Below are 115,343 nucleotides of genomic sequence, written 5' to 3' on the forward strand. Positions count from 1 at the left end.
GACGGACCGTCGTGGGACGACCTGCGCATCCTCCTCACCGTTCACCGTGAGAAGAGCTTCCTCGCTGCGGGCAAGGCGCTCGGGGTGGCCACGTCGACCGTCGCCCGGCGCGTCGAGGCGCTCGAGCGAGCCCTGGGTCGGCCGCTCGTGCATCGCGGCAACACGGGTGTACAGGTCGACGCCGAGGCGCTCGGGCTGGTGGGGCTGGGAGAGGACCTCGAGCTGGGCCTCGAGGCGCTGCGGCGCGACGCCCGTGACGCGACGGTGGCGGGCATCGTGCGGGTGTCGGTGAGCGAGGGCTTCGTGCGGCCGACGACGCGAACCCTGGCCCGCCTCCGCGTGAAGCACCCGGCCCTGCTGCTCGAGGTGGCGTCGGAGTCGCGCCTGGCCGACCTCGCGCGCCGAGAGGCCGACGTGGGCATTCGCATCGCCCGCACCGGGTCGGCCACGCTGGTCGAGAGGCCGATGGGGCGCGGCCACCTCGCCCTGTTCGCGTCGCGCAGCTACGTCGAACGGCGCCTGCCTGGGGCCCGGCTCGGCCGCGACGCGGCGGGCCGCCACGACTGGGTGGGCTTCGACCGCGGGTCGGAGCGCTGGCCGACGGAGCAGTGGTTGCGGGCGTACGGCGCGACTCGCTTCGTCTTTCGCTCGAGCTCGTTCGCGGCCATCGAGGAGGCGGTGCTCTCTGGCCTCGGCATCGGGCTGCTCGGAGAGGCTCACGGGCTGGCGCTCGACGGGCTGGTGCGCCTCGATACCGACGAGCGGCCTCCCTCGGTCGAGGTCTTCCTGGTCTTTCACCGCGACGCCAAGAACACGCCGCGGGTGCGCGTGGTGGTGCGCGAGCTCGAGGCCGAGCTTCGCCGTCACCTCGGCTGAGGCGTCACGGCCGGATCGCCTCGAGCGGCGCCGCGAGCGCCGGGGCCGCCGCGCGCATCATGTCGATCAACATGCGCGGCTCGGCCGTGCCGAGCGCGCCGAGATCGCGCTGGATCTTGGTCCGGCTCAGCGCCCACAGCAGCGCCGTGAGGACGAAGCGCGGCAGCCGGGCCAGGGCGCCGATGACCGGCGGGCGAACGCGGTTCCCCACCTCGCGCACGATGTCCAGGCCAGCCTCGAAGGCCACGGCATGCGCCGCCGCCTCGCGCCACGAGACACCGCCGCCGCGCGCGAACACGATCGTCCCGATGGCCATCAGCGGCACCACCATGGCGGCGTGCGTGCGCAGAAAGCTCTGCATGTCGGGCTCGACGACGGTGGGTATGCCTGCCTCGCTGAACACCTCGGCCCACGCCGCGTCAGAGCTCGTGGTGCCGCGGCGGATCTGCGGGTGCACCCGACCATCGATGAGCAGCGCGAACACCCCGCCGGGGAAGCCGAAGGCGAAGCGCTCGGCGCCCACGGCCTCCCGCAGCGGGGCGATCGACTCGAAGGTGTTGAACATGAACATCACCTTGCGGGCCGCGCTGGCGCGGAGCGCGGGCATCACCGCGGCGACCTGCGGCGCGAGCACCGTCACCAGCACGAGGTCCCACTCCGTCGACGCGTCGAGGGCGCCTCGCACCTTCACCTCGGCGCGCTCGCCCGAGCCGAGCACGATGGCCCCCTCGCGCTGCAGCCACGCGAGGCGCTGGCCGCGCGCGACGACGGTGACGTCGTGGCCCGTCCGGGCGAGCGCAACCGCGAAGGTGCTCCCGATGGCGCCGGGACCGATGATGGCGATTCGCATGCGCCGACACTGAGGCCCGGCGAGCTGCCACGCAACGCGCACCGGCGCCAATTCGATTTGCAAAAACGAGAAACGCGGGCCGCGGCTCGACCTGTTCACTTTTCATGGCTGAAAACCAGCTTATCAGGAGCGCGCATTGACGATCACCGGCGCCAACACGATGGTGGCGACATGAAGTTCAGACGACGTGACGGGCAACTCGCTCAACACGCTCGCGCCGACGCCGCTCGCGCGCGGGTACGCCGTGTTCGCGAGCGATGGTGGACACCAATCGACGGCCGCCTCGCCGGGTGCGGACGCCTCTGCGCTCGCGAACGAGGAGGCCTATAGCAACTGGCTCTCCGACGCCCCCAGGAAGGCGCGCGACGTGGCGGGCCAGATCATCCGGGCGTATTACGGGGTCGACGCGGCGCGCTTCTACGCGGTGGGGAGCTCGACGGGCGGGCGCGAAGCGCTGTTCGCGACGGCGCGCTCCCCGGCCGACTGGGATGGCGCGCTCGTGTTGTACCCGGCGCGCGACGTGGTGAGCTTGACGCTCGGCCTCACCGCGACGCTGCAGGCGCTGTCGGCTCCAGGGGCGTTCCCGAGCGCGGCGAAGCGCAGCCTCGTATGGGACGCGGTGCTGGCCGAATGCGATGCTCTCGACGGTCTGGCCGACGGCGTGGTCGGCGACGTGGCGAGCTGCAACGGGCGATTCGACGTGACGGCGCTACGTTGTATGGGGGGTGAGGACACCGGCGACGCGTGCCTGTCTGACGCGCAGATCCACGCCTTGGAGGCCATCAACGCGCCCGTTCGGCTGGCGTCGCCGCTCGCCGACGGTGACACCGAGCTTGCTGGCTTCAACGTGTACTCGGCTGCGCAGGGCGTCGGGACCGATTCGCCGCTGGAGCCTCACGTGCAGTCCGTCGACCTTGGCTCGCGCGCGCCGACCTTTCCTGTCGACCCGCTCACCAGCTCGTTCGCGGCGGCCCTCGCCGACGGCTTCATGCGCCACGTCGTCGTCAGGGATCCGTCATTCGACTATCGGACGTTCGACGTGCGGACGTTCGGCCCCCACGCCACGCGCGTAGAGGAGCTGTCTGCGCTCGACGGGGGCGACGCCGACATGGGCGGCTTCGCCGCGCGGGGCGGAAAGCTCCTGTTGCTCCATGGCACGGGCGACATGCTGACGAGCCCGCGGACGACGGAGCGCTACGTGGACGGGTTGCAGGCGTCGCTCGGCGCGACGGCCGCCGGCGCGATGCTGCGCTACTACGAGGTGCCTGGGTTCCAGCACTCCGTGAGCACCGTCTTCCAGGTGTCCTGGGATGGCCTCAGCGCGCTCGAGAGGTGGGTCGAGGGCGGCGAGGACCCTGGTGACGCCGAGGTCGTCACGGACCTGGCGGGCGTGCCGGGGCGCACGCGACCGCTCTGCAGGTACCCAACCTTCGCGAGGTATCGCGGGACGGGAGATCCGGACGACGCCGCGTCGTTCGAGTGCGCGGCGCCCTGACACCGCCGCGGGCGTCGCCAGCGTGACCACGGCGGCCCACTCCTGGTCGGTCATGCGCTCGAAGCCCCCGGCGATCTCCTCGACGTAGGACGATGCGAGCCCCACGAACGCGCGCGGCCCGCGGCCGCACGGATCGGCCGTCACGACCATGAGCCGCGGCAGGCCGGTGCCCAAGTGACGCTGAATCAGCAACTTATCCATGCATCGACGAGATACTTCTCCTGTACGCTCGCGATGCGCCGGGCGCGCGCCCGCCGTTTCCTGGAACAAGGAGGTCGCTTGGATGAGGTTCAGGGTTCAGCTTCGGATCGTGCTCATCGCTTCTCTCTCGCTCGTGCTCTCGCTCGCCGGTATCCGCCCGAGCGCCGCTCAATCGAATTTGCCCTACTGGACCGAGATTCCGCAGGGCGGCGCCATCCCCGACGCCATCTGGGACGGCGCGAGCGCCTATCACCAGGGCATCTTCTACATCTTCGGCGGGTTGAACGGGACCTACCCGGATGACGAGCCCGTGGCCGATTTCAGCGCCTTCGACGTCGACACGCTGACCTGGTACGACCTCGGCCAGTACCCGGGCGGGCCGTCCGCCAGGGCCGAGTCGATGATGTGGTGCGTCGCCGAGGAGGACGCGCTGATCGTCTCCGGCGGGAGAGGTCCTTTCCGGCGCGGGCTCGACCTCACGCACCAGGACACGTTCCGGTTCGATCCGGTGCACGGGTGGACGCAGATCGCGCAGAGCGCGGCCGAGATCGGGCGCGCCAACCGCTCCACGGAGGCGGTCGCCGTGCGAAAGAAGGGGAAACACAAGACCGTCGCGTACGCCTTCTCGGGCTCGTCGTCGACGCTGCCAGCCTTCATCAACCGTCCTGACGGCCTCCAGCACAACCTGGTCCGCTACAAGAACGGCTGGAAGCAGGTCGCGACCGGCTCACCCGCCCCGCGCGCTCGAGCCCACCATCCGCTCGTCTACTCCCAGGGCTGGAACGCCCTGCTCGTCTACGGGGGATACACGAACGACGCCGTGAACGGGACCGGCCTGTTCACGCCGGAGAACTACCTCGGCGACCTCTGGTGGTTCGACGTCGACACGGAGACCTGGGATCAGCTCGTCTTCGACGAGGCCGCCGGACCGGGCCACCGCGACAACGCGAAGCTGATCGCCGATGAGCACAACGACCGCATCTGGCTGTTCGGGGGCAGCCAGTTCGACGGGACCACCCTGTCCGATGTCTGGTACTTCGATCTCCACACCGGGACCTGGACCCGCGTGGACACCGCGATGACGGGGCCGGCGCCGGCGCCGAGGTTCGGCCAGTTCTACTTCACTCGGAGGACCGCCACGGCCTACGAGCTCTACATCTTCGGGGGAGCGACCGCGGAGTTCGCGCCAGTGCTGCTCAACGACATGTGGCGATTGACGATCCCCCTCGCCTGCGGCGGCTGAGTCTCCCCCAAAGCTTCGAATACGCCTGTCTCAGGCGAATTCTCCGACCTCGCCCTGGTCACGATTTCCTGAGCTCCACAGGCCGGGCTGCCGGGCTGACACATCTTCCCTGACGTAGAGGGCCCGCGCCCCGGTAGCCATGCGAGTGAACACAACCATGCGGCCAAGCAGGCGCGCGACGCCGAGCACGCTCCGCAGCCTGGTGACGTGAACGGGGAGTCGCCACGTCAGCAGGCTCGTGCCTTGGCGCAGCTCTCGTGTTACGACGTTGGTGTCCATGGTGGGGGATGCTGGAACGCCGGGCGTCACGGTCGCAAAAGAACGGTTCCGCAAGTGGAACGACTTCGTCCGCGAGCTGGATCTCGCCGACCCGCTGCGCCGTCTCGTACTCGACTCATGGGAGCGCAGCTGGGCGGCGGCGGTCGACCCCGTTCGTCCGCCCTTCCGGAGGATCAACGACGAGGAGCTCGCGAGGAGGCTGGAACGGAGCGCGGACCTGGTCCGGGCCGCCATCCCTCACCTGCACTGGGCCGCCGCGCTCCTGCGGGCGTCGGAGCCGGCCGTCTACGTCGTCGATGGGGACGGCATCGTCCTTTACTCGGTCGGCACGTCTCCTTCGATGATGCAGACATTCGGCCTCCTGCCCGGATTCGACTGGTCGGAGCGGGCGATGGGGACCAACGGCGCCGGCACCGCCATTGCCGCCAATCGCCCGGTCGCGATCGTCGGGCCCGAGCACTTCGCGAGCGCATTCGACGACTGCACGTGCACCGGCGCGCCGATCCACGCGCCCGACGGTACGATCATCGGCGCGATCGACGTCAGCACGTCCGTCGCGACCGGCAGCCCCGAGCGGCTCGCGCTGGTGGCGCACATCGCCTACACCATCGAGCGCGAGCTGCAGGCGTCGTGGGAAAGCCGCCGCCGCGAGGCCGAGGAGGCGGGCCGGATCCAGGCAGAGGAGGCGCGCGAGCAGCTCGCCCACCTGCAGGCCGTCACGGCCGCGCTCGCCCGCACGAGCACCGCCGGAGAGTCCGCCTGCGTCGCCATCCGCGCGATCGGCGCGATCCTGCGGGCCCAGGGCGCGCGGGCCTACCTGCGAACGGACGACCCACGAGGCCTGCGCCTCGTGGCCTCGACCGGCGACAACGGGACGTCGCCCTTTTCGGCGATCCCGTCCGATCCGGAGCAGCCGATCGCCCTGGCCCTGTGCCGCGGCGAGCTGGTCATCCTGCCGGACCCCGACGAGGCCGAGGGGGCCGCCGCGCGCTTCGCCCCGAGCCCCACCCTGTCCGCGATGGCCTCGCCACGCCTCGTGGCGCTGCCGCTCCGGATCCACGGTCGGGATCTCGGCGGCCTGGTATTCGTCATCGAGGGGCCGTGCCGCATCGATCCGGCGATGCGCCAGCTGGTCGCCACGATGGCGGATCAGTGCGCTCAGGCGGTCGAGCGCAATTGCCTCTTCGAGTCGGAGATGCGCGCCCGCGCCGAGGCACAGGATGCGGTCCGGCAGCGCGAGCAGATGCTCGGCATCGTGGCCCACGATCTCCGCAACCCCCTCAGCACGATCATGCTCCGGGCGGCCCTGCTGAAGCGGGAGCTCGGGTCCCGCGTCGACGAGGAGAAGTGGCGGGACGGCATACGGATGATCGAGCGCGCAGCGCGCCACAGCAACCGCCTCATCGCCGACCTGCTCGACGTCGCGAGCATCGACGCTCGCCGATTGTCGATCCTGCCCGCCCCCCATGAGGTCTCCGACCTCGTGGCGGATGCGACGGAAGCGGTGCGCTCCGGCGCGACCGGCCGCTCGTTGTCAATGCACGTGGAGGTTCCGACGGATCTGCCGCGGGTGCTCGCCGATCGCGACCGGGTCGTCCAGGTCCTCTCCAACCTGCTCGGGAATGCCCACAAGTTCACGCCCGACGGCGGGACGATCGGCGTGCGTGCCGAGGCGCTCGACGGCGAGGTGGGGATCCACGTCCGGGACTCCGGTGTCGGAATCGAGGCCGAACACCTCCCACGCATCTTCGACCCGTACTGGACGCGCCCGAACAACAGGCAGCGCGGCACGGGCCTCGGTCTGGCGATCGCGCGGGGGATCGTCCAGGCGCACGGCGGGCGAATCTGGGTGGAGAGCCGGGTCGGCGACGGGAGCACCTTCTCGTTTACCTTGCCGCTCGCCGATCGCTGAAGTGCGCTGGAGGAAAATTACCAACATGCCGGAATGGCCTCGAGCGGGCTATCCTTCGCAGGCTGTTGACCGTGACGCCATTTGGTTAAAGTAAGCGCTTCAACGCCGAGTCATGCGCAGCCGACGAATTTCAAATGTGATTGGGTTCGACGATGCGCCGTTCGAGCGGGGGATGGGTGGGAAGGTAGCGCTCGTGGGGACGGTTTGTTCGGGGACGCGGCTCGACATCGTGGTGCGTGGGCACGTCGAGCAAGATGGCAGCGACGCCACCGGGGTGATGGCGGAGCTCGTGAAAGAGAACGAGCTGGTCCACGTGCGCGGCGTGCTGATGCAGGGCATCACGGTGGCGGGGTTCAACGTCGTCGACATCAACGTCTTGGCGGAGGAGCTCGGGGTGCCGGTGATGGTCGTGATGCGCAAGCGGCCAAAGATGCAGAAGTTCCTCGAAGCGCTCGAACAGGTGAAGAGCGCGCCCGAGAAGCGGAGCGTGCTCGAGCGAGCCGGGCCGATCGAGCCTTGCGCTGGCCTGTGGGTGCACCGCGCCGGCCTGTCGCTCGAGGAGGGGCGCGAGCTCATCGCACGGACCACGTTGCACGGCGCCATCCCCGAGCCGCTGCGCCTCGCGCACATCATCGCGGGAGGGACGACGCGCGGAGTGAGCCGTGGTCGAGCTTGAACACCCGCTCGGTCGGAAGGCCTACTTCAAGATTCCGCACCTGCCCGGCTCTCGCACTGGCTCGTCCGACCGGACCGCTCCGCGCGAGCTTGCCGAGCGCTGTCTTGTCGCGCCGCGCCCCGGAGAAGAGGTGCTCGTGCAAGAGAAGCTCGACGGCTCCTGCGTCGCGGTGGCGCGCCTCGGCGACGCCGTGCTGGCGCTGGGCCGTGAAGGCACGCTCGCCGCGCGCTCGGAGAACCCCGGGCGCCAGATGTTCGCGGCCTGGGTCGAGCAGCGCGCGACCTCGTTTCGCGAGCTGCTCCACCCCGGCGGGTGGCTCGTCGGCGAATGGCTCGCGCTTGCGCATTCGACCCGTTACGAGCTCCGCCACGAGCCGTTCGTGGTCTTCGACGCCTTTCATGAGGGCCGACAATGGACGTTCGACGAGCTCGACGCTCGTTTGCAATTGCAAGGCGCATTCCCTCGTCCGGCGCTCCTGCATCGAGGTGGCGCGCTCGGCATCTCGGCCATGCTCGAACGGCTGGGCAGAGGCGGCCACGGCGCCATCGAGCCGCCGGAAGGCGCTGTTTGGCGGGTCGAGCGCGCCGGGCGCGTGGTCGGCATGGCGAAATACGTGCGCAGCGACAAAGTCGACGGTGCGCTCCTCCCCGAGAATTCAGGGCATGAAGCGGTCTGGAACTGGAGGCCATGAAGACGGTCACCTTCGTCACCGGGAATGGCTGGCGGCACGACGAGGCCAGGCGCCTGCTGTCGGGGCTGCACGTCGAACGCCGCCTGCGACGAGGCCGCGTTCGCCAGGACCTGCGACGCGCTCGGCGTAAGGGCGCTGCTTATCTCGCTGCCGCGCGGCCGGACGCCCCGCCAGCCGATGACGGGAGCACACCACCGCGGCTCGCTGCAGGAGGTCCTGCTGGTCGTACATCAGCTGGCCCGCGACCTCGCGCAAGCTGGCTTCGAGGTCATCCGCACCAAGGTGGAGGCCGTCGGCCCGCACCGCGATCTGCCGCTCACGGACGATGTGGCCGCGCGGGCGCCGCGCACCAACTATTTCGAGCACCACGCCAAGGTCGTTCTGCCCTCGCCTGACAGCGAGGCCGAGGTGTCGCGCGCGTTCGCCGAGCTGGGGGCCTACCTGTCGCGCGGCGCGCCGCGCGCGGACGGCGTCGAGCTCCGCTTCGTCACGCTGCGCTCGTGGGGCCTGGGGCAGGCTTCGGCCGACGCGCGCTTCGATCAGGTGCTGGCGCTCGCAGCGCGGCTCGGTCTGCCTCTGCGCAATCGTGCGCGTGAGTACACCGTCTATGATTCGGCGCTCGACGTGGACACGGGGTGGATGGCGTGAGCCTGATCCGTTCGTGGCTCGAGCTCATGCCGCGCACCGGATTCGGCGCCGACGCCGTGCTGCGAGGCAGCCAGCTCACGGCGAGCTGGGTCCCCGGGCGTGTCGCGGCGGATCTCGACTTCGTTCTCATGGGCGACTGGAGCCTCGATCGCGCCACGCGCGTCGTGAACCAGCTCCTGGGCTCGAGCGCGCTGCCGGCGGAAGGCGTCGTCGCTGACCTCGGCGTCAAAGCGTGGGGCATCTGGCTCGAAACGCCCTGGCCTGGCCTGCGGCTGGAGCTTTCACGCGGCGAACGAAGGCTACAGGTCGACTTCGGTTGGGGCGAGGTGCTCGGCGTCGCTCCTCGCCCTTTCGAGCTGGAAGGTTTCACGCTGCCGGCCGTCGCGCCCGAGGTGATGTTCGCCTGGAAGGTTCACTCGCTGGTGGAGCTCGGTCCGCGTGGTCGCTGGCACCCGAAGACGCTCATCGATCTGGTGCTCCTGGCCCGGCACTGCACGCTCGATCCCGCGGCCACCAAGCGTTGCGTCGAGAGCGCCTTCGCCAGCCGCGAGATGAGCCTCAGCGCGCTCGACGCCTTCTTCACGGCCGAGGACTGGGGGTCCGGCCGCAGCAGCCGTCACAAGTGGAAGAAGTACGTGGCGACGGCGCCGTGGGTCACCTTCTCGCGCACCGACGCCATCCGCGAAGCGCGCGAGGTGGTGCGGTCGTTCCTGCACCCCGTCAGCTGACGGAGCCGCGCCGAACACGGGCGCCCGGGTCCGGGGACGTCGTCACGCCATCACCTGCACGAGCCGGTCTCGATGCCAGGAGCGTCTTGTAATCGAACGGGTGCTTGCCGCACTCGTACACGGCGTGCTGCGCGAACTCGCCGACCATCAAAGGCAGGTTCAACGCCACGGACTCCTGCAGCTCTTTCGTGATCGTGGCCCCGCTGCCGTCCGTCCACCACATGTGGACGCTGAGCAGGATGTTCGGGTCGTGCTTGACGAGCGCGGGGCCGACGGCCTGGAGCTGGTCGATGTTCTGCCCCCACTTGGAGGCGTCGATCACGAGCGGGACCGTGATGCCGGCGCCGCGCATCCGGGTGATGGCCTGCTTGTAGCCCGCCTCCCACGCCGCGTTGTCGACCTGGTCCCCGACCTCGTTGCCGATGTTGACGAGCAAACTCTGCTCGTGCTTCTTGATCACGGCGACGACATCCGCTCTCGTCCAGTAGTCGACGAGGCTCGGCAGGAGATCCCATTTCCCCGTGGCGTCGTGGAGCTCGACGATTCGAAGCTCGCGGAGACGGCCAGATGTGTGAGCCGGCCTCCGCTTGAATTGACCGGTAAAGTTTCCACCGCATCGTCGAGCGCGGCTTGGGAGATCTCATGGCGCGATGCGCTGTCACGAGACCACGCGCCGCGGGCGCTGCGCGCGCTCAGGCGGCGCGCGGGCGCACGCCGTAGCCGGCCCCGCGCACGGCCTCGACGAGTGCGGGAACGGGCGCGCTCGCCGGCTCGTGCTGCACCACGACGGTGCCCTCGCGCAGGCGCACGTCGACCCTGGCCACGCCGCCGAGCTCGCGAAGCGCGCTGTCGATGTGGCGGACGCAGGACGGGCAGCTCATCCCGTCCACCTGGAGCATGGTCTCTTTCATCGCGTCTTCCTTTCGGCGACCCGCGGGCCGCCCACCTTCGGAGACGCAGCCATCGGGGTTCATTACACCCGAGCAGCGGCGGGTCTGCTATGTCCAGGACCTGGAAGGGTTGGCCACCCGGGCAGGAACAGGAGAACAGGCGTCGCCGCCGCGCCAGAGCGGCCAGCCGCCACGGCAGCTGCTCGAGAGGCGCTCGACATCCCGGCCGAACCCGTTCACAATGAGCTCGGATTTGAAATTGATTTTCAAAATCTGGCAGGACCCATGGTTTCCAGCGTTCCTCCCCAACTTGACGTGACCTTCCCCGACGTGGACTCGGCCGGCAGCGTGGCCGGCGCGCATGCCCCGGCGCACGCCGGCGCCGCAGCTCCTGCGGGTCCGCTCTCGGAGGTGCGCGCCGGTGAGCGTGTGATCGTGGTCGAGATCGACCTCGACGCCGAGCTCGCCGGGTGGCTCGAGGCGATGGGGCTCGGCCCCGGCCAGACGCTCACGTCGATCCGGCGCGCGGCGTTCGGCGGGCCGCTCCACGTGCGCACCGGGTCGGGCGGGGAGCTCGCGATCAACGCGACGCTCGCGCGCTCGATCCTGGTGGCGCCCCTGCCCTCGCAGAGGCGGGTCGGATGACCGCCTGCCATGCAGGTACGGAGCGCCTCCCGGCGTCGGCAGAGCGGCCGCTCATCGCGCTGCTCGGGCGGCCGAACTCGGGCAAATCGTCGCTGTTCAACCGGCTGACCGGCGGCAGCGCGCACGTCGGCAACTTCCCGGGCATCACCGTCGACATCCTCACGGCCGACGTCCGCATCGCGGGCGGGGCCGTCGCGACGATCGCGGATCTCCCCGGGCTCTACTCGATCGAGGCCGTCGTCGATCCGGCGACGGACGAGGGCGTCGCGCGCCGCTTCCTCGACCGCACCGGCGAGGGCGAGCGGCCGCGCCTCGTCGTCCAGGTGGTGGACGCCACGCAGCTCGGGCTCGGCCTGCGGCTCACGCGTGAGCTCGTGCGGCGCGGGCTCGCCCCGCTCGTCGTCGCCACGCAGCGCGACGTGCTCGAGGGCGAGGGGCGCGGGCTCGACCTCAGCGCCCTCGAGCGCGCCATCGGCCTCCCCGTGCTGCTCGTGAGCGCGAGGGACCCGGCCGCCCGGGGCGTGGTGCTCGACGCGGCGGCCGCGCGGCTCGACGCGATCGCGTCGGGCGCCGTGGAGCCCCCCGGCGCCGCGGCGTGGGATCCGGATGAGGTGGCGCGCGCCGTGTACGTCGAGCCGCCGCGCCGCGACGCCGCCGCGGAGCGACGGAGGACGTTCACCGCGCGCGCCGACGCCGTGCTGCTCCACCCGGCGGCCGGCCCGGTGCTGTTCCTCGGGCTCATGGCGCTCCTCTTCGCCGCCGTGTTCCTCGTGGCCACCCCGGTCACCGAGGTGCTCGACGCGGCGATCGGTGAGCTCGGCAGCGTCGTGTCCCGCGCCCTCGGCGGGGGGCTCGCCGCCTCGTTCGTCGTCGACGGCCTGCTCGGCGGGGCGGGGACGGTGCTCGCCTTCATGCCGCAGATCGTGATCCTCACGATCGCCATGGAGCTGCTCGAGGCGAGCGGGTACCTCGCGCGCGGCGCCTTCCTCGTCGACCGCCTGCTCCAGCTGATGGGGCTCAGCGGCCGGGCGTTCCTGCCGCTGCTGATGGGGCACGCGTGCGCGGTGCCCGCCGTGCACGCCACGCGCATCCTGCGCGACCCGCGCGAGCGGCTCACGGCGATCCTCGTCCTGCCGCTCATGGCCTGCTCTGCGCGGATCCCGACCTACGCGCTCCTCCTGACGACCTTCTTCGCGGCCCACGGCGCCTGGGTGCAGGCGCTGCTCTTCGTCGCGCTCTACGTCTCCGGCATCTTCTCCGGGCTCGTCGCCTCGCTCGTGCTGCGGCGCACGGCGACCCGCGGGCGCTCGCTCCCGATGGTGCTCGAGATGCCGGCGTACCGCAGCCCCGAGCCGCGGCTCGTGGTCCGCAAGGCGGGCCAGGCGGCGTGGCGGTTCACGCGCGACGTGGGGACCGTCATCCTCGCCGTCTCGGCCGTGCTGTGGGTGCTCTTGAAGGTCCCCATGCCGGGCGCCGCGCCCCACGAGCCTCCGGCGGCCGCGGCCGAGAGCGCGGCGACGTCGCTCGAGTCGAGCATCGCCGGCAGCGTGGGGCGCGCGCTCGAGCCGGTGACCGCGCCGCTCGGGTTCGACTGGCGCATCAACGTCGGTCTCATCGGTTCGTTCGGCGCGCGCGAGGTCATGGTCGGGACGATGGGGGTCATCTTCGGCGTCGAGGACGCCGACGACGAGCCCGCGCCGCTCGCCGAGCAGATCCGCGAGGCGAGGCGCCCGGACGGGTCGCTCGCGTACTCGTCGCGCACCGGGCTCGCGCTGCTCGCGTTCTTCGTCCTGGCCTGCCAGTGCATGAGCACCGTGGCGGCGATCCGGCGCGAGACGAAGTCGTGGCGCTGGCCCGCGTTCGTCCTCGCCTACACCTACGCGGCGGCGTACGTCGCGGCGCTCGTCGTCTACCAGGGGAGCGGGCTGCTCGGGATGCCGTGAGGCGGCGCCGCTCAGGGAGGGCGCGCGCCGGCGCTCCTCTCCCTGGCGAGCAGGAACAGATCGGCATCCGAGGAAGCCATGCCGAGGGACCGGATCGCGTCGACCCTTCAGGCGGCGCGACTCCCGTGCAACAATCGGTCGATTCAGGTGGGGGCCACGTTATCGGCAGAAGAGATCGAGGCGTCGATCGGCCGCGACGAGGAGGTCGCCTGCACGGCCTCTCTCGGCCCATGCGCTCGCCGCGAGGTTTACCCGGCGCCGGGCGAGCTCATGGCGCGCGCGGCGCCCCGCATCGCGCGCGTGGCCGATCTCGACGAGCTCGCCGGGCTCCTGCTCGACCAGGCGATGGAGCTCGGCGCTCGCGCTGCCTACCTGCTCCTGACCTCCGAGGACACAGGCGAGCTCGGGCTGCATTCCCACCGCCACGTGCCCGCCGACATCCGTCTCTGCCTCGCGCGGGTGGCGCGGGGCGCGCCGCTGCTCGATGAATGGGCGGCGAGCTCGGGTCGCGTTCAGGTGATGAGCGACGCGCGCTCGCTCGATGCGGGTCCGTCCATGACGCGAGCGCTCTGCGCGCGGACCGACGCACAGAGCGCGGTCTCGATGCCCCTCCGCGTCCGCGATCGCTGCCTCGGCGTCCTCTCGTTCTGCCTGCCCCGCCCTTGCCCCTACGCCGATGTCGATCTCGGCGCGCTCGCCGCGCTCTTCGCGATCGGCCTGGACAGCGCCCTCGCGCGCGAGGGGAGCGTACGGACCTCGGACCGCATGGCCCAGGAGCTCCGACGCACGAGTCACCTGGAGAGGGCGCTCCGGGAGAGAGAGCAGCGCTTTCGGGCGATCTTCGACGGGGCCCTCCAGTTCATCGGCCTGCTCTCGCCGGAGGGCATCGTCCTGGAGAACAACCGCACCGCTCTCGAGTTCTGCAGGGCCACGGAGGCAGAGACGATCGGCCGTCCGTTCTGGGAGCTGTCGGGGTGGAGCCCCGAGCACAGGGAGCACGTCCGCGCCGCCGTCGCCGAGGCCGCGGCGGGCCGGCTCGTGCGAGACGAGATCTACGTGAACGGAGCGACCGGGCGGCGCTTCATCGATTTCTCCATCAAGCCCATCACCGACGACCGTGGCAGGGTCGTGATGCTCATCCCCGAGGGGCGCGACATCACCGAGCGCCGGCAGATGGAGCAGTCGCTCCGCGAGAGCGAGGAGGACTTCCGGCTCACCTTCGAGAACGCGCCCATCGGCATGGCCATCGTCGGGCTCGGCGGGGGGTTCATCCGCGTCAACCGCGCCTACTGCGAGATCGTGGGCTACTCGGCGGAAGAGCTCTCGAAGCTCCGCTTCCAGGACATCACCCACGCCGACGACGTGGACGCCGACGTCGGCCTGGTCGAGCAGCTCAGGCGCGGCGAGATCCCGCGCTATCAGCTCGCCAAACGTTATATCCACAGGGATGGGAGGGTCATCCCCGTCATCCTGCACGTATCCGTCGTGCACGGGGCGGACGGCGAGCCCATTCACTACATCGCCCAGGTGGAGGACGTGACGGCGCGCAAGCAGGCCGAGGAGGAGCGCGAACGCCTGCTCGCGCAGCTGGACGCCGAGCGGAGGACGCTGCAAACGGTCTTCGACAGCGCGCCCATCCCGCTCCTGCTCATCGATCGAAGCGGCCCAGAGCGCCTGATCGCCAACCCGCACGGGCAAGATCTCACGGGGGGCGCCGAGGCGCGGAGTCAGTGCGTCGGTCGCGTGCGGCGCCCGGACGGCGCCGCCTTGACGCTGGAGGAGCTGCCGTCGAGCCGGGCGATGCGCGGCGAGACGCTCACCGGGGAGGAGCTCATCGTCGCCACGGCGGACGGCTCGTGCCGGACATTCCTCGTCGCCGCCGCGCCGCTCCGCGACGGCGCGGGGAAGATCACCGGGGCCATCGTCGCCGCCGAGGACATCAGCCCGTTGAAGGAGCTCGCGCGGATGCGCGAGGAGTGGACAAGCATCATCGCCCATGACCTGCGTCAACCGATCACCACGATCGTCCTCAAGGCCGCCGTGCTCTCGAAGCAATCGCAGTCCAGCGACAAGGCGCAGCACATCCTGGCCAGCGCGAGGCAGCTCAACCGGATGATCGACGATCTGCTCGACGTCTCCCGCCTCGAGTCGCGCCGGCTGGATCTCCGGCGCGTCGAGGTCGATCTCCCGGCGCTCATCCGGGCGACGGTGGAGCGGACGGCGGACGCGACGAGGGGACATCGGGTCGACGTCGAGGTGCCGGACGGGGTCCCGCCGCTCCTGGCCGATCCCGGGCGCCTGGAGCAGGTGCTCACCAACCTGCTCTCCAACGCGGCCAAGTACGGCGCGCCCGAGACGCCGATCAGGATCGCCGTGGAACGGCGGAGCGGCGAGGTGCTCGTGGTGGTCGAGAACGAGGGGAAGGGCATCGCGCCGGACGAGCTTCCGAGGCTCTTCACCCGCTATTACCGGACGCGCGACGCGAAGGCCGGAGGCGCCGCCGGGCTGGGCCTCGGGCTCTACATCGTGCGAGGGCTCGTCGAGGCCCACGGGGGGCGGATCTGGGCGGAGAGCGCACCCGGGAAGACGACCTTCCAGTTCACGCTGCCGCTGCCGTAGCGACGAGGCGCGGACCTGACGCGCCGCCGTGCCGCTCGAGACAGCCGTCAGGAGGGATCGCGACGGCCTGGTGCCCCTCCTTGACAAATGCCACCGAGTAGCATATTCAGATCATGGAACACGACAAGGTCGCGCTCATCACGGGCGCAAACCACGGTATCGGGCTCGAGCTCACGCGTCGTCTGCTGTCGGAGGGCTTTCAGGTCATCGCGCTGAACCGCTCGGGGTTCCCCGAGGACGATCCGCTGATCCAGGAGAGCGTCGAGCGCCGGAGGCTCCGTGTCCACAAGGCGGATCTGTCCGATTTCGAGGGCCTCAGGCGGGCGCTCGACGCGATCAAGGCGAGCGAAGAGAAGATCGACGTGCTGTTCAACAACGCTGGCGGCAGCGCCCCGGAGCTGACCTTCTCCAGGCAAGGCCGCGAGCTGCACTTCGAGCTCCAGACGGTGGTGCCGTACGTCATCGCGATGGAGCTCAGAGGGCTGCTGCGGAAGGGGGACTTGAAGACGGTCGTGAACACGTCCTCCAATGCGTTCGAGATGACGAGGCGCTTCGACCCGGAAGCCCTGGAGCGCCCGGCATCGTTCAAGCAGCTCTTCGGCCCTTACGCGACCTCCAAGCTCGCGCTCTCCCTCTGGACGCGTGAGGTGGCGCCGCTGCTCGCGGGGGACGGGATCAAGATCCGGAGCGTGGATCCTGGGCCCAACAACACGCTGAGGAAGGGAAAGCGGTCGGGGCTGCCGTTCTACGTGGAGCCGCTGATGAGGTTCCTGTTCCCGCCCCCGAGCCAGGGGGCTTCTCGGCTCTACGAGGCGGCGTTCGGCGCGAACCGGGACCTCTCAGGCGTCCATCTGAAGAAGGACCGCGCGAGGGATCTTCCGTTCCGGGAGCATGGCCCGAGGGTGCTGGAGAAGGTGCGATCCATCCACGAGCGGGAGTTCGCCGCCCGCTGACGCGCTCGAGACAGCCGCGCCTCGCTGATACACATCTCCTCTCGCCGCGCGGGCGCACATCACATCTCCTCGAGCTCCTTGCCCTTCGTCTCGGGGATGAACGCGACGACGAACACGAGCGAGGCCGCCGCGGCGGCGGTGTAGAGCCCGTAGGCGATGCCCAGGCCGGCCGCCTTGAGCGGCGGGAAGGTCGCGCTCACGAGGAAGTTCGCCACCCATTGCGCGGCGGCCGCGATCGAGAGGGCGAGGGCGCGGATGCGGTTCTCGAACATCTCGCCGAGCAGGACCCAGGTCACCGGGCCCCAGGACGCCCCGAAGCAGAAGACATACAGGTTGGCGGCGAGCAGCGCGGCGGGGCCGGCGGCGCCCGTCAGGACGGGGTTGCCCGCGACGTCCTCGCCCGCGGCGCCGAACACGGCCGCCATGGCGCCGAGCGTCAGCGTCATGCCGATGGATCCCGCGATGAGCAGCGGCCTGCGCCCGACGCGGTCGACGGTCGCGATGGCGACGAGGGTGGTCACGATGTTCGTGACGCCGGTGATGACCGTGATGGCGAGCGAGCTTCGCTCGGAGAACCCGACCGCCTGCCAGAGGACGCTCGAGTAATAGAAGATGACGTTGATGCCCACGAGCTGCTGGAACGCCGAGAGGCCGATGCCGATCCAGACGATGCGGAGCAGCCCGGCGCGCCCGCGCAGATCCGCGAGCCTGGGCCGGCGCTCGGACGAGATCGTCCTCTGGATCTCGACGAGCTTCGTCCGGGCGGACGCGCCGAGCAGGCCACGGAGCACGACGAGCGCCTCGTCCACACGCCCCCTCGCCACGAGGTGGCGCGGGGACTCGGGGATCAGCAGCGCGCCGAGCCCGTAGAGGAGCGCCGGTGGGATGGCGCTCCAGAACATCCATCGCCAGGCGTGCGCCCCGAGCCAGAACGGGCTCGTCGCCGAGCCCGCGGACGTCGCGATGGCGTAATCGCCGAGCAGGGCCACGAAGATGCCGAGCACGATCGCAAGCTGCTGGAGCGATCCGAGGCGGCCGCGCAGGTGGGCCGGCGCGATCTCCGCGATGTAGGCGGGAGCGACGACGCTGGCCGCGCCGATGGCGATGCCGCCGAGCACCCTCCACGCGCTGAAGTCCCAGGGCGAGATCGCCGCCCCCGAGCCCGCCGCGCTGACGACGAACAGCAGGGAGGTCGCGATCATCGTCCGCGTCCGGCCGTAACGGTCGGCCAGCCTGCCCGCGAGCACCGCGCCGGCAGCCGCGCCGAGCAGCGCCGAGGACACGGACAGGCCCACGGTCCCCGGGTGCGCTGTGAATACCCTCTCCAGCGCGCCGACGGCGCCGTTGATCACGGCGGTGTCGAACCCGAACAGGAAGCCTCCCAGCGCGGCGACGGACGCGATCAGGGCGATCCGTACCGTCGAGAGGGGCTCCCCGCCGCGTTCATCCCCCTGCTGCGCTGCGGGCTCTGCCATGCCCCCGGTGAACCACGAACCGTGCCGCCGGCCGCCCCGGCGCGTGCGCGTCGTCGACGAGCACGGGCATGACCAGCTACGGCGCCGCCGCCGGCGCCGCCACGATCGCTTCGAGGCGGCCGAGCACCACCTCGAGCCGCTCGATCGTCGCCCTCAGATCCGCCCGGTAGGCTCGATCGTCGGTGTGGACCAGCTCGTCTCGCATCCCCACGAGCCGGGTCGAGAGGGCCGTCCTTGTGTCATCCGCTTCGCGCTCGCTGAGCTCGAGATGCAGCATGCTCATATCTCCTCCTGACGCTGGGCATGTACCTCGGACGAGCGTTCGCTCACGGGCGCTCCCGCGCGGCTGTTCGGGCCGCCGGCCGGCGCCTCTCGCCTGCTCGCTCGCCTGGCGTTCGCCGCTGCTCCTTTCGACAGTGCATGAGGTCTGCGCTGCCCGAGGACCGCGAGGGAGCATGGTGACGCGACGCCTCGCTGTCATCGGCCGCGGCGATCGGGCAGCGCTCCGGCCCGTTCGACACGCGGCGAGAGACCGATGAGCCCGTGGACCCGGATGGCCTCGACGACCTCCGGCGGGGCGCAGAACGTGCAAGCCGGAGGCGCGTAGGCGCGGCGAGGCCACGCCACACGACGGGGGAATCATGCAGATGCCAGGACCCGAGGAACGTGAACGGTTTACACAGCACGAGAGCCCGATCGCGCCGATATCGGGCGCGCGACGCAGGCCGGAGGAGGAGCGGGAGGCGCCGCGGATCGTGCTCGGCGGCTCGCTCGCCGAGGTGGTGTGCGGCGCGGGGACGATCGTCCTCGCCATCCTCGGGCTGACGGGGTTCATGCCGGGAGAGCTCACCTCGATCGCCACCATCGTCTTCGGCGCCGGGCTGATCGCGCATGGGGGCGCGATCGCCTCGCGCTTCGGCGCCTTGGCGCGCACCACGGCGCCCGTCGAGTGGGACACGCGCGCCGAGCTCGGCGGCGGCATGGGCGCGGAGCTCGTCTGCGGCGCGGCGGGCATCGTGCTCGGCATCCTCGCGCTCCTCGGGCTCGCCCCCGGGGCGCTGACGTCGGTCGCGGTGATCGTCTTTGGCGGCGCGCTGCTGCTCAGCGGCGGTACGACCGCGGACCTCGGCGCGCTCGACGTGCGCGGCGCGCACCAGCACCTCGCCCACGTCGCTCGTCAGGCGGCGATGGCCGCCGCCGGCTTGCAGTCGCTCGTCGGCGCCGGAACGGTCGTGCTCGGCATCCTCGCGCTGGTCGGCATCCATCCCCTGGTGCTCACGCTCGTCTCCCTGCTCGCGCTGGGGTTGGCGATCGTCACGAGCGGATCGGCCGTCTCGGGCCGCGCGGCGGCGGCGCTTCGGCGCTGAGCCCGGGCCTCGCAGAGGAGGCCGCGAGCGGCCTCTCCCTCTCCACGCGCGTGTCATGGCCCCGCGCGCTTCTGGCTCGACCTGGCCTCGACATCGATGTGCTTCACATCGGGTCGCTGGCTGTGGCCGGAGGCGCGCGCAGGGTTGCTGTAGAAGGCTGTCGAGGCAGGGGGCTCGGGGCTGCTGGCTACCCGACCGATGTCGGCCCGATGACGGCGGCAGACGATGGGGATCGGGGGCTGCTCTGCTTCTCGACAGTGATGAGCAGCTCGAACTCGGCGTGCGGCACGGTCATCCCGGTCAGCTTGCCTCTCCGGTTGTCAGCGTTGTAGTCGAGCACTCCGACCCGTCGCCACGGGGACTCGGAGCTCGGGCGCTGCCAGACGACGAAGTGCGTGCTGCCGGCCTCGATCCGCTCGGGCGGCGAGAGGTGAACGACGTTCACCTGCAGCCGTGTGGTCGCGGCGTCAGAGTCGATGTCGGCGGTGATGTGCGCATCGGCGCCGGGCGCGAGCCGCGTGCCCTGAATGGTCTGCTCGCTCGGGCCCCCACAGCCCGCGAGCGCCATGCTCGCGAGGAGACCGAGCGTGAGCCCTATCCGGCCGCCGATTCGTCGTCCCATGTCAACGTGCTTCATATCGCCACCTCGATCGCCTCTCTGCTTCACGGCGGATTCACCGCGGACCCGCTGTCCCCGCCGGGCGTCGCGTCCGGGCTGGCCGGTGCCACAGCCCCTCGGCCGCATCGTGGCAATTTGAGCAAGCGTCGTGCCGAGGTGGGATGTGCACCGGCGGATGGCGGACAGACGAGCGCATCCACGACAGCGCCACCGCGCTGTTCCAGGACGATGTCCGTCGGCCTGGACGCGTGGCCCGAGGGCGCCGGAGGTCGCTCGGCGCCCGCACAGCTGATATAGCTCCGCCCAGGACATCGCAATGAGTGCCACCACGACTGCTCAGCCTCCCATCGTCTTCATCACCGGTGCCTCCTCCGGCTTCGGCGCCGCCATCGCCCGACGCTTCGCCGGCCTGGGCGCGCGCCTGGTCCTCGCCGCCCGCCGCTACGAGCGCCTGGAGGCGCTCGCGGCGGAGCTCTCGGACAGCCGCGTCGCCGGCCCGGCTGGCGCGCGCGCGCCGGCGGTCCACCTGATCCGGCTGGACGTCCGCGACCGCGGCGCTGTCGACAAGGCCATCGCCGAGCTCCCGCCCGAGTTCTCCGAGGTGACGGTGCTTGTCAACAACGCAGGCGGCGCGCTCGGGCTGTCGCCGGCGCACCAGGCGAATCTGGACGACTGGGAGGAGATGATCGACACCAACGTCAAAGGCTTGCTTTACTGCACCCGGGCGCTGCTGCCCGGCATGGTGGCGCGCGACCGCGGGCACATCATCAACATCGGCTCGGTCGCCGCGGAGACGCCGTACCCCGGGAGCAACGTCTACGGCGCGTGCAAGGCGTTCGTCGCGCAGTTCTCGCTGAACCTGCGCTCCGACATCCTCGGCAGTCGGGTGCGCGTCACGGACATCGAGCCGGGCATGGCGGAGACGGAGTTCTCGGTGGTGCGCTTCAAGGGAGACCAGGAGAAGGCCGCCGCCGTGTACCGCGGCGTGAAGCCGCTCTCGGCCGAGGACATCGCCGAATCCGTCGTGTGGTGCGCCATGCTCCCGGAGCACGTCAACGTGAACCGGCTGGAGCTGATGCCCGTGATGCAGGCGTTCGCCGGCTTCGCCGTCAAGAGGAGCTGAGGCGCGCGGCGCGCAGGTTCACGCCGGCTCGATATCCCGGCATGCGCCTGGCGAGGCTCGCCACTGTCGCCACCCGATATAGCCACTCGCCATGCCCCTGTTTGCGAACTGAGCGGGGCTGACCCTGTGCAAGCGCAGGGCAGCCCCGCGGCCAGGGCGGCCCGGCTGCTGAGACAAGCCGGCCTGGCTGCTGGGACAATGGTCATCGTGAGGCGCCTCGTATCTCACGCTACATCCGTCAACTCAACGGGGCAGTACAATCGTTCACGAGAGGCACTGTTTCCAGTGCCGAGAAGCATCTTTGCGAGCATGAGAAGCGGCCCCAAGCGGGCGGGAAGGGGCGCACCGTCGAGGACATGCCGGAGGTGACGAACCTCTCCCGGCGCCTCCGCGAGCACATCGAGCGTGCTGGCGTTACGCGGCCCGACCTGTTCGCGAGCGACAGGACGCGGAAGCCGATCACGTTCTACGACCTGCGCCCGACGGGATCACCTGGATGGCCGTGCGCGGGGACGACCTGATCGAGCTCAAGAGCCGGGCGGCCACACGTCGTTCACGACGACGGAGGGCTACACCCGCGGGGGCGAGCAGGTACGCGACGGCTTCGGCGAGGCGTCTTTTAGATCACCGACCGAGCTGGTCCGTCCGCTTGGACGATTCGTCCACGACTCGTCCAGCGGAGCAGCTCGGTCTCGATGAGGATCGCGAAATCCTCAATGTTTCATTGGTGGGCCATGAAGGACTTGAACCTTCAGCCAATGGATTGAGAGTCCGGGTCGGCGCCAGCACGCAAACCAGCGTAATTGCTTCATTTTTGCTAGCTCCGCAGGTGGTCAACCCGGGACACCGTGGGACACCCGTGGACACGGGAGACGCGGCCGCCGCCCTGGTGTCGGCGAGATGACGCAGTGCGCCGTCGACTTTGTCAAGAGCCAAGGGCTGCCGCCGTACAAGGAGCCGAACTTCGTCGCCCGCAAGGGGAAGGAGTTGTAGATGATCGTGGCAACCCGAGGGAATTCGGTGAAGTTCACCGGTGAAATCCGCACCCGATGCCGGTGAAGAGCACGCTGGGTGCCGGTGAAGTTCACCGGTGAAGAGGCTGCTCAGTGCTTCTTGCTGCGCCGCTGCTTGGTGCGGGTGGCGCTCAGCTCCTTGGCTTCCTTGAGCCGGTAGCTCTCGGCCTCGATCTCGATCACCTCGGCGCGGTGGACGAGCCGGTCGACGAGCGTGACGACGCACGCGGCGTGCGGGAAGACCTGGCCCCAGTCGGCGAATGCCTTGTTCGTGCTGAGCAGCAGCGGCTTCTGCGCGTCGTAGCGACGGGTGACGACCTCGAAAAGCAGGTCGGCGTAGCGGCTGTCGTAGGAGAGGTAGCCGACTTCGTCGATGCAGAGAAGCGCGGGGAGCGTGTAGCGGCGAGCCTTCGCGCAAGCGCGGCCGAGGACTCTTGAGGCGGTCTTTGGTCTCGGTGGGCGTCAGGTCGGTCATGGCGTCGGGTCCTTCTTCAGCGCGTCGTAGGTGGCGAGGGAATGCGGCGTGACGACGAGGGCGGCGTGCTGGCCGAGCGGACGTGGGTCGCGATGATCTCATTGCCGTCGGCGATGCGCACCTGGTCGAGGTCGGCGAGGAGCACGAGCGTGCGGCGCGTCCGGTCGTGGGGGACCGAGTAGTCGTTGAGGTCGAAGCGCGCGTAGGGGGTCTTTCCGACCTCGACCTCGACGCGCTCGTGGGCCGGAAACGGCGTGTCGGGGTGTCGCAGCAGCACGCTGCGCTCGTCGTAGGTGCGCCCGGCGTAGCCGAACACGATCGACCGTGGGCATCGGGGTCACGTGAGAAGACCGGACCGAGAGCGGTGGAAACCCGTGGTTCGGCGTCGTCATCGGAGCCGTAGAGGTAGGCGCTACGTGCCCCGCGACCCCGACCCCCAGCGGCCTGGAAGCAACAGATCGGGTCCCAGGCGTCTCGCCGCCGGCTTGCCCGAGCTGGCGCGCACGTCCTCGAGGCGCGCAGGCGAAGCGCACGCCGTCGATCGCCGGATCGGGACCGGATCGCCGTCAGTTCTTGCTGGCGAGCACCACCTCGCGGCGCACCGTGGACGCGCGTGGGTCGGCGGAAGCGACCGCGAGCGTCTCCTCCAAGGTCCGCAGCCCGGCATGCGGAGCCCCGACGAGACAGGCGAGCGTCCCGGTGTGGCGGTTCTCCGCCATGGCCTGGTGCGCGTCGGGGATGCCCTCGTAGGGATAGAGATCCGTGAGCACCGGACGGATCCTTCCGCGCCGAATCAGGCCGTTCGCCCGCTCGCATTCTCCGGCGTGCGCGAAGTGCGAGCCGACGATCATCTTCTGCCGCATCCAGAGGTGCCGCACGTCGAAGCTCAGCTGATAGCCGGTCGTCGCACCGCAGATGACGATCCGACCCATCCGACCCGCGAGAAACACACTCGTCGGGAAGGTCTCCTGGCCGACGTGCTCGAACACGACGTCGGGAGACTTCTTCTCGCCGATGACCTCCCAGATCGCGCGGCCGAACCGCTTCGTCTGCTCCAATCGCGTCGCCGTCTCCTCCCGCGTCTCGTTCGGGCGGAAGGCGAGCCCAGAAAACTCCGAGCGGTCGATGTAGCCGATCGCGCCGAGATCCATGGCCAGCTCGCCTTTGCGCTTGCTCGACACGACCGCGATGGGGTTCGCTCCGAGCAGCTTCGTGATCTGCACCGCGAAGCAGCCGAGCCCCCCCGACGCCCCCCAGATGAGAACGTTCTCGCCTGGCTGGACCTTCGCTCGATTGGCCAGCATCCGGTACGCCGTGAAGCAAACGAGCCCGTAGCTCGCCGCGGCCTCCCAGGTGAGCTCCTTCGGCTTCGGCAAGACCTGCTGGCTCTGCGCGAGGGTGAATTGCGCGAAGCTCCCGTACGGCGTCTCGAAGCCCCAGATCTTCTGATCCTCACACATCATGGGATCGGAGCCGTTGCACACCCCGCATTCACCGCACGTCATGTTGCAATGAAGGACGACCTCGTCGCCCACCTTGCACTTCGTGACGCCGGGGCCCGTCTTCCAGACCACACCCGAAGCGTCGCTCCCGGCGATGTGAAACGGGTGTTTGTGAATGCCCAGGACGCTGACCGGCTTCCCCGAGGCCGCCCAGATCCCGTTGTAATTGATGCCGGCGGCCATCACGTTGACGAGCACTTCGCCCGGCCCCGGCGTCGGAACCTCGACGAGCTCTTTTCGAAAGGCGTGCGCCGGCGCTCCATGCCTCTCGCTCCGGATGACCCACGCATGCATCCTCTCCGGAACGACGCCGAGAGCCGGGAGCTTTCCGATGGGGACCTGATCCACTGCTTGATTCATTCGCCGACCTCCTGCGTAACGGAGCCCTCGACACGACGCCTCGGACCTGGACACGCGACTCGCAGCGAAGAACGATCGGTCGACCTCGCAAAGCGGTGCCCTCGGCTGCTCTCCGGACGGGAACGAGCCGAGCCTCGATAGGCGTCGGCCGAAGGCGGTCGATCCAAGGCAGTGACGCTACCGCGCGCGCGCTTCGATGACGTCGCCGATGGGTGACGAGAAGACGCGCTCGATCCCAAAACCCTCGGCTCGGAGCAGGTGCTCGTAGTCCTCGCGGCTGCGCTCCCGACCGCCTAGAGCGACCAACATATGCAGATCCATGATCGGGCTGAGACCGTCCGTCTGGAATCTCTCGGTGATGCTCTCGATGACGAGGAGCCGCGCTCCGACCGCCATCGCGCGCCGACAGGACGCCAGGATCTTTCGACAATGCGCGTCGTCCCAGTCGTGCAGTATGTGCTTCATCAAGTAGGCGTCGCACCCCCCCGGCACCGAGTCGAAGAAGCTGCCGGCGATGGTCTCGACCCGGTCGAGGACGCCGCGGCCTGCGAGGAAATCGCGCGCAGAGGCGATCACGCCTGGACCATCATAGAGCACGCCGTGGAGATCTGGATGACGCACCAGGATCTCGGAGAGCAGCGTGCCACGGCCGCCTCCCACGTCGCAAATGCGCCGGATCTCGCCGAATGGGTATACCACCGCCAGCATGGGCCCGGCTGCAGTCGTAAGCTCCACCATCGCGTTGGCGAACGTCTCCCGCTCGGTCGGGTGGCGATCGAGCCACTCCCACATCGTGACGCCGTGGGCGTGATCGAACGAGATGTCGCCAGTGACGAGCGTCCGCTCGAAGTCGCGCCACGCCGCGACGTTCGCCCCCGACGCGAAGTACTTGAACCACGCGCTCCTGCCTGCAGTGTTGTTGGTGCAGAGCACGCGCGAGAGGCGGTTGTTGCGAAACGTCCCGTCGGCGCGCAGCTCGAACACGCCCGTCGTCGCGAGGGCTCGCAGCGTTCGATGCATGACGTCCGGGTGGGTCTTGGTCTTCGCCGCGATCTCGGCCGCCGTCAAAGGCCCCTGCTCGAGCAGATCCGCCACGCCGTAGCGCGCGATCGCGCCGAGCATCTGCGTGGACACGAGCCCGAAGGACCGCTCGAACATCGATGCCTCGGGTGGGACGACCAGGTCCGCCAGCCGGTGGAGGCTTCGGTTGAGCCGTATCACCGTCCGAATCACGCCCCCGAGCAGCGCGCCCGCAGCAGGCCTCCAAGACGACGGCCTGGCGTCCGTGGCCCCGGACCGGTGGGCAGGAGGGCGAGCCTGGTCTGACTCGACCCGCGCAGAATCCAATCTGGGAGCTTCCATGCTGTTCCTGGCCTTTCGAGGAGCAGAACGCGACCCGCTCACGCCGAGGCGCGCAGGGCCTCGATCGTCATGAGCAACGGGCGCTTCGGCTCGAGTTCGAAGCCGAAGTGGAAGTCGACGTCCCGTGGGGCTCCGGGGGCGAGCCGCAGCGCGTAGCGCTGTGCGATCGACGTGGTGATCATCTGGCCGAGCAGCGGCGCCAGGTGAAAGCCCAGACATTTTCGCGGCCCCCCTGCGAACGGATAGTAGGCAAACTTGTGGATGCCTTTCTGGGCTTCGTCGTCGAATCGCTCGGGGAGGAACGTCTCCGGCTTCGTCCAGAAGGCTGGATGACGATGAGTGAACCACGCGGGGGTAACGAGCATGGTCCGGGCGGGGAATGTTATCTCACCAAGCTGGAACGGGGCTTCGCTGAACCGCGCCATCACCCATCCCGGCGGGTACAGCCGAGTGGCTTCCCGGAACACCATCGAGGAGAGCTTGAGCGATGGAAGGTCGTCCATCGTCGGTGGCCTCCCGTGGAGGATGGACGCGGCCTCTTCGGCCACTCTCCGCTGGTACTCCGGGTGCGTCGTCAGCGCGTACCACACCCAGGTGAGGGCCGACCCGAGCACGAACGCGCCCAGATAGATCGAAACCATCTCGTCGCGGACTTCCACGTCGGTGAACGGCTGCCCCTCGGCGTCCCGAGCCCGTATGAGGGTCGTGAGGACGTCCTCCGGAGGCGAGGTGTCTCGACGCCGCGCCCGGATGAGCTGATCCATGAGGGCCTGCACGCGACGGGCGCTCCGGCGAAACCGCTGGTTGCGTGGCGTCGGGAGCAACAGCGGCAAGTTGTCGCTGACGGCGCGCATCACCAAGGTCGTGTCCTCGCAGACGTCTTCGCGGTCGCCGAGCTCGTGCGAAAACAGGCCGCCCATCGACACATCGACGACCAGCCGTCGCATTTCGCGGCAGATGTCCACGGGCTGGCCCGTGCCGGCGATCCGAGACCATCGCGCGAAGAGCCGCTCGACGGCGCCCGCGACCGCCTCGGAGCAATGAGCGATGCACCGGCGGTTCACCGATGGTTGGACCATCCTCCGACTCCGCCGCCAGCCGTCGCCCCCACGGTGGATGAAGCCTCCTTGCCCCATGATGAACTCAATCCTGTCCATCGGCTTCGGGAAGATCTTGGTGCTGGCAGCCGGCTCCGTGTTGAAGATCGCCTCCACATGGTCCGGATGGCGCAAGAAGAATACGTGCTTGTCGCGGACGATGCGCAACGGCAAGGAGACGATGTCGTGCGACTGGAACTCCTCGCCCAGCCTCTTCAGGAACCGACCCGGGCTCAGAAACTCCTTGAATCCGACCTTCAGCGTTCCGACCGTTTGCAGAGGATGTTCTGAAGAGCGGATCACCTGAGATGTTGTCATTGTCTGCTCCACAGAATGCGATGCCCAACAACTATGGGCGAGCTAGCACCGGGTATGGGGCGACGCCTCTCGACCGTGGACTGGCGAGCGCGCAACTTCATTTATCCCGCGGGTTATTCGCACGTTGGTCGTACGTTGATCGCAAGTTGATCGCAAGTTCCGTGCCGTCGCTCGCGACGTCCAGGTCCTGGCGGCTCGTCCGTGCCGCGACCGTGGATCATGTCGGCTCGAGATAGTCGCCGATCGCTCCCGCGCGTTCGAGCCTGCCCTGGCGCGCGCGTCGCCTTGCCGGCTCGGCCATCGCGAAGCGCTCGGAGACCGCGATTGCGCAGCTGGAGGCGGGAGCTCGCGCAGCGCGCTCATCCGCCTCGCGGAGCTAGCGTTCGCACAAGTCGCGCGCACAGACTGTAAGCACAGTCGCCGCCGCCGCGCGGCGGATGCGGCGGGCCGGGCCGCCGCCTCACCGGCATCAAGGCGCTCCATCCTGCGGCGCGAACGCGGGCCGCGCGAAGCCGCGCCGCGACGACGACGCCGCACGCGCCTCGGATTCGGCGAGCGTCCGCGGAGCTCTCCGCGGCCGGCACGCATTTTGGAGATCGCCGGGACGGTGACCATCGACCGCTGGCCGCATCGCCCGGAGACCGCGCAGCGCCCTGGAGCGCTCGCCGGAGCGGATCGCGGTCCGTGCGTCCCAAGTCGCGCGACACCGGCCTCCGGCGCGAGGAGCCACGCGGAGCCGTCTCTTCACTCCCTGGATCTCATTTATGACTGGAACGGTATCGGCCGCGCGAAGGCGTCGATCCCCGCGAACGTCACGGTCTTCGACGAGACCCTCAGAGACGGGCTCCAGAGCCCCTCGGTCAAGCAGCCCGACATAGAAGCGAAGGTCAACCTCCTTCATCTGATGTCCAGGATCGGCGTTCACGTCGCCGATATCGGCCTGCCCGGCAGCTCGAAGCGGGCCTTCGACGACGTCCTCCGGATGTGCATCGAGATCCGAGACAACAAGCTCCCCCTCGGCGTGGCGTGCGCCGGCAGAACGGTGATCTCGGACATCGAGCCCATGGTCGAGATCTCCCAGCGCGTAGGCATTCCCGTGGAGGTCTATACGTTCGTCGGCTCGAGCCCGATTCGCCAGCTCGCCGAGGAGTGGGACCTCGATCTCATCCTCGAACGATCCGCGGCTGCGATCGACCTCGCCGTCGCGGCGGGGCTCTCCGTCGCCTTCGTCACGGAGGACACGACGCGATCTCGGCCGCAGGTGCTCAGCGCGCTCTTCAAGATGGCGATCGACCACGGCGCGCGCCGAATTTGCTTGTGCGATACCGTCGGCCACGCGACGCCCGAGGGCGTCCGCGAGCTCGTCACGTTCGCGAGGCGAATCGCCGGCGCGGAGATCGGCCTCGACTGGCACGGGCACAACGACCGAGGGCTCGCCCTCGAGAACGCGCTATGTGCGCTCCAGTTCGGGGTGGACCGCGTGCATGGGACGGCCCTCGGGATCGGCGAGCGCGTCGGCAACACCCCGATGGATCTCATCCTCTTGAACATGAAGCTCTTCGGTCTCCTGGAGGGCCGCGACCTCACGGGCATCATCGAATACTGCGAGGCGGCCGCGTCCGCCGTGGGGTGGGACATCGCGATCAACTATCCCGTGGTGGGGCGCGACGCGTTTCGAACCGCAACAGGCGTCCATGCTGCAGCGATCGCGAAGGCGAGCGCGGAGGGCGACGCGTGGCTCGCCGATCGGATCTACTCCGCCGTGCCGGCGGGGATGTTCGGCAGGAGGCAGGAGATCCTGGTCGGTCCCATGTCGGGCGCGTCCAATGTGATCTCTTGGCTTCGGGAGCGGAACATCGAGAGCTCGAAGGCGCTGGTGGACAGCATCCTCGCGAAGGCGAAGGCGACGGCGCACGTCCTTTCGGACGAGGAGCTCCTCATGGTGGTCCTGCGCCATCACGCTACGCAGGGCCCTGCTTCACCGGATCCGTGACCGCATGCGCCGATCTTTGCAACGGGGCGGCGTCCGCGAGGGTACACGCGCAGGGAAGCAACATCGTCGCGGGCGGAGACTCGACCGTCGCGCGATCTCGCCACCTGTAAACCCAGGTTGTGCGCACAATCCGTGCGGGCGGGCGCGCCTCGGCGCGCGGTCGGCCGCCGCGCCATCGTCGGCGGGTGCGGCACGCCGTTTGCTTGGACTTTGCTTGGACACCGAGCGGGGCGAGTGATCCGCGGGCCCGACCGAGCGCGGACGCTCCGCGCAGGGGCCCTCGAGGCAACGGCATCCGGAAAACGTCTTATGCAACTTCGTCTCTGTTTCATCGTGTGCGGCCTGATCGGCGCTGCCTTGCTCGTCGCGTGCGGCGGCTCCGACTCGAGCGACAGCTCGAGCAGCAGCGCGGGGGGGTCGGGCGGCGCCTCGTCCGGCTCAGCGACGTCGTCGAGCGCCGCCGAGAGCTCCGGGTCGGGCGGGACCACCATCACCTGCCAAGGGTGCTTCAGCGACAGCACGTGCGCGCAAGCCATCGGGCCCTGCATCGCGAGCGACCCGACGTGCTCGCCGTGGGGGAAATGCGCGGTTGCATGCACCCTGGACGCCTATTTCGGGAAGTGTCTTGACAAATGCGACGCGCTCTACCCGGAGGCAGCCGGAACTTACGAGCCTATCTACGCGTGCATCTGCGACACGGAATGCGAGGCGGAGTGCGCGTCTTTGCCGCAGTGCCTCGGGGAGGGCGGGGCGGGAGGCGGCGCGAGCTCCAGCGCGGCGACTTCGGGCAGCGGCGGCGGCGGCGGGTAGCTGCGACGCGAGCTCCGAGCACCAAGCGAAGAGACTCTCGCGCCGGCCCCCTTCGATGAGAATCACAACCAATTCGAACGCCGAGGTACTCACATGACGTCGCATACCAGCGTATGGCTGCCAAGCTATCAGCGAGCGGCAGCGCCCCGAGCTCGCCTGTTCTGCTTTCCGTACGCCGGCGGCGCCGCACGCATCTACTCCCGCTGGAGCAGCGGCCTCCCGTCCGACATCGAGGTGTATGGCGTCGAGCTCCCGGGCCACGGGACGAGGTGGCACCCCCGCGTGCTCGTCACCCAGGTCGAGCCGCTCGTGGAGGCGCTGGCGCCGGAGCTCACGCCGCTCCTCGACGTACCCTATTTCCTCTTCGGGCACAGCATGGGCGCCCTCCTCGCCTTTCTGTGCGCGCGCGAGCTTCGCCGGCGAGGATCGCCGCTTCCGGCGCGCCTCTTCGTTTCGGGACGCATCGCGCCCCATATCCGATACCGCGACTCGTCCGTGTCGGCGATGACCGACGCGGATCTCGCCCACATGCTTCGCGTGCGCGGCGGGACCGCGCCCCAGATCCTCGCGGAGCCGGAGCTCATGGCCGCCCTCATCCCCAACATCCGAGCGGATTTCTCGCTCCTCGAGTCGTACATACACGCCGACGAGGCGCCGCTCGAGTGTGCCATCACGGCGTTCGCTGGCACGCACGACGACCAGGCGACCGAGGCCGACCTCGGCGAGTGGCGCGCTCATACGGCCGGGTCCTTCGGGGTGGAGCTGGTCGAAGGGGGACACTTCTTCGTGGACAACGAGCGAGAGAAGGTCGTCAACCGAGTTCGCCAGATGATCGAATGCTCGCTGCAGCCGGTGAATCGCACGGCGATGCCCGCTCACGGCGTGCATTGAGCGATCCGCCGTGGCCGCATGCGGTCATCCGCGAACGCGACCGGCGCGCGCTCTCGAGGGGGATGCCGTCGAAGCGCGCGCGCTCGACCTGATAGGCATCGTGGAGCTTCAGCGCGTTCGTGCTCCTTCCGCCCTCCAAGGTGAAGACCCACGGCTCCTCTCGCGTGCCCCAGCGTAACCTGCCCCCGCGATCGAGCGTGAACCCAGCGCGATCGACCTCGTCCTCGACGCCGAGGCGGCCGGAGATCCCGTGGCCTGTGCCGGGGAACCGCCGCTCCCCAAGGCTGTACCTGGGGAGCTCCTCGCGCTCGAGCGACAGAGCGCGACGGCCAGCCTTTGCCAGGACGCCGCTCCCAGCGCCCGACAGGGGCAGACGCTCCCCCGCCTTGAGCAGTCCGCCAGACCGCACCTGCGGACTGTGCGTACAGTTCGTGCGGCGCCCTGCTTCGTCGCACCAACCGATTGTACGCACAGTCCGTGCGGCGCTTTTTGTGCAGTCCGTCGGGCGCCCTGCTTCGCGCCTCGCGACGGAGCGTCGAGCCCCGGGCCGAGCGCTCCGCAGGCCGCCTTTCCTGCGACGGGAGGCGTCATCCGGGAGCGGGCCGCGCGCCGTGGCACGCATCTTGGAACTCGGGCTGCGGCTCTCGCACGACGCCCGCGTCGCAGGTCGTGGCATCTTTCCAACAGGGCTGGAGCTTCACGGACTGCCTCAAGGGGGCAGCAAGAGCCGAAGACCGGCACGCCGAGTGGGAGATCGCCGCACCGATGCGAACGGGTACGCCCGACACGCGTCTCCACGCAAGAGGATCATGAAACCAGGAGGCAGCGACGTGAGTAGTGATGAGCAACGCGGTTTTTGCGGAGCGCGTATCGCCGCGCGCTCCGTCGCAGGAGTCGCCGCGATGGCCATGGCGATCGGGGCTGCGTTCGGCTGTTCGAGCTCCCCGGCGGACGGCGGCGACGACGCGACCGCGCTCTCCGAGAAGTCGCAGCGCGGCTTCGATATCTCGCCGGTCAAGCTGTCGACCGACGGATTGAGCCGCGACGAGATCGAGATGGTAGGGTACGGCAGCTATCTCGTGAACGCGGTGGCCTATTGCAATCTCTGCCACGTGAAATACACCGTCGGCGCGAAGTGGGACGCGGCATACTTCGCCGACCCGGCGAACTACCTGGCAGGGAATGGACCCTTCTTCTTCCCCGCAGCGCAGCAGGAGCTCTTCGGGACCTACGTGCTTTCGAGGAACCTGACCCCCGATCCCAAGACCGGAATGTCGCTCACCGAAGCCGATTTCATCGAGTCGATGCGCACCGGCAAGGACCATTCGACCGACGGGATCCTGCTCAACATGCCGTGGCGATTCTATCGCTGGATGACCGTCAATGACCTGAAGGCAATCTATGCCTTCCTCAAGGCGTTGCCGCCGATCTCGAGCGAGCCCCCGAAGGGCTTCGAGCAGGACGTCAAGAACTCGATCCCCCCGATCCCGTACCCGACCTCGTTCGAGGCCGGTGACGTGACGCGCCCCCTCCCGGCCGACGACACCGCCGATCCCGACGGCACGCTGCACGGCGAGGCGATCCAGCCGCTCGCTGCCCCCACCGGCTTGTCGGCGGACGAGCAGCGCGCCTTCAATCGCGGGAGCTACCTCGTGAACGTCGGTATCTGCAACGCTTGCCACGGGAACCCGACGTCGCCTCCGGACGGCGTTATCGAGGGGAAGATCGACACCGCCAATTACCTGACGGGCGGCCGGGTCTTCAACATCGCCGACCTGAGCCCCGCCTACGGGTTCTCGCGCGCAATGAGCTCGAACCTGATCGGTCAAGACAACGGCTACAAGGGTTCTCTCGAGAGCTTCGTGGGCGTCATGGTCCAGGGCAAGCACATCGATGATCCCGGACAGCCGACCGTATCGTATCCGATGCCCTGGCGGCTCTACAAGAACATGACGCAGGACGATCTCGAGGCGATCTACACGTACATCACCAAGGTGCCTCGCAAGACGGGGGCAGCCGACAAGAAGACGCAGGCCGCCGCCGTCTACTGCGCGTCGGACGCGGATTGCGGTTCATCGACCTGCAACGTCGATTCGCTCGAATGCGTCGGCAGCGCCTGCGCGGCCGACTCCGACTGCCCCGCCTGCCAGACCTGCACGGAGGGCGCGTGCGCGGCTCCTGATCCGGAGTCGACCTGCACAGCTCAAGGCATCTAAGAGCGCGCCGCGACCGGCGTGGTACCTCGCCAGGCTCGGCGAGGTACCACCGGCCTCCGCGCCTCGCCTGACGCGAATCGCCGGCCGCTCCTCTTCGATGGGCGCTGGGACGGGGAGCTCGCGGGCAGGCGCCTGCGCACAGGACAGGGCCCATCTTCTCTTCGGACCAGCATCGCGTTTCCAACGGATTTATCCATGCAAGACATCGCGGCAGGGGGCTCGAGCGGAGAGGACGTCCAGACGTGGCTCGTCGAGAGGCTCGCCGCGCACCTCGGGGTGGATGCCCGGTCGATCGACGTCCGCGAGCGGCTCACCCGCTATGGGCTGGACTCGCAAGGGGCCGTGAGCCTCCTCTCCGAGCTCTCCCGGGCGCTCGGCCGCAAGCTCTCCCCGACGCTCGCGTGGGAGTATCCCACGATCGAAGCGCTCGCGCGATATCTGGTGAGCGGCGCGCGCGAGCGCGGCCCCGCGGATCGCGAGCCGGAGAGCGAGCCGATCGCCGTCGTCGGCATGGCGTGCCGATTCCCAAAGGCGCCTGATCCCGAGGCATTCTGGCGCCTGCTCACGAGCGGGATCGACGCCATCACCGAGCCGCCCCAGGGGCGGTGGAGCGGCCCGGCGTCGTCGGACGCCGGCGCGAGCGACGGCTCCGTGCGCGGCTTTCGAGGCGGGTTCCTCGACTCGGTCGACGAGTTCGATCCGCAGTTCTTCGGGATCTCCCCGAGGGAGGCCAGCCGCATGGATCCCCAGCAGCGACTCGTCCTGGAGCTCTCCTGGGAGGCGCTCGAGGACGCCGGGCTCGTCGCCGCGGATCTCTCGGGGACCCGAGCGGGCGTCTTCTGCGGCGCGATCTGGATCGAGTACACGACGCTCATTCATCGGGGCGGGCCCGAGGCCATCACGCAACATACGACGACGGGACATCACGGCAGCATCATCGCGAATCGCGTCTCGTACACGCTCGGCTTCAATGGCCCCAGCATGACGATCGACTCGGCCTGCTCGTCCGCGCTCGTCGCCGTTCATCTGGCTTGCGAGAGCCTGCGCCGTGGAGAATCGACGGTCGCCCTCGCGGGCGGGGTCAACTTGAACCTGCTCCCGGAGAGCACGCTCGAGGTCGCGCGCTTCGGCGGGCTCTCCCCCGACGGCCGGTGCTTCACGTTCGACGCTAGGGCCAACGGCTACGTGCGCGGCGAGGGGGGCGGGATGGTGGTCCTCAAGCGCCTTTCTCGCGCTGTGGCAGACGGGGACTCCATCTACTGCGTGATCCGCGGCAGCGCGGTCAACAACGACGGCGCGAGCAACGGCCTCACGGCTCCGAACCCGCGTGCGCAGGAGGAGCTCCTCACGGTCGCGTATGAACGCGCCGGCATCGACCCGGCGACCGTGCATTACGTGGAGGCCCACGGGACGGGCACGCCGCTCGGGGATCCCATCGAGGCGAAGGCGCTCGGCGCGATCCTCGGCGTGGGCAGGCCGCTCGATCGGCCGCTGCTCGTGGGATCGGCGAAGACCAACGTCGGACACCTGGAGGGCGCCGCGGGCATCGTCGGGCTCATCAAGGTCGCGATGGCGATCCAAAAGGGCAAGCTCCCGCCCAGCCTCAACTACGAGACGCCGAATCCGCACATCCCTTTCTCCGATCTTCGGCTGCAAGTTCAGCGCGACCTCACCCCGTGGCCCGAGGCGGCGCACCCGAGGACGGCAGGTGTGAGCTCTTTCGGGCTCGGGGGAACGAACTCCCACGTCGTTCTCCAAGAGTGGCAGGACGCGCGCACCGAGGTGCTGCCCATCTCCGGCGAGACGCGCGAAGGGCTGCGGGCCGCGGTTCGGCGCGTCCTCTCGGAGTCGACCGCGATGGAGCGTGGGGCGGCTCTCTCGACCTTCTGCGCTGCGGCGGCGCATTCGGCGCATGCCCCTCATCGACTCGCCGTGACCGCACGGACGCATGACGAGGTCGAGAAGAAGCTCCGCGCGTTCCTCGATGGCGAGCCGAGGGCGGGCCTCTCGGCCGCCGAGGCGGCGCCGCCCCCCAAGGTGGCGTTCGTCTTCTCGGGGCAAGGCGCGCAATGGTTCGGGATGGGTCGATCGCTCCTGCGGAACGAGCCGGTCTTTCGCGCGAAGCTCGCGCAATGCAGCCGCCTCGTCGAGGCGAACCTCGGCTGGTCTCTCCTCGACGAGCTCACGTGCGAGAGGCCGAGGTCTCGGCTGGGCGAGATCGACCGGAGCCTCCCCGCGATCATCTCGATCGAGATCGCCATCAGCGCGCTCTGGCGATCGTGGGGCATCGAGCCCGCCGCCGTCGTCGGCCACAGCACGGGCGAGATCGCGGCGGCCCACGTCGCAGGCGTCCTCACGCTCGAAGACGCGATCCGGACGATCTGCGCATACGGTCGCGTGATCCGGCGCCAGCGAGGCAAGGGCGCGATGGGGCTCGTCGGCCTCACCTGGGAGCAGACGGCCGCGGCGCTCGCGAGCCGAGGAGGATCCGTCTTCCGCGCCATCGAGCACAGCGTCGACTCGACGGTCGTCTCCGCCGAGCCGGCTGCGCTGGACTCTCTCTTCGAGGCGCTCGAGAGGGAGGGCGTCTTCTGCCGGCGCGTGGAGATCGACGTCGCGCCGCATTCACCGCTCGTGGACTCGCTGCGCGACGAGCTCTTCGCCGCGCTCTCCGGCGTGAGCCCGCGCGCGGGGCGGATCCCCGTCTACTCCGAGGTCACCGGCGCGCGCCTGGGCGGCGAGCGATTCGACGCCCAGCATTGGGTGGACAACTTCGGGAACCAGGCGCTGTTTTCCACGGCCATCAACGGCCTGATTGGCGGGGGCATCGGCGTCTTCCTCGAGGTGAGCCCGCACCCTTTGGTCAAGCACGCGATCGAGTCCAACCTGCGTCGCGCGGGCGCGTCCGCCGTCGTCGTCGCCTCCCTGCGGAGGGAGGAGGAAGAGCGCGCCGTCCTGCTCGATACGCTGGGCGCCCTTCACGCGCGTGGCTTCGAGGTGCGGTGGGAGGCGATCTATCGAAAGCGAGGAGACCACGCGCGCCCGCTACCCATTGTCCTATCCGCAAAGACCGATGAGGCGCTTCAGGCGCAGGCCGCGCGGCTGCGAGCACACCTGCTCGAGCACCCGGATCTCGCCCTGGTCGACGTCGCGTACTCCCTCGCCAACGCGCGATCGAAATTCGACCGCCGCGCCACGCTCGTCGCTCACGACCGCGCAGGCTTGCTCGAGAGCCTCGCTGAAGTCGGACGAGCGGGCGGCGCGCGCGGCGCCGGAACCCGGGCTCCGGGCGGCAAGCTCGCGATCCTGTTCACCGGACAAGGGAGCCAGAGGCCCGGCATGGGTCTCGCCCTCTACCGCGAATTCCCAGCGTTCCGCGAGGCCCTCGACGAGATATGCGATTGTCTCGATCGCGAGCTCGAGCGACCTCTGCGCGACATCTTGTTCGCGCCCGCCGGGAGCGACGACGCGGCGCTGCTCGATCAAACAGCGTTCGCCCAGACGGCCCTGTTCGCGCTCGAGGTCGCCCTGGCTCGCCTCGTCCAGACATGGGGGATCGAGCCCAGCTTCCTGGCCGGCCATTCGATCGGCGAGGTCGTCGCCGCTCACGTCGCCGGGGTCCTCGCGCTCGCCGACGCCTGCACGTTCGTCGGCGCCCGCGCGAGGCTCATGCAGGCGATCCCGCGGGGCGGCTCCATGGCCACGCTCGAGGCCTCGGAGGAGGAGGTCCGCGCCGAGCTCGAGGGCGGAGGCGCGCGCGTCGAGATCGCCGCGCAGAACGGCCCGGCGTCGATCGTGGTGGCGGGGGACGCCGACGCCGTGCTCGAGCTCGCCGCGCGGTTCGAGACGCGCGGTCGCAGGTCATCGCGCCTTCGTACGAGCCACGCCTTCCATTCCCACCACATGGACGGCGCGCTCGAGGCGCTCGGTCGCGTCGCTCGAGGTCTCACGTTCCACCCCCCGCGCATCCCGATCGTGTCGAACGTCACGGGAGACGTCGCGACGGCGGGCGAGCTCGGCTCCCCGGACTACTGGGTCGCCCACGTGCGACGCACCGTCCGGTGGCTCGACGGTATCCGCACCATCGAGGCCAAGGGGGTCTCGACCTTTCTGGAGCTCGGGCCGCACGGAGTCCTCTCCGCGCTCGGCCCCGACGCGTTGTCCGCGCGCTCGGAGGCGCGCGCGGCGTTCGTCCCTGCCCTGCGCAAGGACCGCCCCGAAGTCGCCTCGCTGACCGCCGCCGTCGGCGAGCTCCACGCGCGCGGCCTCGACGTGGATTGGGAAGCTTTCTTCGCCCCTCTTCGCCCGAGCCGTGTCGACCTGCCCACCTACGCTTTCCAGCGCGAGCGGTTCTGGCTCGACGCGCCCTCGCACGCCGTCTCGGCCACGGGCTCGCGCGCTGGGCGGTTCCCGCTGTCCGGAAGCCGCCTCGACCTCCCGGACGGTTCGACCATCCACACGCTCGAAATCGGGCCGGGCGCCCAGCCCTATCTCGCCGACCACTCCGTCTATGGCTGCGTCGTCGTTCCAGGCGCCTTTTATGTCGCGGTTCTTCTCGCCGTGGCGGAGTCGCATTGGCCCAATCAACCGATCGAGCTCCGCGACGTTCAATTCGTGCAAGCCCTCGCGTTCGAGGGACCTGGCGATCGCGTCACCGCGCACGCTCACCTCACCCCGACCGACGCGAAGGGCTCGACCTTCGCCGTGCAGATCGCGACGCGGGTCGACGCCGAGTGGACCACGCACGCCACCGCGCTGATCGCCCCCGCTCGGCAGGAGAATGTCTCTCCGCGCGCTCTTCTGCCGAGCGACGCGGGAGCGCGCGGGCACGACTCTGCTCCGGATCTGAGGCGATCCCTCGAGGCTCAACGCGTGACATGGGGGCCGCGATGGTCCTGGATCCGTCACCTCGACCACCGGCCGGAGCGGTCCGAGCTCGCCCAGCTCGAGGCGCCCGAGGGCGTGGCGAGCGTCGATGCGCCCATTCCGGCGGGCCTCATCGACAACGCGTTCGGTCTCAGCGTCACCGCCCATCACCTGCACGCGGAAGAGCCCGATTCGCCGACCTTCTTGCCGTTCGCCGTGGAGCGCATCGTGTGGGATGGGCGCGAAGCTGCGCCGAGCTGGGCCGAGTACCTCGCGCGAGGCGACGAGCGGCGCGGAGGCGAGCGCACCACCCGCGGCGATATCACGCTGTGGGACGCCACCGGCGCCCCGGTCGCGTTCATCGAGGGTTTTGCGACGTGCCGAGCGCCCGTCGAGCGGCTCTTGCCGAGCCGAGGCGCGAGAAAGCTGTACAGCGTGAGCTGGGTGGAGCACGCTTCGACGGGGCGCGCGGGCGGCACGTGGGCGCTCCTCGGCGCGGACCCTTCCGGCGTGGCCGCAGCGCTGAGAGCGCCCCGCCTTGAGCGTTACGCCACGCTCGGCGCGTTGCAGGAGGCGGTAGCGCGAGGCGCGGCCGTGCCCGACGTCCTCCTCGTCGCTCACGCTCCCGATCTCCCGATCGGCTCGAGCGAGGAGCTCGCCGCAGAGGCCCACCGCGCCACGTCCGAGGCGCTCGCGCTGATCAAAGCGTGGCTCGCTGATCCGCATTTCTCGGACAGCCGGCTCGTCGTGGTGACGGAGGGCGCCGTCGCCGCGCGTCCGGACGAAGACGTTCCGGGCCTCGTTCATGCGCCGATCTGGGGCCTCGTTCGCTCCGCGCAAACGGAGCACCCGGAGCGACGCCTCCTCCTGGTCGACCTCGATCGCAGCGATGCCTCGCGACGCGCGCTCCCCGGCGCCCTCGATGTCGCAGAGCCCCAGCTGGCGCTCCGTGAGGGTCGCCGGCTGGTCCCGCGATTGAAGCGGTTGTCGCCGGACGCCGGCAGGACGCCGCGTAGCCCGAATGGGCACGGGACGGTGCTCGTCACCGGGGGGACCGGCGCCCTGGGCGCGCTCGTGGCTCGGCACCTCGTTCGAGCGCATGGCGTCGAGCATCTGCTCCTCGTCTCCCGTCGGGGACCCTCTGCGCCCGGCGCCGAAGCGCTGCGACAGGAGCTCGAGGCGATGGGCGCGGCCGTCGACGTCGCGGCCGTCGACATCGCGGATCGCGACGCCCTTCGCGCGCTCCTCGCCTCCATCCCCGGCGAGCGCCCTCTGACCGCCGTGGTCCACGCCGCGGGAGCGGTCGACGACACGGTGCTCGAGGCGCTCACGCCCGCGCAGCTCCGGTCCGTCTTCGGCGCCAAGGTCGACGCGGCCGCCCACCTCGACGAGCTCACGCGGGGCTCCGATCTCGCCGCCTTCGTTCTGTTCTCCTCGATCTCGGGTCTGCTCGGCGGCGCGGGACAAGCCAACTACGCTGCGGCGAACACGTTCCTGGACGCCCTCGCGTCTCGCCGGAGGGCGCAGGGGCTCCCGGCCGTCTCCCTCGGGTGGGGGCAATGGGCGGAGAAGTCGGCCATGACCGCCAACCTGAGCGAAGCCGACCTCCTTCGCATCAGGAGAGGAGGAATCCGCGCGCTCTCTTCCGTCGAAGGGCTCGCGCTCTTCGACGCCGCCCTCGAACACCCTCAGGCGCTCCTCGCCGCCGTCGATCTCGACATCGAGGCCCTCCGCCGTCGAGAGGACAGAATCTCGCCTCTTCTGCGTATGCTCGTCGGACCCGCGCCGAGCCGGGCGGCCCACGCGAGCGCGGGCTCGACGGTCTCGCTCAAGCAGCGGCTCGAGCCGCTGTCGCCCGAGGCGCGCCACGAGCTGCTGCGCGACCTCGTCCGCGCGGAGATCGCGGCGGTGCTGGCCCTCGGCCCGAACGCGATCGACGTTCATCGCCCGTTGCGCGAGCTCGGCCTCGACTCCCTCACCGCCGTCGAGCTGCGCGATCGACTCGCCGCCACCACCGGCCTGCGCCTCCCCGCGACGGTCCTCTTCGATTACCCGACGTGCGACGCCATGGCGGGGCGCGTCCTGACCGGCCTCTTCGAGGACGACGGCGGCCTGTCGGAGCTCGATCGGCTCGAGCTCGCCCTGTCGAAGCGCCGCGTGAGCGACGCGCAACGCGAGGTCCTGAAGAAGCGGCTGCGATCGATCCTCTCGAAATGGACGGACGGCGAGGAGCACGCCGCTGCCTTGGTCCAGGGAGACCTCCGTGGCGCCACGAATCTCGAATTGTTCGAGCTCATCGACAAGCAACTTGAGGCCGAGGCACGCCGATGACGGAAGAGCAGAAGCTGCGCGCATACCTCGAGCGGGTCGTCTCGGCGCTGAACCAGACCCGCGAGAAGCTCCGCGGACTCGAGGAAAAGCAGCGCGAGCCGATCGCGATCGTCTCGATGAGCTGCCGCTTCCCGGGCGGCGTGGAGACGCCCGAAGACCTCTGGCAGGTCGTGGCGGGCGGTCGCGACGCCGTTTCGTCGTTCCCCGAAAACCGCGGCTGGGACGTCGATGCTCTCTACGACGCCGACCCCGAAGCCAAGGGCAAGAGCTACGTACGGCACGGAGGGTTCCTCCACGACGCCGACCAGTTCGATGCGTCCTTCTTCGGCATCAGCCCGCGCGAGGCGCTCGCCATCGATCCGCAGCAGCGGCTGCTCCTCGAGGCCGTGTGGGAGACGATCGAGCGAGCCGGTATCGACCCCACGTCGCTCCGCGGGAGCCAGACAGGCGTGTTCGCCGGCGTCATGTACAGCGACTACGGCGCACGCCTGCTTCACGTCCCCGACGATCTCGAGGGCTATCTCGGCATGGGGAGCTCGCCCAGCGTCGCCTCGGGTCGAATCGCCTACACGCTCGGCTTCCACGGCCCGACGGTCACGGTCGACACCGCGTGCAGCTCCTCGCTCGTCGCGATCCACCTCGCGGTCCAGGCGCTCCGTCAGGGCGAGTGCGCGCTCGCGCTCGCCGGCGGTGTGACCGTCATGGCGACACCGTCGAGCTTCGTGGAGTTCAGCCGCCAGCGCGGGCTCGCGCGCGACGGGCGCTGCAAGCCATTCTCCGCCGCCGCCGACGGGACCGGCTGGGCCGAGGGCGTCGGCCTGTTGCTCCTGGAGCGCCTCTCGGACGCCAAGCGAAACGGGCACCCCATCCTCGCCGTCCTCCGTGGCTCCGCGGTCAACCAGGACGGGAAGAGCCAGGGGCTCACGGCGCCAAACGGTCTGGCCCAAGAGCGCGTGATCCGTCAGGCCCTCGAGAGCGCCCAGCTCTCCGCGCGAGACGTCGACGCCGTCGAGGCGCACGGCACCGGAACGCCGCTCGGCGACCCCATCGAAGCCCAGGCGCTGATCGCGACCTACGGGCAGGCCCGCCCGAGCGAGCGGCCGCTCTGGCTCGGTAGCCTCAAGTCGAACGTCTCTCACACGCAAGCGGCTGCGGGCGTCGGCGGCGTCATCAAGATGGTGCTCGCGCTCGAGCACGGCGTCTTGCCAAAGACATTGCACGTGAGCGCCCCCTCGCCTCACGTCGATTGGTCTTCGGGCACGGTCCGCTTGCTCACGGAAGCGGTCCCGTGGCCGAAGGGCGCCGAGCCGCGTCGCGCGGCGGTCTCCTCGTTCGGGGTGTCAGGGACCAACGCCCACGTCGTGCTCGAGGAAGCGCCGAGCGCTTCGCCGCCGGGCGCCGTCGAACGGTCGGAGGCGGCGCCGCCGACGTCGTTGCCCATGCTCCTCTCCGGCAAGAGCGAGGGCGCGCTCCGCGCGCAGGCCGCGCGCCTCCTGACGCACGTGACGGCGCGGCCCGATCTCGATCTCGTCGACGTCGCGTTCTCGCTCGCGACGACGCGCGCGCACTTCGACCGCCGCGCGGTCATCGTCGCTCGCGATCGCCAGGGCTTCTTGAGCTCGCTCGCGGCCCTCGCGAAGGGTGGTTCTACCAGCTCGACGGCGAAGGGTCAGAGCACCTTCGGCGGCAAGGTCGCGTTCGTCTTCCCTGGGCAAGGCTCGCAGTGGGCCGGGATGGGGCTCGCCCTGCTCGATACGTCGCCTGTCTTCCGGAGCCACTTCGACGCGTGCGCGCGCGCCCTCTCGCCCCACGTCGACTGGTCCCCCCTCGCCGTCCTCCGCGGCGAAGCGGCCGCGCCCGCCCTGGACCGCGTCGACGTCGTTCAGCCGCTCCTGTTCGCCGTGATGGTCTCGCTCGCGCATCTGTGGCGCTCCATGGGCGCGCGCCCCGACGCGGTCGTGGGTCACAGCCAGGGTGAGATCGCGGCGGCCTACGCGGCCGGCGCGCTGTCGCTGGAAGACGCGGCCAAGGTCGTCGCCCTGCGGAGCCGGGCCCTGACGAAGATCGCCGGTCGCGGAGGCATGGCCGCCGTGGAGCTCGGAGCCGCCCAGCTCGAGCCACACCTCGCCCGCTTCGACGGCGCGATCTCCCTCGCCGCGATCAACAGCTCGCGGTCCACGCTGGTCGCGGGCGAGCCGGACGCGCTGTCCGCCCTGCTCGCCGAGCTCTCTCGGCTGCAGATCTTCGCGAAGCGGGTGCGCGTCGACTACGCCTCGCACTCGGCGCACGTCGACGCCATTCGCGACGACCTCTCCCGGCAGCTGGCCGGCATCACGCCGCGTGCTTGCGCGCTGCCGCTCTACTCGACCGTGATGGGAGGCGTGCTGAGCGGCGCCGAGCTCGACGCCGCATACTGGGTCCGGAACCTGCGAGAGACGGTCCGCTTCGAGGACGCGACGAAGCGCCTCCTCGCCGACGGCCATCGCTTCTTCCTCGAGGTGAGCCCCCATCCGGTCCTCGCCTTGGCGTTGGAGGAGTCGATCGAGAGCGCCGGAGTCTCGGCCGCCGTCGGGGGCTCGCTCCGCCGCGACGAGGGCGACCTCGAGCGCTTGCATCGTTCCTTGGGCCAACTTCACGCGAGCGGGATGCGCGTCGATTGGGCGGCGTTCTTCGGCCCCTACCACCCGCGCCGCGTCGACCTGCCGACCTACGCTTTCCAGCGCGAGCGGTTCTGGCTTGAAGCCCGCGCGCTCCAAGGAGCCGACATCGCGCCTGCCGCCCCTCGGGACGCGCGCTTCTGGGACGCGGTCGCGCGAGCCGACGTGAGCGCGCTCGCCGAGGCGCTTCACCTCGACGACGAAGGGGATCGATCGGCGCTCGCTCGGCTCCTTCCCGGCCTGTCGACGTGGCGCCGAGGCTGCGACGAGCAAGCGACGACGGACGCCTGGCGCTACCGGATCGTCTGGAAGCCCCTCCCGAACCTGGCCGCAGGGGACGTGTCCGGCACCTGGCTGCTCCTGGTCCCGGCGTCCCATCGCGGGGACGAGCTCGCGACGAAGCTCCACCGCGCGCTCGAGGAGCGCGGCGCCCGGGTCCTCGCCGTGGAGCTCGCGGACGGAGAGCTGGACCGCGCGAGCTTGGCTGCGCGCGTTCGCGACGCGAGCCCCGAGGGGACACCGCTGCGCGGCGTGCTCTCGCTGCTCGCGCTCGACGAATGCCCGCTCCCGGATCACCCCGCGGTGCCGAGCGGGGTCGCCGGCACGGTCGCGCTCGTGCAGGCGCTCGTCGACACGCGGACAGAGACCGCGCTCTGGCTGCTCACGCGCGGCGCGGTGTCCGTCGGTCGCTCCGACGCGCTCGCGCAAGCGCTGCAGAGCCTCACGTGGGGCCTCGGTCGCGCGGTCGGGCTCGAGCACCCGGAGCTGTGGGGAGGTCTCGTGGACGTCGGCGGCCCGCTCGGCGGCAGGGCGCTCGACCACCTCGTCGCCGCGCTCGGCGACCGCACGGGCGAGGACCAGATCGCGCTCCGCTCGACAGGGCTCTTCGCCCGGCGGCTGGTGCGCGCGCCGCTCGGCGAGGACGCGCCCTCCGGCGCGTGGAGGCCGACGGGAACGATCCTCGTCACGGGCGGCACGGGCGCGCTCGGGATGCAGCTCGCGCGCTGGCTCGCGGCGCGCGGCGCCGAGCACCTCGTGCTCGCGAGCCGGCGCGGCCTCGATAGCCCCGGCGCCCCAGAGCTCGACGCCGAGCTCCGCGCGCTCGGAGCGCGCGTGACCTTCGCGGCGTGCGACGTCGCCGATCGCGAGGCGCTCGCGGCGCTCATCGACGAGCTCGACCAAGGCGGGTCCAGGCTCCGCGCCGTCTTCCACGCGGCGGGCACGACGATGCGCGCGGAGGTCCTCCGCGAGACCACCCCGTCGGAGCTCGCGGCGATCGCCGAGGGGAAGGTCGCCGGGGCACGGAACCTCGACGAGCTGCTCGCCGACAGGCCGCTCGACGCGTTCGTCCTGTTTTCGTCCGTCGTCGGCATCTGGGGGAACAAGCACCAGGCCGTCTACGGCGCCGGCAACGCCTTCCTCGACGCCTTGGCCGAGCACCGCCGCGCCCGAGGTCGCCGGGCCACGTCGATCGCCTGGGGGATCTGGGACGCCGACCACGGCGAGGCGCCGGCTGGCGCGGAGGAGGCGTTTCGCGATCACTTCCGCCGCCGCGGGCTCGTCACGATGGCCCCCGCGCTCGCCTTCACAGCGCTCGCGCGGACGCTCGACCTCGACGAGGCCGCCATCACGATCGCCGACGTCGACTGGGCTCGCTTCACTCCCGCGTTCAGCGCCGCGCGTTCACGCCCGCTCCTCCGCGACCTGCCGGACGCCGAGCGGGTCCTGGCGACCCTCGCCGGAGCGCCGGCCAGCGAAGGCTCGCCCGCCCTCATCGCAGAGCTAGGCGTGCTCGCGGAAGGGGAGCGGCTTCGACGCGTCGAAGGGCTCGTGCGGAGCGAGACGGCCGCGATCCTCGGCCACGCCGACGCTTCCGTCGTCGAGCCCACCCGAGGCTTCTTCGATATGGGGCTCGATTCGCTGATGGCCGTCGAGCTCAGGCGCCGCCTCCAGAAGGCCACGGGCGTGAGCCTCCCCGCCACGCTCGCCTTCGATCACCCTTCGCCGAAGCACGTCGCGATCCTCTTGCTCGCTTCGCTCGGCATCGTCACCGCGTCCGCGGGGGCGAGCGGAGGCACGGCGTGTTCGTCGCGCCTTCGAGGCGACGAGCCGCTCGCGATCGTCGGCGTGGCGCTCCGTTTCCCGGGTGTCGCGACCGACGTCGACAGCTTCTGGCGAGCGCTCGAGCGCGGCCTCGACGCGGTCGGTCCGATCCCGGAGAGCCGCTTCAGCGCGAGCGCGTTCTACGACCCCGATCCCGAGGTCAAGGACAAGAGCTACGTCCGCGAAGCCGCCCTGCTGGATCAGGTGGATCACTTCGACGCGGCCTTCTTCGGCATCAACCCGCGCGAGGCGAGGCAGATCGATCCCCAGCACCGCTTGCTGCTCGAGTCCGCCTGGCAGAGCCTCGAGGACGCCGGCGTCGTGCCGGAATCGCTCAGGGAGTCGAAGACGGGCGTCTTCGTCGGCATCGGTCCGAGCGACTACGCGCACCTCCAGGCGCGCGCGGAGGCCGATCCGTACTCCGCGATGGGAACGCCCGCCTTCGCGGCAGGGAGGCTCGCCTACGCGCTCGGGCTGCAGGGGCCCACGCTCTCGATCGACACCGGCTGCTCCTCCTCCTTGGTCGCGCTTCACCTCGCCTGCCAGTCGCTCCGAAGCGGCGAGTGCGACTTCGCGCTCGCCGGCGGCGTCCAGGTGCTCGCCGCGCCGGAGTCGTTCGTGGTGCTCTCGCGCACGCGAGCCCTCGCCCCCGATGGCCGGTCGAAGACGTTCTCGGCCCACGCCGACGGCTTCGGTCGCGGGGAAGGCGTCGTGGTCGTCGCCCTCGAGCGCCTGAGCGATGCGCGCGCGCGCGGGCACAGGGTGCTCGCCATCGTGCGGGGCAGCGCGGTGAACCACGGCGGCGCTTCGACCGGGATCTCGGCGCCGAACGGGACCTCTCAGCAGAAAGTGCTGCGCGCCGCGCTCGAAGACGCGGAGCTCACGCCCGCCGACGTCGACGTCGTCGAATGCCATGGCACCGGCACCGCCCTCGGCGACCCCATCGAGGTCCAGGCGCTCGCCGCCGTCTACGGCGAAGGCCGCCCCGCCGACCGGCCGCTCCTCGTCGGCGCGCTCAAGACCAACATCGGCCACCTCGAGTCCGCCTCCGGGCTCGCCGGCCTCGCCAAGGTCGTCGCCTCGCTCCGGCACGAGGCCCTGCCCGCAACCCTGCACACCCACCCGCGCAATCCTCACATCGCCTGGCAAGAGCTGCCCCTCGACGTCGTCGACTCGCTCCGCCCATGGCCCCGCCGCCTCGACGGCAGCCCGCGCCGCGCCGCCGTCTCCGCCTTCGGCCTCTCCGGCACCAACGCCCACGTCATCGTCGAAGAAGCCCCGAGCGACGCGCCCGCTGAGCGACCTCCGCACCCGTCCCTGCCTGTCCCCGTGCTGCTGTCCGCCAGGTCAGAGCCCGCCCTGCGCGCGCAAGCCGACCGGCTCCGCTCTCACCTCCTCGCTCATCCAGACCTCCACCTCGGCGACGTCGCCGCCTCCCTCGCCACCGCGCGCTCCCACTTCGAGCACCGCGCCGCCGTCGTCGCCGACGGCGCCCACGGCCTCCTCGACGCCCTCGACGCCCTCGCGCACGGCCGCTCTCCCGCCCATGCCGTGACCGCACACAGCTCGGGCAATCCACGCCTCGCCCTGCTCTTCACAGGACAAGGCAGCCAGCGGCCCGCCATGGGGCGCTCCCTTTACGACGCCTACCCCGCCTTCCGCGACGCCCTCGACGCCGTCTGCGCCCTCCTCGACCGCGAGCTGGAGCGCCCCCTCGCCCACGTGCTCTTCGCCGCCGAAGGCTCCGAGCAAGCCGCCCTCCTCGACCAGACCTCGTTCACCCAACCCGCCCTCTTCGCCCTCGAGGTCGCCCTCTTCCGCCTCGTCGAGACCTGGGGCGTGAAGCCCGACCTCCTGCTCGGCCACTCCATCGGCGAGCTCGTCGCCGCCCACGTCGCCGGCGTCCTGTCCCTCGAAGACGCCTGCACCCTCGTCGCCGCCCGCTCTCGCCTCATGCAGGCCCTCCCCCTCGGCGGCGCCATGGTCACCGTCGAGGCCGCGGAGCCCGAGGTCCTCGCCGCACTCCACCGTACCGCCGGCGTCGAGATCGCCGCCCTCAACGGCCCCACCTCCACCGTCCTCTCGGGCGAGCTCGACGCCGTCCTCTCCGCCGCCGCGCTCTTCCAGTCCCTCGGTCGCAAGACCTCACGGCTCCGCGTCAGCCACGCTTTTCACTCCGCCCACATGCACGCGATGCTCGAGCCCTTCGGCCGCATCGCCGAGCGCCTCACCTTCCATCCCCCGCGCATCCCCATCGTCTCCAACCTCACCGGCAAGCTCGCCTCCGCCGAACAGCTCTGCTCGCCCGACTACTGGGTGCGACACGTCCGACACGCCGTCCGCTTCCTCGACGGCATCCGAACCCTCGAGGACCAAGGCGTCTCCACCTTCCTCGAGCTCGGCCCCCACGGCGTCCTCTCCGCCCTCGGACAGGAGTCGCTCTCGGCCGAAGCACAAGCCCAGGCCCCGTTCATCCCGGCGATGCGCAAGGACAGGCCCGAGGTGCCCACCCTCCTCACCGCCCTCGGCTCCCTCCACGCACGCGGTCACCTCGTCGACTGGACGGCCTTCTTCGCCCCCTACCTTCCGCGGCGGGTCGACCTGCCCACGTACGCGTTCCAGCGCGAGCGCTTCTGGATCGATCCGCCCGCGCCCGCGGACGTCGGCAAGGCCGCGGTTGCCTCCGAAGATACGGACTTCTGGCGGGCCGTCGAGAGCGCGGATATCGCGTCGCTCGGCGACGCCCTGCGCGTGAAGGACGAGGTGGGCCGCGCCGCGCTCACCACGCTCCTGCCGAGCCTGTCCACGTGGCGCCGACGACGCCGAGCGCAGACCACGATCGACGCGTGGCGCTACCGCGTCGTGTGGAAGCCCCTCGCGGGTTCTCCGCGACACGACCTCGGCGGCGCCTGGCTTCTCCTCATCGGGGATACCGAGGCCGAGAAGGAGCTCGCACGCACGCTCGCCGGCGCGCTCGCCCATCGAGGCGCGACCGTCGCGCAGATCCAGGTCGACGCGGCGCATCGCGGAGCGCTCGCGCCGCGCCTCCGCGCGGCGAGCGCGGAGAGCGGATCCTTCCGCGGCGTGCTCTCTCTGCTCGCGCTCGACGAGGCGCCCTTCCGCACGCACCCCATCCTGCCCGCCGGGCTCGCGCGGACGCTCGGGCTCGTGCAGGCGCTCGACGACGCAGGCATCGAGGCGCCTCTGTGGATCCTCACCCGGGGCGCCGTCCGCGCGTGCGACGGCGACGAGGGGCCGCGACCTCGTCAAGCGATGGCGTGGGGCCTCGGCCGCGTGCTCGGCCTCGAGCAGCCGAAGCGCCTGGGAGGCCTCGTCGACGTGGCCCCCGAGCTCGACGCGCGGGCGATCGACCTCCTGATGGGCGCCCTCGCCGGCCGCGACGACGAGGACCAGCTCGCCATACGCCCCTCCGGAGCGTTCGCGCGCAGGCTCATCCGCGCGCCGCTCGGGGGGCGCCCCGCCCGGCGGGCCTTCGCACCGCGCGGGACCATCCTCATCACGGGGGGCACCGGCGCGCTCGGAGGCCACGTGGCCCGCTGGCTCGCCAGACGGGGCGCCGAGCACCTCGTCCTCATGAGCCGGCGCGGACAGGAGGCTCCGGGCGCGGACGCCCTCCGCGCCGAGCTCACCGCGCTCGGCGCGCGCGTGACCCTCGCGGCCTGCGACGCCGCCGACAAGGGAGCGCTCGCCGCGCTCCTCGAGCGGCTCGACGCGCAGGGCTGCCCGGTTCGCTCGGTCGTCCACGCGGGCGGCATCGTGCGGCACGCGCCGCTCGCCACGACGACGGTGGAGGACGTCGCCGAGGTGATCCACGGCAAGGTCGCGGGAGCGCAGCACCTGCACGAGCTGCTCGAAGGCCATCCGCTCGACGCGTTCGTGCTGTTCTCGTCGGGCGCCAGCACGTGGGGCGGCGGGGAACAAGGCGCCTACGCGGCCGCGAACGCCTTCCTGGACGCGCTCGCGGAGCAACGCCGCGCCCTCGGGCTCGCCGCGACCTCGGTGGCGTGGGGAGCCTGGGGCGGCGGAGGGATGCTCGCGAGCGACGCCGGCGCGGAGGGCGCGCTCCGGCGCCGCGGCCTCTGCGCCATGGACCCGGCGCTCGCGATCGAGGCGCTCGCGCGAGCGCTCGACCACGACGAGGTGAACGTCACGGTCGCCGACATCGACTGGCCGCGCTTCGCGGCGTCGTTCTCGGCCGCGCGCCCGCGCCCGCTCCTCCGCGATCTGGACGAGGCGCGGAGCGCCCTCGAGGTCGCCGCCGAGCCGTCCGACGCCGCGCCCTCGCCGCTCCAGCAGCGCCTCCTCGCCCTCCCGGCGGAGGACGCGGAGCGCGCGCTGCTCGGCGTGGTCCGCGCGGAGACCGCGACCGTGCTCGGCCTGGCTCGCGCGACGGCGCTCCCGGCGGATCGCCCGCTCCAGGAGCTCGGGCTCGACTCGCTCATCGCGGTGGAGCTCGGGAGCCGGCTCGCGGCCGCGACGGGGCTGCGGCTCGAGTCCACGCTCGTCTTCGATTACCCGACCATCGGCGCGCTGGCGAAGCGGCTCGTCGCGAAGCTCTCCCCCCAGGGCGCCGGGGCGAGACCCTCGATCGGCGCGGAGATCGACCGGCTGGAGCGCGCGCTCGCCGCCATCGCGGGCGATGAGGGCGCGCGCGAACAGGCGACGGCGCGCCTCCGGGCGCTCGTGGCGACCTGGAGCGCGCCCGGCGCGACGCCGGCGCCCGGGGCCGGCGCCGCCGCCGGGCGCGCCTTCGAGTCGGCGACCGACGAGGAGCTCTTCGCGTCCTTCGACCGGCAATTTGCAGGAGCAGGCCAATGAACACCGAGGAGAAGCTGCGCGCCTATCTCAAGAAGGCGATGGGCGAGCTCGAGCAAGCGCACCAGCGCTTGCGCGCGGCCGAGAGCCAGCAGGGCGCCCCGATCGCGATCGTCGCCATGGGCTGCCGCTTCCCGGGCGGCGTCCGCTCGCCGGAGGACTTCTGGCGCCTGCTCGACGAGGGCCGCGACGCGATCTCGGAGCTCCCCGCGAACCGCGGCTGGAAGATCGACGAGCTGCACGCCGGCGACCAGGACGGCGGCAGACGCCTGGCGCGGGCGGGCGGGTTCGTCGCGGACGCGGACGAGTTCGACCCGGCCTTCTTCGGGATCAGCCCCCGCGAGACCATCGCCATCGATCCGCAGCAGCGCCTGCTGCTCGAGACCGCGTGGGAGGCCCTCGAGCGCGCGGCGATCGACCCCGCCACGCTCCACGGCAGCCGGAGCGGCGTGTTCATCGGCATCACCCACAACGAATACGGCGGCGAGCAGCTCACCGCGCCCGGGGGCGCGGAGGACCTGAAGGGCTACGTGATCAGCGGGCGCGCGGCGAGCATCGCCTCGGGTCGCGTCGCGTACACGCTCGGCCTCGAGGGGCCGGCGATCAGCGTGGACACGGCGTGCAGCTCGTCGCTCGTCGCCATCCACCTCGCCTGCCAGTCGCTGCGGGACGGCGAGTGCGATCTCGCGCTCGCCGGCGGCGCGACGGTCATCGCCACGCCAAGCATCTTCGCCGAGTTCGGGACGCAGCACGCCGGCTCGCCCGACGGGCGGTGCAAGTCCTTCTCCGCCGAGGCCGACGGCGCGGGCTGGGCCGAAGGCGCCGGCGTGCTCGTCCTCATGCGCCTCTCGGACGCGCAGCGGGACGGCCGCCCCATCCTCGCCGTCCTCCGCGGCTCGGCCGTCAACCAGGACGGGAGGAGCCAGGGCCTCACCGCCCCGAGCGGTCCCGCCCAGGAGCGCGTGATCCGTCAGGCGCTCGCGAGCGCGCGCCTCTCGCCAGGGGACGTCGACGCCGTGGAGGCGCACGGCACCGGCACGAAGCTGGGCGACCCCATCGAGGCGCACGCGCTCCTCGCGGCCTACGGCGAGGCGCGCTCGAAGGAGAGCCCGCTCTGGCTCGGCAGCCTCAAGTCCAACCTCGGCCACATGCAGGCGGCCGCGGGCGTCGGCGGCGTCATGAAGATCGTCCTCGCGCTGCAGCACCGCGTCTGGCCGAGGACGCTGCACGCCGAGCGTCCGTCTCCGCGCATCGACTGGTCGCCCGGCACCGTCCGCCTCCTGAACGAGCCCGTCGCGTTCGAGGACGGCGACCGCCCCCGGCGCGCGGGCGTCTCCTCGTTCGGCCTGTCCGGCACGAACGCTCACGTGATCCTGGAGCAAGCGCCCAGGGCGACCGCCGAGCCCACCGAGCCGGCGCCGCGGCCCGCCGTCCTGCCGTTCCTCCTGTCGGCGAAGAGCGACACGGCCCTCCGCGCGAACGCCGGTCGCCTGCGCGCCTACCTCGAAGCGCGCCCCGATCTCGATCTCGCGGACGTCGCCTTCTCGCTCGCGACGACGCGCTCGCACTTCCCGCGCCGCGCGGCGGTGGTCACGGGGGATCGCCAGGCGCTCCTCGACGCCCTCGCGGCGCTCCGCGACGGGGGCGCGACGCCGTGCACGACGCTCGGCCACGCGGAAGCCCGCGGCAAGGTGGTGTTCGTCTTCCCCGGCCAGGGGTCGCAGTGGGCGGGGATGGCGCTCTCGCTGCTCGACGGCGCGCCCGCCTTCCGGGCGCAATTCGAGGCCTGCGCGCGCGCCCTCTCGACGCATTTCGACTGGTCGCTCGTCGCCGCGCTGCGCGGGGACGAGGGCGCGCCCTCCCTCGAGGACATCGACGTCGTTCAGCCGCTGCTCTTCACCGTGATGGTGTCGCTCGCTGCGCTGTGGCGCTCGATGGGCGTGGAGCCCGAGGCCATCGCCGGCTTCAGCCAGGGTGAGATCGCCGCGGCCTACGTCTCCGGCGCGCTCTCGCTCGACGACGCGGCGAGCATCGTCGCGCGGCGCAGCCGGATGCTCGCGCGGATCTCCGGGCAAGGCGCGACGCTCTCCATCGAGCTCCCCGCCGCCGAGGTCAAGGAGCGCATCGCTCGGTTCGGCGACGCCCTCTCGATCGCCGCGATCAACAGCGCGCGATCCACCCTCGTGTCCGGCGAGCCCGCCGCCATCGAGTCGCTCCTCGCCGAGCTCGGCGCGGCGAACGTCTTCGCGCGCAGGGTGCGGACCAGCGCGGTCGCCGCCCACAACGCGCAGATGGAGGCGTTCCGCGGCGAGGTGCTGCGCGCCTTCGCGCACCTGGCCCCGCGCGCGGCCTCGATCCCGCTCTACTCCACGGTGACCGGCGCGAAGCTCGCCGGCGCCGAGCTCGACGCCGCGTACTGGTTCCGGAACCTCCGCGACACGGTCCTCTTCGAGGAGGCCACGCGCGCGCTCCTCGCCGACGGCCACGGCTTCTTCGTCGAGGTGAGCCCGCACCCGGTCCTCGCCCTCGCCGTGCAGGACACCATCGAGGGCTCGGGCGCCGCGGCGAGCGTCGTCGGCTCCCTGCGCCGCGACCAGGGCGACCTCGCGCGCTTCCTGTCCTCGCTCGCCGAGCTCCACGCGCGCGGCGGCCGCGTCGATTGGAAGGTCTTTTTCAAAAGCCTCGCGCCGCGCCGCGTCGAGCTCCCGACCTACGCGTTCGACCGCGACCGGTTCTGGCTCGATCCGCCCGCGCCCGGCGGCGAGAAGGCCGCGCCGTCCGCGCCGGAGGACACCGAGTTCTGGCGCGCGGTGGAGAAGGGCGACGTCGAGTCGCTCGCTCGGGAGCTGGGCCTCGGCGAGGCCGAGAACCGGCTCTCGCTGGCGAGCCTCCTCCCCACGCTGACCACGTTTCATCGCGGCAGAAAGACGAAGAGCGCGCTCGACGCCTTGCGGTACCGCGTCGCGTGGAAGGCCCTCGCGAGCGCGGGCAAGGGCGACGTCGCCGGCGACTGGCTCCTCGTCGCGCCGAGCCGCGGCGAGGAGGACCTCGCCGCCCTGCTCACGGGCGCGCTCACGGAGCGAGGGGCCCGCGTGACGGCGCTGTCCGTCGCCGAGGGGGACGCCGACCGCGCCGCCCTCGCCGCGCGTGTCCGCGAGGCGGTCGCGGACGGCGCGGCCCTGCGGGGCGTCCTCTCCCTCGTCCCCCTCGACGAGACGCCGCTCCGCGCGCACCCCGCGCTCTCCACTGGGCTCGCGCTCACCCTCGCCCTCGTGCAGGCGCTCGGCGACGCGGGCGTCGGGGCGCCGCTCTGGCTGCTCACGCGCGGCGCCGTGTCGGTCGGGCGCGCCGAGGCGATCGCGCGCCCCGTGCAGGCGATGGCCTGGGGGCTCGGCCGCGTCGTCGGGCGCGAGCACCCGGAGCGCTGGGGAGGGCTCGTCGACCTGCCGGGCGCGCTCGACGCGAGGGCGGTGGACCGGCTCGTCGGCGCGATCGGCCGGCGCGACGGGGAGGACGAGCTCGCGCTGCGCGCCACGGGTCTGCTCGCGCGGCGGCTCGTCCGGGCGCCGCTCGGCGACGCCGGGGCGGCCCGCGCCTGGAAGCCCCGGGGCACCGTCCTCGTGACCGGGGGCACGGGCCCGAGCGGCGCGCACGTGACGCGCTGGCTCGCCGAGCGAGGGGCGACCCACCTCGTGCTCGCGGGCCGCGGCGGCCCCGAGGACGCCGCGGGCGGGCTGCGCGAGGCGCTCGAGGCGCTCGGCGCGCGGGTCACGCTCGCCGCCTGCGACGTGTCCGATGGGGCCGCCCTCGCGGCGCTCCTCGAGCGGCTCGAGGCCGACGGCTCCCCCGTGGAGGCCGTCGTACACGCGGCCGACGCCGCCCCCGAGGCGCCGCTCGCCGCGACCACGATCGCCGCGCTCGCGGCCGTCGTCGGCGAGAAGGCGGCCTCGGCGCGACACCTCCACGATCTCTTGAGCGAGCGGCCGCTCGACGCGTTCGTGATGTTCTCTTCGGGCTCGGGCGTCTGGGGCGCGCGCCAGCAGGGCCCGGACGCGGCCGCCAGCGCCTTCCTCGACGCGCTGGCGGAGCAGCGCCGGGCGCTCGACCTGACGGCGACCTGCATCGCGTGGGGCGCGTGGGGCGAGCCCGCGGACGCCGACGCGCCGAGCCACCGCCTGCGGCGCCACGGGCTCTCGCTGATGGCGCCCTCGCTCGCCCTCGCGGCCCTCGCGCAGGCGCTGGATCACGGCGAGACGCACCTCGCGGTCGCCGACATCGACTGGGCTCGCTTCACGCCCTCCTTTGCATCGGCGCGCCCCTCGCCGCTCCTCCTCGATCTGCCGGAGGCGCGCCGCGCGCTGGAGGGCATAGCGGACGGCGCCTCGTCGCGCGCTCCGGAGGCGGAGCTCCTCTCCGCGCTCGGCCAGCTCCCGGAGCAGGAGCGCTCCGCGCGCATCGCCTCGCTCGTGCTCGCTGAGACGGCCTCCGTCCTCGGGCACCCCGACCCGCTCCGCATCGAGCCGCAGAAGGGCTTCTTCGAGCTCGGCCTCGACTCGCTCATGGCCGTCGAGCTGCGGCGCCGCATCGAGCGCGCGACGGGCATCAAGCTGCCCGCCACGCTCGCGTTCGACCACCCCTCGCCGCAAGCGCTCGCGCGGTTCTTGCGCGAGCGCCTGGCCCCCGCCCTCGGCACGCCCGCCGCGCTCGCCGGCGATCGACGTGAGGCGCGTGAGGCGCGTGAGGCGCGCGAGGCGCCCCGCCTGGCGAGCGACCACGGCGACGAGCCGATCGCGATCGTGGGCCTCGCGCTCCGCTTGCCGGGCGGCGCGACCGACCTCGAGAGCTTCTGGGAGCTGCTCGCCGAAGGGCGCGACGCCGTGGCGCCCATCCCCGAGAGCCGCTGGGACGCGGGCGCGCTCTACGACGCGGACCCCGAGGCCAAGGGCAAGTGCTACGTGCGAGACGCCGCCCTGCTCGACGGCGTCGACCTCTTCGACGCGGGCTTCTTCGGCGTGAACCCGCGCGAGGCGCGGCGCATCGACCCGCAGCACCGGCTCCTCCTCGAGACCGCGTGGCAGGTCCTCGAGCAGGCCGGCATCGTCCCCGCCTCGCTCAAGGACTCGCGGACGGGCGTCTTCGTCGGGGCGGGCACCAACGACTACGCGTACATGCAGCAGGGCGCGGAGGCCGACGCGTACTCCACGATGGGCGCCGCGCCGTTCGCCGCCGGGCGGCTCGCCTTCGCGCTCGGCCTGCAGGGGCCGGCGCTGACCGTCGACACCGCGTGCTCGTCCTCCCTCGTCGCGCTCCACCTCGCGTGCCAGTCCTTGCGCAGCGGCGAGTGCGACCTCGCGCTCGCGGCGGGCGCGACGGTGATCACGTCGCCCGAGCTCTTCGTCGTGTTCTCGCGCACCCGCGCGCTCTCCCCCGACGGCCGCTGCAAGACCTTCTCGGCGAGCGCCGACGGCTTCGGGTGCAGCGAGGGCGTCGTCGTCCTCGCCCTCGAGCGCCTCGGCGACGCAGAGGCGCGCGGGCGCGACATCCTCGCGGTCGTCCGGGGGACGGCGGTCAACCACGACGGGGCCTCGAGCGGGATCACCGTTCCGAACGGCAGCTCGCAGCAGAAGGTCCTCCGCGCGGCGCTCGAGGACGCGCGCCTCTCGCCCGCGGACATCGACGTCGTGGAGTGCCACGGGACGGGGACGTCGCTCGGCGATCCGATCGAGGTCCAGGCGCTCGGCGCCGTCTACGGCGAGGGGCGCGACGCCGCGCGCCCGCTGCTCCTCGGCGCGGTGAAGACCAACATCGGGCACAGCGAGTACGCCGCCGGCCTCGCCGGCCTCGCCAAGGTCGTCGCGTCGCTGCGCCACGACGCCCTCCCGGCGACGCTCCACGCGAGCCCGCGCAACCCCCACATCGACTGGGACGGGCTCCCGGTCCACGTCGTCGAGGCCCTGCGCCCCTGGCCGCGGCGCGACGCGGGCCCGCGCCGCGCGGGCGTCTCGGCGTTCGGCCTCTCGGGCACCAACGCGCACGCGATCGTCGAGGAGTGGCAGCGGCCGGAGGCCACGCCGGCGGAGCCGTCGCGCGAGGCGCCCGCGGCGCTCCCCGTGCTCCTCTCCGCGAAGACCGAAGGCGCCCTCCGCGAACAAGCGCAGCGCCTCCGCGCACACCTCGACGCGCACCCGGACCTCGACCTCCTCGACGTCGCGGCGTCGCTCGCCACCGCGCGCACGCACTTCGATCAGCGCGCGGCCGTGATCGCCGCCGATCGGCAGGCGCTCCTCGACGCGCTCGCCGCGCTGGGCGAGGGGCGCGCGGCCCCGAACGTCGCGCTCGGCCGGAGGGAGGTCGGGGGCAGGGTCGCCTTCGTGTTCCCCGGACAGGGCTCGCAGTGGGCGGGCATGGCGCGCTCGCTCCTCGAGACGTCCACGGTCTTCCGCGAGCGCCTCGAGGCCTGCGAGCACGCGCTGGTCCCCCACGTCGACTGGTCGCTCCTCGCCGTGCTGCGCGGCGACGCGGGGGCGCCGTCCCTGGATCGCGTCGACGTCGTGCAGCCGGTCCTCTTCGCGGTCATGGTCGCGCTGGCGGCGCTCTGGCGGTCCGTGGGCGTCGAGCCCGACGCCGTGGTCGGCCACAGCCAGGGGGAGATCGCCGCGGCCTGCGTGGCCGGCGCCCTGTCCCTCGAGGACGCCGCCAAGATCGTCGCGCTGCGGAGCCGGGCGCTGACCAGGCTCTCCGGGCGGGGCGGCATGGCGGCCGTCGAGCTCGAGGCGAGCGCGCTCGAGGCGCGGCTCGCGCGCTTCGGCGGGCGCCTCTCCATCGCGGCCGTCAACGGCGCCCGCGCCGCGCTCGTCTCGGGCGAGCCCGAGGCGCTCGACGCGCTCCTCGACGAGCTCGCGGCGGCGCAGGTCTTCGCGAGGAAGGTGCGCGTCGACTACGCCTCGCACTCGGCGCAGATCGACGCGGTCCGCCAGGAGCTCATGACCGAGCTCGCCGGCGTCCAGCCGCGGCCCGCCGCGATCCCGCTCTACTCGACCGTCACCGGGGAGAAGCTCGACGGGACGGAGCTCGACGCCGGCTATTGGTACCGGAACCTCCGCCAGACCGTCCGCTTCGCCGACGCCATGGCGCGCCTGCTCTCCGCCGGGCACCGCTTCTTCGTCGAGGTGAGCCCGCACCCCGTGCTGACGCTGGCGCTCGACGAGAACATCGAGCGCTCGGGGCTCTGCGCCGTCGTCGTGAGCTCCCTCCGGCGCGAGGAGGGCGAGCTCTCGCGGCTGCTCCTCTCGCTCGGCGAGCTCCACGCGCGGGGCTACGCGATCGATTGGTCGAGCTTCTTCGCCCCCTTCGGCCCGCGTCGGATCGCCTTGCCGACGTACGCGTTCCAGCGCGAGCGCTTCTGGCTCGAGGCCTCCAAGAAGGCGAGCGCCGACGTCGCGTCCGCCGGGCTCGTCTCCGCCGATCACCCGTTGCTCGGCGCCTGGGTCGCGCTCGCGGAGACCGGCGGGTTCATCTTCACGGGGCGGCTCTCGGTGGCCGAGCAACCCTGGCTCGCGGGGCACGCGGTGCTGGGGACCGTCATCCTGCCGGGCGCCGCGTTCGTGGAGCTCGCGCTCGCGGCGGCTCACTCCGTCGGCATGGGCCGGATCGAAGAGCTCACGCTCGAAGCGCCGCTCGCGCTCCCTGCGACAGGGGCGGTGCTGCTCCAGCTCGCCGTCGGCGCTCCGGACGAGGGTGGCCATCGGCCGCTCGCGCTTCACGCGCGCTCCGAAGACGCGCCGGACGAGGCGACCTGGACCCGGCACGCGAGCGGATCCCTGGCCCCCACGAGCGGAGCTCTCGCCTTCGATCTGCGCGCCTGGCCGCCTCGCGGGGCGGCGCCTCTGGTCACCGACGGCCTGTACGAGCGCCTCGCCGACCTGGGGTACAGCTACGGCCCGGACTTTCGAGGGCTGCGCGCGGCCTGGAGAGACGGCGACGCGCTCTTCGCCGAGGTCGAGCTCCCGGAGGCGACCGCGAAGGACGCCGGTCGCTTCGCGCTTCACCCCGCGCTGCTCGACGCGGCCTTGCACGCGCTCCTGGCCGATGGATCCCCCCACGGAGGCGAGGTCGGCCTGCCGTTCTCGTGGACCGGCGTCTCGCTCCGCGCCGTGGGTGCCTCGACGCTCCGCGTGCGCCTCACGCGCCGCGAGCGCGACGCGAGCCTCTCGCTCGCGATCGCCGACGCGACGGGCGAGCCGGTCGCCTCGATCGACGACCTCGTGACGCGCGCGGTCTCGCCCGCCGAGCTCCGCGGCGGCCCCGCGGCGCGCGATGACGCCCCGCTGCTCGTCGAGTGGACCGAGGTCGAGCTCCCCCCCTCGACGTCGCCGGCGCACGGCGCCTGGGCGCTCGTCGGCGCGCACGATCTCGCGCTGGCGCACGCGTTGCAATCCTCCCCGCTCACCGTCGCGAGCCCCTCGGACCTCGCCGCGCTCAGGGCGTCGCTCGATGAGGGCGCGGCGCCGCCCGACGTGCTCGTCTTCGGGTGCTCCGCGAGCGCGCCCCGCGAGAGCGCGGCGGAGCTCGCCGCCGCCGTCCACGACGCGACCGGGAACGCGCTCACCCTGCTGCAAGAGTGGCTCGAGGACGAGCGCCTCTCTGCTTGCAAGACGGTGGTGCTCACCCGCGGCGCGGTCGCGGCGAGCGCCGAGGAAGGCGCTCCGGGCCTCGCGGACGCGACGATCGCGGGGCTCGTCCGCTCGGCGCAGGCCGAGAGCCCGGATCGAACCTTGTTGCTCGTCGACCTCGACGACACCGACGCGTCTCGCCGCGCGCTGCCCGCCGCGGTCGCGGCCGTGCTCGAGGCGTCCGAAGCGCAGATCGCGCTGCGCGCCGGGCGCGTCCTCGTCCCGAGGATCGCGCGGCCGCGCGCCGGCGCCGCGCTGGTCGTCCCGGAGGCTCCGGCGTGGCATCTGGCGATCGGCGCGAAGGGCACGCTCGAGAGCCTCGCGCTGGTGGAATACCCCGAGGCGGCGGCGCCGCTCGCCCACGGCCAGCTCCGGATCTCCGTTCGCGCGGCTGGGCTCAATTTCCGGGACGTGCTCGAGGCCCTCGGCATGTACCCCGGCGAAGCGAAGCCGCTCGGCGGCGAGGGGGCCGGCGTCGTCAGCGAGGTCGGCCCTGGCGTCACCGACCTCGAGCCGGGCGACCGGGTGATGGGGCTCTTCCTCGCGGCGTTCGCGCCGATGGTCGTCGTGGACCGCCGCCTCGTGACGAGGATGCCCGAGGGATGGTCCTTCCTCGAAGCGGCGGCCACGCCGATCGCGTTCCTCACCGCCTATCACGGCCTCGTGCGCCTCGCTCGCCTCGAGCGCGGCGAGCGCGTGCTCATCCACGCGGCGGCGGGCGGGGTCGGCATGGCGGCGGTGCAGATCGCTCGCCACCTCGGCGCCGAGGTCTTCGCGACCGCGAGCCCGGGCAAGTGGGACGCGCTGCGCGCGCGGGGCCTCGACGACGCGCACCTCCAGTCCTCGCGCGCGCTCGATTTCGAGCCCCGCTTCCTCGCCTCGACGCAGGGAGGCGGCGTGGACGTCGTCCTCAACTCGCTCGCGCGGGAGTTCGTGGACGCGTCCCTCCGCCTCATGCCCCGAGGCGGGCGGTTCGTCGATATGGGCAAGACCGATCTGCGCGACGCGAGCGCCGTCGCGGCGGCCCACCCCGGCATCAGGTACCGAGCCTTCGACCTCATCGACGAGGGCCCCGATCGCATCCAGGAGATGCTCGGCGAGCTCCTCGCCCTGTTCGAGAGGGGCGCGCTTCGTCCCCTGCCCGTCACGCCGTACGACATCCGGCGGGCCCCCACGGCCTTCCGCGGCTTCGCGCAAGCCCGCCATGTCGGCAAGGTCGCCTTCACCGTCCCTCGTCGGCTGTCACCCGAGGGCACCGTCCTCATCACGGGCGGGACCGGCACGCTCGGCGGCCTCGTCGCCCGCCACCTCGCGGAGCGCCACGGGATCAAGCACCTGCTCCTCACGTCGAGGCGCGGCGCCGACGCGCCCGGGGCCGACCTCCTGAAGCGCGACCTCGAAGCGCTCGGCGCGCGCGTCACGCTCGCCGCGTGCGACGCCGCCGATCGGCGAGCGCTCGAGGCGCTCCTCGCATCCGTGCCCGGAGAGCGCCCGCTCACGGCGGTCATCCACGCCGCCGGCGCGCTCGACGACGGCATGCTCTCCTCCTTGACCCCGGCGCGGCTCGGGCCGGTGTTGCGCGCCAAGGTCGACGCCGCCCTCCACCTCCATGAGCTCACGCGGAAGCTCGATCTCTCCGCGTTCGTGCTGTTCTCCTCGCTCGCCGGCATCTTCGGCGGCCCGGGTCAGGGCAGCTACAGCGCCGCGAACGCCTTCCTGGATGCGCTCGCGCAAGCGCGGAAGGCGGAGGGGCTCGCGGCCCATTCGCTCGACTGGGGTCACTGGGCGGAGGCGAGCGGCCTCACCGCGCAGATGGGCGAGGCCGACCTGCGCCGGCTCGCGCGCGGCGGCTTGCGCGCGTTCTCTTCCGAGCAGGGCCTCGCCCTCCTCGACGCCGCCCTCGCTCGACCGGAGCCCGCGCTCGTGCTCGCGCACTTCGACGTCGCGAAGATCCAGGCGAACGCGCAGGCGGCAGCGCCGCTGCTCCGCGGCCTCCTCCGAGCGAAGGGCGCGCGTCGGGTCGCCGCGAACGCGCGGAGCGCCTCCACGCTGAAGGAGCGCCTCCTCTCGATGCCCGAGGCCGATCGAGGCCAGGCGCTGCTCGATCTCGTCCGCTCCGAGGTCGCCACGGTCCTCGGGCTCGCTTCCGCGAGCAGCCTCGACGTGCGCCGCCCGCTCCAAGAGCTCGGCCTCGACTCGCTCATCGCCGTCGAGCTCCGCAACCGCCTCGCCGCCGCGTCGGGCCTGCGCTTGCCGGCGACGCTGCTCTTCGATCACCCGACGGTGAACGCGGTCGCGGAGCTCCTCCTCGGCAAGCTGATCGGGGCCAGCCGTCCGCGCGCCGAGCGCGCGCCGGACGACGAGCACGTCCGTCGCGCGCTCGCGTCGCTCTCCGTCGCGCGCCTGAGGGAGGCTGGCCTGCTCGAGCCGCTGCTGCGCCTCGCGGAGCGAGAGAGCGCGGCGACCGGCTCGACCGAGCCGAAGAAGCCCGCGAGCAAGATCGCCACGATGGATGTCGCCGACCTGGTCCGACTCGCGCTGAGCAACGCAAAGGATCCGCGATCTTCCGAGGGGAGCGAGGGCGTTCATGAGTAATCCGCAAGAGCAAATCGTCGAGGCGCTCCGCGCAGCGCTGATGGATGTCGAGCGGCTCCGCGAAGAGAACCGGGAGCTCGCCCAGGCGACGCGCGAGCCCATCGCCATCGTCGCGGCGAGCTGCCGCTTCCCGGGGGGGATCGCCACGCCCGAGGATCTCTGGGCCGCGTTGCGCAGCGGAAAGGACGCGATCTCGCCGTTCCCTCGCAATCGCGGGTGGAAGCTGGACGAGCTCGAGGACTGCTCCGTGCGCGAGGGGGGCTTCGTCCACGACGTCGACCAGTTCGACGCCGACTTCTTCGGCATCAGCCCCCGCGAGACGCTCGCGCTCGATCCGCAGCAGCGCCTCTTGCTCGAGACCGGATGGGAGGCGATCGAGCGGGCGGGTATCGACCCGAGCTCCCTCCAGGGATCGCCGACGGGCGTATTCGTCGGGATCTTCGTCAGCGAATACTGCTCGCCGCTCCGGCATTCTCCGCCCGGCCTCGAGGACATGAAGGGCTACGTCGCCACCGGCCACGCGGCGAGCGTGTCCTCGGGCCGCGTCGCTTACACGCTCGGGCTCGAGGGGCCCGCGATCAGCGTCGACACCGCGTGCAGCTCCTCGCTCGTCGCGATTCACCTCGCCTGCCAGTCGCTGCGGCAAGGCGAGTGCACCCTCGCGCTCGCCGGCGGGGTGACCGTCATCTCGAGCCCGGAGATCTTCGTCGAGTTCGGTTCACAGCACGCGGGGGCCCCGGATGGTCGATGCAAATCCTTCTCGGCCGACGCCAACGGCGCGGGGTGGGCCGAAGGCGCGGGCATGCTCCTGCTCGAGCGGCTCTCCGACGCGGAGCGAAACGGCCACCCGATCCTCGCCGTCATCCGGGGCTCGGCGATCAACCAGGACGGGAGGAGCCAGGGGCTCACCGCTCCCAGCGGGCCGGCGCAGGAGCGCGCCATTGGTCAGGCGCTCGCCAGCGCGGGCCTGTCGCCGCACGACATCGACGCGGTCGAGGCGCACGGAACCGGGACCACGCTGGGCGATCCGATCGAGGCGCAGGCGCTCATCTCCGCGTACGGCGAGGCGCGCTCGAAGGAGCGGCCTCTCTGGCTCGGCAGCCTGAAGTCGAACCTCGGGCACACGCAGGCCGCCGCGGGCGTCGGCGGCCTCTTGAAGATGGTGCTCGCCCTCCAGCACGAGACGCTGCCGAGGACCCTTCACGCCCAGGATCCGTCGCCCCACGTCGATTGGTCCGACGGCGCCGTTCGCCTGTTGAACGAGCCCGTCGCCTGGAAGCGCGGCGAGCGCCCTCGGCGCGCGGGCGTCTCCTCGTTCGGCCTCTCGGGCACGAACGCGCACGTCATCGTGGAGGAGGCGCCCTGCGCCGGGGGTCGAGCGAGCGCTCCGCGGGCGAGGCCGCAGGCGCTCCCGCTCCTCCTCGCCGCGAAGAGCGAGCCCGCGCTCCGCGCGCAGGCGGAGCGGCTGCGCGATCACCTCGCCGCGCACCCGGAGCTCGATCTCGTCGACGTCGCCAATTCGCTCGCGACGACGCGCGCCCAGTTCGAGCATCGCGCCGCCGTCGTCGGGCCGGATCGGCGAGCGATCCTCGACGCGCTCGAGGCGCTCTCTCGAGATCGGCCCGCGCCGAACGCCGTGCTCGGGAAGGCCGACGTCGCCGGCAAGATCGTCTTCGCGTTCCCTGGGCAGGGCTCGCAATGGCCCGGGATGGCGCTCTCGCTCCTCGAGAGCTCCGAGGCGTTCCGCGAGCGCTTCGAGGCGTGCGCCCGGGCGCTCGCCCCGCACATCGCGTGGTCGCCCATCGCCGTCCTCCGCCGCGAGGACGGCGCTCCGCCGCTCGATCGCGTCGACGTCGTTCAACCCTTGCTCTTCGCGGTCATGGTGTCTCTGGCGGCGCTCTGGCGCGCGATGGGCGTCGAGCCGGACGCCGTCGTCGGTCACAGCCAGGGAGAGATCGCGGCGGCATGCGTGGCGGGAGCGCTGTCGCTGGAGGACGCCGCCAGGGTCGCCGCGCTCCGGAGCCGCGCGCTGACGAAGATCGCCGGACGCGGCGGGATGGCCGCGGTGGAGCTCGGGGAGACCGCGATCCGATCGCGGCTCGAGCGCTTCGGCGATCGGCTCTCGATCGCCGCCGTCAACAGCCACCACGCGACGCTCGTCGCGGGCGAGCCCGAGGCGCTCGACGCGCTCCTCGTCGAGCTCGGCGCGGCGCAGATCTTCGCGAAGCGCGTGCGCGTCGACTACGCGTCGCATTCCGCGCAGATCGAGGCGATCCGCGACGAGCTCGCGGACCAGCTGCGCGGCATCACCCCACGGGCGTCGGCCATTCCGCTCTATTCGACGGTGATCGGCCAGCGGCTCGATGGCGCCGCCCTGGGCGCCGCCTACTGGTATCGGAACCTGCGGCAGACCGTGCGCTTCGCCGACGCGACGGCGAGCCTGCTCTCCGACGGGCATCGCTTCTTCGTCGAGGTCAGCCCGCACCCCGTCCTCGCGATGGCCCTCGCCGAGAACCTCGAGCGCGGCGGTGTCCCCGCCGCCTTCGTCGGCTCGATCCGCCGGGACGAAGGCGACCTCGCGCGCTTGCTCCTGTCCCTCGGCGAGCTCCACACCCGCGGCCTGCGCGTCCGCTGGAAGGAGATCCTGGCGCCTTTCTCGCCGCGTCGCGTGGATCTGCCGACGTATGCCTTTCAGCGCGAGCGATTCTGGCTCGAGGTCCCCGAGGCCCCGAGCGAAGCCGCGGCGCCGCTCACGCAGGAAGAGAGCGCGTTCTGGCGGGCCGTCGAGGCCGGTGACGTCGACTCGCTCCGAAGGGCGCTGAAGATCGAGGGCGAGCCGTCGCTCGCCGCCCTCGCGACGCTGCTCCCCGCGCTGAGCGACTGGCAGACGAGCCGACAGGCGCAGCGCGCGATGGACGCATGGCGTTACCGGATCGTGTGGAGACCTCGCGAGAGCGCGTCGCCCGCGGACGTGACGGGGACGTGGCTGCTCGTCGTCCCGGAGGGCCTCTCCGAGGACGAGCTCGCGAAGCACCTGCCCGCCGCGCTCGAGCGACGAGGCGCCGAGGTCGTCGTTCTTGGGCTCACCCACGAGGACGCGCTCCGCTCCCGGCTCGCCGAGCGCGTGCGCCGTACGCTCGCCGGCAAGGCCCCCCTCCGCGGCGTTCTCTCCCTGCTCGCGCTCGAGGAGGCGCCGCTCCCCGCTTCCCCCGAGGTGCCCGCGGGCCTCGCGCTGACGCTCGCGCTCGTTCAGGCGCTCGGCGACGCCGGGGTCCTCGGCCGCGTGTGGCTCGTCACGCGCGGCGCCGTCGCGGCCGGAGACACCGATCGCGTGACCCGCCCGCTGCAAGCGATGGTGTGGGGCCTCGGTCGCACCGTCGGGCTCGAGCAGCCCGAGCGCTGGGGAGGCCTCGTCGACGTGGGTGAAGGGCTCGGCAGCGAGGGCGTGGAGCGGCTCGTCGACGCGCTCGACGGCCGCGACGACGAGGATCAGCTCGCGCTCCGCGCGTCGGGTGTGTCCGTCCGCCGGCTCGTCCGAGCGCCGCTCGGCGAGGAAGAGAGGAGCGGCAGCTGGACGCCGCGCGGCACGGTCCTCGTCACGGGCGGCACCGGCGCGCTCGGCGCCCGCGCGGCGCGCTGGCTCGCGGGACGAGGCGCCGAGCATGTGGTGCTGATGAGCCGGCGAGGCGGAGGCGCGCCCGGCGCCGACGCGCTCCGCGCAGAGCTCGCGTCGCTCGGGGCTCGCGCCACGTTCGCCGCGTGCGACGCCGCGGATCGAGGCGCGGTCGAGTCGCTCCTCCGAGCGCTGGACTCCGCCGGGTCTCCCGTCCGCGCGGTCGTGCACGCGGGCGGCGTCGCGCCTCAGTCGCCGGTGACCGCGACGACGCTGGACGAGCTCGCCGAATCCGTGTCCGGCAAGGCTCGCGGCGCCCAGAACCTCCACGAGCTGCTCGCGGACCGGCCCCTCGACGCGTTCGTGCTGTTCTCGTCGGGCGCGAGCGCCTGGGGCGGCAGCCAGCAGGGCGCCTACGCGGCGGCGAACGCGTTCCTGGACGCCCTCGCCGAGCATCGCCGGGGCCTCGGCCTGACCGGCACCTCGATCGCGTGGGGAGCCTGGGGCGGGGGGGGCATGGTCACGAACGACGAGGCCTCCGAGCTCCGGCTCCGGCGCCGCGGCGTCACGGCGATGGCCCCGGCGCTCGCGATCGGCGTGCTCGCGCAGGCGATCGACCACGACGAGACCCACCTGGTCGTCGCCGACATCGACTGGGATCGGTTCGCGCCCTCGTTCGCGGCCGCCCGCTCGCGCCCGCTGCTCCATGGCGTGCGCGAGGCGCGGGCCGCCCTCGAGGCGACCATCGACGCGCAGCCCGCCGGGGCGCGCGAGAGCGATCTCCTCGCGAAGCTCCGCGCGCTCCCGGAGGGCGAGCGGCTACGCCACCTGGTCTCGCTGGTGCTCGCCGAGACGGCGCGCGTGCTCGGCTACGCCGACGCCGCGCGGATCGATCCGCGCCGGGGCTTCTTCGATCTCGGCCTCGACTCGCTCATGACCGTGGAGCTCCGCCGGGGGCTCCAGCAGAAGACCGGCATCAAGCTGCCGGCGACGGTCGCGTTCGACCATCCGAACGCGACCGCGCTCGCGAACGTGCTCCTCGAGAAGATCGCCCCGCGCGGCGCGGAGCCGCGCGCCCCGCTCGCGATGGATCTCGACCAGATCGAGCGCGCGCTTGCGGCGATGTACGCCGAAGGATCCCAGCGCGACAGCCTGGAGCAGCGGCTCCAAGCGTTGCTCTCGAGGTGGACGGCCGAGAAGAAGGGCTCCGATCTGGCGTCGATCGCCGATCAGCTCGGGGCGGCGGACGCCGACGAACTCATTCAATTGCTCGACCGGAAGCTCGGAGGACGCCCGGATGTCCAACGTTTCTAAGGATACGCTCACCGACTACCTGCGGCGCCTCACCCTCGAGCTCCACAAGACGGAGGCGCGCCTCCGCGAGGCCGAGGCGAAGAGCCACGAGCCGATCGCGATCGTCGGGATGGCGCTCCGGATGCCCTGCGAGGTCGTCGACCTCGACGGGTTCTGGCGCTTCCTCGAGCAAGGCCGCGACGCGGTCGCGCCCATTCCAGCGAGCCGCTGGGACGCCGACGCGATCTACGACCCCGACCCCGACACGAAGGGCAAGAGCTACGTCCGAAGCGCGGCCTTGCTCGACGGGGTGGATCTCTTCGACGCGCCCTTCTTCGGGATCAGCCCGCGCGAAGCCAGGCGCGTCGACCCGCAGCACCGCCTCTTGCTCGAGACGGCGTGGGGCGCGCTCGAGGACGCGGGCATCCTCCCCGGCTCCCTCAAGGACTCGACGACCGGGGTGTTCATCGGCGCCGGACCGAGCGACTACGCGTTCCTGCGCGGCTCGGTCGAAGAGGTCGAGGCGTACGACTTCATGGGGACCTTGTCCTCGTTCGCGGCGGGGCGCCTCGCCTTCTCCCTGGGCCTCCAGGGGCCGGCGATCGCCGTCGACACGGCGTGCTCGTCGGCGCTCGTCGCGCTCCACCTGGCCTGCAAGGCCCTGCGCAACGGCGAGTGCGACCTCGCCCTCGCCGGCGGCGGCTCCGTCATGGCGGTGCCGGAGACGTTCATCGTCCTCTCGCGAACGCGAGCCCTGGCGCCTGACGGCCGCTCGAAGACGTTCTCGGCGAACGCCGACGGCTACGGCCGAGGCGAAGGGGTCGTCGTCCTCGCCCTGGAGCGCCTCGCCGACGCCCGCGCGCGCGGGCGCAGGATCCTCGCCGTCGTTCGTGGGAGCGCCATCAACCACGACGGCGCGTCGAGCGGGATCACGGTCCCCAACGGCGTCGCGCAGCAGAAGGTCATCCGCGCCGCGCTGAAGGACGCCGGCGTCGGTCCCACGGACGTCGACGTCGTCGAGTGCCACGGCACCGGGACGGCGCTGGGGGATCCCATCGAGGTCCACGCGCTGGCGGCCGTCTACGGAGAAGGACGCGCCCCGAGCGATCCGGTCCTCGTCGGGGCGGTCAAGACCAACATCGGTCACCTCGAGTGCGCCTCCGGCCTCGCGGGCATCGCCAAGATGGTCGCTTCGCTGCAGCACGGGGCGATCCCCGCGACGCTCCACACGAGCCCGCCGAACCCGCACATCGACTGGGACGGGCTCGCCGTGCGCGTCGTCGATTCGAATCGACCCTGGGCGCGGCGCTCCGACGGCGGCCCTCGACGCGCCGGTGTCTCGGCCATCGGCCTCTCCGGCACCAACGCGCACGTCATCCTCGAGGAGGCGCCGTCGGTCGAGCCGGACGCGACGCCCGCCGCCGCGCCCCTCCCTCCGCCGCCTGCGCTGCCGATCCTCCTCTCGGCGAAGACCGAGGGCGCTCTCCGCGCACAAGCCGCGCACCTCGCCGCGCACCTCGCCGCCCATCCGGAGCTCCGGCTCGTCGACGTGGCGTATTCGCTGGCCACGACGCGCTCCCATTTCGACCACCGGGCTGGGATCGCGGCGCGCGATCGGCAGGATCTGCTCGGCGCGCTGGAGGCGCTCTCCCACGGGCGCACGGCGCCGAACGTGGCCGTCGGCCACGGCGGCGTCGAAGGGAAGCTCGCGTTCGTGTTTCCGGGGCAAGGCTCTCAATGGGTCGGGATGGCGCTCCCGCTCCTGGAGACGTCCTCCGTGTTCCGCGAGCGCTACGAGGCGTGCGAGCGGGCGCTCGCCCCGCACATCGATTGGTCCGTGACGGCGGCCCTCCGCGGAGGCGAGGGCGCGCCTTCGCTCGACCGCGTCGACGTGGTCCAGCCGCTCCTGTTCGCCGTGATGGTCTCGCTCGCGAGCCTGTGGCGCTCGGCGGGGATCGAGCCGGACGCGGTCGTCGGCCATAGCCAAGGAGAGATCGCGGCCGCCTGCGTGGCCGGAGCGCTGTCGCTGGAGGACGCCGCCAGGGTCGTCGCCCTCCGGAGCCGCGCGATCACCAAGATCGCCGGCCGCGGCGGGATGGCGGCCGTGGAGCTCGGGGCGAGCGCCATGCAGTTGCGGCTGGAGCGCTTCGGCGATCGGCTCTCGATCGCCGCCATCAACAGCCACCACGCGACGCTCGTCGCGGGCGAGCCCGAGGCGCTCGACGCGCTGCTCGCCGAGCTCGGCGCGGCGAAGATCTTCGCGAGGCGCGTGCGCGTGGACTACGCGTCGCACTCGGCGCAGATCGAGGCGATCCGCGACGAGCTCGCCGACGAGCTCCGCGGCATCGCCCCGCGAGCGTCGGCCATTCCGCTCTACTCGACGGTGACCGGCGAGAAGCTCGACGGCGCCGCCCTCGACGCCGCCTACTGGTATCGAAACCTGAGGCAGACCGTGCGCTTCGCCGACGCGACGGCGTGCCTGCTCTCGGACGGGCATGGCTTCTTCGTCGAGGTCAGCCCGCACCCGGTCCTCGCGCTGGCGCTCCACGAGGCCACCGAGGGGGCGCGCTCCACGGAGGTGGGCGTTGTCGGCTCCCTCCGGCGCGACGAGGGCGATTTCGCGCGCTTCCTGCTGTCGTTGATCGAGCTCCACACCCAGGGGCGGCGCGTCGACTGGGGCGCGTTCTTCGCCCCTTCGCTCCCGCGCCGCGTCGCCCTGCCGACGTACGCTTTCCAGCGCGAGCGGTACTGGCTGGAAGCGCCGACGCCTCGCGCGGAGGGGGCGACGCCGGCCTCCGACGAGGAGGAGGCTCGGTTCTGGGGAGCCGTCGAGCGAGGCGACGTCGACGCGCTCACCGAGGCCCTCCGCGCGGTCGACCTGGCGCAGCGCTCGGCGCTCGCCTCGGTGCTCCCGATGCTGTCGACCTGGCGTCGGCAGAGGCACGAGCAGAGCGCGATCGACTCCTGGCGATACCGGATCGTCTGGAAGCCTCTCCCGAGCTCGCCCTCGGCGAGCGACGCGTCCGGTACGTGGGTCCTCGCGATCCCTGCGCGCGCTGGCGCGGACGAGCTCGCCTCGCGCCTGACCCGCGGCCTCACCGCGCGGGGCGCCGCCGTCGTCGAGCTGCGCGTCACCCCGGAGGGCGCGGAGCGCGCGCTGCTCGCCGCGCGGCTGCGCGATGAAGCCGCGGCGCGCGGCCCGCTCCGCGGCGTGATCTCGCTCCTCGCGCTCGACGAGGCGCCCTCCGCGGAATACCCGGCGATCCCGTTCGGGCTCGTCGGCGCGCTCGCGCTCGCGCAAGCGCTCGGGGACGCCGACGTCGAAGCGCCCCTCTGGTTGATCACGCGCGGCGCGGTCTCCACCGGACGATCGGATCGCCTCACGCGCCCCGCCCAGGCGATGGCGTGGGGTCTCGGGCGCTCGGTGGCCCTCGAGCGACCCGAGTCGTGGGGTGGCCTCCTCGACGTGGGTGACGCGCTCGACGACAAGGCGATCGACCGGCTGGTCGGCGCGATCGCGGGCGGCGGTGACGAGGATCAGCTCGCGCTCCGCGCGACGGGGATCTTCGCGCGGCGGCTCGTGCGGGCGCGCCTCGCCGGGGCCGCGCCGAGCCGCGCGTTCGCGCCTCGCGGCACGGTCCTCGTGACCGGCGGGACGACCGGCGTCGGCGCTCAGACGGCGCGCTGGCTCGCGCGGATCGGCGCAAAGCACCTCTTGCTCGCCAGCCGCCGGGGCCCGAGCGCGCCGCTGGCCGACGAGCTCCGCGCCGAGCTCGCCGCGCTCGGCGCCGAGGTCACCCTCGCCGCGTGCGACGTCGCCGACCGGGGCGCGCTCGGAGCGCTCCTGGCCTCCATCCCCCCGGAGCGCCCGCTGACGGCGGTCTTCCATTCGGCGGGCGCGATCGACGACGGCGCGCTGGGCTCGCTCACGCCCGAGCGGCTCGGCACCGTCCTCCGTCCCAAGGTCGAGGCCGCGCGTCACCTCGACGAGCTCACGCGAGGGCTCGCGCTCGATGCGTTCGTGCTCTTCTCGTCGGCGTCCGGCGTGCTCGGCAACGCCGGGCAGGCGAACTACGGGGCCGCCAACGCGTTCCTCGACGCGCTGGCCGAGCACCGGCGCGCGCTCGGCCTGCCCGCGACGGCGGTCGCGTGGGGCGCGTGGGCGAGCGGCGGCCTGCTCACCGACGACGTCGCCGCGGAGCTCCGCAGGCGAGGCCTCGCCCCGATGGCCCCCGCGCTCGCGTGCGCGGCCCTCCAGCAGGCGCTCGAGCACGACGACGCGCAGGTCACGATCGCCGACATCGACTGGAAGCGCATCGCCTCGACGCTCGGGGCGGCCCGCTCGCGCCCGCTGCTGCGAGAGCTGCCCGACGTGCGGCGCGCGCTGGACGAGCGCGCGGCGGCGTCTGGATCGGGCGTCCAGGACACGGACCTCCTCGCCCGGCTCCGGCCGCTGTCGGAGGGCGAGCGCCTCGGTCTGCTCTCGTCGCTCGTGCTCGCCGAGACGGCGGCCGTGCTCGGCCACGGGGATCCCGCCGGCATCGATCCGCAGCGGGGCTTTTTCGACCTGGGCCTCGACTCGCTCATGGCGGTGGAGCTCCGCCGCAGGCTGCAGCACGCGACGCACGTCAAGCTGCCGGCCACCATCACGTTCGACCATCCATCGCCCCGGCACGTCGCCGCGTACTTGCGCGGCGCCCTCGCGCCGGCGATGGGCGAGGCGAGCCCGCTCGTCACGCCCGAGGGCCCCTCCTCGCACGCCGCGAGCTCACCGAGCGACGAGCCGATCGCCATCGTCGGGATGGCGCTCCGTCTGCCGGGGGGCGCGGACGATCCGGAGAGCCTCTGGCACCTGCTGGAGAAGGGGGTCGACACGGTCGGCCCGATCCCGGAGAGCCGTTGGGACGCGGCCGCGCTCTTCGATCCGGATCCGGACGCCAAGGGCAAGTGCAACGTGCGCGACGCCGCCTTGCTCGATCGCGTCGATCTCTTCGACGCCGCCTTCTTCGGGATCAGCCCTCGCGAAGCGGTGCACGTGGACCCGACGCACCGGCTCCTGCTCGAGACGGCCTGGCACGCGCTCGAGGACGCGCGGATCGTCCCGGCCTCGCTGAAGGACTCGCGTACGGGCGTCTTCGTCGGCACGGGGGCGAGCGAGTACTTTTTGATGCAGACGAAGACCGCCGACGCCGACGCGCACTCGACGCTGGGGGCCTCGTCGTTCGCGTCCGGCAGGCTCGCCTTCACGCTCGGGCTGCAGGGCCCTGCGTTCTCGGTCGACACGGCCTGCTCCTCGTCCCTCGTCGCGCTGCACCTCGCGTGCCAGTCGCTCCGGAGCGGCGAATGCGACGTCGCGCTGGCCGCAGGCGCATCGCTGATCATCTCGCCCGACGTCTTCGTGCTCCTCGCGCGCACGCGCGTGCTCGCGCCTGACGGCCGCTCGAAGGCCTTCTCGGCCAACGCCGACGGCTTCGGCCGCGGCGAGGGCGCGGTCGTCCTCGCCCTCGAGCGCCTGAGCGATGCGCGCGCGCGCGGGCGCAAGATCCTCGCGGTCATCCGCGGCACCGCCGTCAACCACGACGGCGCGTCCAGCGGCATCACCGCCCCCAACGGCACGTCGCAGCAGAAGGTCATCCGCGCCGCCCTCGACAACGCGCGGCTCGCCCCGGCCGCGATCGACGTCGCCGAATGCCACGGCACCGGCACGGTCCTCGGCGACCCCATCGAGGTCCAGGCGCTCGCCGCCGTCTACGGCGAAGGCCGCCCCGCCGACCGGCCGCTCCTCGTCGGCGCGCTCAAGACCAACATCGGCCACCTCGAGTCCGCCTCCGGGCTCGCCGGCCTCGCCAAGGTCGTCGCCTCGCTCCGGCACGAGGCCCTGCCCGCAACCCTGCACACCCACCCGCGCAATCCTCACATCGCCTGGCAAGAGCTGCCCCTCGACGTCGTCGACTCGCTCCGCCCATGGCCCCGCCGCCTCGACGGCAGCCCGCGCCGCGCCGCCGTCTCCGCCTTCGGCCTCTCCGGCACCAACGCCCACGTCATCGTCGAGGAAGCCACGAGCGACGCGCCCGCTGAGCGACCTCCGCACCCGTCCCTCCCTGTCCCCGTGCTGCTGTCCGCCAGGTCAGAGCCCGCCCTGCGCGCGCAAGCCGACCGGCTCCGCTCTCACCTCCTCGCTCATCCAGACCTCCACCTCGGCGACGTCGCCGCCTCCCTCGCCACCGCGCGCTCCCACTTCGAGCACCGCGCCGCCGTCGTCGCCGACGGCGCCCACGGCCTCCTCGACGCCCTCGACGCCCTCGCGCACGGCCGCTCTCCCGCCCATGCCGTGACCGCACACAGCTCGGGCAATCCACGCCTCGCCCTGCTCTTCACAGGACAAGGCAGCCAGCGGCCCGCCATGGGGCGCTCCCTTTACGACGCCTACCCCGCCTTCCGCGACGCCCTCGACGCCGTCTGCGCCCTCCTCGACCGCGAGCTGGAGCGCCCCCTCGCCCACGTGCTCTTCGCCGCCGAAGGCTCCGAGCAAGCCGCCCTCCTCGACCAGACCTCGTTCACCCAACCCGCCCTCTTCGCCCTCGAGGTCGCCCTCTTCCGCCTCGTCGAGACCTGGGGCGTGAAGCCCGACCTCCTGCTCGGCCACTCCATCGGCGAGCTCGTCGCCGCCCACGTCGCCGGCGTCCTGTCCCTCGAAGACGCCTGCACCCTCGTCGCCGCCCGCTCTCGCCTCATGCAGGCCCTCCCCCTCGGCGGCGCCATGGTCACCGTCGAGGCCGCGGAGCCCGAGGTCCTCGCCGCACTCCACCGTACCGCCGGCGTCGAGATCGCCGCCCTCAACGGCCCCACCTCCACCGTCCTCTCGGGCGAGCTCGACGCCGTCCTCTCCGCCGCCGCGCTCTTCCAGTCGCTCGGTCGCAAGACCTCACGGCTCCGCGTCAGCCACGCTTTTCACTCCGCCCACATGCACGCGATGCTCGAGCCCTTCGGCCGCATCGCCGAGCGCCTCACCTTCCATCCCCCGCGCATCCCCATCGTCTCCAACCTCACCGGCAAGCTCGCCTCCGCCGAACAGCTCTGCTCGCCCGACTACTGGGTGCGACACGTCCGACACGCCGTCCGCTTCCTCGACGGCATCCGAACCCTCGAGGACCAAGGCGTCTCCACCTTCCTCGAGCTCGGCCCCCACGGCGTCCTCTCCGCCCTCGGACAGAGCGCCCTCTCCAGCGCCCACGACGCCTCCGCCGCCTTCCTCCCGGCCCTTCGCAAGGACAGGCCCGAGGTGCCCACCCTCCTCACCGCCCTCGGCTCCCTCCACGCACGCGGTCACCTCGTCGACTGGGCTCGCTTCTTCGAGCCCCTCGCCCCGCGCCACGTCGACCTCCCCACCTACCCCTTCCAGCGCGAGCGCTTCTGGGTCAAAGCCTCCGAGGCGCGCGACGCGGGTGCACCGACGGGCGCGTCCGAGGACGTCCAGTTCTGGCGAGCCGTTGAGAGCGGCGACGTCGACTCGCTCTCCGGCGCGCTGCACATCGACGACGAGGCGAACCGCTCCGCGCTCGAGCAGCTCCTCCCCGCGCTGTCCACCTGGCGTCGCAGCCGAAAAGACCACACCACCGTCGATGCGTGGCGGTATCGCATCGCCTGGAAGCCGCTGGCGAGCGCCTCCCACGGAGAGGTGGCAGGCCCATGGCTCCTCGTCGTTCCAGCGGGCGTCGAGGAAGGGGATCTCGCCCGCTCGATCGCCCGCGCGCTCACCGAGCGCGGCGGGGACCTGGTCGAGGTTCGCGTCGCGCGCGAGGCGATCGGACGAGCGCGCATCGCCGAGCAGCTCGCCGCGTCGCTCCCCGAAGGCGCGCCGCTTCGCGGCGTGCTCTCCCTGCTCGCCCTCGACGAAGCGCCCCTGCGTGAACACCCGGCGTTGCCGGCGGGCCTCGCCGCCACGCTCGCGCTCATGCAAGCGCTCGGCGACGCGGGCATCGGCGCGCCGCTCTGGATGATCACGCGAGGCGCGATCTCGATCGGCCGCTCCGACCGCATCACGCACCCCCTTCAAGCGATGACGTGGGGCCTCGGCCGCGTGCTCGGGCTCGAGCACCCTCAGCGCTGGGGAGGCCTCGTCGACCTGGCAGACACGCCGCTCGACGCGCGGAGCCTGGAGCGCCTCGCCGCCGCGCTCGGCGGGACCGACGACGAAGATCAGATCGCGCTGCGGCCCACCGGGCTCTACGGGCGGCGCCTCTTGCGCGCGCCGCTCGGCGAGACCCGGCCGACAGAGCCCTTCGCGCCCCGCGGTACGATCCTCGTGACCGGCGGGACGGGCGCGATCGGCGCGCACGTCGCGCGGTGGCTCGCGGCGCGGGGGGCCGAGCGCCTCGTGCTCACGAGCCGACGCGGCGGAGACGCGCCCGGCGCCGACGCGCTTCGCGCAGAGCTAGAGGCGCTCGGCGCGCGCGTCACCCTCGCCGCCTGCGACGCGGCCGATCGGCAGGCCGTCGCCGCGCTGCTCCGAGAGCTCGATGTCCAGGGGACGCCTGTCCGGGCCGTCTTTCATGCGAGCGGCGTCGCGCGGCAGGCCCCCATCGAGGCGACGACGCTCGCCGACCTCGCCGAGGTCGTCACCGGCAAGGTCTCCGGCGCGCAGCACCTTCACGAGCTCCTCGCCGACCGCCCGCTCGATGCGTTCATCCTCTTCTCCTCGGGCGCCGCCGCCTGGGGCAGCGGACATCAAGGCGGCTACGCCGCGGCCAACGCGTTCCTCGACGCGATCGCCGAGCAGCGCCGGCACGCGGGGCAGGCGGCGACGTCCATCGCGTGGGGTGCGTGGGCCGGGGCTGGAATGCTCGCCGAGCACGCGGACGCCGAGCTGCACCTCCGGCGCCGCGGGCTCTCGCCAATGGCCCCATCGCTCGCCATCGTGGCGCTCGGGCAAGCGCTCGACCATCACGAGACGCTGCTCGTCGTCGCGGACATCGACTGGGCGACCTTCGCCCCCGCCTTCGCCGCCTCGCGGCGGCGGCCGCTCCTGCGCGATCTCCTCGATGCGACGCGCGCCCTCGAGGCGCTCGCCGTCGCTCCGGAGCCCGGAGCGCAGGAGAGGCCGCTCCTCGCGAGGCTCCGGCCGCTCTCGGCCGACGAACGCCTCCGCCACGTCGTCTCGGTGGTGCTCACCGAGACGGCCAGCGTGCTCGGACACCCGGACGCGTCCCGCATCGAACCGGCGCGAGGCTTCTTCGACCTCGGGCTCGACTCGCTCGTGGCGGTCGAGCTCCGCCGGCACCTGGAGCTCGTGACGGGGCTCAAGCTGCCGGCCACCGTCACGTTCGATCATCCGTCGCCCCAGCAGCTCGCCGCCTTCTTGTGCGACGCCCTCACCCGTACGCTCGGTCAAGCGACGGGCGGCGGGGCGGATGATGCGAGGGGCGCCCACGTCGCGGCCGCCGCGGCCGACGAGCCGATCGCCATCGTCGGGATGGCCTTGCGCCTCCCGGGCCACGTCGGGGATCGCGACGCCCTCTGGGAGCTCCTCCGCAGCGAAGTCGATGCCGTCGGACCCATCCCGAAGAGCCGCTGGGACGCCGACGCGCTCTACGACCCCGACCCCGACGCCAAGGGGAAGAGCTATGTCCGCGAAGCCGCCCTCGCCGAGGGGGTGGATCTCTTCGACGCAAGCTTCTTCGGCATCAGCCCGCGGGAGGCGAAGCACCTCGACCCGCAGCACCGGCTGCTCCTCGAGACGTCCTGGCAAGCCCTCGAGGATGCCCGCATCGTCCCCGCTTCCCTCAAGGACTCGAGCACGGGGGTCTTCGTCGGCATCGGCGGGAGCGAGTACGGGTTCCTCGAGCCGGGCATCGAAGAGGCAGACGCGTACTCCTCGATGGGAGCCGTCGCGTCGTTCGCCGCGGGCCGCCTCGCCTTCACGCTCGGCCTGCAGGGCCCCGCGCTCGCGGTCGACACGGCCTGCTCCTCGTCCCTCGTCGCGCTGCACCTCGCTTGCCAATCGCTGCGCAGCCGCGAGTGCAACCTCGCCCTCGCGATGGGTGTCCACGTCATGGCCGCGGGGGAGATCTTGGTCGTCCTGTCGCGCACCCGCGCCGTCGCGCCCGATGGCCGGTCGAAGACGTTCTCGGCCAACGCCGACGGCTACGGCCGCGGCGAGGGCGCGGTCGTCCTCGCCCTCGAGCGCCTGAGCGATGCGCGCGCGCGCGGGCGCAAGATCCTCGCGGTCATCCGCGGCACCGCCGTCAACCACGACGGCGCGTCCAGCGGCATCACCGCCCCCAACGGCACGTCGCAGCAGAAGGTCATCCGCGCCGCCCTCGACAACGCGCGGCTCGCCCCGGCCGCGATCGACGTCGCCGAATGCCACGGCACCGGCACGGTCCTCGGCGACCCCATCGAGGTCCAGGCGCTCGCCGCCGTCTACGGCGAAGGCCGCCCCGCCGACCGGCCGCTCCTCGTCGGCGCGCTCAAGACCAACATCGGCCACCTCGAGTCCGCCTCCGGGCTCGCCGGCCTCGCCAAGGTCGTCGCCTCGCTCCGGCACGAGGCCCTGCCCGCAACCCTGCACACCCACCCGCGCAATCCTCACATCGCCTGGCAAGAGCTGCCCCTCGACGTCGTCGACTCGCTCCGCCCATGGCCCCGCCGCCTCGACGGCAGCCCGCGCCGCGCCGCCGTCTCCGCCTTCGGCCTCTCCGGCACCAACGCCCACGTCATCGTCGAAGAAGCCCCGAGCGACGCGCCCGCTGAGCGACCTCCGCACCCGTCCCTGCCTGTCCCCGTGCTGCTGTCCGCCAGGTCAGAGCCCGCCCTGCGCGCGCAAGCCGACCGGCTCCGCTCTCACCTCCTCGCTCATCCAGACCTCCACCTCGGCGACGTCGCCGCCTCCCTCGCCACCGCGCGCTCCCACTTCGAGCACCGCGCCGCCGTCGTCGCCGACGGCGCCCACGGCCTCCTCGACGCCCTCGACGCCCTCGCGCACGGCCGCTCTCCCGCCCATGCCGTGACCGCACACAGCTCGGGCAATCCACGCCTCGCCCTGCTCTTCACAGGACAAGGCAGCCAGCGGCCCGCCATGGGGCGCTCCCTTTACGACGCCTACCCCGCCTTCCGCGACGCCCTCGACGCCGTCTGCGCCCTCCTCGACCGCGAGCTGGAGCGCCCCCTCGCCCACGTGCTCTTCGCCGCCGAAGGCTCCGAGCAAGCCGCCCTCCTCGACCAGACCTCGTTCACCCAACCCGCCCTCTTCGCCCTCGAGGTCGCCCTCTTCCGCCTCGTCGAGACCTGGGGCGTGAAGCCCGACCTCCTGCTCGGCCACTCCATCGGCGAGCTCGTCGCCGCCCACGTCGCCGGCGTCCTGTCCCTCGAAGACGCCTGCACCCTCGTCGCCGCCCGCTCTCGCCTCATGCAGGCCCTCCCCCTCGGCGGCGCCATGGTCACCGTCGAGGCCGCGGAGCCCGAGGTCCTCGCCGCACTCCACCGTACCGCCGGCGTCGAGATCGCCGCCCTCAACGGCCCCACCTCCACCGTCCTCTCGGGCGAGCTCGACGCCGTCCTCTCCGCCGCCGCGCTCTTCCAGTCGCTCGGTCGCAAGACCTCACGGCTCCGCGTCAGCCACGCTTTTCACTCCGCCCACATGCACGCGATGCTCGAGCCCTTCGGCCGCATCGCCGAGCGCCTCACCTTCCATCCCCCGCGCATCCCCATCGTCTCCAACCTCACCGGCAAGCTCGCCTCCGCCGAACAGCTCTGCTCGCCCGACTACTGGGTGCGACACGTCCGACACGCCGTCCGCTTCCTCGACGGCATCCGAACCCTCGAGGACCAAGGCGTCTCCACCTTCCTCGAGCTCGGCCCCCACGGCGTCCTCTCCGCCCTCGGACAGAGCGCCCTCTCCAGCGCCCACGACGCCTCCGCCGCCTTCCTCCCGGCCCTTCGCAAGGACAGGCCCGAGGTGCCCACCCTCCTCACCGCCCTCGGCTCCCTCCACGCACGCGGTCACCTCGTCGACTGGGCTCGCTTCTTCGAGCCCCTCGCCCCGCGCCACGTCGACCTCCCCACCTACCCCTTCCAGCGCGAGCGCTTCTGGCTCGATGCCCCGAAGAGCTCCACGACGTCGGCGGGAACGCGCGCGGGCCGCTATCCGCTCGCCGGCCAGCGCCTGGATCTGCCGGACGGCTCTGTCCTTCACCTGCTCGGAATCGGGCCCGGCGTTCAGCCTTACCTCGCGGACCACGCCGTCTACGGGCGCATCGTCGTCCCCGGGGCCTTCTACGTGGCCGTTCTGCTCGCCGTCGCCGCTTCACACTGGCCCGACCAGCCGCTCGAGCTCCGCGACGTCCAGTTCGCGCGAGCCCTGACCTTCGACGAGCCTTCCTCGCGCGTCACCGCACACCTCCAGCTCACGCCGCTGGAAGGAGCGAGCCCGGCGTTCGCCGTCACGATCGCGACCCAGGTCGACGACGCGTGGGTGACGCACGCAACGGGCACGATCGCACCGCTTCGCCCGAGCGAGCTGCCCGCCCTCGCCGCCATGAAGCCTCGCGCGCCGGAGCATAGCCTCGACGCACAAGCTCGATTCCTCGATGACCTCCAGGCGATTTACGTGGACTGGGGCCCGCAATGGCGCTGGCTACGGCAAATCCGGCACGTCGGCGGCCGGACCGGCGTCGGCTACATGGAGGCTCCAGCGGGCGTCCCGCTGGACGACGCGCCCATCCCCGGCGGGTTGCTCGACAACGCCTTCGGGGTCGGCATCGCGACGGCGGAGCTTCCGACGAGAGACGCGCGCGAATCGCCGCAGGACAAGGTCTCGCCGCTCCTGCCCTTCGCGGTCGAGCGCATCGTCTGGCCCGGGAACGCGTCGACGGCCTCGTGGGCCGAATACGTCATGCGCGACGAGATCCAGGCGGAGGCCGACGGAAGCATCGGCGATATCACGCTCTATGATCCGGCAGGCGCGCCCGTCGCACGGATCGAAGGTCTCTCGTCGCGCCGCGCATTGGCCGAGCGATTTCTCCCCGATCACGCGGCGCGCGACCTGTACGCCGTCCAGTGGATCGAGCAGACGACGCCCTCGCGCACGTCGAACGAAACGTGGGCGCTGCTCGGCCCCGAGGCCGCCGGCCTCGAGCCAGCGCTCCGCTCGAGCGGTCAGCGGCCCGAAGCCTACGCGGACATCGAGTCGCTCCGGCGCGCCCTCGATCGCGGCGTGAAGGTCCCCGAGGTCGTCGTCCTCGCGCACGCCCCGAGCGCGCCTCCCGCTTCGTCCGTCGAGCGCGCCGGCGCCGCGCACGAGGCCGCGGTGCGCGCGCTCGCGGCCCTGCAAGCCTGGCTCTCCGACGAGCGGTTTGCCTCCTCTCGGCTCGTCGTGACGACCGAACGAGCCATCGCGACGCGCCCCGACGAGGACGTCCCGAACCTCGACCACGCGGCCATCTGGGGCCTGGTCCGCGCGACCCAGACCGAGAACCCCGACCGGCCCATCGTCCTCGTCGACCTCGATCCGCGCGACGGCTCTCGGCGCGCCCTCTCGGCCGCGCTGCACGCGGGCGAGCATCAGGTCGCGCTGCGAGACGGCCGGACGCTCGCCCCGAGGCTCACGCGGCTGCCGCCCGCCTCGGAGGCGAACGACGACGGCGTGCTCGATCCCGAGGGCACCGTCCTCGTCACCGGCGGAACGGGCACGCTGGGCGGCCTCGTGGCGCGACACCTCGTGAAGAAGCATGGAGCGAGGCACCTCCTCCTCGCCTCGCGCAAGGGCCTCGCGTCGGCCGGCGCGAGCGACTTGCAGCGCGAGCTCGAGAGCGCGGGCGCCTCGGTCACGATCGCGGCGTGCGACGTCAGCGACCGGCGCGCGCTCGAGGCGCTCCTGTCCTCGATCCCCGAGCGCCACCGCCTGACGGCGGTCGTTCACGCGGCTGGCACGCTCGACGACGGCGTGCTCGGCGCGCTGACCGCCGATCGACTGCGCGCGGTCCTGCGCTCCAAGATCGACGGGGCGCTCCACCTGCACGAGCTCACCCTGGCGCTCGGCGTCCGGGCGTTCGCGCTCTTCTCCTCTCTCTCTGGCGTGCTCGGCGGCGCAGGACAGGCCAACTACGCCGCGGCCAACGCCTTCCTCGACGCCCTCGCCCATCACCGGAAGAGCCGAGGGCTCTCCGCGGTGTCGATCGACTGGGGCCCGTGGACGGAGCGGTCGGGGATGACCTCGCAAATGACGGAGGCGGATCGCCGCCGCATCGCGCGCGTGGGCATGCTCACGCTCTCGTCGGAGGAGGGCCTCGCCCTCCTCGACGCCGCGCTCCGCCGCCCGGAGCCCGCGCTCGCAGCCGCGCGGATCGACGTGACCGCGCTCCGCGCCCACGCGCTGCCCACGATGCTGCACGGGCTCGTCCGAGGCCGGACCGCGCAGCCCACGGCGGCGAGCTCCTCGGCGGCGTCCAGCCGGAAGCAGCACCTGCTCTCCCTCTCGCCCGAAGCGCGCGATCGCGCGTTGCTCGACCTCGTCCGCGGCGAGGTCGCGACCGTGCTCGGCATCACGTCGCCGAGCTCCGTCGACAACCAGCGGCCGATCCAGGAGCTCGGGCTCGACTCGCTCATGGCCGTCGAGCTCAGGAACCGGCTCGCGGCCGCGGCGGGGGTGCGCCTGCCCGCGACCCTCCTGTTCGACCATCCGACCGTGAGCGCGCTCGGCGACTATCTTCACAGGCAGCTCGGAGACACGAACGGCGTCGCCTCGACGCCGACCCGGAGCGACAGGGAGATCCGCGACGCGCTCGCGAAGGTCCCGCTCGCTCGTCTGAGAGACGCCGGCCTCCTCGACGCGCTCTTGCGGCTCGCCGACGCGGAGGTCGAGGCGATCTCCGCCGTCGAAGAGGTCGACGCCGACGCGATCGCCGAGATGGGCGTCGGCGACCTCATACGCCTCGCGCTCGACGGAGCAGCGGACGCCGGCGCGCCGGGGGGGAGCGATGGAGAACTCTATGAGTAGCTCGCAAGACGACGTCGTCCAGGCCCTTCGAACCGCGCTCATCGACGTGAAGCGGCTCCGCCAGCAGAACCGGGAGCTCCTTCGGGCCTCGAGGGAGCCCATCGCGATCGTCGCGATGAGCTGCCGTTTCCCGGGCGGCGTCCGCACCCCCGAGGACCTCTGGGCCCTGCTCGAGAGCGGACGCGACGCGGTCTCCGCGTTCCCCGACGACCGGGGCTGGAGCCGCGGGGACCTCTACGGCTCGGAGCCCGAGGCGCAGGGCAAGATCTACCCGCGCGAGGGCGGCTTCCTCGCGGAAGTCGATCGATTCGACGCGGACTTCTTCGGGATCAGCCCCCGCGAAGCGCTCACGCTGGACCCTCAGCAGCGCGTCTTGCTCGAGACGGCGTGGGAGGCGATCGAGCGCGCGGGCATCGACCCCATGTCCCTCCAGGGCAGCCAGACAGGGGTCTTTGTCGGTGTCATGTACAACAACTACGCGTCGCGCGTCGTGCGATCTCCCGACGTCGAAGGCTACGTCGGGTTCGCGAGCTCCGGCAGCATGGTGTCGGGCCGCCTCGCGTACACCTTCGGTCTCCACGGACCCACCGTCACCGTCGACACCGCGTGCAGCTCGTCGCTCGTCGGGATCCACCTTGCTTGCCAGTCGCTCCGCCAGGGGGAATGCTCTCTCGCGCTCGCCGGCGGCGTCACGGTCATGGCGTCACGGAGCGCGTTCGACGGCCTCCGCTTCCTCGGCGGCGCGCCGGACGGCCGATGCAAGTCGTTCTCCGCGGACGCCGACGGCGCGGGGTGGTCCGAGGGCGCGGCCATCCTGCTCCTCGAGCGGCTCAGCGACGCGGAGCGAAACGGCCACGCCGTGCTCGCCGTGATCCGCGGCTCGGCGGTCAACCAGGACGGCAAGAGCCAAGGCATCACCGCCCCCAACGGCCCTGCGCAGGAGCGCGTCATCCGCGAGACGCTCGCGGCGGCTCGGCTCTCCCCCGAAGACATCGACGCCGTCGAGGCCCACGGCACCGGGACCACCCTGGGCGATCCCATCGAGGGCCAGGCGCTCCTCGCCACCTACGGACGAGCCCATTCCAGCGAGCGCCCGCTCTGGCTCGGCAGCCTCAAGTCGAACCTCGCTCACACGCAGGCGGCCGCCGGTGTCGGCGGGGTCATGAAGATGGTGCTCGCGCTCGGCCACGCCAAGCTGCCCAAGACGCTGCACGCCGGCCACGCCTCGCCGCAGATCGACTGGTCAGCGGGCACCCTCCGCCTCCTGACGCAGCCTGTGCCTTGGCCAGCCGGGGAACGTCCTCGCCGCGCGGGCATCTCCTCGTTCGGCGCCTCCGGCACGAACGCGCACCTGATCCTGGAAGAGGCTCCTCTCGCGCCGCCCAAAGAGGCGCCTCCTTCAGAGCCCGCCGCTCGCCTCCCGCCGACCCTGCCCATCGTCGTGTCCGGGAAGACGAGGCCCGCGCTCCTCGCGCAAGCCGAGAGGCTGCGCGCCCATCTCGCGGCTCATCCCGCGCTCGCGATCGTCGATGTCGCCTCGTCGCTCGCCACGACCCGCTCCCATTTCGACCATCGCGCCGTCGTCGTCGCAGGAGACCTCGAGCGGGCCATGGATGCGCTCGAGGCCGTACGGCATGGCCGAGCGCACCCCGGCGCCGTCGTCGGAGAGAAGCTCCGCGGCGGGAAGATCGGCGTGCTCTTCACCGGACAGGGCAGCCAGCGCCCGGGAGCGGGCCGCGCGCTCTACGACACCTTCCCGTCGTTCCGCGCCGCCCTCGACGCCGTCGCCGCGCACCTCGACCGCGAGCTCGAGCGCCCGCTGCGCGACGTCCTCTTCGCGGCGGAGGGCACCCCGGAGGCCGCGCTCCTCGACCAGACCGTCTTCACGCAGACGGGGCTCTTCGCGCTCGAGGTCGCGCTCTTCCGCTCGCTCGAGGCGTGGGGCTTCCGGGCGGACTACCTCCTCGGCCACTCGATCGGGGAGCTCGTCGCTGCCCATGTCGCCGGCGTCCTCACCCTCGAAGATGCCGCTGCCCTCGTCGCGTCGCGCGCGAAGCTCATGCAGGCCCTGCCGCCCTGCGGGGCCATGGTCACGCTCGCGGCGTCGGAGGACGAGGTGCTCGCCGAGATCGCCCGAAGGAGGTGCCGCGTCGACGTCGCGGCGCAGAACGGGCCTACCTCCACGGTCATCTCCGGCGACGAAGACGCCGCGCTCGCGCTCGCGTCGCACTTCGAGGCGCTCGGCCGGAAGACGTCGCGCCTCCGCGTGAGCCACGCGTTCCACTCGCACCACATGGACGGCATGCTCGGCGCATTCGCGCGCGTGGCGCGCGGGGTAACGTACCGACCCGCGCAGATCCCGATCGTGTCGAACGTCACCGGCAAGCTCGCCTCGTGCGACGAGCTGGGGTCCGCCGAGTACTGGGTCCAGCACGTGCGCAAGGCCGTCCGGTTCCTGGACGGCGTGCGCGCCCTCGACGCCGAGGGGGTATCGACCTACCTCGAGCTCGGCCCGCGCGGCGTGCTGTCGGCGCTCGGATCGGACGCGCTGGCGGACGGCGCTCGCGCCGCCGCCTTCGTCCCCGCCCTGCAGAAGGATCGACCCGAGATCGACGCGCTCATGGCGGCGCTCGGGGCGCTGCACACGCGCGGCGCGCCCGTCGATTGGAGGGCCTTCTTCGCCCCGTATCGCCCGCGTCGCGTCGACCTGCCGACCTATCCCTTCCAGCACGAGCGGCTCTGGCCCGACGCGGCTCGCGCAGACCAGGTCGATCTGGCGTCCGCAGGGCTCGCGTCGGCGGACCATCCTCTCCTCGGTGCCGCGATCGCGCTGGCGGAGACCGACGGAGTGGCCTTCACCGGACGGCTCTCGCTCCAGAAGCACGCGTGGCTCGCGGGGCACGCCGTGCTCGGGACCGTCATCCTGCCGGGAACGGCGTTCGTCGAGCTCGCGCTCCTCGCCGGGCAGCGCGTGGGGCTCGAGCGGGTCGACGAGCTCACCCTCGAGGCCCCGCTGGTGCTCGACCCGGCAGGCGCCGTCCTCCTTCAGGTCTCCGTCGGCGCCCCGAACGAGACGGGCCGACGCGCCATCGCGATCCACGCCCGGCCGGACGATCCGGCGCTCGAGGGCTCCTGGACGCGCCACGCGAGCGGCCTCCTCGGCCCGCGCGCCGAGGAGGCTCCGCTCGACCTCAGCGTCTGGCCGCCGGCCGGGTCCGAGCCGATCGCGCTCGACGGGCTCTACGAGCGCCTCCGCGACGCGGGCTACGCCTACGGCCCTGACTTCCAGGGATTGCGCGCCGCCTGGAAGCTGGGCGGGGATTTCTTCGCCGAGGTCGCGCTCCCCGAGGCGACCGCGAAGGACGCCGGCCGCTTCCGCCTGCACCCGGCCCTGCTCGACGCCGCTTTCCACGCGCTCCTCCTGCGCCCAGGCGCGCAGGCCGACGGCGACGTGCAGCTCCCCTTCGCGTGGACGGGCGTCTCCTTGCATGCGCCCGGAGCCTCGTCCTTGCGCGTGCGCTTCGGCCCGCCGCCGGACGAGCGAGGCATGGTCGCGCTGACGATCGCCGACGGAGACGGCAACCCCGTCGCCTCCATCGAGAACCTGGAAGGCAGGCCCGCGTCGCTGACCCAGATCCGCGATCACGAGCAACGGACCGTGGATCGCTGGCGGTATCACGTCGTCTGGAGGCCGATCGCCGCATCGACGTCGGCCGACCTCCGCGGAAGGTGGCTCGTCGTGGCCGCGACCGCCGCCGACGCCGAGGGCGCCCCCTCCCTTACCGCAGCGATGACGAAGCTCGGCGCCGAGATCGTGCACGTGCCGCTGGGCGAGGAGGACGTGGACCGCGACCACCTCGCCGGCCGCTTGCGTCGCGCCGCCGGCGAAGGCGGTCCGATCCGGGGCGTGCTCTCCCTGCTCGCTCTGGAGGAGGCGCCGCTCGGCGCCTACCCCGCCCTGCCCACAGGGCTCGCGCTCACGCTCGCGCTCGTGCAGGCGCTCGGCGACGCGGGCATCGCCGCGCCGCTCTGGATGGTGACCCGCGGCGCCGTGTCGGTGGGGAGCTCCGACCCCGTGTCGCGTCCGCTCCAAGCGATGGTCTGGGGACTTGGTCGTGTCATGGGCCTCGAGCACCCGGATCGCTGGGGCGGGCTCCTCGACGTCAGCGAAGGCATCCAGGAGGCCGCCGTCGCGCGGCACCTCGCGTGCCTCGGCGCGCGCGACGACGAAGACCAGCTCGCGCTTCGGGCCGAGGGGCTGTTCGCGCGCCGCCTCGTGCGAGCGCCGCTCGGGGACGCGACGCCCGCGCGCGCGTTCGAACCCAAGGGGACGGTCCTCGTGACCGGCGGCACGGGGGCGCTCGGGGCGCACGTCGCGCGCTGGCTCGCGGCGCGAGGAGCAGAGCACCTCGTGCTCGCGAGTCGTCGCGGGGAGACGTCGCCGGGCGCCGCCGCGCTCCGCGACGAGCTCAGCACGCTCGGCGCGCGCGTCACGCTCGCCGCGTGCGACGCCGCCGACAGGCAGGCGGTAGCGAAGCTCCTCGCCGAGCTCGACGCCGGAGGCTCCCCCGTGCGCGCGGTCGTCCACGCGGGCGGTGTCCCGAGCCAGTCGGCCCTTCAGGCGACGACCCTCTCCGAGCTGTCGGAGGTCGTCTCGGGCAAGGCCATGGGAGCGCAGCACCTCCACGAGCTCCTCGGGGCCCGTGAGCTCGACGCGTTCATCCTGTTCTCGTCGGGAGCGAGCGCGTGGGGCGGCGGACAGCAGGGGGCCTACGCTGCGGCGAACGCCTTTCTCGACGCGCTGGCCGAACACCGTCGCGCCATGGGACGAGCGGCCCTCTCCGTCGCCTGGGGCGCCTGGGGCGGAGGCGGCATGGTGAACGACGACGCCGCCACCTCGCTGCAGCTTCGGCGGCGAGGTCTCGCGCCGATGGCGCCGCCCCTCGCGATCACGGCCCTCTCGCAGGCGGTCGAGCACGACGAGACGACGGTCGTCGTCGCGGACATCGACTGGGCTCGCTTCACCCCATCTTTCGCGGCGGCGCGCGCGCGACCGTTGCTCCACGACCTGGCCGACGCGAGGCGCGCGCTCACGCCGAGCGCGGACCCAGCCGGCGCCCGCACGTCCACCTTGACGGAGCGCCTCCAGGCGCTGCCTCCGTCGGAGCACGAGCGAGCGCTGCTCGACATTGTCCGAACCGAGGTCGCGCTGGTCCTCGGTCTGAGGTCTCCGAGCGGGCTCGACACGGATCGCCCCCTTCAGGAGCTCGGGCTCGACTCGCTCATGGCGGTCGAGCTCCGGAACCGACTCGCCGCCGCCTCGAAGCTGCGGCTCCCGGCGACGCTGCTCTTCGATCACCCCACCCCAGCGGCCCTGGCGAAGGTCTTGCTGGAGAAGATCGGGCCTCAAGCCGGCTCGAGCGCCTCCTTCGCGGAGGTGGATCGGCTGGAGGGGGCCTTGTCGACCGCGTACGCCGACGAGGCGATGCGCCCCGAGCTGACCAAGCGCTTGAAGGCGCTCCTCTCGAAGTGGACGCAGACCGAGCGCGCGTTCCCCGAGCAAAGCTTGACCACGCAGCTCGAGGCAGCGAGCGACGAAGAGCTCCTCGCGCTGATCGACAACTTCACCGGTGAGGCCGTCCTGTGAAACCCATTGACGACAACGTTCGCGACTATCTGAAGCGCCTCACGGTCAGCCTCCAACGTAGCCAGCAGCGTCTGCGCGAGGTCGAAGAGAGCCGGCACGAGCCGATCGCGGTCGTGGCGATGGCTTGCCGCTACCCTGGAGGCGTCTCCACGCCGGAAGACCTGTGGCGGCTCTTGCAGACCGGCGAGGACGCCATCTCCGGCTTCCCCGAGAACCGTGGCTGGTATCTCGGAGACCTCGACGACGCCGAGGAGGCGAAGCTCCCCGCGCGCGAGGGCGGTTTCCTCGCCGACCCCGATCGGTTCGACCCCGCCTTCTTCGGCATCAGCCCGCGCGAGGCGCTCGACATGGACCCTCAGCAGCGCGTCCTGCTCGAGACCGTGTGGGAGTGCATCGAGCGGGGCGGCATCGACCCCACGGCGCTTCAAGGGAGTCAGACCAGCGTCTTCGTCGGGGTCATGTACAACACATACTCGTCGGCTCGGATGGTGGGCTCTCCAGAGCTCCTCGAGGGCTACTTCGGGATCGGCAGCACGGCGAGCATGCTGTCGGGCCGCGTCGCGTACACCTTCGGCTTTCACGGGCCGACGGTGACGGTCGACACCGCGTGCAGCTCCTCGCTCGTCTCGGTCCACCTGGCCTGCCAGGCGCTGCGCCTGGGCGAGTGCTCGCTCGCCGTCGCCGGCGGGGTCACCATCATGGCCTCTCGTGGCGCGTTCACCGGGCTCAGGGCCCTGGGCGCCGGCGCCCCCGACGGCCGGTGCAAGTCCTTCTCGGCCGAAGCGAACGGCGCGGGGTGGTCCGAGGGCGCCGGCGTCGTGCTCCTCGAGCGTCTCTCGGACGCGCAGCGGCACGGTCACCCTATCCTCGCCGTCATCCGCGGCTCTGCGGTCAATCAAGACGGCAAGAGCCAGGGCATCACCGCTCCCAACGGACCTGCTCAGCAGCGCGTCATTCGCCAGGCCCTCGACAACGCCAGGCTCGCTCCCCAGGACGTCGACGCCGTCGAGGCCCACGGCACCGGCACCGCCCTCGGCGATCCCATCGAGGCCCAGGCCCTCCTCGCGACCTACGGACAGGCCCACTCCAAGGACAATCCCCTCTGGCTCGGCAGCCTCAAGTCCAACCTGGGCCACACCCAGGCCGCCGCCGGCGTCGCCGGACTCATGAAGGTCGTCCTCGCCCTGCAGAACGGCGTGTTGCCCAGGACCCTCCACGCCCAAAACCCTTCTCCCCACGTCGATTGGTCGACCGGCACCGTCCGCCTCCTGACCGAAGCCCTGCCCTGGCGACCCAAGCAAGCAGGCGCCCGCCGCGCTGCCGTGTCCTCCTTCGGCGCTTCGGGGACCAACGCCCATGTCATCGTCGAAGAGGCGCCCGCTGCCAGCGTGACCGAGGTCGCTGAGGTCGCTACCGCTCCTGCACCTCCCCCGCTCGCCCTCCCCGTGCTCCTGTCCGGCAAGAGCGCTGACGCGCTTGTCGCCCAGGCCGCCCGGATGCGCGCTTTCCTCCTCAACAGCCCGCACCTCGCCCTCGTCGATCTCGCCTCCTCCCTCGCCGTCACGCGAGCGCAGTTCGAGCATCGCCTCGTCGTCGTCGCCCACGACCGAGCCGAGTTGCTCGACGCCCTCGACTCGGTCGCCGAGCGCCGCACGGCCCCGAGCGCCGTGCTCGGGCAGACCGTTCGCGGCGGCAAGCTCGCTGTGCTCTTCACCGGACAGGGCAGCCAGCACCCGCGCATGGGGCGCGCTCTCTACGACGCGTTCCCCGCTTTCCGCAGCGCCCTGGATGCCGCCCTCGCTCACCTCGATCCCAAGCTCCCCGAGGTCTTGTTCGCCGAGGAACGGTCCGAGCTCGCCGCCCTGCTCGATCAAACCGCCTTCACGCAGACCGCGCTCTTCGCCCTCGAGGTCGCGCTCTTTCGCCTCTTCGAGACCTGGGGCATCAAGCCCGACTTCCTCCTCGGACATTCCATCGGCGAGCTCGTCGCCGCCCACGTCGCCGGCGTCCTCTCCCTCCAGGACGCCTGCGCTCTGGTCTCGGCGCGCGCCAGCCTCATGCAAGCCCTCCCTTCAGGGGGCGCTATGGTCACGCTGCAAGCCTCCGAGGAGGAGGTCGTCGCGGCCAGCGCAGGCAACCCGCGCGTCGCCATCGCCGCGCTGAATGGCCCTTCGTCGACCGTCGTCACCGGCGACGAGGATGCCGTCTTCCACGTGGCCCGCCGCCTCGAGGCACAAGGCCGCAAGGCCACACGCCTGCGCGTCAGCCACGCCTTCCATTCGCACCACATGGACGCCATGCTCGCGGCCTTCGGTCGCGTCGCTCGCGGCCTGACCTTCCACCCAGCGCGCATCCCCATCGTCTCCAACGTCACGGGCAAGCTCGCAACGGACGAGCTCTCTTCGCCCGAGTACTGGGTTCGCCACGTCCGCGAGGCCGTGCGCTTCCTCGACGGCGTCCGCGCGCTCGAGCGCGAAGGCGTTTCCTCCTTTCTCGAGCTCGGTCCTCACGGCGTGCTGTCCGCGCTCGGACATGACGCCTTGTCGACCCACGTCGCCTTCCTCCCTGCCATGCGCAAGGGCCGCCCCGAGGTCGAGACGCTCCTCGCCTCCCTCGGCGCACTCCACACCCGAGGCGTCCGCCTCGATTGGCCCGCCTTCTTCGCTCCCTTCCTCGCTCGCCGCGTCGATCTGCCGACCTATCCCTTCCAGCACGAGCGGCTCTGGCCCGACGCGGCTCGCGCAGACCAGGTCGATCTGGCGTCCGCAGGGCTCGCGTCGGCGGACCATCCTCTCCTCGGTGCCGCGATCGCGCTGGCGGAGACCGACGGAGTGGCCTTCACCGGACGGCTCTCGCTCCAGAAGCACGCGTGGCTCGCGGGGCACGCCGTGCTCGGGACCGTCATCCTGCCGGGAACGGCGTTCGTCGAGCTCGCGCTCCTCGCCGGGCAGCGCGTGGGGCTCGAGCGGGTCGACGAGCTCACCCTCGAGGCCCCGCTGGTGCTCGACCCGGCAGGCGCCGTCCTCCTTCAGGTCTCCGTCGGCGCCCCGAACGAGACGGGCCGACGCGCCATCGCGATCCACGCCCGGCCGGACGATCCGGCGCTCGAGGGCTCCTGGACGCGCCACGCGAGCGGCCTCCTCGGCCCGCGCGCCGAGGAGGCTCCGCTCGACCTCAGCGTCTGGCCGCCGGCCGGGTCCGAGCCGATCGCGCTCGACGGGCTCTACGAGCGCCTCCGCGACGCGGGCTACGCCTATGGCCCTGACTTCCAGGGATTGCGCGCCGCCTGGAAGCTGGGCGGGGATTTCTTCGCCGAGGTCGCGCTCCCCGAAGCGACCGCGAAGGACGCCGGCCGCTTCGGCCTGCACCCGGCCCTGCTCGACGCCGCTTTCCACGCGCTCCTCCTGCGCCCAGGCGCGCAGGCCGACGGCGACGTGCAGCTCCCCTTCGCGTGGACGGGCGTCTCCTTGCATGCGCCCGGAGCCTCGTCCTTGCGCGTGCGCTTCGGCCCGCCGCCGGACGAGCGAGGCATGGTCGCGCTGACGATCGCCGACGGAGACGGCAACCCCGTCGCCTCCATCGAGAACCTGGAAGGCAGGCCCGCGTCGCTGACCCAGATCCGCGATCACGAGCAACGGACCATGGATCGCTGGCGGTATCACGTCGTCTGGAGGCCGATCGCCGCATCGACGTCGGCCGACCTCCGCGGAAGGTGGCTCGTCGTGGCCGCGACCGCCGCCGACGCCGAGGGCGCCCGCTCCCTTACCGCAGCGATGACGAAGCTCGGCGCCGAGATCGTGCACGTGCCGCTGGGCGAGGAGGACGTGGACCGCGACCACCTCGCCGGCCGCTTGCGTCGCGCCGCCGGCGAAGGCGGTCCGATCCGGGGCGTGCTCTCCCTGCTCGCTCTGGAGGAGGCGCCGCTCGGCGCCTACCCCGCCCTGCCCACAGGGCTCGCGCTCACGCTCGCGCTCGTGCAGGCGCTCGGCGACGCGGACATCACCGCACCTCTCTGGCTCGCCACCCGCGGCGCCGTTTCCGTCGGACCTTCCGACCACATCACCAGCCCTCTCCAGGCCATGATCTGGGGGTTCGGTCGGACCGTCGCCCTCGAACACCCCGAGCGCTGGGGTGGGCTCATCGATCTCGCAGCCACGCTCGATCCCACCATGCTCGAGCCCCTCGTCGGCGCCCTCGCTGGCCGCGACGAAGACGCGCTCGCGCTCCGCGCCACCGGTCTCTTTGCGCGGCGGCTGGTGAGGGCGCCTTTGGGCGAGGCCTCCCCGCTCCGACCCTTCGATCCGCGTGGCACCGTCCTCATTACCGGCGGAACCGGCGCCCTCGGCGCGCACGTCGCTCGCTGGCTCGCGCAGCGCGGCGCAGAGCACATCCTCCTCACCAGCCGCCGCGGCCTCGACGCCCCCGGCGCCCCGCAGCTCCGCGACGAGCTCACCGCGCTCGGCGCTCGCGTCACCGTCGCCGCCTGCGACGCCGCCGACCGGCGCGCGCTCCAGGCGCTCTTGGACACGCTGACGCCACAAGCCCCTCTCACGGCCGTGTTCCACACCGCCGGCGTCATCGACGATGGCGCCGTCGCCTCCCTTACGGCCGAGCGTCTGAGCGGCGTCTTGCGCGCCAAGGCCGATGCCGCGGCACACCTGCACGAGCTCACGGCGAAGCTCGACCTCTCGGCCTTCGTCCTCTTCTCCTCCGCGGCCAGCGTGCTCGGCAACGCCGGGCAAGCCAGCTATGCAGCGGCGAACGCCTTCCTCGACGCGCTCGCCGAGCATCGCCGCGCGAATGGACGACCCGCGACGTGCGTGTCCTGGGGCGCCTGGTCCGGCGGCGGCATGGTCACCGACCACCTCGCCAAGGAGCTCGCGCGGCGCGGCCTCTCGTCGATGCCGCCGTCTCAGGCGATCGCGGCGCTCGCAAAGGCGCTCGACCACGACGAGACGCACGTCATGGTCGCCGACCTCGACTGGGCGCGCGTCGCACCCGCATTCGCGACCGGCCGGCCTTGTCCGTTGCTCGGAGACATCCCCGAAGCGCGACGAGCGCTCGCGAGCTCGCTCGCGCCCGCGCGGTCAAAGTCGCTCGACGAGCGCCTGGCGTCGATGTCCGAGCAAGAGCGCGAGCGCGCGCTGGTCGACCTCGTCAAGGCCGAGGCGGCCAAGGTCCTCGGCCATTCTTCTCCGGCTGCGCTCGAGGCGAGCCGCCCCCTGCAAGAGCTCGGGCTCGACTCCCTCATGGCCGTCGAGCTTCGAAACCGCCTCGCCGCGACCGCGGGCCTGCGACTGCCCGCGACGGTCGTCTTCGATCACCCGACGCTGGACGCGCTCGCGCGCTTCCTCGGCGCACAGCTCTTCGGTGGCGAAGCGAGGCAAGCTCCGCTCGCGCCATCCACGCCAGCGACGGTGAACACCGACCCGATCGCGGTCGTGGCGATGGCTTGCCGCTACCCTGGAGGCGTCTCCACGCCGGAAGACCTGTGGCGGCTCTTGCAGACCGGCGAGGACGCCATCTCCGGCTTCCCCGAGAACCGTGGCTGGTATCTCGGAGACCTCGACGACGCCGAGGAGGCGAAGCTCCCCGCGCGCGAGGGCGGTTTCCTCGCCGACCCCGATCGGTTCGACCCCGCCTTCTTCGGCATCAGCCCGCGCGAGGCGCTCGACATGGACCCTCAGCAGCGCGTCCTGCTCGAGACCGTGTGGGAGTGCATCGAGCGGGGCGGCATCGACCCCACGGCGCTTCAAGGGAGTCAGACCAGCGTCTTCGTCGGGGTCATGTACAACACGTACCCGTCGGCTGGGATGGTGGGCTCTCCAGAGCTCCTCGAGGGCTACTTCGGGATCGGCAGCGCGGCGAGCATGCTGTCGGGCCGCGTCGCGTACACCTTCGGCTTTCACGGGCCGACGGTGACGGTCGACACCGCGTGCAGCTCCTCGCTCGTCTCGGTCCACCTGGCCTGCCAGGCGCTGCGCCTGGGCGAGTGCTCGCTCGCCGTCGCCGGCGGGGTCACCATCATGGCCTCTCGTGGCGCGTTCACCGGGCTCAGGGCCCTGGGCGCCGGCGCCCCCGACGGCCGGTGCAAGTCCTTCTCGGCCGAAGCGAACGGCGCGGGGTGGTCCGAGGGCGCCGGCGTCGTGCTCCTCGAGCGTCTCTCGGACGCGCAGCGGCACGGTCACCCTATCCTCGCCGTCATCCGCGGCTCTGCGGTCAATCAAGACGGCAAGAGCCAGGGCATCACCGCTCCCAACGGACCTGCTCAGCAGCGCGTCATTCGCCAGGCCCTCGACAACGCCAGGCTCGCTCCCCAGGACGTCGACGCCGTCGAGGCCCACGGCACCGGCACCGCCCTCGGCGATCCCATCGAGGCCCAGGCCCTCCTCGCGACCTACGGACAGGCCCACTCCAAGGACAATCCCCTCTGGCTCGGCAGCCTCAAGTCCAACCTGGGCCACACCCAGGCCGCCGCCGGCGTCGCCGGGCTCATGAAGGTCGTCCTCGCCCTGCAGAACGGCGTGTTGCCCAGGACCCTCCACGCCCAAAACCCTTCTCCCCACGTCGATTGGTCGACCGGCACCGTCCGCCTCCTGACCGAAGCCCTGCCCTGGCGACCCAAGCAAGCAGGCGCCCGCCGCGCTGCCGTGTCCTCCTTCGGCGCTTCGGGGACCAACGCCCATATCATCGTCGAAGAGGCGCCCGCTGCCAGCGTGACCGAGGTCGCTGAGGTCGCTACCGCTCCTGCACCTCCCCCGCTCGCCCTCCCCGTGCTCCTGTCCGGCAAGAGCGCTGACGCGCTCGTCGCCCAGGCCGCCCGGATGCGCGCTTTCCTCCTCAACAGCCCGCACCTCGCCCTCGTCGATCTCGCCTCCTCCCTCGCCGTCACGCGAGCGCAGTTCGAGCATCGCCTCGTCGTCGTCGCCCACGACCGAGCCGAGTTGCTCGACGCCCTCGACTCGGTCGCCGAGCGCCGCACGGCCCCGAGCGCCGTGCTCGGGCAGACCGTTCGCGGCGGCAAGCTCGCTGTGCTCTTCACCGGACAGGGCAGCCAGCACCCGCGCATGGGGCGCGCTCTCTACGACGCGTTCCCCGCTTTCCGCAGCGCCCTGGATGCCGCCCTCGCTCACCTCGATCCCAAGCTCCCCGAGGTCTTGTTCGCCGAGGAACGGTCCGAGCTCGCCGCCCTGCTCGATCAAACCGCCTTCACGCAGACCGCGCTCTTCGCCCTCGAGGTCGCGCTCTTTCGCCTCTTCGAGACCTGGGGCATCAAGCCCGACTTCCTCCTCGGACATTCCATCGGCGAGCTCGTCGCCGCCCACGTCGCCGGCGTGCTCTCCCTTCAGGACGCCTGCGCTCTGGTCTCGGCGCGCGCCAGCCTCATGCAAGCCCTCCCTTCAGGGGGCGCTATGGTCACGCTGCAAGCCTCCGAGGAGGAGGTCGTCGCGGCCAGCGCAGGCAACCCGCGCGTCGCCATCGCCGCGCTGAATGGCCCTTCGTCGACCGTCGTCACCGGCGACGAGGATGCCGTCTTCCACGTGGCCCGCCGCCTCGAGGCACAAGGCCGCAAGGCCACACGCCTGCGCGTCAGCCACGCCTTCCATTCGCACCACATGGACGCCATGCTCGCGGCCTTCGGTCGCGTCGCTCGCGGCCTGACCTTCCACCCAGCGCGCATCCCCATCGTCTCCAACGTCACGGGCAAGCTCGCAACGGACGAGCTCTCTTCGCCCGAGTACTGGGTTCGCCACGTCCGCGAGGCCGTGCGCTTCCTCGACGGCGTCCGCGCGCTCGAGCGCGAAGGCGTTTCCTCCTTTCTCGAGCTCGGTCCTCACGGCGTGCTGTCCGCGCTCGGACATGACGCCTTGTCGACCCACGTCGCCTTCCTCCCTGCCATGCGCAAGGGCCGCCCCGAGGTCGAGACGCTCCTCGCCTCCCTCGGCGCACTCCACACCCGAGGCGTCCGCCTCGATTGGCCCGCCTTCTTCGCTCCCTTCCTCGCTCGCCGCGTCGATCTGCCGACCTACCCCTTCCAGCGCGAGCGGTTCTGGCCTGACGCACCCACCCCTCCGAGCGCCGATCTCGCGTCAGCGGGGCTCGCCTCCGCGAACCATCCGCTGCTCGGCGCTGCATTCGCGCTGGCGGACAGCCACGGGTTTCTCTTCACCGGTCGCCTTTCGCTATCGCAGCACCCATGGCTCGCCGGTCACGCGGTGTTCGGCACCGTCATCCTGCCGGGCACGGCGTTCCTCGATCTCGCCCTGTTCGCCGCGCATCGCGCCGGCCTCGAGCGGATCGAAGAGCTGACGCTGGAAGCTCCCCTCGTGCTCCCCGCGCAGGGCGGCGTCCTCGTGCAGATCGCGGTCGGCACGCCCGACGACGCGGGCCGCCGCTCGCTGACCCTCCACGCGCGGCCGGACGACCGCGGAGACGAGGCTCCATGGACGAGGCACGCGAGCGCGCTCCTCGGCCCGGACGTCGCGTCCGCTCCTGTCGACCTCGCGACCTGGCCGCCCGCGGGCGCCGAGCCGATCTCGACCGACGGCCTCTACGAGCGCCTCGCCGAGGCGGGATACGGCTATGGCCCGGGCTTCCAGGGGCTCCGAGCGGCCTGGAAGCGAGGCGAAGAGGTCTTCGCCGAGGTCCGATTGCCAGAGGAGGCTGCTGCAGAGGCGGGACGGTTCGGCCTCCATCCGGCGCTGCTCGACGCGGCGTTCCACTCGCTCGTGCTTCAGGGTTATGACGACACGGGCGAGGTCCAGCTGCCCTTCTTCTGGGGCGGCATCTCTCTCCGCGCCACCGGAGCGTCGGCGCTGCGGGTGCGCTTCACCAAGGGGGACGAGGGAACGCTCTCCCTCGCGATCGCCGACGGCTCGGGCACGCCGGTCGCGTCGATCGCGAAGCTGCGAGGCCGGCCCGCCTCCTCCAAGCAAGTCCAGACGAGCGATCAGCGCCTCCTCGATCGCCTCTGCTACCGGGTCGTCTGGAAGCCGAAGCCCAGCGCCGCGCCTTCCGACGTGCGCGGAAGCTGGTTGTTGGTCACCCCTGTGAGCGCCGGACAGCAAGAGCTCACGCGCGCGATCTCGCTCGGCTTGACGCGCCTCGGAGCGAACATCGTCGAGCTGCCGCTCTCGGACGAAGACCTCGCGCGGGAGCAGGTGCTCGCGCGCGTGCGGGAGGCGACGCGCGGAGGGCTCTCCGTCCGCGGTGTCCTCTCGTTGCTGGCCCTCGACGAGGCTCCGCTGGATGCGCACCCGGCGGTCCCGGCTGGGCTCGGGCGGACCCTCTCCCTTGTGCAGGCCCTCGGCGACGCGGACATCGGGGCGCCTCTCTGGCTCCTCACGCGCGGCGCCGTCGCCGCGGCGCCCTCCGACCGCGTCGAGAGCCCCGCGCAGGCGATGATCTGGGGCCTCGGTCGCGTGGTTGGCCTCGAGCACGCCGAGCGATGGGGAGGCCTCGTCGATCTTCCGGAGCGCCTCGGCACAGCGGAGCTCGATGCGCTCTTCGCCGCGCTCGGCGAGCGGGACCACGAGGATCAGCTCGCGCTGCGCGCCGCGGGGATGCTCGTGCGGCGCCTCGTCCGCGCGCCGCTCGACGCCGCCACGAGCCCGCGCGCGCTCGGGGGCAGCGTGCTCATCACGGGCGGGACCGGCGCGCTCGGAGGTCACGTCGCGCGCTGGCTGGCGAGGCAGGGCGCCGAGCACCTCGTGCTCGCGAGCCGGCGCGGGGCCGGCTCTCCCGGCGCGGACGCGCTCCGCGAGGAGCTCGCCTCCCTCGGCGCGCGCGTCACCCTCGCCGCCTGCGACGTGGCCGATCGACAGGCGGTCGCGAAGCTCCTCGCGGAGATCGACGCCGCGGGCCCGCTCCGGGCGGTCATCCACGCCGGCGGCGCCATGCCGCAATCGCCGCTCGCGGCGACGACCCTCGACGATCTCGCCCGCGCCGTCGCGGGCAAGGCGGCTGGCGCGAAGCACCTTCACGACCTGCTCGGTGACAGGCGGCTCGACGCCTTCGTCCTCTTCTCCTCGGGCGCGAGCGCGTGGGGAGGCGGCCAGCAGGGCGCCTACGCCGCCGCGAACGCTTATCTCGACGGGCTGGCCGAGCACCGGCGCGGGCTCGGCCTGACGGCGACGTCGGTGTCCTGGGGCGCCTGGGCTGGCGGAGGCATGGTCGCCGACGACGCCACGACGACGCGCGAGCTCCGGCGCCGAGGCCTCTCGCCGATGGCGCCCTCGGTCGCGCTCCAGGCCCTCGCGCGAGCGCTCGATCGCGACGCGACGACGCTCACCGTCGCCGACATCGACTGGGCGCGGTTCGCTCCCGCGTTCGCGGCTGCGCGTCCGCGGCCGCTCCTCGACGACATTCCGGAGGCGCGGCGCGCGCTCCGCTCGCCGAGCGCGCGGCAAAGCGCGGGCTCATCGACGCTGAAGGACCGGCTGCTCCCCCTCTCGCCGCCCGATCGCGATCGCGCGCTCCTCGACGCCGTGCGCGTCGAGGTCGCTGCCGTCCTCGGCGTCGCGTCGCCGAGCACGCTCGAGCGTGACCGTCCGTTGCAGGAGCTCGGGCTCGACTCCCTCATGGCCGTCGAGCTTCGCAACCGGCTCGCCGCGACCGCGGGGCTGCGGCTCCCCGCGACGCTCCTCTTCGATCACCCGACGCCGGGCGCGCTCGCGCGCTTCCTCGGCGCGCAGCTCCTCGACGGCGAAGCGAGGCAAGCTCCGCTCGCGCCATCCACGCCAGCGACGGTGAACGACGACCCGATCGTGATCGTCGCGATGAGCTGCCGCTTCCCGGGCGCCGTCCGAACGCCCGAGGACCTGTGGCAGCTCCTCGAGCGCGGCCGCGACGCGGTCTCGGGGTTCCCCCAAAACCGCGGCTGGAGCCTCGATCCCCTCGATCGGGGCCCCGAGGCGGACGGCCCGCACGAGGGCGGGTTCCTGTCGGACCCCGATCAGTTCGACCCGGCCTTCTTCGGCATCAGCCCTCGCGAGGCGTTCGACATGGACCCTCAGCAGCGCCTCATGCTCGAGACCGCGTGGGAGGCGCTCGAACGGAGCGGCGTCGACCCGACCTCCCTCCAGGGCAGCCAGACCGGCGTCTTCGTCGGCCTCATGTACAACAACTACTCCTCCCGCACGGTGCCCGACGCCCATGCCGAGGGCTACCTGGGCCTCGTCAGCTCGGCCAGCGTCGTCTCGGGGCGCATCGCGTACACGTTCGGCTTCCACGGGCCGACCGTCACGATCGACACGGCGTGCAGTTCCTCGCTCGTCGCGCTCCACCTCGCCTGCCAGGCCTTGCGCGCGGGCGAGTGCTCCCTCGCGCTCGCAGGTGGGGTCACGGTCATGTCCTCCCGCGGGGCGCTCGACGGCCTGCGCTTCCTCGGCGGCGCGCCGGATGGCCGCTGCAAGGCGTTCTCCGCCGGGGCGAACGGCGCGGGTTGGGCGGAGGGCGCCGGCGTGGTGGTCCTCGAGCGCTACTCCGACGCGAAGAGGCACGGGCATCCTGTCCTCGCGGTCGTCAAGGCCTCCGCCGTCAATCAAGACGGCAAGAGCCAGGGCATCACCGCCCCGAACGGCCCAGCGCAAGAGCGCGTCATCCGACAGGCTCTCGCCAACGCGCGGCTCGCCCCCGAGGACGTCGACGCCGTCGAAGCGCACGGTACGGGGACACCCCTCGGCGACCCCATCGAGGCCGGAGCCATCCTTGCCACGTACGGCGAGGCTCACTCGAGCGAGGCTCCTCTCTGGCTGGGCAGCCTCAAATCGAACCTCGGGCACACGCAGGGCGCGGCCGGCGTGGGCGGCGTCATCAAGATGGTGCTCGCCCTGCAGCACGGAGTCCTCCCGAAGACGCTGCACGCGGACAACCCGTCGCCGCACATCGACTGGTCGTCCGGCGCGGTCCGCCTCCTCACCGAATCGGTGCCTTGGCGGAGGAACGGGCGTCCTCGCCGCGGCGGCGTCTCCTCCTTCGGTGCCTCCGGGACCAACGCCCACGTCATCCTCGAAGAGGCCCCCGCCCCGACGCACGCCGAGGCGCCCGGCGCGCGCGCTCCGAGGACGGAAGCGCTCCCTGTGCTCGTGTCCGCCAAGACCGAGCCGGCGCTCCGAGCCCAGGCGGAGCGATTGCACGCGCACCTCGCGGCGCGTCCCGACCTCGAGCTCGTCGACCTCGCGTCCTCGCTCGCGACGACGCGCTCCCATTTCGATCATCGTGCAGCGGTCGTGGTCCATGACCATGAAGATCTGAGCGAGGCGCTCGGGGCGATCGCTCGAGGCGAAGCCGCGCCTACCGGCGCCATCGGCAAGGCTGTGCACGACGGCAAGCTCGCGCTGCTCTTCACGGGACAAGGCAGCCAGCGCCCCGGCATGGGACGCGCGCTTTACGACGCCTTCCCCGCGTTTCGCGGCGCCCTCGACGCCGTCTGCGGCCACCTCGACCGCGACCTCGACCGGCCGCTCTGCGACGTGCTCTTCGCCGCCCAAGGGTCGGAAGACGCGGCCCGGCTCGATCGGACGGCGTTCACCCAACCCGCCCTCTTCGCGCTGGAGGTCGCCCTGTTCCGCCTGCTCGAGACGTGGGGAATCAGGCCCGACGCGCTGCTCGGCCACTCCATCGGCGAGCTCGTGGCCGCGCACGTCGCGGGCGTTCTGTCGCTCGAAGACGCGTGCGCGCTCGTCGCCGCGCGCGCGAGGCTCATGCAAGCGCTCCCGACGGGCGGCGCCATGATCGCGCTGCAAGCCGCCGAAGCAGAGGTGCTCGCGGCGCTCGCGGAGGGCGACGGGCGCGTCACGATCGCCGCGCAGAACGGGCCCGCTTCCACCGTCATCGCGGGCGACGAGGACGCAGCCCTCGCGATCGCCTCGCGCTTCGAGGCGCGGGGTCGGAAGACGTCGCGCCTCCGGGTCAGCCACGCCTTCCACTCCCATCACATGGATGGAATGCTCGAATCCTTCCGGGGCGTGGCGCAGCGCTTGACGTTCCACCCGCCGCGCGTCCCGATCATCTCGAATGTCACGGGGGCGGTCGCGTCCGCCGACGAGCTCCGTTCACCGGACTATTGGGTGCGCCATGTGCGGAGCGCCGTCCGCTTCCTGGATGGCGTGCGCGCCCTCCAGACGCAGGGGATATCCACCTTCCTCGAGCTCGGCCCGCACGGCGTCCTTTGTGCGCTCGGACAGGACGCGTCGTCGGCCGACGACGCGTTCGTCCCGACGCTTCGCAAGGATCGACCCGAGCTCGACGCGCTCACGGCCGCGCTCGGGGCGCTCCATACGCGCGGCCTCTCCGTCGACTGGGAAGCTTTCTTCCGTCCGCTCGGCGCGCGCCGCGTGGACCTCCCGACCTACGCGTTCCAGCGCGAACGATTCTGGCTCGACCCGGCGAAGTCGCCGGTCGATCGACGGAAGGCCGGCGCGCCAGAGGAGGACGGCTTCTGGCAGGCCGTCGAGCGAAGTGATGTCGACGTCCTCACGCATACCCTCGGCTTGGCGGACGAAGGCGAACGCTCGGGGCTGTCGCAACTTCTCCCAAAGCTCTCGACATGGCGCCGGCAGCGCCAAGAGCGAGCCGTGATCGACGGATTGCGCTACCGCGTGGCCTGGAACCCGCTCACTAGCACATCGACGGAGATCATCGCAGGGACGTGGCTGCTGGTCGTGCCTGCCCAGCTCGCCGACGAGGATCTCGTTCCTCTCCTCGATCGCGCGCTCGCCAAGCGCGGGTCCGCCAACATCGTCGTCCGTGTGGCTCCGGGTGAGGCCGACCGCGCGCTCCTCGCCGCGAAGTTGCGAGGAGCCCTCGCAGGCGCAACGCCCCGCGGCGTCCTCTCGCTCGCGGCCCTCGATGAATCTCGAGAATTCCCACAGGTCGCGGCCTCCGCCGGGCTCGCGCTCACGCTCGCGCTCGTGCAGGCGCTCGGCGACGCGGACATCACCGCACCTCTCTGGCTCGCCACCCGCGGCGCCGTTTCCGTCGGACCTTCCGACCACATCACCAGCCCTCTCCAGGCCATGATCTGGGGGTTCGGTCGGACCGTCGCCCTCGAACACCCCGAGCGCTGGGGTGGGCTCATCGATCTCGCAGCCACGCTCGATCCCACCATGCTCGAGCCCCTCGTCGGCGCCCTCGCTGGCCGCGACGAAGACGCGCTCGCGCTCCGCGCCACCGGTCTCTTTGCGCGGCGGCTGGTGAGGGCGCCTTTGGGCGAGGCCTCCCCGCTCCGACCCTTCGATCCGCGTGGCACCGTCCTCATTACCGGCGGAACCGGCGCCCTCGGCGCGCACGTCGCTCGCTGGCTCGCGCAGCGCGGCGCAGAGCACATCCTCCTCACCAGCCGCCGCGGCCTCGACGCCCCCGGCGCCCCGCAGCTCCGCGACGAGCTCACCGCGCTCGGCGCTCGCGTCACCGTCGCCGCCTGCGACGCCGCCGACCGGCGCGCGCTCCAGGCGCTCTTGGACACGCTGACGCCACAAGCCCCTCTCACGGCCGTGTTCCACACCGCCGGCGTCATCGACGATGGCGCCGTCGCCTCCCTTACGGCCGAGCGTCTGAGCGGCGTCTTGCGCGCCAAGGCCGATGCCGCGGCACACCTGCACGAGCTCACGGCGAAGCTCGACCTCTCGGCCTTCGTCCTCTTCTCCTCCATGGCCGGGGTGCTCGGCAACGCCGGGCAAGCCAGCTATGCAGCGGCGAACGCCTTCCTCGACGCGCTCGCCGAGCATCGCCGCGCGAATGGACGACCCGCGACGTGCGTGTCCTGGGGCGCCTGGTCCGGCGGCGGCATGGTCACCGACCACCTCGCCAAGGAGCTCGCGCGGCGCGGCCTCTCGTCGATGCCGCCGTCTCAGGCGATCGCGGCGCTCGCAAAGGCGCTCGACCACGACGAGACGCACGTCATGGTCGCCGACCTCGACTGGGCGCGCGTCGCACCCGCATTCGCGGCCGGCCGGCCTTGTCCGTTGCTCGGAGACATCCCCGAAGCGCGACGAGCGCTCGCGAGCTCGCTCGCGCCCGCGCGGTCAAAGTCGCTCGACGAGCGCCTGGCGTCGATGTCCGAGCAAGAGCGCGAGCGCGCGCTGGTCGACTTCGTCAAGGCCGAGGCGGCCAAGGTCCTCGGCCATTCTTCTCCGGCTGCGCTCGAGGCGAGCCGCCCCCTGCAAGAGCTCGGGCTCGACTCCCTCATGGCCGTCGAGCTTCGAAACCGCCTCGCCGCGACCGCGGGCCTGCGCCTACCTGCCACGCTGCTCCTCGACCATCCGACGCCCCTCGAGATCGCGAAGCACCTGTCGACTCAATTGGGCACCCGTGGCGCGGCCCCCTCCCGCACGCCAGAGCCGGCGGCGACGCCCTCCGACGGGTCTCCGAACGTGACTCTGATTCCGCTCATCAAGCAAGCGCATGAAGCGTCCGCGCCCGATCTGGCGATGCAAATGATCGACACCGCGCTCCGGATTCGGAATGCTCACCAGCCGCCGCGAACGGCAGAGCCGCACGCCCCGCTGCGCGTGGCGACCGGGCCTGGGCTGCCTCTCATTTGCTGCCACTCGGTCTCCCTCGTGGGGACACCGTTCGAATACGACGTCTTCGCCTCGGCGTTCCGCGGCGTGCGCGACGTGTGGGTGCTCCGGTATCCCGGCTTTGCTCCCGGAGAGGCGCTCCCCGCCGATCTCCCGTCCTTCATCGACAATCAAGCGCGAGCGATCGAGCGTCTCATTCCCGCCGGGGCTTCCTTCGCGCTGCTCGGCAATTCGTCCGGCGGGCTCGTCGCGCACACGATCGCAGAGCGGCTCGAGCACGCCGGCGTGGCGCCGAGCGGCCTCGTCCTGCTCGACACGTTGTTTCCGGGCGGCATCTCGCAGGGGACTGGGAGCGCCATCGTCGAGAATTGGATGGCCGTTCTCGCCAGGTCCTCGCGATTCGATCACGAGCTCACGGCGGCGACATGGTACATCAATTTCTTCCTCCAGTGGTCCGCGAAGCCGGTCGACGCGCGAACGCTCTACGTCCGCTGCGCCGATGGCCTCGTCCCGAACGGCAAGGGCGAGCACAAGCCGCGGCCTTGGCCGTTCCACCACGATTTCGTCGAGGTGCCTGGAACGCATCATCAAGTGGTATCGACCTACGCGGAGAGCACCGCGCGAGCCGTCAATGCGTGGCTCTCGACGCTCCAACCGAACGCGAGATCTGCCCAGCAGGACGGAGCACCCGTCCGCTGGAAGCGGGAGCGAGACGAAACAATGGTCAAATAGAACGGTGTCCGAGCCAGGGTGCGTCAGCGGCGAAGCGGCCGAGGTGATGCTCGCGCAGGGGTCGATCTTCGTGCTTCGTGGCCGGCTCGCGCGCCTCGCTCGGACCGCGGAGGGGATGCTCGACCCGGCAGAGCGAACGAGCGGGCGGTTGGCTGCTGAAGACGGCATCCCTGCCTCCTGGCGACTTCGGGGGTGTCCGCGGAAGCGGGGAGGACCAAGCCCTCGCTGGACCGGCGGCTCGAGCAATGGCGCGTCCATGCCGACAGGCGTGGTCCATGCTCTGCAGCCCGGCATTGTAAGGGAAATCGCCGGCCAGAAATCAATGGCAGGGCCGCGGCGATTCCGGTGCACGCCCGGCGCACACCGATGTCGGTCCGTCCGAACCAGACTCACACTTTTTGTGAGCGTCAGGACGATCCTGCTTGTGAATTACGTCGCTCATGGTAAGCTGACCCTCAGTTCGGCCTGTTGTGTTCGTGACGTTGAAGGTAATGAGCACAATCTCCTATGCCGTGATCGAGCATTGGTGAGAGCGCACGAGACGGCTGCCTCATTGTCATAGGTGCCCTTGCACTAGGCCGAGTTGACGGACGGAGGGCTCCTCTGCTCCTTCCTGCAGGCGGACGGATCGGTTCTCGAATCATCGACCGTGAGCTCGTCGTCGAGGCGTCTCGCATCCTGCGTCAGCTGCGCGCGGAGGGGCTCAGCCCCTGGGCGTGTCGAGGTCGGCCGGGATAGACGTCCTAGGCCCCCTCGCCGGAACACGTGAAGCGTGCGGCCGAGAGGCGTTCGGCGATGGCTGTGGAGCTAAGATGACGAATTCGGCAGGCAACGCTCTCGACGAGACGCACTTTTTGGAGACGTGGGACGAGCAATCGCCGGTCACGAAGCAAGGCGGACGTCCGGACGCGCTGACTCTATACGCAATAAGTCCGGGCGGCTCCGCGACGCATCGCCTTCCCAGCGAAGGCGCCGTGAGCCTGGGTCGAGGCAACGAGGCGCGTCTCCAGATCCGCGACCCGTCGATGTCGCGCATCCACGCGATCGTCAAGATCGGCGAGGCCGTCTTCGTCGAGGATGCGGGGAGCAAGAACGGCACGAGCGTGCGAGGCCGGAGGCTCGCGCCCGGGGAGCGCTGCCAGCTCGCGATCGGAGATAGCTTCAAAGCCGGATCCACCACGTTGGTGCTGGTCGACGCCGCGGCCGGCGTCGGTGCGGCCAACCGCCGGTCCAGCGCGCCCCGGTGCCTTGAGGACGCGCTCCCCTCCGAGTCGCTCCTGGACGAAAGCGTCATCATCCGCGATGGCGCGATGAAGGAGATCTACGACCTCGCCCGGCGCTTCGCTGCGAGGGACACCAGCGTGCTCATCCTCGGCGAGACCGGCACGGGTAAGGAGATCCTGGCAGAGACGATCCACCGTCACTCGCTGCGCCGCGCTCGTCCCATGCTGCGCCTCAACTGCGCGGCTTTCACCGAGAGCCTGCTCGAGAGCGAGCTCTTTGGTTACGAGAAGGGGTCTTTCTCGGGGGCGGTTCAAGCCAAGCCGGGCCTGCTCGAAGCCGCCTCCGGCGGGACCGTGTTCTTCGACGAGGTCGGCGAGATGCCGCTGTCGCTCCAGGCGAAGCTCCTCCGCGTCATCGAGGACCGGACGGTGAGGCGCGTCGGTGGCGTCCATTCGAGGCCGATCGACGTCCGGTTCGTGGTGGCGACGAACCGGGATCTGCGCCAGGAAGCTGAGCGCGGCACGTTCCGGTCCGACCTCTATTACCGGTTCAACGGCGTGTCGCTGGAGCTGCCGCCCCTCCGCGAGCGACACTCCGAGATCGAGCCCCTCATGCTCACGTTCCTCCGCCGCGCCGCGAAGGACGCCGGATGCGAGCCACCTGCCCTCTCGCGCGAGGTCCGGGAGTTCATGCATGTCTACCCGTGGCCCGGAAACATCCGCGAGCTCCGCAACCTCGCGGAGCGCGCCTTCGTGCTGTGTGGTGACGACGGCGTCCTGACGCTGCAGCACCTACCCGTCGGAGCGAGGTCCAAGGTCGATCACGGCACGTTCAAGGTGGCGGCGGAGGACCCGCTCGCCAGGAGCCAAACGATCCCGCATGCCGGCTCGGACACGCCACCGGCGGAGGTGCCCTCGTCGTTCGCCTCGGGAGCGCCGGCGGAGCGCGATGTGATCGCCGACGCCTTGCAACGATGCGCCGGCAATCAGTCGCGCGCTGCGAAGATGCTCGGGATCTCCCGAACGACGCTCGTCTCGCGGATCCTTCAGTATGACTTACCGCGCCCGCGCGGGGGGCGAAGAGGTCTGATGTGAGCGCGGAGGGCACCCGCGACGGGTAACTCTCGAGAGCTCGAACTGGAGGTCCGCTGGGGCGTGGGGCCGCGGGTCCCGCGTCGCGAGCCACGAGGCGCTTCACACGGGTCCTCATTGCCGTCCCGTCCGCCCCATCACCGTTCCACGATCTGGAGAATTCAAATGAGCAAAATTCAAGAAGCCTACAGCCTCGCCATGAGCGATCCCGTGTACGACAAATTCACGGGTGGTTACGTGAATTACGGCCTCTGGACGGGTGCCACGAAGAGCGCCGCCGAGGCGTGCCACCACCTCGTCGGCACGCTGCTCGCGAAGCTCCCGGAGCGAGGGAGAGTCCTCGACGTCGCGTTCGGAAAGGGCATCTCAACGAAGCGGCTCGAAGAGCGCTACGGCGCGGAGAACGTCGTCGGAATCAACATCGACCCCAACCAGGTTCGGATCGCGCGCGAGCGAGGCGTCACCTGCGATCTCCGCGTGATGGACGCGGCGAAGCCCGATTTCCCGAACGAATCCTTCGACGCGATCCTCTGCGTCGAATCGGCGTTCCACTTCCAGAGCCGCGCGCGGTTCCTCGCCGAGGCGCACAGGATGCTGAGGCCGAATGGCGTCCTCGTGATGTCCGACATCCTGTTCCGGACGGGCCACGGCTTGGACCCCGAGGTCTTTCCGCCGGAGAATCAGGTGAGCTCCGTCGACGAGTACCGCCGCGCGTACGGCGCCGCAGGCTTCTCGCCGGAGTCGGTCGCGATCGACGTCTCGAGCAGCCAGCAGATTTACGCGCTGGCCGCGGCGGTCGCGGGGACGTTCGACTTCTTCCGCGGGCGCGCCCCCGAGGCCGATTCGCAGGCGAACGGAAGCCAAGCGCTCTCGGCCGCGGAGCGCTTCTGGGCGTCCTTCCTCGTGAGCCGGCTCGTCAACATCCAGGAGTGCGTCCTGGTCGCCGCGCGCAAGTGAGCGGGCGCGACGCGCGATCGACCGATACGAACGAAGACCGGGCTCGCTACATGGACTCAGCGTCCGCGAGTTCTTCCGGCTCTCCTTTAGGTTTGGTGGATGCGTGGCCAGGTGTGAACCGGTTGCAGTGCGAGACCTGAACAGCAGAGGTGAATCAGCGCGATGAGGGAGGAGGCGCCGTGAAGGCCGTACGACCGTCGCGTAATGGTGCGCACCTTGCCATTGGTGCCTTCCGAGCGTGCGTTCGACAGCCCGCTTGCGACGTAGGCGACGATGCCATCGAGATGGCGACCAATTGTTCGCGCCGCTTTGGCGAAGGGCTTGAGGCCCGAGCGCGTCGCCCACGATATCCACTCTTCGAGCTTCGCCAGTGCGACATTCGGTTGACGCCGATCGAGAATGGCAGCGAACGACTCCTTGAGCAAATAGGCGCGGTAGAGCGTCGCATTCGCCTTCGGCAGTTCGGTCAGCTTCGCTCGCTCGATTCCAGTCAGGTTCCAAGGGTTTTTCTGCAGCGCGAATCGGGTGTGCTTCAGCGCGCTGCGCTCTTCTGGATCTTCGATCGTTCTCACCTCTGCACGGCGTACTTCGTCGAGCGCGTCATGAACCAGCCGCTGGACATGAAAGCGGTCGAAGATGATCTGCGCGTTCGTCGCCGACTCCGAGACCGCCGAGATGTACGCGTTCGACATGTCGATGGTGACCGCCTGGAGGAGCGCGCACCGCTCCGAGCCGAGCTCTTGGAAGAAGGTCCGGAGCGTGTCGGCGTTCTTCCCCTCTCGCGCCCAGACCACGCGCCCGGTGACGTGGTCGACCACGATGGTCACGTACTTGTGGTGTTTCCTGTAGGAGAGCTCGTCGACGCCGATGTGCGTGAGCCCGTCGAGGATGTCGTGGGGCAGCCGTCGCTCGACCACGCGACCGATGATCGCGCCGACCGTCGCCCACGCGACGCGCATCATCGCCGAAACGACGGTCTTCGAGGCCATCTGCGCCAGGTACCCGACCGACTCCTCGAAAGCGTGCGTGAACCAGCTCATCGGGTCGGCCCAAGGCACCATCTCGGTGGTCACTCCGCACCGCGAGCAACACAGCCGCCGCGGCGAGTACTGGAGCTCCAGCGACATGCCAGCGAGGTCGAGGTGACGCCAGCGACGCGGTTTCCGCTGGTCGTACACCTTCCTCACCTGGTGACCGCACCCTCCGCAGCGAGGGATCTCCGTGGTCGGCTCGACGTCGCAGACCAGCCCGTCCGCCGTGAATTGCGCGCCAGTGACGCGAGTGAACTTGATTCCGAGGACATTGTTGAGCAAAGTGGTGGCGCGCACGGCCGATCGGGCTCCATGGGTTGGTGTGGTAACCCCCGAGGTAGCCCGTCGGCTGTGCGCGTTCCATCCCCAATCGCACCGTGCCCCTCCTGAGCCGGGGCCGCCTGCAACGCCGCGGGCGCCAGGGCGAGGTCACGCCGCCGCGCATCCACCAAACATCTCGGAGAGCCGGAAAAGTAGACGAATAGCTCGTCGTTCCCCGGATCAATCCTTTGGGGGCAACCATTCAGGGGAGGAACCCCGCCGCTACTTCGCGGCTTCGTATCCTTGAAGGCGCTGCGCCACAGGAAGTCATGACCCATCAGGATCCGGACCGTGTGCTCCCTGCTGGCCCCCTCCGTTGTCGCCCGGTACGCGTAGCTCGTCATCGGCCCTCCGCGGTACATCTTCTTCAGGGCGCGGGCGAGAATCAACGCACAGGGATCGCATGCGCGCCTTCGCTACGGGTTGCCCATCTCCATCGCGGTTGACACGTCTGCGGCGCCTGCTCTATCGATCCGGCATGGGAGCGCCGTCCGAGTCGAGCGCCGCGGAGATAGAGCGTGGCGCGCGCGCCGTTGATGCCATCGCGGGCGCGTGGCGGGACGTGCATCGCAGCGGAGTCGGCGTACAAGTGGCAGTGCTCGGCCGCATCGCGAGCGTGGGACTACGCACGATAGAGCAGAGGGGGCGCGAGCTACTCGACGAGCTGGAACGACAGCTTGACACCTACGCGAAGGTCGGCGTCGCACCGCCGCTCTTCCGCGTCATGGGACTGAACCGCTTCGAGAAGCCGTACAACCGGGCGCTCGCCTGGCTCCTGGATCCCGCGGCTGAGCATGGTGCCGGCCGGGCAGTCCTCCAGGTGCTGGCGAGGCACATCCGCTTCGATGCGTTGCTGCACGACGTGCTGCGGCAAGGGGCGGATGTTCATGTACGTGGAGAGCGGCCGTGGCCGCCAGAGGCGGCTTCGATGCGCGAGCCCGATCTGCTCGTGCTCACGGAACACGCGGTCCTCCTGATCGAGAATAAGGTCGAGAGCGGCGAGAGCGGCCAAGGTCAGTACTCCGACTACAGGACGGCGTTGAAGAAGCTCGCGGCCGCACGCGATCTTGATGCGCGAGCGTACTTGCTCACTCCCGACGCGTCCGAGACACCTGAAAGCTGGCACGGTGTGATGACTCATGCCGAGCTCGCCGACGCGATCGACGAGGCTTCCCGCTCGCAGGAGGTTGCTGCATGGGATCGTGCGCTCTGCACCATGGTCTCAGAGGCGTTTCGCGGCGATCAGTCGACGGCCGCACGCCTCGGTGAGGCAAAGCGTCTCCGCGCACAGATTGCGCGCCGCGGACTCGCGCTGGGCCTGATCCGGCGCCTCGCTGACCTGCTGCCCCTCCCCGACGCTCGGAACCCCTTCGGAGATCCGCGATGAAGAACGAGTGGAACGACGCCTTGGCCACGTACGACCGTGAATGCTCCGTCGTGGAGGGCGTACGCAAGCAGTACTTCGACTTCCTCCGCGCGACGGTGTGCGACGTAGTACGCGCCGTCGACGCGCCGCTGGGCCCTCCCTCGTCCGAGCACTTTGAGTTGGAGTCGATGGAAGCCAGCGCTCAATGGAGCGACGGGCTGCTCGACGTGGACGTCTGGCCCTCGAGCCCGTACGGCGGTCCAGCCGGTCTCTTTCGCGTCGCCATGTATCTTCAACCCGGTCTTTTCAAAGGCGCCGACGTCCCGCGGCCCTCCGCCCTTGCCGTGGCGGCCGGCGCCGAGCTCGCCGCTCTGCCGGGATCCATGTTCGACGTGGAGGCGCACCCCGACGCGCAGGACGATGCTCGTCATCTGTTGCGCATCGACTGTGTACCGGCCAATGACGTGCAGCTCCGCTCGAAGCTCGCGAGCCTTGTGACGGCGTACGCAGGCGCCCGCGCTCGAGTCGTCCAGGCGATGCTCGGCCCGTACGGATGGGTGCAGCTCTGCCTTCGCGGGCTGCTCGGGAGACCACTTGACGCAGGCGGCCGCGGCAAGTGGTCCTCGAAGCTGCTCGACGACCCTTGGGCGGGCGGCCGCTACGTGCAATGGCAATCGGAACCAGACGACGACTACGCCTGGGTCGCGACGCTCCCGCCTGATGGACGAGTCGTCTTCGGCTTCTCGGGACGCTTCGAGAAGGATACGGCGTTCCACGCTGCACTCTGCTCCCGCCTGCAGTCGGCACCCGAGACCATCGACAAGTGCCCGAGCGGCACCCTGCTCGACGCCGCAGCGGCGCGCGAAGCGTTCGAGCGTGGGGACCGCGCTCGGATCGTGGAGGTCGCGCTCGGCGCACTGCGCGCCTACTACGATCTCGCGGACGAGCACGCCGGCACGACCTGAGCACCGGGCTCGCCAGCTCCGGAGGACTTGGGCCGGCTCGCGCCTAGCCTCGACCTCGGCCCCCTGAAGCCGCTGCACGAGGCGATCCCCGAGTTCGCCGAGGTTACGTCGACCTGACGCACCGCTGCGAACGCCGGAGTGACGTCGACCTGACGTGCGGCCTGAAACACCGAAAGCCAGACACCCTCCCAGGGTCGTCGGGCTTTTGAGCATCTGCCTTCTGCGGCTTCTTCGATCGTCCCAGCCGTTGTCCCGGCTGTCCCAGCCAGCCTCTCGGGCTGGCTGGCTTCCTCAATCATCTCGGGTGGGCCATGAAGGACTTGAACCTTCAGCCAATGGATTAAGAGTCCACTGCTCTACCAATTGAGCTAATGGCCCGAGTGAATTGTCAAACCGACTGAACCTGAGAGGGCTCCCGGGATCTCGCCGGAACGCTTGGGTCGCCCGTTGAGCCCGGCACGCCCGGCCTGATTCGAACAGGCGACTTTCGGATTCGAAGTCCGACGCTCTATCCAGCTGAGCTACGGGCGCTCCTGCGCGCCCCTCGGCGGGGCTCGCGGAACGCTTCTAACCGCACCGGCGGCGATATGTCAAGGCGTTGTAGCGACATGATGCGCAATTTTTAGGCCGCCTCACTCCGCAGAGCCCGGACGGACGTGCGCGCCGGGGACATCCGGGCTCCTCCCCCGTGAGGCGCACCGTCGTCCAACGGCGCCTGCCGCGCCCGGCGCGGCCACGGCCAGCGGCACGCCCTCCCCCGGCGCGCCTGGGCCGACACGGCGGCGCCGGGCCCGGGGCGCCTGCCTCCTGCTCTCCTGCTCCAGGCGCGGCTGCGGCCTTGCCCGACCGGCTGTGAAAGAAGTTCTCTGTCCGCAGCGCCGCAAGGTAGGGTCCGCTCCGCCATGCCGCTGCTCCGCCCGCTCTCTCGGCGCTGCCTCGCGTCGCGAGGCCCCATCGCCGCGCTCCTCCTCGCCCTCTCGCTCGCCGCGCCGGCCCAGGGCGCCCCCGCCGCGGGCGCGCAGCCGGCCGCGGCCGAACAGCAGCCGGGCAAGAGCCCGCAGAACAAGCGCCGCGCCGCGCGGCGGAGCTCGGCCGACGGCGAAGGCGAGTCGCGGGCGGCGCGCAGCGCCCGATCCAAGGAGAAGGCCCAGGAGCGCGACGGCAAGAAGCGCGCGGCGAGGCGAGACGACGCGTCCCGCGCAGAGCGCGGCGGCACCGACGGCGACGCCAGCGCCGACGAGCGGAAGCCGCTGTCGAAGGGCGCTCCCAACCGCGGACGGCTGACCGGCGCCGTGCGGCTCCGATCGTCGAGGCACCTCAAGACGCGCGAGGGCGCCAGGACATGGGGGCTGCCCGTGCTCGTGAAGACCCTGCGGCGCGCCGCCTTCCAGGTGGCCAAGAAGCACGGCGACTCCGCGCTGCTCGTCGGCGACCTCTCGGCCAGGACGGGCGGCGCGCTCGACGGGCACAACTCCCACCAGACCGGGCGCGACGCCGACGTCGGCTTCTACGTCGTCAACTCGAAGGGCAAGACCCTCCGCACGGACCGGTTCGTGGCGTTCGACGATGAGGGCAACGCCATCGGCCTCCCCGGCGCGCGGTTCGACGACGCGCGCAACTGGGCGCTCGTCCAGGCGCTGCTCGAGGATCGGCAGGCGGGCGTCAAATACCTCTTCGTGACCGACGCGCTGCGGGCGCGGCTGCTCGCCCATGCCGCGAAGAAGCGCGTCCCGGCGGACCTCCGGGCCCGGGCCGCGGCCGCGATGATGAGCCCGAGGGACGCCGACCTGCACAACGACCACTTCCACATCCGCGTGATGTGCCCCCCGTCGATGCGCGGCGCCTGCATCGAGGAGTCGCTGGCCCGCCCCGCGTGCGCCGCCGATGAAGCGAAGCAGCCGCTCACCTCCGCGGCGCCCGCGGCGACGGAACCGGACATCTACGGCGTGCCTTCCCGCTGACGCCCGCCCGCGCTCAGGCCCCCGGCGCGACCCCGGCCGGCGCGTCGCCGTCCGCGATCTCCACCACGACCGGCGCGTGATCCGACGGGCGCTGGAGCTCCCGCGGGCGCGTGTCGATCGACACATCGGTGCACCGCGCCGCGAGCGGGCGCGTCACCAGCGCGAGATCGATGCGGAGGCCCTTGTTGCGCCTGAACGCGCCCATCCGGTAGTCCCACCAGCTGTACGCCTCCTTGGCGGGGTGGCAGGCACGGAACGCGTCCACGAGCCCCCACTCCATCAGGCGTCCCAGCGCGGCCCGCTCGTCCGGATGGCAGAGCACCTGCCCCTCCCACTTCTTCGGCTCGGCGACGTCGATCACCTCGGGCGCGACGTTGAAATCGCCGCAGATCACGATCGGCTGATCCGGACGGTGGCGGGCCTCGAGCTCGCTCCGCAGCCGCGCAAGCCACGCGAGCTTGTAGGCGAAGGCCGGCGTGCCCACCGCCTGGCCGTTGGGCACGTAGACGTTGATGACCCGGATCCCCTCGATCGTCGCCGCCAGCATCCGCCGGGCGACGTCCTGCTCATCGCCGTCGAGGCCCTTCTTCACGTCGTCGACCGAGAGGCCGAAGCGCGTGGCGATCGCGACCCCGTTGTAGGACTTCTGGCCGAAGATGACCGAGCGATAGCCCACCTCGGAGAGCGCGGCCTCGGGGAAGCTGCCGTCCTCGACCTTCGTCTCCTGCATGCAAACGACGTCGGGCGCGGCGCGGACCAGCCAGCTCGTGAGCTGCTCGAGCCGCGTGCGGATGGAGTTCACGTTCCAGGACGCGATGCGCATAGGTCCTCCGGGCGATAGCGGATGAAGAGCCGGGCGGGAAGCCTGGTCCAGGGGCGCGGGCGGGGTCCACGGCGCCCGATCACAAGGCCGTCCGGATCACGTCGAAGAGGCCCTCCGGATCGTCGACGTGGAGCCAGTGGCCGGCGCGCGGCAGGACGTGGACCGAGAGCCAGGGCGCGCGCGCCGCGAGCGCCTCGAAGCGATCGCGCGAGGCCGGCGAGATCGACGCGGACTTGCCGCCGAGGACGACATGGATGCGCCGCTGCTCCACGCCCGGCACGCTTGGGCCGGTCGGCGCCGGCGGGTCCTCCAGGACGTGCCACAGATCGCGGGCGAAATAGTCGCTGAGCAGCGCGTCCAGGATGTCGAGGTCGAGCCGGATGCGAAAGCCGTCGCCCTCGCGGCGGACGTTCATCGCCAGCCAGTCCGCGATGCCGCGGCTGAACCCGGCGGCGTGCACCGCCTCGAGGAACGCCTCGCGCGACGGGATCGGCTGCGGGATCGCGCGGAGCATCGCGAGCACGCCCGGGCTCTCCGAGCCGCTCTCGCCGGCGGGCCTCGCGCTCGGATCGGCGTCGAGGATGAAGGCGCGCTCGATCCCCGTCAGCCGGCGCTCGAGGTAGGCGAGCGCCACCTTGCCGCCGAACGAATGGCCCATCACGCCGCGGATATCGAGGCCGAGGCGGTCGCCCAGCCGGATCAGATCCTCCGCGGCCGCCGCGATCGTGTGGGGCGCAGGCGGGCTCTGCGACATGCCGTGGGCCCGCAGGTCGACAAGGATGAACCCCCACGGCCGGCCGGCTGCGCCAGGCGTGCCCCCGGCGGCTTGCGCCTCGGCGAGGCGTCGGATGAAGGTGCGCCAGTTGGCGCCCGAGCCGAAGATGCCGTGCAGCACCAGCATCCAGCGGGCAGGCGCAGCGGAGGGGTCGGAGACGAGGGCGTGGTGGGGCACGAAGCCGTCGTGTGCGTTCATGGCTCTCCGGACCGCGCGAGCGCGCGGCCTGCGCCTAGCGCTAGCATGGACCCATGGCCAAGAAGCCCCCCATCGCGCCGCCGAGCGCGGACGCCGCGCAAGACGAGGGCCTCCAGCCGGCGAAGCCCGCGCGGTTTCACGGCGCGGCGCTCGCCGGGGCCAGCTTCGACGACGTCGACCTTCGCAACGCGCGCCTACACAACGCCTCGCTCGCGGAGGCCGAGCTCGACGACGTCGACCTGCGCGACGCGCGCCTGCACAACGTCTCGCTCGCGGGGGCCGAGCTCGACGACGTCGACCTTCACGACGCGCGCCTGCACAACGCGACCCTCGCCGGCGCCTCGCTCGACGACATCTCGCTCGCCGGCGCGCGCATCGACAACGCCGACGCCGCCGCGACCCGCTGGTCCGACGTGAGCCTGCGCCGCGCTCGCTTCGAGGGGTCGGACCTCCGCGAGGTCGAGATCGTCGGCTGCGCCATCGACGGGCTCACCATCGACGGCGTGCGGATCGATCGCCTGCTCGAGGAGGCGAAGGATCGAGCACGCGCGAGCCAGGCCCCGAAGGCCACCGAGAAGGAAGCGCCGCTGAAGAAGCCGAGAAAAAAGGAGCGGAAACCGTAGCGCCCCACCCGCGGAGCGAGCGTGCAGCGCCCCGCGCGACAGCGGGCGGTTACGCCTCGATGAGCCCGGTGCGGACCGCGATGCGGGTCAGCTCGACCGCGCTCTTGCACCCGAGCTTCGCGTAGATGCGCACGCGGTGGGTCTCCACCGTCTTCGGGCTGATCGTCAGCCGCGCGGCCGTCTCGCGCGTCGACACGCCGGCCGCGAGCAGCCGCAGGACCTGGCGCTCGCGCGGCGTCAGCGCGTCGAGACCACCGGAGCCCTCGCTCGCCGGCTTGCGCATCGCGCGCACCACGGCCCCCGCGATGCTCGAGGAGAGCGGAGCTCCCCCGGTCGCGATCCGGCGGATGCCCTCGATGACCTCCTCGAGCTTCGAGGTCTTCACGAGATACCCCTGCGCGCCTGCGCGGAGCGCCTCGGCGACGCGGAACTCGTCGTCATAGCCGCTCAAGACGAGGAGCTTCGCCTGCGGCAGCTGCGCTCTCAGCGCCCCGAGGAGCTCGATGCCGTCCCGGTCGGGGATGTTGAGATCGACGAGCACGACGTCCGGCTTGCAGCTCGCCGTCTCGCGCAGGGCATCGGCCGCCGTCCCGGCCTGGCCCACGACGACCATGTCGGGCTCGTCCGAGAGCGCTCGAGCGAAGCCTTCGCGAACGACGGGGTGATCGTCGATCAGATAGATGTGCAGCTTGCTAGCAGGGGTTTCCGCCATGATGACCACAGGGGGATTGGAGTGTCCTTCAGACCACAATTCGATACCCGTGAGCAGTTCAAGTCAAGCTGCTCGGGTCGTCCTGGGAGGAACCTTACAGGGGTATCAGGTGCTCAACGATCTGCAAGCAGCGGCGCGGCGGCAAGCCCAATTGGTGAGGAA

The 115,343-nt window shown here is 71.6% G+C and carries 46 protein-coding genes, 2 tRNA genes and 3 pseudogenes (1 of these 51 cut by a window edge); 32 read left to right on the forward strand and 19 right to left on the reverse strand.

Going from position 1 to position 115,343, the window contains the following annotated elements; translation table 11 throughout:
* Positions 1-876: the 3' portion of a LysR family transcriptional regulator gene (locus tag WMF45_RS44550; protein ID WP_437712806.1), read on the forward strand. 9 nt of this gene lie to the left of the window's left edge; the window shows 876 of its 885 coding nt (coding positions 10-885); its start codon lies beyond the left edge, outside the window; it ends in the stop codon at positions 874-876.
* Positions 877-880: 4 nt separating this feature from the next.
* Here WMF45_RS44550 and WMF45_RS44555 read toward each other — a convergent pair whose 3' ends face one another.
* Complete coding sequence (locus WMF45_RS44555; RefSeq protein WP_437712808.1) at positions 881-1,726, reverse strand: ketopantoate reductase family protein; 846 nt, start codon at positions 1,724-1,726, stop codon at positions 881-883.
* A 187-nt stretch (positions 1,727-1,913) separates the two neighbouring features.
* Between WMF45_RS44555 and WMF45_RS44560 the strand changes: the two genes are divergently transcribed.
* Positions 1,914-3,221, forward strand: a complete 1,308-nt coding sequence (locus WMF45_RS44560; RefSeq protein WP_437712810.1) for a tannase/feruloyl esterase family alpha/beta hydrolase — start codon at positions 1,914-1,916, stop codon at positions 3,219-3,221.
* Between the two features lie 30 nt (positions 3,222-3,251).
* On the opposite strand, the pseudogene WMF45_RS44565 reads toward WMF45_RS44560, so the two are convergent.
* Positions 3,252-3,422, reverse strand: a pseudogene (locus WMF45_RS44565) (DUF3160 domain-containing protein); the annotation flags it as partial.
* A gap of 82 nt (positions 3,423-3,504) precedes the next feature.
* Here WMF45_RS44565 and WMF45_RS44570 point away from each other — a divergent pair.
* Positions 3,505-4,665, forward strand: a complete 1,161-nt coding sequence (locus tag WMF45_RS44570) for a Kelch repeat-containing protein (RefSeq protein ID WP_437712812.1) — start codon at positions 3,505-3,507, stop codon at positions 4,663-4,665.
* 30 nt (positions 4,666-4,695) lie between these two features.
* Here the strand turns inward: WMF45_RS44570 and WMF45_RS44575 are convergent, their stop codons facing one another.
* On the reverse strand, positions 4,696-4,944 hold the full coding sequence (locus WMF45_RS44575; protein ID WP_437712814.1) for a hypothetical protein: 249 nt from the start codon (positions 4,942-4,944) through the stop codon (positions 4,696-4,698).
* Here WMF45_RS44575 and WMF45_RS44580 point away from each other — a divergent pair.
* From WMF45_RS44580 to WMF45_RS44600, 5 genes are all read left to right on the forward strand, one after another.
* Positions 4,943-6,856 carry an ATP-binding protein gene (locus WMF45_RS44580; protein WP_437712816.1) on the forward strand — a complete coding sequence of 638 codons (1,914 nt, stop codon included), beginning with the start codon at positions 4,943-4,945 and terminating at the stop codon, positions 6,854-6,856. The genes WMF45_RS44575 and WMF45_RS44580 overlap by 2 nt on opposite strands.
* Positions 6,857-6,968: 112 nt before the next feature.
* The gene (locus WMF45_RS44585; RefSeq protein WP_437712818.1) at positions 6,969-7,532 is read left to right on the forward strand and encodes a DUF99 family protein; all 564 of its coding nucleotides are present in this window, start codon (positions 6,969-6,971) and stop codon (positions 7,530-7,532) included.
* Between the two features lie 136 nt (positions 7,533-7,668).
* Positions 7,669-8,223 carry an RNA ligase family protein gene (locus tag WMF45_RS44590; protein WP_437719644.1) on the forward strand — a complete coding sequence of 185 codons (555 nt, stop codon included), beginning with the start codon at positions 7,669-7,671 and terminating at the stop codon, positions 8,221-8,223.
* Between the two features lie 177 nt (positions 8,224-8,400).
* On the forward strand, positions 8,401-8,871 hold the full coding sequence (locus WMF45_RS44595) for a hypothetical protein (RefSeq protein WP_437712820.1): 471 nt from the start codon (positions 8,401-8,403) through the stop codon (positions 8,869-8,871).
* The gene (locus WMF45_RS44600) at positions 8,868-9,599 is read left to right on the forward strand and encodes a nucleotidyl transferase AbiEii/AbiGii toxin family protein (RefSeq protein WP_437712822.1); all 732 of its coding nucleotides are present in this window, start codon (positions 8,868-8,870) and stop codon (positions 9,597-9,599) included. Before WMF45_RS44595 ends, WMF45_RS44600 begins: the two co-directional genes overlap by 4 nt.
* Here the strand turns inward: WMF45_RS44600 and WMF45_RS44605 are convergent.
* Together WMF45_RS44605 and WMF45_RS44610 are read right to left on the reverse strand one after the other, a co-directional pair.
* Positions 9,592-10,059: a cellulase family glycosylhydrolase gene (locus WMF45_RS44605; RefSeq protein WP_437712824.1), complete on the reverse strand. Its 468-nt coding sequence runs from the start codon at positions 10,057-10,059 to the stop codon at positions 9,592-9,594. The two genes, WMF45_RS44600 and WMF45_RS44605, sit on opposite strands and share 8 nt — an antisense overlap.
* Positions 10,060-10,291: 232 nt before the next feature.
* A complete protein-coding gene (locus WMF45_RS44610) occupies positions 10,292-10,510 on the reverse strand; it encodes a heavy-metal-associated domain-containing protein (protein ID WP_437712826.1) in 219 nt (72 codons plus the stop codon).
* Positions 10,511-10,804: 294 nt separating this feature from the next.
* Between WMF45_RS44610 and WMF45_RS44615 the strand changes: the two genes are divergently transcribed.
* The 4 genes from WMF45_RS44615 to WMF45_RS44630 all read left to right on the forward strand — a co-directional run bounded on the left by WMF45_RS44615 (position 10,805) and on the right by WMF45_RS44630 (position 16,649).
* Complete coding sequence (locus WMF45_RS44615) at positions 10,805-11,134, forward strand: FeoA family protein (RefSeq protein ID WP_437712828.1); 330 nt, start codon at positions 10,805-10,807, stop codon at positions 11,132-11,134.
* Entirely contained in the window at positions 11,131-13,077 is a 1,947-nt protein-coding gene (gene feoB / locus WMF45_RS44620) for a ferrous iron transporter B (RefSeq protein WP_437712830.1), read from the forward strand. The genes WMF45_RS44615 and feoB overlap by 4 nt, the downstream gene beginning before the upstream one ends.
* A gap of 78 nt (positions 13,078-13,155) precedes the next feature.
* Positions 13,156-15,696, forward strand: coding sequence for a PAS domain S-box protein (locus WMF45_RS44625; RefSeq protein WP_437712832.1), 2,541 nt, complete (start codon positions 13,156-13,158; stop codon positions 15,694-15,696).
* Between the two features lie 113 nt (positions 15,697-15,809).
* Positions 15,810-16,649 (forward strand): SDR family NAD(P)-dependent oxidoreductase, encoded by an 840-nt coding sequence (locus tag WMF45_RS44630; protein ID WP_437712834.1) that lies wholly within the window; start codon positions 15,810-15,812, stop codon positions 16,647-16,649.
* Positions 16,650-16,708: 59 nt separating this feature from the next.
* Here the strand turns inward: WMF45_RS44630 and WMF45_RS44635 are convergent, their stop codons facing one another.
* Together WMF45_RS44635 and WMF45_RS44640 are read right to left on the reverse strand one after the other, a co-directional pair.
* Entirely contained in the window at positions 16,709-18,124 is a 1,416-nt protein-coding gene (locus WMF45_RS44635; protein WP_437712835.1) for a sugar porter family MFS transporter, read from the reverse strand.
* Positions 18,125-18,200: 76 nt separating this feature from the next.
* Positions 18,201-18,407: a hypothetical protein gene (locus WMF45_RS44640; RefSeq protein ID WP_437712837.1), complete on the reverse strand. Its 207-nt coding sequence runs from the start codon at positions 18,405-18,407 to the stop codon at positions 18,201-18,203.
* A 358-nt stretch (positions 18,408-18,765) separates the two neighbouring features.
* On the opposite strand from WMF45_RS44640, the gene WMF45_RS44645 reads away from it, so the two are divergent.
* The gene (locus WMF45_RS44645) at positions 18,766-19,491 is read left to right on the forward strand and encodes a hypothetical protein (RefSeq protein WP_437712839.1); all 726 of its coding nucleotides are present in this window, start codon (positions 18,766-18,768) and stop codon (positions 19,489-19,491) included.
* A 187-nt stretch (positions 19,492-19,678) separates the two neighbouring features.
* On the opposite strand, the gene WMF45_RS44650 is transcribed toward WMF45_RS44645, so the two are convergent.
* Positions 19,679-20,113, reverse strand: a complete 435-nt coding sequence (locus WMF45_RS44650) for a hypothetical protein (protein WP_437712841.1) — start codon at positions 20,111-20,113, stop codon at positions 19,679-19,681.
* Positions 20,114-20,426: 313 nt separating this feature from the next.
* Here WMF45_RS44650 and WMF45_RS44655 point away from each other — a divergent pair, with 313 nt between their 5' ends.
* On the forward strand, positions 20,427-21,233 hold the full coding sequence (locus WMF45_RS44655; RefSeq protein WP_437712843.1) for an SDR family oxidoreductase: 807 nt from the start codon (positions 20,427-20,429) through the stop codon (positions 21,231-21,233).
* A 365-nt stretch (positions 21,234-21,598) separates the two neighbouring features.
* Complete coding sequence (locus tag WMF45_RS44660) at positions 21,599-21,754, forward strand: hypothetical protein (protein ID WP_437712845.1); 156 nt, start codon at positions 21,599-21,601, stop codon at positions 21,752-21,754.
* 690 nt (positions 21,755-22,444) lie between these two features.
* Here the strand turns inward: WMF45_RS44660 and WMF45_RS44665 are convergent.
* The 5 genes and pseudogenes from WMF45_RS44665 to WMF45_RS44685 form a co-directional block, all read right to left on the reverse strand.
* A pseudogene (locus WMF45_RS44665) lies at positions 22,445-22,621 on the reverse strand (ATP-binding protein); the annotation flags it as partial.
* Between the two features lie 116 nt (positions 22,622-22,737).
* Entirely contained in the window at positions 22,738-23,037 is a 300-nt protein-coding gene (locus WMF45_RS44670) for a Mu transposase domain-containing protein (RefSeq protein ID WP_437712847.1), read from the reverse strand.
* A gap of 250 nt (positions 23,038-23,287) precedes the next feature.
* A complete protein-coding gene (gene ccrA, locus WMF45_RS44675; protein WP_437712848.1) occupies positions 23,288-24,583 on the reverse strand; it encodes a crotonyl-CoA carboxylase/reductase in 1,296 nt (431 codons plus the stop codon).
* 177 nt (positions 24,584-24,760) lie between these two features.
* Positions 24,761-25,741 (reverse strand): methyltransferase, encoded by a 981-nt coding sequence (locus WMF45_RS44680; protein WP_437712850.1) that lies wholly within the window; start codon positions 25,739-25,741, stop codon positions 24,761-24,763.
* 242 nt (positions 25,742-25,983) lie between these two features.
* Entirely contained in the window at positions 25,984-27,372 is a 1,389-nt protein-coding gene (locus tag WMF45_RS44685; RefSeq protein ID WP_437712852.1) for a cytochrome P450, read from the reverse strand.
* A 595-nt stretch (positions 27,373-27,967) separates the two neighbouring features.
* On the opposite strand from WMF45_RS44685, the gene WMF45_RS44690 reads away from it, so the two are divergent.
* The 13 genes and pseudogenes from WMF45_RS44690 (at position 27,968) to WMF45_RS44750 (ending at position 106,406) form a co-directional block, all read left to right on the forward strand.
* Positions 27,968-29,353: a LeuA family protein gene (locus tag WMF45_RS44690; RefSeq protein WP_437712854.1), complete on the forward strand. Its 1,386-nt coding sequence runs from the start codon at positions 27,968-27,970 to the stop codon at positions 29,351-29,353.
* 309 nt (positions 29,354-29,662) lie between these two features.
* On the forward strand, positions 29,663-30,163 hold the full coding sequence (locus WMF45_RS44695; RefSeq protein WP_437712856.1) for a hypothetical protein: 501 nt from the start codon (positions 29,663-29,665) through the stop codon (positions 30,161-30,163).
* A gap of 93 nt (positions 30,164-30,256) precedes the next feature.
* Positions 30,257-31,054, forward strand: a complete 798-nt coding sequence (locus WMF45_RS44700) for a thioesterase II family protein (RefSeq protein ID WP_437712858.1) — start codon at positions 30,257-30,259, stop codon at positions 31,052-31,054.
* A gap of 902 nt (positions 31,055-31,956) precedes the next feature.
* A complete protein-coding gene (locus WMF45_RS44705; protein ID WP_437712860.1) occupies positions 31,957-33,270 on the forward strand; it encodes a cytochrome C in 1,314 nt (437 codons plus the stop codon).
* A gap of 18 nt (positions 33,271-33,288) precedes the next feature.
* On the forward strand, positions 33,289-40,467 hold the full coding sequence (locus WMF45_RS44710; protein WP_437712862.1) for an SDR family NAD(P)-dependent oxidoreductase: 7,179 nt from the start codon (positions 33,289-33,291) through the stop codon (positions 40,465-40,467).
* A gap of 107 nt (positions 40,468-40,574) precedes the next feature.
* Positions 40,575-50,066: a type I polyketide synthase gene (locus tag WMF45_RS44715; RefSeq protein ID WP_437719645.1), complete on the forward strand. Its 9,492-nt coding sequence runs from the start codon at positions 40,575-40,577 to the stop codon at positions 50,064-50,066.
* Positions 50,067-50,080: 14 nt separating this feature from the next.
* A complete protein-coding gene (locus WMF45_RS44720; protein ID WP_437719646.1) occupies positions 50,081-61,330 on the forward strand; it encodes a type I polyketide synthase in 11,250 nt (3,749 codons plus the stop codon).
* Between the two features lie 37 nt (positions 61,331-61,367).
* Complete coding sequence (locus WMF45_RS44725; protein WP_437719647.1) at positions 61,368-66,257, forward strand: type I polyketide synthase; 4,890 nt, start codon at positions 61,368-61,370, stop codon at positions 66,255-66,257.
* A complete protein-coding gene (locus tag WMF45_RS44730) occupies positions 66,241-81,231 on the forward strand; it encodes a type I polyketide synthase (protein ID WP_437712864.1) in 14,991 nt (4,996 codons plus the stop codon). Before WMF45_RS44725 ends, WMF45_RS44730 begins: the two co-directional genes overlap by 17 nt.
* Positions 81,232-81,256: 25 nt before the next feature.
* Positions 81,257-86,878: pseudogene (locus WMF45_RS44735) on the forward strand (SDR family NAD(P)-dependent oxidoreductase); the annotation flags it as partial.
* Positions 86,875-103,134 (forward strand): type I polyketide synthase, encoded by a 16,260-nt coding sequence (locus tag WMF45_RS44740; RefSeq protein WP_437712866.1) that lies wholly within the window; start codon positions 86,875-86,877, stop codon positions 103,132-103,134. The pseudogene WMF45_RS44735 and the gene WMF45_RS44740, both read left to right, overlap by 4 nt.
* Positions 103,135-103,946: 812 nt before the next feature.
* On the forward strand, positions 103,947-105,452 hold the full coding sequence (locus tag WMF45_RS44745; protein WP_437712868.1) for a sigma 54-interacting transcriptional regulator: 1,506 nt from the start codon (positions 103,947-103,949) through the stop codon (positions 105,450-105,452).
* A 162-nt stretch (positions 105,453-105,614) separates the two neighbouring features.
* Positions 105,615-106,406: a class I SAM-dependent methyltransferase gene (locus WMF45_RS44750; RefSeq protein WP_437712870.1), complete on the forward strand. Its 792-nt coding sequence runs from the start codon at positions 105,615-105,617 to the stop codon at positions 106,404-106,406.
* Between the two features lie 86 nt (positions 106,407-106,492).
* On the opposite strand, the gene WMF45_RS44755 is transcribed toward WMF45_RS44750, so the two are convergent.
* The gene (locus WMF45_RS44755; RefSeq protein ID WP_437712872.1) at positions 106,493-107,734 is read right to left on the reverse strand and encodes an ISL3 family transposase; all 1,242 of its coding nucleotides are present in this window, start codon (positions 107,732-107,734) and stop codon (positions 106,493-106,495) included.
* 502 nt (positions 107,735-108,236) lie between these two features.
* Here WMF45_RS44755 and WMF45_RS44760 point away from each other — a divergent pair.
* Positions 108,237-109,145: a PD-(D/E)XK nuclease family protein gene (locus WMF45_RS44760; protein WP_437712874.1), complete on the forward strand. Its 909-nt coding sequence runs from the start codon at positions 108,237-108,239 to the stop codon at positions 109,143-109,145.
* Positions 109,142-110,089 (forward strand): hypothetical protein, encoded by a 948-nt coding sequence (locus WMF45_RS44765; protein ID WP_437712876.1) that lies wholly within the window; start codon positions 109,142-109,144, stop codon positions 110,087-110,089. The genes WMF45_RS44760 and WMF45_RS44765 overlap by 4 nt, the downstream gene beginning before the upstream one ends.
* 305 nt (positions 110,090-110,394) lie before the next feature.
* Here the strand turns inward: WMF45_RS44765 and WMF45_RS44770 are convergent.
* Positions 110,395-110,467 (reverse strand) — tRNA-Lys (locus WMF45_RS44770).
* Positions 110,468-110,546: 79 nt separating this feature from the next.
* Positions 110,547-110,620: transfer RNA gene (locus tag WMF45_RS44775), tRNA-Arg, on the reverse strand.
* A gap of 371 nt (positions 110,621-110,991) precedes the next feature.
* On the opposite strand from WMF45_RS44775, the gene WMF45_RS44780 reads away from it, so the two are divergent.
* Positions 110,992-112,050: a penicillin-insensitive murein endopeptidase gene (locus WMF45_RS44780; RefSeq protein WP_437712878.1), complete on the forward strand. Its 1,059-nt coding sequence runs from the start codon at positions 110,992-110,994 to the stop codon at positions 112,048-112,050.
* Between the two features lie 13 nt (positions 112,051-112,063).
* On the opposite strand, the gene xth is transcribed toward WMF45_RS44780, so the two are convergent.
* Entirely contained in the window at positions 112,064-112,873 is an 810-nt protein-coding gene (gene xth, locus WMF45_RS44785) for an exodeoxyribonuclease III (RefSeq protein WP_437712880.1), read from the reverse strand.
* A gap of 79 nt (positions 112,874-112,952) precedes the next feature.
* A complete protein-coding gene (locus tag WMF45_RS44790) occupies positions 112,953-113,846 on the reverse strand; it encodes an alpha/beta fold hydrolase (RefSeq protein ID WP_437712882.1) in 894 nt (297 codons plus the stop codon).
* A gap of 53 nt (positions 113,847-113,899) precedes the next feature.
* Here WMF45_RS44790 and WMF45_RS44795 point away from each other — a divergent pair, with 53 nt between their 5' ends.
* Positions 113,900-114,469 (forward strand): pentapeptide repeat-containing protein, encoded by a 570-nt coding sequence (locus WMF45_RS44795; protein WP_437712884.1) that lies wholly within the window; start codon positions 113,900-113,902, stop codon positions 114,467-114,469.
* Positions 114,470-114,518: 49 nt separating this feature from the next.
* On the opposite strand, the gene WMF45_RS44800 is transcribed toward WMF45_RS44795, so the two are convergent.
* Entirely contained in the window at positions 114,519-115,181 is a 663-nt protein-coding gene (locus tag WMF45_RS44800; RefSeq protein ID WP_044970202.1) for a response regulator, read from the reverse strand.
* Positions 115,182-115,343 lie beyond the last annotated feature (162 nt).

This window comes from Sorangium sp. So ce448, assembly GCF_051520915.1.
GTDB classification, from domain to species: Bacteria; Myxococcota_A; Polyangia; order Polyangiales; family Polyangiaceae; genus Sorangium; species Sorangium cellulosum_B.

Excerpts from the sequence above, each read along its gene's own strand:
- WMF45_RS44695 (WP_437712856.1), top strand. The coding sequence starts at position 29,663 with ATGCAACTTCGTCTCTGTTTCATCGTGTGCGGCCTGATCGGCGCTGCC.
- feoB (WP_437712830.1), top strand. The coding sequence starts at position 11,131 with ATGACCGCCTGCCATGCAGGTACGGAGCGCCTCCCGGCGTCGGCAGAG.
- WMF45_RS44700 (WP_437712858.1), top strand. The coding sequence starts at position 30,257 with ATGACGTCGCATACCAGCGTATGGCTGCCAAGCTATCAGCGAGCGGCA.
- WMF45_RS44765 (WP_437712876.1), top strand. The coding sequence starts at position 109,142 with ATGAAGAACGAGTGGAACGACGCCTTGGCCACGTACGACCGTGAATGC.
- WMF45_RS44640 (WP_437712837.1), bottom strand. The coding sequence starts at position 18,407 with ATGAGCATGCTGCATCTCGAGCTCAGCGAGCGCGAAGCGGATGACACA.
- WMF45_RS44575 (WP_437712814.1), bottom strand. The coding sequence starts at position 4,944 with ATGGACACCAACGTCGTAACACGAGAGCTGCGCCAAGGCACGAGCCTG.
- WMF45_RS44795 (WP_437712884.1), top strand. The coding sequence starts at position 113,900 with ATGGCCAAGAAGCCCCCCATCGCGCCGCCGAGCGCGGACGCCGCGCAA.
- WMF45_RS44580 (WP_437712816.1), top strand. The coding sequence starts at position 4,943 with ATGGTGGGGGATGCTGGAACGCCGGGCGTCACGGTCGCAAAAGAACGG.
- WMF45_RS44645 (WP_437712839.1), top strand. The coding sequence starts at position 18,766 with ATGCAGATGCCAGGACCCGAGGAACGTGAACGGTTTACACAGCACGAG.
- WMF45_RS44800 (WP_044970202.1), bottom strand. The coding sequence starts at position 115,181 with ATGGCGGAAACCCCTGCTAGCAAGCTGCACATCTATCTGATCGACGAT.
- WMF45_RS44655 (WP_437712843.1), top strand. The coding sequence starts at position 20,427 with ATGAGTGCCACCACGACTGCTCAGCCTCCCATCGTCTTCATCACCGGT.
- WMF45_RS44780 (WP_437712878.1), top strand. The coding sequence starts at position 110,992 with ATGCCGCTGCTCCGCCCGCTCTCTCGGCGCTGCCTCGCGTCGCGAGGC.
- WMF45_RS44760 (WP_437712874.1), top strand. The coding sequence starts at position 108,237 with ATGGGAGCGCCGTCCGAGTCGAGCGCCGCGGAGATAGAGCGTGGCGCG.
- WMF45_RS44555 (WP_437712808.1), bottom strand. The coding sequence starts at position 1,726 with ATGCGAATCGCCATCATCGGTCCCGGCGCCATCGGGAGCACCTTCGCG.
- WMF45_RS44635 (WP_437712835.1), bottom strand. The coding sequence starts at position 18,124 with ATGGCAGAGCCCGCAGCGCAGCAGGGGGATGAACGCGGCGGGGAGCCC.
- WMF45_RS44650 (WP_437712841.1), bottom strand. The coding sequence starts at position 20,113 with ATGGGACGACGAATCGGCGGCCGGATAGGGCTCACGCTCGGTCTCCTC.
- ccrA (WP_437712848.1), bottom strand. The coding sequence starts at position 24,583 with ATGAATCAAGCAGTGGATCAGGTCCCCATCGGAAAGCTCCCGGCTCTC.
- WMF45_RS44585 (WP_437712818.1), top strand. The coding sequence starts at position 6,969 with ATGCGCAGCCGACGAATTTCAAATGTGATTGGGTTCGACGATGCGCCG.
- WMF45_RS44680 (WP_437712850.1), bottom strand. The coding sequence starts at position 25,741 with ATGTTCGAGCGGTCCTTCGGGCTCGTGTCCACGCAGATGCTCGGCGCG.
- WMF45_RS44625 (WP_437712832.1), top strand. The coding sequence starts at position 13,156 with ATGCCGAGGGACCGGATCGCGTCGACCCTTCAGGCGGCGCGACTCCCG.
- WMF45_RS44595 (WP_437712820.1), top strand. The coding sequence starts at position 8,401 with ATGACGGGAGCACACCACCGCGGCTCGCTGCAGGAGGTCCTGCTGGTC.
- WMF45_RS44790 (WP_437712882.1), bottom strand. The coding sequence starts at position 113,846 with ATGAACGCACACGACGGCTTCGTGCCCCACCACGCCCTCGTCTCCGAC.
- WMF45_RS44730 (WP_437712864.1), top strand. The coding sequence starts at position 66,241 with ATGTCCAACGTTTCTAAGGATACGCTCACCGACTACCTGCGGCGCCTC.
- WMF45_RS44750 (WP_437712870.1), top strand. The coding sequence starts at position 105,615 with ATGAGCAAAATTCAAGAAGCCTACAGCCTCGCCATGAGCGATCCCGTG.
- WMF45_RS44705 (WP_437712860.1), top strand. The coding sequence starts at position 31,957 with ATGGCCATGGCGATCGGGGCTGCGTTCGGCTGTTCGAGCTCCCCGGCG.
- WMF45_RS44630 (WP_437712834.1), top strand. The coding sequence starts at position 15,810 with ATGGAACACGACAAGGTCGCGCTCATCACGGGCGCAAACCACGGTATC.
- xth (WP_437712880.1), bottom strand. The coding sequence starts at position 112,873 with ATGCGCATCGCGTCCTGGAACGTGAACTCCATCCGCACGCGGCTCGAG.
- WMF45_RS44745 (WP_437712868.1), top strand. The coding sequence starts at position 103,947 with ATGACGAATTCGGCAGGCAACGCTCTCGACGAGACGCACTTTTTGGAG.
- WMF45_RS44610 (WP_437712826.1), bottom strand. The coding sequence starts at position 10,510 with ATGAAAGAGACCATGCTCCAGGTGGACGGGATGAGCTGCCCGTCCTGC.
- WMF45_RS44570 (WP_437712812.1), top strand. The coding sequence starts at position 3,505 with ATGAGGTTCAGGGTTCAGCTTCGGATCGTGCTCATCGCTTCTCTCTCG.